Source organism: Streptomyces sp. ISL-10 (assembly GCF_018614575.1).
In the GTDB taxonomy this organism is placed as follows: Bacteria; Actinomycetota; Actinomycetes; order Streptomycetales; family Streptomycetaceae; genus Streptomyces.
The window spans coordinates 402,652-517,994 of the sequence record NZ_JAGGOJ010000003.1 but is presented as its reverse complement, the minus strand read 5'-3'; the positions used below and the strand labels follow the sequence as shown (position 1 = coordinate 517,994).

Below are 115,343 nucleotides of genomic sequence, written 5' to 3'. Positions count from 1 at the left end.
GCGCCGTGTCGACCAGACCGGGCAGGCCCAGCATGTTCTCCACGGGGGTGCCCGGAGCCTTGCTGTCCGCCAGCACGTAGGACTGGCTGATCATGAGGGGCAGACCGATGCCCGCCAGCATGCCCTGGACCACGGCCACGGAGATCGCCTGGAACATCCGGCCGAGCTTGATGAGCGCGAGGGCGATCTGGAGGACTCCTGACGCCAGCACGATGATGCCGAGCGTCGCCGCTCCGTGCGCGGCGATGGCCTCCGCGACCAGCGCGGCGAGCCCGGCCGCGGGCCCGCTCACCTGGAGGGTGCTGCCGCGCATCAGGCCGACGACCAGCCCGCCGACCACACCGGAGATGATGCCGAGTTCGGCGGGTGCGCCCGAGGCGACAGCCACTCCGATGCACAGGGGCAGGGCGACGAGGAAGACGACGAACGACGCCACGATCTCGGTGACGAGTGAGGCTCCGCGCAGTTCTTCGGCGAGGGTGGGGCGCTGGTCCCCGGCGCCGCCGGCGGGGCGTTGCCCAGTGGCGGGACGTGTGGGGAAGGTCCTGCTCGGGGGGCGGGCGTGGCGGGCGCGTTTTCGGGTGGGGGAAGTCATGAGGGGGTCCTTTGGGGGGAGCCGTTCGGTGCGACAGGGGCCGAGCGGGTGGGCGGCGGCGTCAGCGGGCCTCGAACGTCCCGTCGGCCCCGAGCTCCAGCAGCGCACCGGTCTCGACGCGGTAGTACCAGCCGTGCAGGCGGAGGGCGCCCGCGTTCATGAGCCGGCGGGCCGCCGGATACGAGCTCAGCACCGACAACTGGTGCACGATGTTGCGCTGCACGATGTGCTCGAGCCGCTCATCCTTGCCGGTGCCCGGGCCGAGGTACGGGGCGAGCGCGGGCCGCACCAGCGACAGCCACGCCGCCACGCCCGGGAGTTCGGACAGGTCGCTGCCCGAGGCCAGGGCGTCCATCGCCCCGCAGTGTGAGTGGCCGCACACCACCACGTCGCGCACGCCCAGCACGTCGAGCGCGTACTCGATGGTCGCGGCCTCGCCGGAGGGGACGCCCGAGCCGGGCGGGGGCACGATGTTGCCCGCGTTGCGCAGTTCGAAGATCTCGCCCGGCCCGGCACCGGTGATCAGCGCGGGGACGACGCGGGAGTCCGAACAGCTGATGACCATGGCCTCGGGCGACTGGCCGGCCGCCAGGGCGCGCAGAGTGTCGGCGTCCCAGCCCGGATTCCGGTGGAAAGAACGCGCATGGTCGAGAAGGGCCTGCATGGTTGCCTCCTGGGGGTTCGCAGCGGCGCACACCTCGGGGGGCGGCACCTGCGGACTGTGGCAACGACCGTAGGGAGACGGTTGTCAAAGCCAGGCCAGCAGCACGCCAAGGCGCGCACATGATCCGGCCAGTTCTCTGCGGCGACGGGGCGTGTACGCAGAACACGGCCCAGAACGCGGGTCGTCGGGCGTGGGATGAGTCACGATCTTCCCGGCGACCCCCTGTTGTACGGTGCAGATGCCGAACTCGCCCTGCACACAAGGCACTTGACGCGCGCAATTGGACTGCGCGCCCGGCAGGGCCCCGACGTGTCGCCGAGAACGGACGGATGGGAAGACGACCATGCGGGTGTTGCTCATCGAGGACGACGACACCATCGCCGAGCCCCTCGCCGAAGGGCTGGCGCGCTACGGCCTGGCGGTGCAACGTGTCGCCACCGGCACCGAGGCGCTCGGCGCGCCCTACGGGGACATCGTCCTGCTGGATCTCGGCCTGCCCGACATCGACGGTATCGACGTCTGCCGACGCATCCGTCAGGTCTCCGACGTGCCCATCATCATGCTCACCGCACGGGGCGGGGAGGCCGACCGGATCGTCGGTCTGGAGATCGGGGCCGACGACTACCTGGCGAAACCCTTCAGCCTCCGTGAGCTGATCGCCCGGGTCCGGGCGGTCACCCGGCGCACGGCCGTTGCCGCCCACGGCTTCACCGGTCCGCCGGAACCGGCCCGGCCGTCGGTGACCGCCCTGCCGGAGCCTGCGGCCGGCACCCCCGGCACGGACCCGGCGCCCGACGCCCACATCCGGCGGGCGTCCGACGGGGCGGGATCCGCCCGGCCGGGAGGGCTCGTCGTCGACCGGCGCACCCGCCAGGTCCGGCTGGGCTTCGAACAAGTGGCCCTCACGCCCAAGGAGTTCGACCTGCTGGCCCTGCTGGCGGAGGATCCCGGTGCCGTGTACACCCGTCGGCAGATCATCGACCAGGTGTGGGACCCGCACTTCCACGGCCCGACCAGGACGCTGGACGTCCACGTGGCGACCCTGCGGCGCAAGCTCGGTGACGCCCGCTGGATCGAGACCGTGCGCGGTGTCGGCTTCCGGCTGACGGACCAGGTCTCGTTCCCCGCCCAGGCGGGCGACGGGCGGCCGGCGTCGGCCCCGGACCGGGTACCGCGGCCGTGACCCGGCGCCTGCGGCTGAGCTATCTCACCCTCGTCGTGCTGGTGCTGCTCAGCCTGGAAGTACCGCTGGGCATCGTCTACAGCGGCGCGGAGAGGCAGCGGGTGGTGCGGACGGCGGAGGACGAGGCCGAGGCCCTCGCCGCGTACGCCCGGCTCTCGCTCGGCTCCCACCAGACGGCCGCGCTCGCCCGGCGGGTGAACCACTGTGCCGAGCGGATCGACGGAGAGGTGTTCGTCCTCGACCGCGACGGCAGGGTCCGTGCGGCGTCCCGCCCGCTGAGCGACCGCGAGGCCCGCGACATGCTGGGCCGCAGGCACGTGCGCGCCGCACTGGGCGGGCGGGCCGCCACCGAAGTGCGCACCAGCGGCTACGGGCGGGTGGAGGTGCTGGCCGCGGCGGCCCCGGTGACCGCCGGAGCATCGCGTTCCGGTGCCGTGCACCTGACGCTGCCCACGGAGGTGGCCTCCCAGCGGGTGCACCGGGTCTGGGTGACGCTCGCCGTCGCGGGACTGTTCGTCCTGACGGCCTTCGCGGGGCTGGGACTCGCCGTGGCCCGCTGGACCGGCCGCCCCATCATGGAACTGGAGGCCGTGACCGCCCAGCTGGCACGCGGAGACCTCTCCGTCCGGGCCACCCTGGCGACGTCCACGGGCCCGCCCGAGGTCCGCCGGCTGGCCGGCACCTTCAACGACACGGCCGCGCGCCTGGAGCACGTGATGCAGTCGCAGCGGGCGTTCGCGGGCGAGGCGTCCCACCAGCTCAAGACGCCCCTCGCCGCGCTGCGGCTGCGGCTGGACAACCTGGAGCCCGGGATCGCTCCGGTCGCCCGGGCCAACCTGACCGCCGCGATGACCGAGACCGAACGGCTCGCGCGGATGGTCGAGACACTGCTCGCCATGGCCCGTCTCGAGGAGCACGCCACCGTCCGCGAGCCGGTCGACCTCGACCGCTGCGCCCGTGAACGGGCCGCCACGTGGGGCCCGTTGTTCGCCTCTCAGGGATGCCGGCTGATCCTCGCCGGTGAACGCGTCGGCCTTGCGCTCGCCGTACCGGGGGCGGTGGAACAGATTCTGGACAACCTGCTCTCCAACGCGCTGCGGGTCTCCGGGCCCGGGACCGAGGTCCGGCTCGAAACGCGTCAGGTACGCGCGACGCGCCGTCTCCCGCGCGAAGCGCGGTCCTCCTGGGTGGAGTTGCACGTCGTCGACGAGGGCCCGGGGCTGCCACCCGAGCAGCGTGCCCGCGCCTTCGACCGCTTCTGGCGGGCACCGGGAGCCGCCGGGGGCGGCAGCGGCCTGGGACTCGCTCTGGTGCAGCGGCTCGCCGTCGCCGGCGGCGGGCGCGCCACGCTGGAGGAGGCCCCGCGTGGCGGCCTGGACGCGGTGGTCCGTCTTCCCGCGGTTCCGCCACGGCCGTCCGCACCGCCACAGCGTCCGGTGGACGGTCCCCGCGTTCCGTGGACGCCGCGCCGCGTGGCGGACGCGGCGCGGGCCCGACTGCGGCCGCGCACGCGCGGCCGGCTCCGGCGGCCGCCCCACCCTCCCGGCCGGAACGCACACCCGGCCGTGGACCCCTCACAGGAGCCCGCCCCGCGACCGGCCAGACCCTACGGCGTCCGACGTCCCTGACGAACGCGGGCCCCGCGACGAGTGGGTCGCGCCCCGACCCCGTCGCGGACGAGGCCGACGTCACCGACCGTCCGGACGGCCACGGCGACGGCGGCCCCGTTCACCGACCGCAAGGCCGGTCACAGCCCGGGCCGGGACACTCGGCCGCCGCGTCACCGACCGTCAGGACGGTCCAGGACCGGCGCGGGTCGCGGTCTCCGTGGCAGCCCCGCCCGCGCCACCGACCGCAAGGCCGGTCACAGCCCGGGCCGGGACACGCGGCACCGCGGTGTCACCAACCGGTGCCGGGGACGCCGGGACAGACAGCCCCGGCCGCGTCACCGACCGGGGCCCGATCACGAGTGACGTCGCGAAGCCGGCAACGACAGGCAGCCGCGCCACCGACCGCAGGACCCATCACGGCGCGGGCCGGGGACGGCCAGGAACCGGAGGCACCGCCACGTCACCGACCGGCGGAACGGTCGCGGACCGCGCGAGTCGGTCTCCGCGACAGTCGCGGACCAGCCACGGCGACGGCGGCCCCGTTCACCGACCGCAAGGCCGGTCACAGCCCGGGCCGGGACACGCGGCACCGCGGTGTCACCAACCGGTGCCGGGGACGCCGGGACAGACGGCCCCGGCCGCGTCACCGACCGGGGCCCGATCAGCCGGGACGGCCAGGAACCGGAGGCACCGCCACGTCACCGACCGGCGGAACGGTCGCGGACCGCGCGAGTCGGTCTCCGCGACAGTCGCGGACCAGCCACGGCGACGGCGGCCCCGTTCACCGACCGCAAGGCCGGTCACAGCCCGGGCCGGGACACGCGGCACCGCGGTGTCACCAGCCGGTGCCGGGGACGCCGGGACAGACGGCCCCGGCCGCGTCACCGACCGGGGCCCGATCAGCCGGGACGGCCAGGAACCGGAGGCACCGCCACGTCACCGACCGGCGGAACGGTCGCGGACCGCGCGAGTCGGTCTCCGCGACAGTCGCGGACCAGCCACGGCGACGGCGGCCCCGTTCACCGACCGCAAGGCCGGTCACAGACCGGGCCGGGACGGGACGGGACGGAGCCGGCCAGGACTCGCGGCGCAGCCCGCGTCGGCGACCGCGGTCGACGGCCGGCCCCCGGGCATAGCACCCGCCCTTCCGACCGGCCCGTTCGTCACCCGTCCAGGCGGGCCAGCGCCGCGGCCGCCGCAGCCGTCAGGCGCGGATGGGGCAGGGCCGCGCGCACGACCTCGGCCGCGCGTTCGTCGCCGAGCGCGCCCAGGCCCTCCACGCAGGCCAGTGCCACCCGCCAGTGGGGATCCCCGGCCACCAGTCTGCGGCGCAGGACCGTCATCAGTGCCGGCGCGGACTCGGGGGCACGCAGCCTCGTCAGGAGACGGACCGGCAACAGGGCATAGGCGACACGCAGTTCATTGGTGGCAAGCGCCGCCGCCGCGCGGGGGGTTCTGGGGTCGCCCAGCAGGAACAGCGCATGGGCCGCGGAGACGCACCGCTCCGGGTCGCGGTGGTTGAGGAGCAGTACCAGGGATTCGAAGGCCCGGCGGTCACCGGCGCAGCCGAGGCGGAACGCGGCGAGTTCGCGAGCCCACAGGGGGCGTTCGCGTTCGGTGAGGACCGCGGCGAGCTCATCACGGTCGGTGGTGGTCAGCAGCCGTTCGTACGCCGGGCCGCCGCCCGCCTCGCCCCGCAGCCGCGTCGCCAGTGACCGCAACTCCTCGTCCATGGCGGTCAGCGTATCGGCGGGCCGCGGCCGCGATCCAGATCACACCGGCCGAGGGGTGGCGCGCTCGTTACTCGCGAGTTAATCTCATGTGAGCGGGTAACCCCCGCACTCAGCGCGGCCTGGTGACGCAGCCGCCGCTGGGTGGTGACCTCCATGGCGAAGTCCATGGGGAAGTCGGTTCGGCAGTTCTGCCATTCAGTACGACGTGACAAGGGACAGAGTCCGTCGGCCACATGAACACCCGTGCGCCCCATGCCCGTTCGGCGTTCTCCGCGCGCGCTCCTCATCAGTCGTCACTCATCCCTGGAGTCCCCCGATGGACACCCCTCTGCACACCATCGCCGTGGTCGGCCTCGGCACCATGGGCACCGGCATCGCCGAGGTCCTCGCCCGCGCCGGCCGTGAGGTCATCGGCATCGACGTCAGCGACGCCGCCGCCCGCGAGGCGGTCGCGGCGCTCGAGGCCTCCACCGCGCGCGCCGTGGAGCGCGAGCGGATCACCGAGGAGGAGCGCCGCAACACTCTCGCACGCTTCCGCACCTTCTCCGACCTGCAGGCCGCCGCCGATGCGGACCTCGTGATCGAGGTCGTGCCGGAGTCGTACGAGGCCAAGCAGCAGGTCATCCGCGAACTGGACGCCGTCGTCCGCCCGGACGCCCTCATCGCCACGGGCACGAACGCCCTGTCCGTGACCCGCCTGGCCGCCGAGTCCCAGCACCCCGAGCGCGTCCTCGGCCTGCACTTCTTCAACCCGGCCCCGGCGATGAAGCTGGTCGAGGTCGTCTCCTCGGTGCTGACCTCGACGCCGGCCGTCGAGGCCGTCACGGCACTCGCCCGTGAGCTGGGCAAGCAGCCGGTCGCGGTCGGCGACCGGCCGGGCTTCATCGCGGACGGCCTGCTGTTCGGCTACCTCAACCAGGCCGCCGCCATGTACGAGGCCCGGTACGCCTCCCGCGAGGACATCGACGCCGCCATGAAGCTCGGCTGCGGCCTGCCGATGGGCCCGCTCGCGCTGCTCGACCTGATCGGCATCGACACCGCCCGTACCGTGCTGGACGCGATGTACGCCGAGTCGCGCGACCGGCTGCACGCGCCCGCACCCATCCTGGGGCAGCTCAGCGAGGCGGGGCTGACCGGCCGCAAGGCGGGACGCGGTTTCTACACCTACGCCGCCCCCGGCACCTCCGAGGTGGTCGCGGACGCGCTCACCCCGCAGCCGGCGGCCGGGGCCACCGGAGGCCGCGCGGTCTCCTCCGTCGGCGTGGCCGGCTCGGGCACCATGGCGAGCGGCATCGCGGAGGTCTTCGCCAAGGCGGGCTTCGACGTGGTCCTCGCGGCCCGCAGCCTGGAGAAGGCCGAGGTGGCCAAGGCCCGGATCACCAAGTCGCTGGGGCGCTCGGTCGCCAAGGGCCGGATGACCGAGGAGGCCTGCGAGGCGACGCTGGCGCGGATCACGCCCGCCGGTTCGCTGGACGCCTTCGCCGACGTCGACCTGGCCGTCGAGGCCGTCGCCGAGGACCTGGAGATCAAGCAGCAGCTGTTCGCCACCCTGGACAAGGTGTGCAAGCAGGGCGCGGTGCTCGCCACCACGACCTCCTCGCTGCCCGTCGTCGCCTGCGCCCGCGCCACCTCGCGCCCGCAGGACGTCATCGGCATGCACTTCTTCAACCCGGCCCCGGCGATGAAGCTGGTGGAGATCGTGCGGACGGTCCTGACCGCCGACGACGTCCACGCGACCGTCCGCGAGGTCACCACGAAGATCAGGAAGCACCCGGTGGACTGCGGCGACCGTGCCGGATTCATCGTGAACGCACTGCTCTTCCCGTACCTGAACAACGCGATCAAGATGGTCGAGGAGCACTACGCCTCCCTCGACGACATCGACGCGGCGATGAAGCTGGGCGGCGGGTACCCGATGGGCCCGTTCGAGCTGCTCGACGTCGTCGGCCTCGATGTCTCGCTCGCCATCGAGAAGGTCCTGCACCAGGCGTTCCGCGACCCGGGCCTCGCGCCCGCGCCGCTGCTCGAGCACCTGGTGGCCGCGGGATGCCTGGGGCGCAAGACGGGACGCGGTTTCCGCGAATATGCCCGGCGCTGACAGCGACGGCGCCTGGGGCGGGCTCCTCGGTCCGGGGAGCCCGCCCCCGGCGTCCGAGCGCGCCGGGCCCGCCCCGCAGGCGCGCCCGGCTGCACGAATGCAGTACGTTCAGATCATGCCCCAGCCCGCTGATCCCGTCCGCCGGCCCGGCCGCGCCGGCGCCGCGTCCGACGCTCCGGAAAGTGCCGCAGGCTCCCGCGCCGCCGCGCAACGCCTGAAGATGCGCCGCGAACTCGCGGCGGCGGCCATGGAGTTGTTCGCGACCAAGGGATACGAGGCGACGACGGTCGACGAGATCGCCGCGGCGGCCGGAGTGGCGCGGCGGACCTTCTTCCGCCACTTCCGCTCCAAGGAAGAGGCGATCTTCCCGGACCACGACGACACCCTGGTCCGGGCGGAGGCGGTCCTGAACGCGGCCCCGCCCCACGAACACCCGCTCGACACGGTGTGCCGGGGCATCAAGGAGGTCATGCGGATGTACGCGGCCTCCCCGGCCGTGTCCGTCGAGCGCTACCGCCTCACCCGCGAGGTGCCGACGCTGCGGGAGCGCGAGATCGCCTCGGTGGCCCGCTACGAGCGGTTGTTCACCCGCTATCTGCTGGGCCACTTCGACGAGCGGGACCACCACGCCGGCAACGACGACCCGCTACTGGCGGAGGTCGCGGCGTCCGCGGTCGTCACGGCGCACAACCATGTGCTGCGCCGCTGGCTGCGGGCGGGCGGACAAGGCGATGTGGAGGCCCAGCTGGACCACGCGTTCGCCATCGTCCGCGACACCTTCGGCACCGGCATAGGAGCGGGCCGCAAGGCGACGCACGGCCCGGCAGCCACCGAGCCGCCGCCCGCCGCCGTGCGGACCGAGGGCGAGGTGCTGGTGGCCGTGGCGCGTACGGACGCGCCGCTGAGTGAGGTCATGCGGACGATCGAGCAGGCGCTCAACCAGTCCTGACCGCCGCATTCGCCTGTGGCCGATGGCCGCCCGATTCGGGCGGCCATCGGCCGTTTCGCGACCCGTTTCGATCGATCATCGCTCACATGTGTCCAGCGGATTGCATCTGAGGGAAATTCTTGGCACGCAGTGTCTTGTCACCTGGCACGCCGTGCCATACGTTGAAGGTGTCCGGGCGGCCGGCGCGCAGAGACCATTCGTGCGCCGGCTGTCCCCTCAACCCTCCCCGGGTTGTGCGCCCGGACGCCTGCGTCACAGGCACCTTTCGCGCACACCAGCGCTGCCAGCAGCACCATCCGCCGAACCGACGGCACACCTCCACAGCAGCAGAAAACCCCGACGTACCCCTCAGCGTCCCCCTGGGCGCGCTCCGCCGGAGGCAACACCGTGAAGGAAATCCTGGACGCGATCCAGTCGTCGGACAGCACGTCCGCCGACTTCGCCGCACTGAAGCTCCCCGAGTCGTACCGCGCGATCACCGTGCACAAGGACGAGACGGAGATGTTCGCCGGCCTCGAGACCCGGGAGAAGGACCCGCGCAAGTCGATCCACCTGGACGACGTGCCCGTGCCGGAGCTCGGCCCGGGCGAGGCACTGGTGGCCGTGATGGCCTCCTCGGTCAACTACAACTCCGTGTGGACCTCGATCTTCGAGCCGCTGTCCACCTTCGGCTTCCTGGAGCGCTACGGACGGCTTTCGGAGCTCACCAAGCGTCACGACCTCCCGTACCACATCATCGGCTCCGACCTCGCGGGCGTCGTCCTGCGCACGGGCCCCGGCGTGAACGCGTGGAACCCCGGCGACGAGGTCGTCGCGCACTGCCTGTCCGTCGAGCTGGAGTCCTCCGACGGCCACAACGACACGATGCTCGACCCCGAGCAGCGCATCTGGGGCTTCGAGACCAACTTCGGCGGCCTGGCCGAGATCGCGCTCGTCAAGTCCAACCAGCTGATGCCCAAGCCCAAGCACCTCAGCTGGGAGGAGGCGGCGGCCCCGGGCCTCGTCAACTCCACCGCGTACCGCCAGCTCGTCTCCCGCAACGGCGCCGGCATGAAGCAGGGCGACAACGTCCTGATCTGGGGTGCGAGCGGCGGCCTCGGCTCGTACGCCACGCAGTTCGCCCTGGCCGGCGGCGCCAACCCGATCTGTGTCGTCTCCAGCGATCAGAAGGCGGACATCTGCCGCGCGATGGGCGCCGAGGCGATCATCGACCGCAACGCAGAGGGCTACAAGTTCTGGAAGGACGAGCACACCCAGGACCCGAAGGAGTGGAAGCGCTTCGGCAAGCGCATCCGTGAGCTCACCGGCGGCGAGGACATCGACATCGTCTTCGAGCACCCCGGCCGCGAGACCTTCGGCGCGTCCGTCTACGTCACCCGCAAGGGCGGCACCATCACCACCTGCGCCTCGACCTCGGGCTACATGCACGAGTACGACAACCGCTACCTGTGGATGTCGCTGAAGCGGATCATCGGCTCGCACTTCGCCAACTACCGCGAGGCGTGGGAGGCCAACCGCCTGATCGCCAAGGGCAAGATCCACCCGACGCTGTCGAAGACGTACGCACTCGAGGACACCGGCCAGGCCGCGTACGACGTGCACCGCAACCTCCACCAGGGCAAGGTGGGCGTCCTCGCGCTCGCCCCGCAGGAGGGTCTGGGCGTCAAGGACCCGGAGATGCGCGAGAAGCACATCGACGCCATCAACCGCTTCCGTAACGTCTGAGGGGCCGGGTTCCCAGATGACTGAGCGCAAGAAGGACCGGCCCTGGCTCATGCGGACGTACGCCGGTCACTCGACCGCCGAGGCGTCCAACGAGCTGTACCGGCGCAATCTCGCCAAGGGCCAGACGGGACTGTCGGTCGCCTTCGACCTGCCGACACAGACCGGGTACGACCCCGACCACATCCTCGCCCGCGGCGAGGTCGGCCGGGTCGGTGTGCCGGTCTCCCATCTGGGCGACATGCGCAGGCTGTTCCAGGACATCCCCCTGGAGCAGATGAACACCTCGATGACCATCAACGCCACCGCCATGTGGCTGCTGGCGCTGTACCAGGTGGTCGCCGAGGAGCAGGGTGCCGACATCACCAGGCTCCAGGGCACGACCCAGAACGACATCGTCAAGGAGTACCTGTCGCGCGGGACGCATGTCTTCCCGCCCGGTCCTTCGCTGCGCCTGACCACCGACATGATCACGTACACGGTGGCCAACATCCCCAAGTGGAACCCGATCAACATCTGCAGCTACCACCTGCAGGAGGCCGGGGCCACGCCCGTGCAGGAGATCGCGTACGCGATGTCCACCGCGATCGCCGTCCTCGACGCCGTCCGCGACTCGGGCCAGGTGCCGGCCGAGAAGTTCGGTGACGTGGTCGCCCGGATCTCATTCTTCGTGAACGCGGGCGTCCGCTTCATCGAGGAGATGTGCAAGATGCGCGCCTTCGGCCGCATCTGGGACAAGATCACCCGCGAGCGGTACGGCATCGAGAACGAGAAGCAGCGCCGCTTCCGCTACGGCGTCCAGGTCAACTCCCTCGGCCTGACCGAGGCACAGCCGGAGAACAACGTCCAGCGCATCGTGCTGGAGATGCTGGCCGTGACCCTGTCCAAGGACGCCCGGGCACGTGCCGTGCAGCTGCCCGCCTGGAACGAGGCGCTGGGGCTGCCCCGGCCGTGGGACCAGCAGTGGTCGCTGCGTATCCAGCAGGTGCTGGCGCACGAGTCGGACCTGCTGGAGTACGAGGACATCTTCGCCGGCTCGCACGTCATCGAGGCCAAGGTCGAGTCCCTGGTCGCCGAGTGCCTGGCGGAGATCGACCGGATCCAGGAGATGGGCGGCGCGATGGCGGCCGTCGAGTCCGGCTACCTGAAGTCGCAGCTGGTGTCCTCGCACGCCGAGCGGCGGGCGCGGATCGAGGCGGGCGACGAGAAGATCATCGGCGTCAACATCTTCGAGACGACCGAGGAGAACCCGCTGACCGCCGATCTCGACACGGCGATCATGACGGTCGACCCGGCGAACGAGGCGCGGGTCGTCGCCAAGCTGCACGAATGGCGTGCGGGCCGCGACGAGCCCCGTGCCGCCGAGGCCCTCGCGGCGCTGAAGAAGGCCGCTGCGGGCACCGAGAACCTGATGGCGGCCACCGTCGAGTGTGCGCGTGCGGGCGTCACCACCGGCGAGTGGGCCTGGGCGCTGCGTGACGTCTTCGGCGAGTTCCGTGCGCCGACAGGCGTCAGCAGCGCCCCGGTGGCGGTCACCGCCGAGGCGGGCACGCCGCTCGCCGTCGTACGTGAGAAGGTGGCCCGCACCGCGGAGGAACTGGGGGCGGGGCGGCTGCGGCTGCTCGTCGGCAAGCCGGGGCTCGACGGCCACTCCAACGGCGCCGAGCAGATCGCCGTACGGGCCCGCGACGCCGGGTTCGAGGTGGTCTACCAGGGCATCCGGCTCACTCCGGAGCAGATCGTCTCCGCCGCCCTCGCGGAGGACGTGCACTGCGTGGGCCTGTCCATCCTGTCCGGCTCGCACGCCGAGCTGGTGCCGGACGTGCTGACGCGGCTGCGCGAGGCGGGTGCCGCCGACATCCCGGTGATCGTGGGTGGCATCATCCCGAACGCCGACGCCACCGAACTGAAGGCGGCGGGAGTGGCCGCCGTCTTCACACCGAAGGACTTCGGTATCACGGAGATCATCGGCCGTATCGTCGACGAGATCCGCAACGCGAACAAGCTCGACCCTCTGGAGGTCCCCGCATGAGCACGCCAGTGCACCCGGTCAACCGTCTGCGTCCGCGCCGTTCCTGCCTGGCCGTGCCCGGCTCGAACCCGCGCTTCCTGGAGAAGGCCCAGGGGCTGCCGGCCGACCAGGTCTTCCTGGACCTCGAGGACGCCTGTGCGCCGCTCGCGAAGCCGGAGGCCCGGCACACCATCGTGAAGTTCCTCAACGAGGGTGACTGGACGGGCAAGACGCGGGTCGTGCGCGTCAACGACTGGACCACCGAGTGGACCTACCGCGACGTCGTCACCGTCGTCGAGGGCGCCGGCCAGAACCTCGACTGCATCATGCTGCCGAAGGTGCAGAGCGCCGAGCAGATCGTGGCGCTCGACCTGCTGCTCACCCAGATCGAGAAGACCATGGGCTTCGAGCTGGGCAAGATCGGCATCGAGGCGCAGATCGAGAACGCGCAGGGCCTCAACAACGTCAACGCCATCGCGCAGGCGTCCCCGCGTGTGGAGACGATCATCTTCGGCCCGGCCGACTTCATGGCCTCCATCAACATGAAGTCGCTGGTCGTCGGCGAGCAGCCGCCCGGTTACCCGGCCGACGCCTACCACTACATCCTGATGAAGATCCTGATGGCCGCCCGCGCCAACAACCTCCAGGCGATCGACGGCCCCTACCTCCAGATCCGCAACATCGACGGCTACCGCGCGGTCGCCCAGCGCGCCGCCGCCCTCGGCTTCGACGGCAAGTGGGTGCTGCACCCGGGCCAGGTCGACGCGTCCAACGAGATCTTCTCGCCCTCCCAGGAGGACTACGACCACGCCGAGCTGATCCTGGACGCGTACGACTACTACACGTCCGAGGCGGGCGGCAAGAAGGGCTCGGCGATGCTCGGCGACGAGATGATCGACGAGGCCAGCCGCAAGATGGCGCTGGTCATCTCCGGCAAGGGACGCGCCGCCGGCATGCAGCGCACCAGCAAGTTCGAGATCCCGGAGGCCTGAGCATCATGCAGTTCGGACGCACCTACGAGGAGTTCGAGGTCGGGGCCGTCTACAAGCACTGGCCCGGGAAGACGGTCACCGAGTACGACGACCACCTCTTCTGTCTCCTGACGATGAATCACCACCCCCTCCACATGGACGTCAACTATGCGGAGAACACAACGGACTTCGGCAAGAACGTTGTGGTGGGCAACTACATCTACTCGCTGCTGCTCGGCATGTCCGTGCCGGACGTCTCCGGCAAGGCGATCGCCAACCTGGAGATCGAGTCGCTGCGGCACGTGGCCCCGACCTTCCACGGCGACACCATCTACGGCGAGACCACGGTCCTCGACAAGACGCCGTCGAAGTCGAAGAACGACCGCGGCATCGTCTACGTGGAGACCAAGGGCTACAAGCAGGACGGCACCCTCGTCTGCGTCTTCCGGCGCAAGGTGATGGTCCCGACCGAGACGTACATCAAGGAGCGCGGCGGCGAGCAGCCCGGCCGCCCCGAACTCAAGTCGCAGGAGAAGTAGTCATGGCGCGACTCGCCCAGACCGCAGGTCTGACCGACGTCCAGCAGGAGATCCTGTCCACCGTCCGGGACTTTGTCGACAAGGAGATCATTCCTGTCGCGACCGAGCTGGAGCACAAGGACGAGTACCCCCAGGAGATCGTCGACGGTCTGAAGGAGCTCGGCCTGTTCGGCCTGATGATCCCGGAGGAGTACGGCGGCCTGGGTGAGTCCCTTCTCACGTACGCGCTGTGCGTGGAGGAGATCGCCCGTGGCTGGATGTCCGTCTCGGGCATCATCAACACCCACTTCATCGTCGCGTACATGCTCAAGCAGCACGGCACGCAGGAGCAGAAGGACACCTTCCTGCCGCGCATGGCGCTCGGCGAGGTGCGCGGCGCGTTCTCGATGTCGGAGCCGGGTCTCGGCTCGGACGTGTCGGCGATCACGTCCAAGGGTGTGAAGGACGGCGACGAGTACGTCCTCAACGGCCAGAAGATGTGGCTGACGAACGGCGGGACGTCCACTCTGGTGGCCGTTCTGTGCCGCAGTGACGAAGGACACCCTGAGGGCACGGCCCCGCACAAGTCGATGACGACCTTCCTGGTCGAGAAGGAGCCGGGCTTCGGCGAGGTCCGTCCGGGCCTGACCATCCCCGGCAAGATCGACAAGATGGGCTACAAGGGCGTCGACACGACCGAGCTCATCATGGACGGACTTCGCATTCCGGCCAATCGGGTACTCGGCGGCACCACCGGCCGAGGGTTTTACCAAATGATGGACGGCGTCGAGGTCGGCCGTGTGAACGTCGCGGCACGTGGCTGCGGTGTCGCACAGCGCGCCTTCGAACTGGGCGTCTCCTACGCCCAGCAGCGCCACACCTTCGGCAAGCCGATCGCCTCCCACCAGGCGATCCAGTTCAAGCTGGCCGAGATGGCTACCAAGGTCGAGGCCGCGCATGCCATGATGGTGAACGCGGCACGCAAAAAGGACTCCGGGGAACGAAACGACCTGGAGGCAGGGATGGCGAAGTACCTCGCCTCCGAGTACTGCAAGGAAGTCGTCGAGGACGCCTTCCGTATCCACGGCGGCTACGGCTTCTCCAAGGAGTACGAGATCGAGCGCCTCTACCGCGAGGCTCCGATGCTGCTGATCGGTGAAGGTACCGCCGAAATCCAGAAAATGATCATTGGACGTCGGCTGCTCGAGGAGTACCGGTTCCAGGGTTGATTGCCGCTTATGAGTCGGTTCGGCCGCGAAGAAGATCACACCCTGTCATCATCTTCCGGCCGCCGACTCGTCTGCTGGCTTTCCCAGTTGCGGTCCGCACCCGATAACATCGGCCGGAAAGCCGCCGTCCCCCGTTGCCAGCGCGGCATCATCCGCTACGAAGGTCATCCATGCCCCACAGCCAAACCTCTGCACCACGCGACGGCTTCCTCAAGGGACGCCTTGCTCGCGGAGCATCGCCGTGGCTTCTGCCGACCGTCGCCACCGCTGCACTCAGCCTGGCCCGTGCCCGCCGCTCGCGGCGGGCCGCGGCCATTGCCGTGCCCGCCACCGCGCTCGCGGCGGGCATGCTGTGGTTCTTCCGCGACCCCGAGCGCGAGATCGCGTCGGGGCGGGTCATCTCGCCCGCCGACGGAGTGGTGCAGAGCATCATGCCGTGGAAGGACGGGCGCACTCGTGTCGCGATCTTCATGAGCCCGCTCAATGTCCACGTCAACCGCGCCCCGCTCGCGGGCACGGTGACCTCGGTCGAGCACATCCCCGGCGGCTTTGTCCCCGCGTTCAACAAGGAGAGCGAGAACAACGAGCGCGTTGTCTGGCACTTCGACACCGAACTCGGCGACATCGAGATGGTGCAGATCGCCGGCGCGGTCGCTCGGCGCATCGTCCCGTACGTCCCGCAGGGCACCAAGGTCGAGCAGGGTGAGCGCATCGGTCTGATCCGCTTCGGTTCGCGCGTCGACATCTACCTCCCCGAAGGTGTCGAGGTCGCTGTCGAGGTGGGCCAGACCACGACTGCGGGGGTGACTCGCATTGACCGTGATTGATCCCGACACACAGGCGAACTGGGTGGCGGAGGCCGAGGAAGAGGACGACGCGGAGGAGATGCCGCTTTCTCTGCGGCTGTCGATAGCGGACACCCTCACGCTCGGTAACGCGACGTGCGGATTCATGGCGGTGTACTTCACCACCACCGGAATCCTCATCCCGCACCTCCAGGGCAGCCAGGAGACCGGCATGGCGCGGCACAGCGCCGCGACCGCCGTGATCCTGATGCTGCTCGCGGCGATCTTCGACCTCTGCGACGGGCTCGTGGCCCGCAAGCTGCGGTCGTCGCCGATGGGCGCCGAGCTGGACAACCTCTCGGATCTGATCAGCTTCGGTCTCGCGCCCGCGTACTTCGTGCTGGTCTACGGCATGGTCGCGAACGACGCCCATCAGCGGGTCTCGGCGGTCGCCGCGATCGTGGTACTGCTGGCGGTGGTGCTGCGGCTTGCGAGATTCTCGTGCGTGACCATGAAGGACGGCATGTTCCAGGGCATGCCGAGCCCCTTCGGAGCGCTCACGGTCGTCTCGATCGTGCTGCTGGAGCTGCTGTTCATCCCGACGCTGCTGGCGATCATCGGCACGGCGTGGCTCATGGTGAGCCGGGTCGAGTACCCCAAGCCGCGAGGTGTCCTCGCGGTGGCGATGCTCGGCTGGATCGTGGCGGCGATGGGCATGCTGGCGGCGTGGGCCTTCGACGCGCCGGGCGGCCAGGTGATGCTCCAGATGGGCTGTGCCCTGCAGATCGTGATGGCGGCGACGATCCCCCTCTTCGCCACCGCCCGTCGTGTGAACACCTTCCGCGACAACCGCCGCGCGAGCCGCGAGGCACGGACGGCGCAGGTGCCGTAGCGCGCCGGAGGCGCGCATGTCGTGAACGCCGAGGGCCCCGGATGCGAAGGCATCCGGGGCCCTCGGCGCGTCTGCGGGGCTGCCCCTGGGGTGACCGGGCGTTCCGTGGGCCGATGGTGCCACCGGCGGCGTGCCGGGGCGTCCCGAGGCACGCGCCCGGTGGTCGCAGCGCTGCGGCCCGTCACGGGGATGCCTCAGCGGATGGTGCGGCCAGGGGACGAACCCGGGGGCCGGGGCGTCCCGAGGCACCCGCACGCTGCGCACGGCGCTGCGCCCCCCTTACGGGCGATAGCGCAGCGGATGGTCCTCGGGCACCTCGACCACCGCGATGCGCACTCCGTCCGGGTCCGCGATCCACATCTCGACCAAGCCCCACGGCTCCGTCCGCGGCGCCCGCAGCACCTCTACGCCCCGTTCCCGCAGCTCGTCGTGGGCGGCCCGCACGTCGGGCACCTGCAGCCACAGCCGCACCGCCGGCGAGGGCGGGGTGTCGGAGCGGCCCGAGAGTTCGAGGAACCCGCCGCCGAGGAAGTACACCGTTCCCCGCTCGGTGCCGGTCCCGAATTCACGGTAGACCGCCTGCCCCAGAGCGCGGCCGTAGAAGTCGCGCGAGCGCTGCGGATCGGTGGGGCTCAGCAGAATCCTGCTGCCAAGTACATGCACCATGCGGCAGAGCGTACGGGCCGGGGCGGCGGTCGCGGCGGCGCCCACTCGCTGCCACTGCGACGACGAGGGCCCCGGGACGGGTCATCCGGGCTTGATGCGACCGCGCCAGCCTCCGCTCTCGCCGCCCTGGTGCTCGATGTACTCCTTGAAACGTCGCATGTCGCCCTTGACGCGCCGGTCGATCATCCCGGTCATGTCAGCGGTCTTGTCGGCCATACCCCCGGGCTCGACGTCCATCACGAGTTCCACCCGAGTGTGCGTGTCGTCCAGGCGCTGGAAGCTCACCATGCCCTTCTGCTTGGTGTCGCCGCTGATGGTGCGCCAAGCGATGCGCTCGTCGGGGAGCTGGTCGACGATCTCGGTGTCGAACTCCCGCTTCACTCCCCCGATCTTGGTGGTCCAGTGGTTGTGGCGGTCGTCGACCTGGGTGACCGCCTCCACGCCTTCCATGAAGTTCGGGAACTCCTCGAACATCGTCCACTGGTTGTAGGCGGTGTGGACGGGGACCTCGACCTCGACGGTCTCCTTCACCGTGCTCATGCTGCGCCTCCTCCTGGATCTGCCCGCAGGGGCAGGGACTGCCGCGCGGGCCGCGTACGTGGCGCGGGTACCCCGTGACCGCCTTCCTACAACCGTGCGGGTCGGGCGTTGGCCGCCGAAACACACCCCGCCCCCTGGCGACGTGCGCCAGGGGGCGGGGCGGGGCGGGGGCGAGAGAGGTCAGCCCGCCGAGGGCTTGTAGGACTTCGCCGCTGCCGCGGCCGTCGCCGGGCGGACCACCTTCAGTCCGCCGGGGACGCTCTTGTCCGGCTTCATGATCAGGCTCTCGCGAGTGGACGGCGCCACCGGGTCCGAAAGGTCGTGGGTGATGCCGAAGTCGCTCCGGTACGCCTTGAGCGTCAGCAGCGCCTTGTCGACGCCCTCGCGGGTCAGGTCCTTCTCCGCGCAGGCCTTCTTCAGCGCCTCCCCGAAGACCGTGACCGCCGTGTATCCGGCGACCACGCCGTTGTCGAGCCCGTCCTTCGGGTACGCGGCCGCGTAGTCCTTGGCCAGCTTCGACGGGCCCGGATCGGGCGCGCCGATCGGGAGCGTGGAGGCCGCGATGTAGAAGTCCTTGGTGAGCGCCGGCCCAGCCGGCGTCGCGAGCAGCTGCGGCGCGAACGCGGAGTTGTTGCCGACGATCGGCACATTGAAGCCACCCGCCGCCGCCACACCGGACAAGGACGCCGCCTGCCGTGGACCCGCGCTGAGCAGGATCGCCTTGACGCCTGCCTTCTTCAGGGCCGCGACCTGCGCCGACATGTCGTTGTCGGTCGGCTTGATCTTCTGCTCGACGACCGTGAGCCCCGCCTCCTCGGCCGCGTACCTGGAGCCGGCGAGCGCGTTCTCGCCGTAGTCGCCTTCGAAGAAGACGTGACCGATCTTGTCGCCCTTGCTGATGCGCTTCTCGGCCAGGAGATAGTCGACGGCGTTGATCGTCTCGATGTCGTACGTCGCGCCCAGGACCCGTACGTACGGGCTGCCCAGCAGGCTGGCGGACCACGCCTGGGGCAGCACGAGCCCCTTGTCCTGGCCGTGGACGCGCTCCTTGACGGCCGCGACGAACGGCGAGCCGATGAACTGCGCGAAGCCGAGCACCTTGGGTTCGAGTTCGGTGTAGCCGGCGACGGCCTTCTGCGGGTCGTAGCCGTGGTCGCGCACGGTCAGCTCGATCTGCCGGCCGCAGATGCCGCCGGCCGCGTTGGTCTGCTTCGCCCACAGCTGCTGGGCCTGGGTGACGCTCTTGCCCAGGGAGGCGTAGACGCCCGTCATGTCGGTGAGCGCGCCGAGCGTGATCGTCTTGTCGGTGACGCCCTCACCGCTCTTCACTCCCCCGGCGCCCTTGGTGTCGCCGTCGCCGCTCGTGGCCTTGCTGCTGCAGCCGGCCGTCACCGTCAGCGCCAGGACGGCGAGGACCGCCGCGTACGTTCTTGACTTCATTTCTTCTCCCGAGGGGACGGAACGAGGCGGGTGAGTCCGCCGGGCAGGAACAGCACGACCGCGACGACAGCCGCGCCGTACAGATAGCGGGAGGCCTCTCCCGGGGAGACGCCGCCGGTGCCCGGTGCGGAGACCAGGGGCAGGGCGTCGCTCCAGCGGGTGAGGACCTGGGGCAGCAGCGAGACGAAGACCGCGCCGGCGACGGCTCCCGCGACCGTGCCGAGACCGCCGATGACGATCATGGCCAGGTACTCGAGGGAAAGGATCATGCCGAAGTACTCGGGCACGGTCCGCTGGAAGACCAGGGCCAGCAGGACGCCGGCGAGCCCTGCGTACATCGAGGACAGGACGAAGACGGCGGCGCGGTAGCGGGCGACCGGCACCCCCATCACCCCGGCGGCGATGCGGTGGTCCCGCAGGGCGTTCATCGCCCGGCCAGGACGGCCACGGAGGACTCCGCGCGCAAAGAGACCACAGAGGAGGAGGGCGACGAGCGCGGCGTACCAGAGCTTCTCCATGGACTGGAACGGGACGGCTGCGACGAGGAGCTCGCTGTCGTCGAAGTCGAATCCGAAGAGGGAGAGCGAGGGCACGGACCGGCCGTTGAAACCTCCGGTCAGGTCACGGGCGTTGAACAGCACATGCTGGCCGACGAAGATCAGCGCGAGCGTGGCGATGCCCAGGTACGCGCCGCGCAGCCGGCCGGCGATGGGGCTGAACAGTCCACCCGCCAGCCCTGCGAGGAGTACGGCGAGCACCGCGGCGAGCCCTGTCGGCAGGCCGAAACCGGTGAGCTCGTGGCCGCTCTCCACGTCGTTGCCGCCGGCCAGGATGCAGTAGCCGTACGCGCCGACGGCGAGGAAGAAGGCGTGGCCCATGGAGAGCTGACCCGTGGCACCGGTGAGCAGGTTGATGCCGATGGCGCCGATGGCGGCGGCCATGGCGAAGAGTCCGGCCTGGAGCCAGAAGCGGTCGAGGTAGAAGGGCAGCGCGAGGAGAAGGAGCGAGAGGGCGGCCCAGACGTACGCGCGGGGGCGGCGCCATGCAGGCCGGGTGCCGGTTGTGAGGGACCTGGCCCGCAAGGCCGCAGCCGACGTGGCCACGGGGGATGTGGGTGACCCGGACGGTGCGCCCGCCGATGGCTCGGCGGGGGCCCGCTCCGCCGTGGGCGTCTCTTTCTGGGGAGGCACCGCGGAGCCGGCCGCGGGTGGTCCGGAGGCCTCGGTGTCGGCCGCCTGACCGGTGCGCGCGCCGGGCACCGGCGCGGCTCCGGCCGCCGTCGGCGCCGCCGCGGGTGTCGCGGGTGCCGCGGGTGCCGCGGGTGCCGCGGACGCGGCGGACCCGGAGGACCCGGAGGACCCGGAGGACCCGGCAGTCTCGGCGGACCCGGAGGACGTGCCAGTGGCGTCTGCGGACGGCCGGGAGCCTTCGGAGTCGGCCGCCCGGTCGGTACGTGCGCCGGGGAGGAGTTCGGGCTCGGCCGGCGCGTGCTCGGACGTCCCCTGCTCGGACGTCCCCTGCTCGGACGTCCCGTGCTCGGACGTCCCGTGCTCGGACGTCGCGGCTAGGGCAGGCGCGTGCTCGGGCGTCGTCGGCGCAGCCGACCCGGCGGGCTCTTCTCCGGCGACGTGAGCGTCAGGGGCCGGCGCAGGCGCGGCCGATGGGGTGATGTCGCCGCTGCCGGTCTCCGGCGGGGGTGGCGTGGCCCCGGCCGTCGTGGCCGGGCCCGGGCGGTTGGCGTCAGACACGGGCGAGCTCCTTCGTGCCGAAGAGTCCGGCGGGCCGCGCCAACAGCACGAGCAGCATCACCAGATACGGGGCGAGATCGCCGATCCCCCCGCCCAGGAAGGTCAGTTCGCTCTGGTAGCCCGTCGCGAACGACTCCGTGACCCCGACGATCAGGCCGCCTGCCAGCGCACCCGTGGTCGAGTCAAGACCGCCGAGGATCGCGGCGGGGAACGCCTTGAGGGCGGCGAGCGACGTGGCCCGTTCCAGGCCGGGCGTCGGGAAGACGGTCAGGAAGAGCGCCGCGACCGCGGCGAGCGCGCCGGCGACCGCCCATGCCGACATGGACACCCGGCCCAGGCGTACGCCCATCAGCGCGGCCGTCTGCGGGTTCTCGGCCGCCGCTCGCATCGCCACACCCCAGGAGGTGTAGCGGAAGGCGAGCAGGAACGCCGTGATGAGCAGTGCCGCCGCGACGAACGCCGCGATCCGGGTCTGCGCGATCGTGATCTCGCCGAGGTTCACCACCCGGTCGCCCCAGGGGTCGCCGAGTGCCATCACGTCGGTGCCGATCAGGCGGGTGAGCTCCGTCGTCAGGAGAATGTCGACGCCGATGGTGACGATGGCGAGGACGCTGTGGTCGGAGCCCCGGTAGCGGCGCATGACCAGGAAGTCGACGGCCGAGCCGACGACCGCGGCGCCCGCGATGCCGACGGCCAGCGCCGGCCAGAAGCCGAGGTCGTCATGGAGGACGGCGGTGATGTAGCCGCCTGCGAGGAGGAGCGAGGCGTGGGCGAAGTTGACCACCTCTGTCGCCTTGAAGATGACGACGAAGCCGAGGGCGATCAGCGCGTAGACGGAGCCGATGGACAGCCCGCCGAGGAGGAGTTCGGTGAACGTGGTCATGACGTGGCCTCCGTACCGAGGTACGCCTGCACGACGGCCGGATCAGCCTGTACCTGGGCGGGCGTGCCGCCCGCGATACGGCGTCCGAAGTCGAGTACGGTCACGGCGTCCGCGAGCCGCATCACCACCCCCATGTCATGTTCCACGAGCACGATCGATATGCCGAGGCTGTCGCGTACGCCCGCGACGACAGCGGCGGTCTGCCGCCGTTCGTCGGCGGTCATGCCCGCGACGGGCTCGTCGAGGAGCAGGATCCGCGGTTCCATGCACAGAGCGCGGGCCAGTTCCACGAGTTTCTGCTTTCCGTAAGGGAGTTCACCGGCGGGCCGGTCGAGGTCGTCCGCGAGACCGACGAACGCGGCGATCTCCGCGACACGTTCGCGGTGCCGGCGTTCCTCGCGCGCCGCCGACGGCAGCCGCAGTCCCGCCGCCACGAAGCCGGTACGGGTGAGCCGGTGCCGGCCGAGCAGCAGGCTGTCGGCGACCGTCGCATGGGGCGGAAGCGCGAGATTCTGGAAGGTGCGGGCGACGCCGAGGGCCGCGATGCGGTGCGGCGGGAGCCCGGTGAGCTCGTCGTCGCCGAAGCGGACGCTGCCCTCCGTCGCCCTGTAGACGCCCGAGAGCACGTTGAACGTGGTGGACTTGCCGGCCCCGTTCGGCCCGATGACGGCATGCACACTGCCCGGCTCGACGGTGAAGGACACCCCGTCGAGAGCCGTGAGCCCGGCGAAACGGACGGTCACGTCCTCGACGACGAGGGGCGCGTTGCCCGTGGTCACGTTCATGCGGACCACCTCTCCAGCGCCGGCGCGGTGTGCTGCGCCTGTGCCGCGTCCTGCGCGGCGGTCTCGTCGACGACTCCGAGGTAACGGCGCCGGACCTCGTCGGAGGCCGCGAGTTCGTCCGCGGGGCCTTCGAGGGCGACCTCGCCGACGTCCAGGACGTACGCGGTGGAGGCCAGGCGCAGGGCGATCGCCGCGTTCTGCTCGACGAGCAGCACCGGAGTGCCGGCGGCGTTGATCTCCTTGATCGTCTCGGCGATCCGCGCCGCCATGAGCGGGGCGAGGCCCAGCGAGGGTTCGTCGAGGAGAAGCAGACGGGGCCGGGCCATCAGCGCCCGCCCCATGGCGAGCATCTGCTGTTCGCCGCCGGACAGCAGACCGGCCTTCTGGTGGGCGCGGTCGGCCAGCACGGGGAACAGCTCGTGCACGCGGGCGAGCGCGGCGGCGGACTCGCGCCGTCCGCGCACTCCGAGCGTGCCGGCACGCAGATTGTCCGCCACGGTCATCCGTGCGAAGACCTGGCGGCCCTCGGGCACCTGGACGACTCCGGCCGCCACGACGCGAGCGGCGCTGAGGCCGTTCAGCGGGCGCCCTTCGAAACTGATGCTTCCGGCGGTGACGTGCCCACGCTGAAACGGCAGTGTGCGTGACACCGCTCGCAGCAGGGTGGACTTGCCTGCGCCGTTGCCGCCGAGCACGGCGACGACGGCGCCCTCGGGCACGTCGACGGAGACGTCCCGCAACGCCCGTACGGGCCCGTACCCCACGGACAGCGCCCGCACCTCCAGCGCGGCGGCCATACGCAACCCCTTGTCCGGCTCGCCAGCGGTCGGCTCGCCTGTTGGGGGCCAACATCAGCACCGGAGGGGGTACCGGGTCCACGGCCGGAGCGCTGCTCGCTGCGCCTGACCAGCACCGGAAGGGCCGCGTTGTGCACGCGCACAGCGGGGTGTCCGGCGGGCCCGGACACCGGCCTCGTGGCGGGCCGGGTGCGGTGACGCGGGCGCGGGCCGCCCCGTGCCGGCACCGCGCCGGGGCGCGGTGCCGGGTCGGCCGGGCGCGGGCCTGTCGAGTCGGTCGGGCCCCGGGCCGGTCGAGTCGGCCGGACCGGATGGGATGGACGGGGCCGTCGAGCCACCGGGCCGGGCGGACCGGGACCGGACCAGGCCGTCGAGCCACCCGGCCGGACGGGACGGACGGGGGGACGACGAGCCACCAGGTCGAACCAGGCCGAGCGAGGCACACCCCTGCGACGGACTCCGCCGTACGTTCCAGGCGGGCCCGCCTGAACCATGTCGGCGGATCCGGCCGGAAACCGACGCCGCCCCGGCGGGCAGGGCCCGCCGGGGCGGCGTCGTGGCACACAGGGCGGGCAGCGCCCGCCATTCACTTGACCGCTACGTCAGGAAGTCCGCCGCGATCGACTCCGCCGCCCGCTCCAGCAGCGGGCCCGCCTCCGCCATGCACTTCGCCGAGTCGGGCTCCAGGGCCGTCAAGGCGTACGCGCGGCGGATGCCGGCACGGCCGAGGGCCTCCGGGGGCAGTGCCAGGCGGCCGCAGACCGCCACGACCTCGATGCCCTGGGCGCGGGCGGCCGCCGCGACACCGGCAGGGGCCTTGCCGTGCAGGGTCTGCTCGTCCAGGGAGCCCTCCCCGGTGACGACGAGCGTCGCCCGCTCCAGGGCGGGCGCGAAGCCCAGCACGTCGAGCATCACCTCGATGCCCGGCCGGAAGCGGGCGCGGAGCGCGACCAGCGCGCCGTAGCCGATGCCGCCCGCCGCGCCCGCGCCGGGCGCTTCCGCCAGGTCGGAGCCGAGGACGGAGGCGTAGTGGGCGAGCGCCTTGTCGAGGGCGGCCACCTCCTGCGGCGTCGCGCCCTTCTGCGGGCCGTAGACCGCCGGCGCGCCCTTGGGCCCGGTCAGCGGGTTGTCGACGTCGCTGGCGAGGATCAGGTCGACGTCCTGGAATCGGGGGTCGATGCCGGACAGGTCGGCGGTCACGAGCGAGTCGAGGCCGCCGCCCCCTGGCGGCACGGGCTTGCCGTCAGCGTCGAGGAAGCGGGCGCCGAGCGCGGCCAGCATCCCTGCTCCGCCGTCCGTGGTCGCGCTGCCGCCGACTCCGAAGACGATGGTGCGCGCGCCCGCGTCGAGCGCGGCGCGCAGCAGCTCGCCGGAGCCGTACGTCGTGGCCGTCAGCGGCGCGAAGACGCCGGACGGGAGGTGTTGCAGCCCGGAGGCCTCGGCCATCTCCACGACCGCCGTGGCATCCCGCAGGGCGTACGCCGCGGTCACGGGGTCACCGAGCGGCCCGGTCACCCGCACTTCACGGCGCTCGAACCCCGCCGCCACCGCCGCTGCGACCGTGCCGTCGCCGCCGTCGGCGACGGGCAGGGTGTCGACCTCCAGGTCCGGGACGATCCGCCGCAGCCCCGCTGTCACCCGCTCGGCGACCTGCACCGCCGTGAGCGAGCCCTTGAACTTGTCAGCTGCGACGAGCACCCGCGCAGGCTGAGAAACTGCTCCGTCCCTCACCGTGTATCCCTTGCTGTCGAACAGGCAGTCGCGCCGTCCCCGACCCTATCCACACCCTCGGACGACCTGCCACCCCGGCATCGGACGGCATCAGGCCACACATGTGGGTGTTTCCTCCATGTCCCGCGCCGTCGCGGCATGCGGCCGGGGGTCGCGGATGACCTACGCTGCCTGGCGTGACGATCTCCGATTACGCCGCCTACATCGCCTCGCTGCCCCGCATCCTGGCCGGAGCCGCCGCACTGTTCCGGGACGCCGAGGGGCGGGTGCTGCTCGTCGAGCCCAACTACCGCAAGGGCTGGGCGCTGCCCGGCGGGACCGTGGAGTCGGACATGGGCGAGACTCCCCGCCAGGCCGCGCGCCGGGAGACGCTGGAGGAGATCGGCCTCGACCTGGAACCGGGTGCGCTGCTCGCGGTGGACTGGGTGCCGGGCGAGGGGCGGCCGCCGATCGCCGCGTACGTGTACGACGGCGGTGTGCTCACCGAGGCCCAGTTCGGGGCGATCGAGCTGGCGGAGGACGAGCTGCTCTCATGGCGGCTGGTGGCGCGCGAGGACCTGCCCCACTATCTGCTCGGTTCCCTGGGCCACCGGGTGGCGGCAGCACTCGACGCGCTGGCGTCCGGGACCGGGACGGTCGAGCTGGAGAACGGTCTGCCGCCCAAGCGCCGCTGATCCCGCCGACCCATCGACACCATGGGCGTTTCGTTCCGTATGCCGGTAACAGGGGTGCAATAGGCGGGCGTTCATGGCGCGTTCTCCGCCGCGCCCCACACCGTGCACGCCCGCCGGGCAGCCTCCGGATCCCCAGGACTCCGGAGGGACCATGTTCACGCACCTGCGCGGCTGGCCGACCGCCCTCTTGGCCGCTCTGGCGCTGACCGTCGCCGGCGCGGCCCCCGCCGCCACCCCGCACGAGATTCCCGCACAACCACAGCGCACGCCCGCCACCGCTCCCCCACCCGCGCGCCCGCTGCCCGCCGCGGCTCCCCGAGTGCCCGCGCGCCCGCTGCCCGCCTCGGTCGACGGCGGGTCCTGGCGTTCCGGCCATCTGCAGGGCATGGCGCTCGACCGCGCCCGGCGCCACCTGTACTTCTCCTTCACCGACCGGCTCGTCAAGACCGATCTGAGCGGCAGGCCGCTCGGCTCGGTCCGGGGCATCGGCGGCCACCTGGGCGACCTCGACCTCAACTCCGCGGACGGCCGCGTCTACGGCTCGCTGGAGTACGGCGAGGACGCCGCGTTCTACATCGCCGTCTTCGACGGCCGGCGCATCTCGCGCATGGACATGGACGCGCGCACCAGCGGCGTCCTGACCACCGTCCACCTAAGAGAGGTCGCCCGCGACTTCACGGCGGACATGGACGGCGACGGCGTTTTCGACGGCAACACGGGCAGGACGGCCGATCACCGCTACGGGAACGCCGGCATCGACGGGGTCGCCTTCGGCCCCGGTTTCGGCGCCGAGCGCGGACCGCAGAAGCTGACCGTCGCCTACGGCGTGTACGCCGACCCCGCGCGGCGCGACAACGACCACCAGGTCCTGCTCCAGTACGACGTACGCGACTGGGAGCGGTACGAACGCCCGCTGGACGAGGCCCGCCCGCACCGCAGCGGACCCGCCGGGCACGACGGCAAGTTCTTCGTGTACACCGGCAACACCACCTACGGCGTGCAGAACCTGGAGTACGACGGACACAGCGGCAACTGGCTGATGGCCGTGTACAAGGGGACCAAGCGCCGGTTCCCCAACTACGGGCTCTTCGCCGTCGACGGCAGCAGGCCGCCCGTCGCGGGCGAGATCCGGGGCCAGCGGCGCCCGGAGCGCGGCATGCTGCTGTCGCTGTTGCCCCAGGGGCTGCGCCACACACCGTCGGGAACGTACGGCTGGCATGCGCCGGGTCAGTTCGGCCTGGTCTCCCTCGACGACGGGCGCTTCTACGTCGGCGAGTCCACGAAGGTCCGCGGTGGCACGGCGACCCAGTCGGGAAGGGCGCTGCTGCACCGCTGGACGGGTCGCACACCGATGCCGTTCACCGCGCTCACCGGTTCCGTTGCTGCGACCGGCTGACGGCCGACCGACGCGGAACCCCAATCACCCTGTGTGGCAGCATCACTGACAGACCATCAGTGAATCTGGGTATGCCGCTTACAGGTGTGCGCGCCGTCCACTTCGGCGCACACGCCTCGCCGGGCACCATCCGGACTTCGAGGACACCGGAGGGATCATGCACAGGCACTCGTACGGCTTCCTGTCGGCCGCCGCGTTCGTGGCCGCCGCGACGATCGGCATCACGAGCCCGGCGGCCGCCGCCGGCCCGCCGCCCAGGGCGATCGAGCCCCCGCTCACGGTGGACGGCGGCGCCTGGCCGTCGGGGCACCTGCAAGGTATGGCGCTGGACCGGAGCAAGGGGTTCATGTACTTCTCGTTCACCAATCTGCTGGTCAAGACGGACCTGCGCGGCAATCCCGTCGGTTCCGTCACCGGGTTCACCGGCCATCTGGGCGACCTGGACTTCAACACGGCGGACGGACGGGTCTACGGATCGCTGGAGTACAAGGCGGCCGAGGCGTTCTACATCGCGATCCTGGACGGCGACCGGATCAACCGGATGAACATGGACGCCGAGACGAGCGGGGTCGTCACCACGGTCCACCTGAGGGAGGTCGTCGAGGACTACACGGCCGACATGAACGGCGACGGCGTCTTCGACGGCAACACGGGCAAGACGCCCGACCACCGCTACGGGTGCAGCGGCATCGACGGGGTGGCGTTCGGCCCGGCGTTCGGCAGGAGGCCCGGACCGCAGAAGCTGACCGTCGCCTATGGCGTGTACGCCAACGCCACTCGCCGGGACAACGACCATCAGGTCCTGCTCCAGTACGACGTGCGCCGGTGGCGCGCGTACGAACGCCCGCTGACCGAATCGGCGCCCCATCGCAGCGGCCCGGCGCGCACGGACGGCAAGTTCTTCGTGTACACCGGCAACACCACCTACGGCGTGCAGAACCTGGAGTACGACGGACACAGCGGCAACTGGCTGATGGCCGCCTACAAGGGCACCAAGCCGGCCTTCCCCAACTATTCGCTGTTCGTCGTCGACGGTGCACGCAGACCCGTGTGGGGTGAGGTCCGCGGCCAGCAGGAGCCCGAGCGCGGGCGGATGCTGCCGCTGCTGCCGGAGGGTCTGCATCACGAGCCCTCGGGCACGTACGGCTGGCAGTCCTCTGGGCAGTACGGCCTGGTCTCGCTCGACGACGGGCGGTTCTATCTGGCCGAGACGTCAAGGGTCCAGGACGGCGACGTGGTGAAGGAGTCGGGCCGGGCGGTGCAGCACCGCTGGACCGGACGGACACCGACACCGTTCGCCAAGGTCACCTCCTAGGCGCTGGGCGGGCCGGCGGCGGTCAATTCGCTCGCCGCCGGCCCGCCGGGCTCGTAGGCTCGCCGTATGACACTCGTCGCGATATTCAGCGGCGCCGGGATCTCCACCGACTCCGGCATCCCCGACTACCGCGGCCCCAAGGGCCTGTGGCGGCGCGATCCGGAGGCCGAGAAGCTCGTCACGTACGACTACTACATGACCGACCCCGACATCCGCCGCCGCTCCTGGATCATGCGGCGCGAGAGCGCGACCTGGCGCGCCGAGCCGAACGCCGCGCACCGCGCCGTCGCCGAGCTCGACCGCCGGCCCGGCGTCGCCGTCCGGGTGATCACGCAGAACGTGGACGGACTGCACCAGCTCGGCGGGATGCCCGACCGCAAGGTGCTCGAACTGCACGGCACCGCGCGCACGGTGACGTGCACACGCTGCCATGTGCGCTCGCCGATGGCCGAGGCGCTGGCCCGGGTGGAGGCGGGCGAGGAGGATCCGGCGTGCCTCGCGTGCGGCGGGATCCTGAAGTCGGCGACCGTGATGTTCGGCCAGCGGCTCGACCCGGAGGTGCTGGGCCAGGCGATGGCGATCGCGAAGGCGTGCGAGGTGTTCGTCGCCGTCGGCACCACGCTGAAGGTGCAGCCCGCGGCGTCCCTCGCCGGGATCGCGGTCGAGCACGGAGCACGGCTGGTGGTGGTCAACGCGGATCCGACGCCGTACGACGAACTGGCCGACGAGATCGTGCGCGAGCCGATCGGCACGGCGCTCCCGCCGCTGCTCGACCGCCTGGCGTCCCAGCCGCCGGAGCACCTGGCCTCCTAGAGGTGTCCGGTGGCCCGGCGCGAAAGACGCCTAGAACAGCGCGTCGTCCGAGCCGCCCTGTTCGAAGGCGAGCAGGCGCTGCTTGCGGTCGAGTCCGCCGCCGTAGCCGACCAGACTGCCGGACGAACCGATCACCCGATGGCACGGGACGATGATGCCGATCGGGTTCTTTCCGTTCGCGAGACCGACCGCGCGGGAAGCGCCCCGGTTGCCGAGGACCTCGGCGAGTTCGCCGTAGGTGCGGGTCTCGCCGTAGGGGATGCGACGCAGCTGGTCCCAGACGCTGCGCTGGAACGGGGTGCCGTCGAGGTGTGTCGGGAGGTCGAACGCGGTGAGTTCGCGGGCGAAGTAGGCCGCCAGCTGCTCGATGGCGGCCGTGAACGGCCTCGCGTCGGGGACACCGAAGGTCTCCTCCCCCGGGCGGTGCCGCTGACCGGTCATGTAGAGCCCGCTGAGGACGCCGTCGGTGGCGACGAGGGTGAGCGGGCCGTAGGGACTGTCGACGACGGTGTGCTGCCTGGTCATGCTGCGGACTTCCTTACGCGGGCAGGTGATTGATGGGGTGATCGTCCGTGGCCCAGAGGTACTGGACGGCGTACGCGCGCCAGGGCCGCCAGGCCGCGGCGTGCGCGGTGAGCGCGGCCGGGGTGGCGGGCAGGCCGAGGCCCGCGGCGGCGCGGCGCATTCCTAGGTCGGTGGGGAGGAAGGCGTCGGGGTCGCCGAGCGCGCGCATGGCGATGACCTCGACGGTCCAGGGGCCGAAGCCGGGCAGTTGGGCGAGCTGCGCGCGGGCCCGGTCCCAGTCGCTGCCGGGTTCGAGCCGCAGGGCGTCGTCGGCGAGCGCGGCGACGAGAGTGGTCAGGGTGGTGCGGCGGCTGCGGGGCAGGGCGAGGGCCTCGGGATCCAGGGCCGCGAGCGCGCCGGGGGTCGGGAAGAGGTGGGTGAGGCCGCCTTCGGGGTCCTCGACAGGCACTCCGTGCGCCGTGACGAGCCGGGCCGCGTGGGTGCGGGCGGCGGCCGTGGAGACCTGCTGTCCGAGCACCGCGCGCACGGCGAACTCGGCCGGATCCACGGTGCGCGGCACACGCCGCCCGGGCGCCTTGCCGACGAGCGGGGCGAGCTCGGGGTCGGCGCGCAGCCGGTCGTCGACGGCGACCGGATCGGCGTCGAGGTCGAGCATCCACCGGCAGCGGCTGATGGCGATGGTGAGATCGCGCAGGTCGGTCAGCGAGAGCCGGCAGGCGATGTGGTCGGGCCGGGGAGTGAGCGCCACGATGCCGTGCCCGTACGGGAGGGAGAGCGTGCGCCGGTAGGCGCCGTCGCGCCACTCCTCGACCCCCGGGACCCCGGTGGCGACGAGGTGGCCGAAGAGGTTGTCGGGGTTCAGCGGGGCGCGGTACGGCAGCCTGAGCGCGATCGCCCCGGGTGTCGCCGCCGCGGCCGTGCGGCTCCTCGACGCACGGGCGCGCAGGTCGCTCGGGGAGAGGGCGAAGACCTCGCGGACGGTGTCGTTGAACGTGCGGATGGAGGAGAAACCGGCGGCGAAGGCGACCTCGGCCATCGGCAGGGAGGTCGTCTCGATGAGCAGCCGCGCGGTCTGGGCGCGCTGGGCGCGGGCGAGGGCGAGCGGTCCGGCCCCCAGCTCGGCGAAGAGCTGGCGCTCGATCTGGCGCGTTGAGTACCCGAGCCGGGCGGCGAGGCCGGGCACGCCCTCGCGGTCGACGACCCCGTCGCCGATGAGCCGCATGGCGCGGGCGACGGCGTCGGCTCGGGCGTTCCAGGCGGGGGAGCCGGGGCTGGTGTCGGGCCGGCAGCGCTTGCAGGCCCGGAAGCCGGCCTGCTGGCACGCGGCGGCGCTCGGGTAGAAGGTCATGTTCTCGGCCTTCGGCGGCACGGCCGGGCAGCTGGGGCGGCAGTAGATCCGCGTGGTCAGGACGGCGGTGAAGAACCACCCGTCGAAACGCGCGTCCTTGGACCGGACGGCGCGTACGCAGCGCTCGGTGTCGGTGTGCATGGACTCAAGCATCAAGCACGCCGAGGACGAGGGCTGGCGGGAATCCGACATCAACGCTCCCCTGCCTGGCTGTCCACGAGTCTCTGGTGAGACACCTGCAGTATCGGAGCGAACGCGCAGGGTCACCGTGCCGGGCAGCCCGTTTCGACCGGTCCGTCGGGGGCACTCCGTGGGCATCCAGTCATTGGTCGTCACGCAGTCACCATGTGCATATCGGCATAACCTGGTGGTATTCGCAATCCACGATTGCCTGGGGGTAATCATGGAACTCGGCTTTCTCAAACCGCTCTTCGCCCGGCCAGGACCATGGGCTTCCGTCTACATCGACACCACGCGCGCGACCGAGGACGCACCGAAGGTGCAGCAGCTCCGTCAGCGTGCCGTGGCCGCACAGCTCATCGACGCGGGCGCCGATGCCTACACCGTCAGGGCGGTGATGGACCGGCTCGCTCACGAACCGGTCTCCGGCGCGCCGCCCGGACGGGCGCTCTTCGCCGCGGGAGCCGAGGTCGTGCTCGACACCCCGCTCTCGGTGTCCCCGCCCGCCGTCGAGGCGACGTGGTCGGTCCTGCCGCACGTCGCGCCGCTCGCCGATCTCCGGGGCGACCGGCCGGCGTGCCTGGTGGCCTACATCGACCGGACGGGCGCCGATCTGGAGCTGCGCGACGGGTTCCGCCGGGAGACCCTCGGCCAGGCGAACGGCAAGGAGTGGCAGGGCCGCGGGCACCGCAGCATTCCCGCGGACCGGTACGAGTGGCACTACCGGAACAAGGTCGAGAACAGTTGGAACGAGACCGCCGACATCATCGCGCGCGAGCTCGCCCGGCGGCTGCCCGAGAGCGACGCCGAGCTGATCGTCCTCACCGGCGATCCCCGGGAGCGGCGGGCCGTGTTCAACCGGCTGCCCGAGCGCGTCCAGGCCGTCACCGTCGAGGCCGAGAACGGCAGCAGGTCCGCGGGCGCGTCCACGAGCGTGCTGGACCGGCAGATTGCGGAGGCATGCGAGAAGTTCGCCCGCGACCGGCTCCAGAACGCTCTCGACCGCTTCCGGGTGGGACGGGGCAGGCCGGGCGAACACCGCGAGTCCTCCGCCGTCGACACCGGCCCCGGCGAGGCCGCCGAAGGAATGCCCGCGGTAGTGGACGCCGTGCGCAAACACCAGGTGGCCACGCTGCTCCTCACACCGGACGCGTCCGACGCGGGGCGCGAGGTGTGGATCGGGCCCGGCGTCGACCAGGTCGCCGTACAGCGCGGCCAGGCGCAGGCGATGGGCGTGGCCAAGCCCGAACGGGCGCGCGCGGACGACGCGCTGCTGCGGTCCGCGGCGGCGTCGGGCGGCGAAGTCCTCATTGTCCCCCAGGGAATGCAGGGTCCGGTGGGCGGACTCGGAGCGGTGCTGCGCTGGAGCATGTGAGCCGATCGAAGGGGCCGTCCCCGGGCCGGGACGGTCCGGAGACGGCCGGGGTGGCGGGCAGGGCCGCGGCCCCGGGTCGGCCGCGCGGCGGCCGGCCGATGTGACGGTCTCGGATGCGCGGGGCCGCGCGACGGCCGCGCGGACGCGCAACGGCGACAGGCGACGCCGACAACCACGGCGCCAACAGCAACAGCCCTAGGCAATCGGGCGGGACGACGATGGTGCCCTCCGCGCCCGGAGTGACGTCGGCCTGGGTGGTCGGGTCCCCGGGTCCCCTCGTGACCGGCCCGCTGCGCCGGGCGGAACGCCCGACACCGGAGCCGGGACCGGACGACGTCCTGTTGCGGGTACGCGCCTGCGGGGTCTGCCGGACGGACCTGCACCTGGCCGAGGGGGACCTGCCGCCGCGCAGGCCCGACTGCACACCGGGCCACGAGGTCGTCGGCGAGGTGGTCGCGGCGGGAGGCGCCGTACGGGAGGTGCGTACAGGCGACCGGATGGGCGTGGCATGGCTGGCAGGGACCTGCGGACGGTGCCGCTACTGCCGGGCCGGGCGGGAGAACCTGTGCCCCGCATCCCGTTACACCGGCTGGGACATCCACGGCGGATTCGCCGACCACCTGCTGGCGGACGCCCGGTTCGCCTACCGCCTGCCGGAAGGGTGGGGCGACGAGGAGGCCGCGCCGCTGCTGTGTGCGGGGATCATCGGCTACCGCGCGCTGCGTCGCGCGGACCTGCCGCCGGGCGGCCGGCTCGGCATCTACGGATTCGGGGCCTCCGCGCATCTGACCGCCCAACTGGCTGTGGCCCGAGGGGCCGTCGTCCACGTGGTCACCAGGTCGCCGGAGGCCCAGCGGCTGGCCCGCGAGCTGGGTGCGGTGTCCGCGGGAGCCGGGCCGCCCCCGGAGCCGCTCGACTCCGCGATCCTGTTCGCCCCGGCCGGCAGCCTGGTGCCGGTGGCGCTGGCCGCACTGGATCGCGGGGGCACGCTCGCCGTCGCCGGGATCCATCTCAGCGCCGTGCCCCCGCTGGACTACGACAGGCACCTGTTCCAGGAACGCACCGTGCGCAGCGTCACCGCCAACACGCGCGAGGACGGCCGTGCCTTCCTGTCCGAGGCGGCGCGGCTGCGGCCCACGGTGCGGGTCACGCGCTACGCCCTGGGCCAGGCCGACCGCGCCCTGGCGGACCTGGCGGCGGGACGGATCACCGGTGTGGGCGTTCTCGTCGCGGAGTGACCGCACGCCACGTGGCGGCGTCAGCCCGCCGCGGCCAGGGCCGCCTCGAACTGCGCGTACGCGGCCTCGTCGAAGAGCACGAAGCGCACCTCGGTGACCGGTTCCGTGGCGGCTTCGCGCACCGTGCGGATCGCGATGCGTGCCCCGTCGTCCATGGGCCAGCCGTAGATGCCGGTGGAGATGGCGGGGAACGCCACGGTCCGCGCCCCCAACTCGGCCGCCACGCGCAGCGATTCCTGGTAGCAGGAGGCGAGCAGGGCCGACCGGTCCTCCTCGCGCGACCAGACCGGCCCGACGGTGTGGATGACATGGGCCGCGTCGAGTCGCCCTGCCGTGGTCGCCACGGCCGCTCCGGTGGACAGGCCCTTGCCGTAGCGGGAGGCGCGCAGGGCGCGGCACTCGGCGAGGATCTCGGGGCCGCCGCGGCGGTGAATGGCGCCGTCGACGCCGCCGCCTCCGAGGAGGGAGGAATTGGCGGCGTTGACGATGGCGTCGGCGTGCTGCTCGGTGATGTCGCCGCGTACGAGGGTGATCGTCGGTTCGGTCATGCCCGCCATCATCGCCCTCACCGCCCGCGCGGCGGCGGTCATTCTGCCCGGAGCCGCCGCCAGACCGCCTTCGCCGCGTGATGACCGGACATGCCGTGCACTCCCGGGCCCGGCGGGGTCGCCGACGAGCACAGGAAGACGGCGGGGTGCGCGGTGGCGTAGGGGACGCGGGCCAGTTTGGGGCGGAGCACGGTCTGGAGGCCGGCGAACGCGCCGCAGGCGATGTCGCCGCCCACGTAGTTCGCGTTGCGCGCGGCGAGTCGGGGCGGGCCGGCTACGGCCCGGGCCAGGACGAGGTCGCGGAAGCCGGGGGCGAACCGCTCCAGCTGTCGTTCGACGGCCTCGGTGGCGTCGCCCTCCCAGCCGGCCGGCACATGACCGTACGCCCACAGCACGTGCTTGCCGTCGGGGGCCCGGGTGGGGTCGATCAGGCTCGGCTGCGCCGTGATCAGGAACGGCACCTCGGGATCACGGCCTTCTACCGCCCGCCGCAGGGCCGTGTCGATCTCTCCCGCGGTCGGGCCGATGTGCACGGTCCCTGCCTCGCGGGCGTCCTTCGCGGTCCAGGGCACGGGCCCCGAAAGGGCGTAATCGACCTTGAACGCGGAAGCGCCGTACCGGTAGCGCCAGTACGCGTGGCCGAGTCCGGCGATCCTGGCGAGGGCCGTCGGCGAGGTGTCGAAGACGTACGCGCGGGCTGGAGGCAGCTCGTCCAGGCGCTTGACCTCGGTGCCGGTGTGGATCTCGCCGCCCAGTTCCCCCAGGTAGGAGGCGAGGGCGTCGGAGATGGCCTGGGAGCCGCCGCGCGGCACCGGCCAGCCGACCTCATGCGCGGCGAGCGCGAACACCAGGGCGATGCCGCCGGTGGCGACACCGCTCGTGGGCGCGATGGAATGCGCCGCGAGCCCGGCGAGCAGCGCCCGGCCCTTCTCGCCCTTGAAGCGGCGGGCGAGCCAGGACGCGGGCTGGATCGCGTCGAGCCCGAAGCGGGCGAAGCGGTACGGGGCGCGGGGCAGCCCGTCCCAGGGGGTGCGCAGGAAGTCGGCCGCAAGGGTGTCCCAGTGCCCGAGGTAGGGCGTGATCAGACGGCGGTAGGCGCCCGCGTCGGCGGCGCCGAGGGACATGGCGCTCTCGCCCACCGAGCGGCTGAGGATCGCGGCCGTGCCGTCGGGGAACGGGTGCGCGAGGGGCAGCCGCGGGTGCAGCCACTCCAGGCCGTGCCGGGCGAGCGGCATACGGGCGAACGCGGGTGATCCGATGCCGAGCGGATGCACGGCGGAGCAGGGGTCGTGGCGGAAGCCGGGGAGGGTCAGCTCCTCGGTGCGCGCACCGCCGCCGACGCTGTCCAGGGCCTCGTACACGGCAACGGAGAAGCCACGGCGGGCCAGTTCGACCGCGGCGGTCAGTCCGTTGGGTCCCGCCCCCACGACGACGGCATCGAGCATCGACGGCACCTTCGGACTCCTTTGTCAGCCGAGGCCATGAGCCCCCAGGATATTCCGGCGCACCGACAGTGCGGGCCGGGGTACCTTCCGTCCCGATGGAAACCGTGATCGAGTCGATGGCCCGGCAGCTCACAGCCGTTGCGGGCATCCGCGCGGTCGCGCTCGGCGGCAGCCGGGCGCGCGGCACCCACCGGCCGGACTCCGACTGGGACCTCGGGCTCTACTACCGCGGCGAACCCGATGTCGCGGCACTCGCCGCGCTCGCTTCCGAGCTGACCGGCCGGCCGGTGGAGGTCGCCGGACCTGGTGGCTGGGGGCCGTGGGTCGACGGCGGCGCCTGGCTGATGGTGGACGGGGTGCCGGTGGACTGGATCCTGCGGGATCTGGACCGGGTGGACCGGGTGTGGGCCGACTGCCGGGCCGGACGGTACGAGACAGGTGTGCAACCGGGGCATCCGCTGGGCTTCTGGTCCCCGGCCTACGCGGGCGAGGTGGCGCTGTGCCGCGTACTGGCGGACCCCGCCAGCGAGTTGACGGAGCTTCGGGCGCAGACGGGGTCGTACCCGGAGCCGCTGCGCACGGCCCTGGTCCGGGCGGCGTGGGAGGCGGAGTTCTCCGTCGCGGCGGGACGCAAGTCGGCAGGGGCGGGCGACACACTGCATGTGTCGCTGTGCCTGTCCCGGGCATTCGGGGTACTGGTGCAGTCGCTGCACGCGCATCACCGGGTGTGGTGCCTGAACGAGAAGGGCGCGCTTGCGGCCGCCGCCGCGCTCCCGGACGTCCCCGGGGACTTCACCGCGCGTGTGTCGTCGGCGCTCACCCGTCTGGATGCCGCGGCGGTCAATTCGGCGGGCGAACTGGTGCGGGAGGTCAGGTCGCTGCTGACCTGACTCCGGCGGCCGGGGGGCCGGGAAGCCGGAGGCCGACCGCACGGCGCGCGCGACAGGTCGCGTCGCTGCCGTCCGCACCACGCGCGACGGGTCAGGTCAGCAGCTCCCGTATGCGCCGCGCGGTCGCCGCGTCACGGGCGGCCGTGAAGGGCAGGGTGTTGCCGCCGGTGATGCGGAACGGCTCGCCGGTCAGGGTGAGATGCGCGCCGCCCGCCTCCGTGACCAGCAGCAGCCCGGCCGCGTGGTCCCAGGCGTACTCCCACGAGAAGGCGACGGCGTCCAGGACGCCCCTCGCGACGTCCAGATACTCAAGGCCCGCCGACCCGCACGGTCGCGCGTGCACTCCGGGGACGCCGAGGCCGAGCAGCGCCCGCTTCTGCTCGGGGGTCGTGTAGTCCGGGTGAGACATGGCCACGTCGAGTACGGCGCCGGGGGCGGGCGAGCCGGAGCGCAGCGCCTCGCCGCCCAGTCGCGCGCCCCCGCCGCGCACGGCGACGGCGAGCTCGTCGGTGACGGGCGCGTACGTCCAGGAGGCGAGGACCTCGCCGCGGTGCGCGAGCGCGACCAGGGTGCAGAAGCCGGGCTCGCCGTGCACGAACTGGCGCGTGCCGTCGACGGGGTCCACGATCCACACGGGGGCGTCGCCGTGCAGCGCCTCGTAAACCGACGGGTCCGCGTGCACCGCCTCTTCGCCGACGACCACGGAGCCCGGCAGCAGGGCGGTCAGCGAGGCGGTCAGATGCGCCTCGGCGAGCCGGTCCGCGGCGGTGACGAGGTCGTGGGGGCCGTTCTTCTCGACGATCTCGTGCTCGGCGAGCTGCCGGAAGCGCGGCGTGATCTCGGCGGCGGCCGCCTTGCGGAGCGCCTCCTCGACGTCGGACAGATCACCGGTCAGAAATTCATCGATCATGCCACCAGCCAATCACGCCCGGCTGACATCGCGGGAGTCGCCCGGCGCCCCGCACCGTAACCCGGCGTTCCGCCGGGGTTCGCCGTCGCCCGGGTTCGCCGTCGCCCCGACGGCCACGGGGCGGGGCCCTCAGGTGCCGTCGGCGGAGAAGTGCTGGTAGTCCCGCGGTGACCAGAGGCCGCCCCACTGCCAGCCGGCGCTCGCCATGGCCCGGGTGACGGCGTCGCCCGGCATGATCAGCCCCTTGGTGGCCGGGGTCCGCGCCAGGTGGCGTTCGGCGGCCGGTGGGTGGACGGTGCCGGAGCGGTCCACGTACGGGTTCTCCAGGGGGTTGATGTCGACGGCGTCGCCGTAGGAGTGGCGGGACAGGTGGCCGGCGTCGCCCGTCACCCGGCGGCAGTTGAAGGCGGAGGTGTTGTCGTCGGCCATGGAACGCGCGTCGCTCCCGTCGTATTCGGCCATGACGCGCATGCGCCGGATCGGGAAGCGTTCGTCGAAGATCTTCCCGAAGGCGTGCAGCACCGGACGCACGGCATCCTGATGGACGATCAGTTCCCCACGACGGACACGACCGTCGAAGCCCCAGTGGTTCATGGTGATCAGCCGCAGCCGCTCCGGCGGCACCGGGCAGCCGGGCTCGTGGCTCGCGCCGAGTCTGTCCTGCGGCACGTCCCGCACGACGGCGGCGAGTCGGGGCGCTTCCCCTGCGGCGGCGTGGCCGGGCAGAAGACCGAGCGCGAGCCCCACGGCCAGGGCGGGCAGGGCGCATCGGCGAGCGATATGCACCCTTTCAGGGTAATTTGATGGGGTCCAGCCCGCATCAGACGGCCCGCATCAGACGGCCCGCATCAGACGGCCCGCATCAGACGGGCCTCACCGCCCGGCCGGTGGCACGAGCGCACCCTCGCCGACCGTGCCGTCGCCGAGCGCACCCTCCCCCACCGCGCCGCGTGCGAGCAGCAGCAGTGCGTCGACGAGGTCCTCGGCCGGCCCGCCGGTGGCCAGCCGCCGCAGCTGGAGACCCATCACCAGGGCGACGGTCGTCGCCGCGTACCGCTCGGCGTCCGGGACGCCGAGGCCGGTCAGTATCTGGGCGGCGAGCCGGTCGTACGCGGCGAACGCCTCGGCCGCGGCCTCCCGCAGCCGCTCGTCCCGTCCGGCCTCGACGTACAGCTCGAACGTGGCGATGTGCTCGCTGTCGAAGCCGATGCCGCCCGCCACCCGTCCTGCGAGCGCGGCCGCGCCCGCGATGTCGACGCACTCGCTGCGGCACTGGTCGGCGAGTGCGGTGAAACGCCGGGTCTCCTCTCGGACGAAGTGCAGCAGGCTCTCCCGCAACAGGTGGTGCTGGGTCTCGAAGTGGTACGTCACCGACCCCAGCGAGACACCGGCCTCCTTGGCTATCCGCCGGTTGGTGACCGCCGCGACCCCGTCCCTGCCGATGATGTGCAGGACGGCCTCGATGATGCGCTGCCGGGTGGCGGCGGAGCGAGGTGCGGTGGGCATGGCGTCATTGTCCCACCGGCGCGCTCCCGCTGGTCACGGGGTGGTCCAGTCTGCCGCCGCAAGGCCGTAGGAGGAGGGCGGACGCTTCTCGTACCACCGCAGGGCGTCCTCCAGTTGGGCGGCGAGAGAGATCAGCCGTTCCTCGCTGCCGGCCGGTCCCAGCACCTGGGCGCCGATGGGCAGTCCGTCGGCCGTGAACCCGGCGGGCACGGCCACGCCGGGCCAGCCCAGCACGTTCCAGGGCCAGGCGTACGGGCAGGCCGCGGCGATGCCGATGTCGGTGCGCCGGGCGGAGAACCCGTCGAAGTCGCCGATGCGAGGCGGCGGGGCGGCCGTGGCGGGGGTGAGCAGGACGTCGTAGCCGCCGAAGAACGCACCGATCCTGCGTTGCTGGGCCGCCTCGCGCGCTCGCGCCGCCCGCACGAGGCGGGCGAGCCGGTGACCGGAGCGGGCGGCAGACCGGGTGCGCGGGTCGAGCAGGGCCGGATCGGGGTGCCGGTCGGCGTACTCGGCGATGCCGGTCGCGGCGCGGGGCAGGAAGCTCAGCCCGATGAGGCCGTAGCGGGGGCGGGCCTCCTCGACGTGGTGGCCGAGGCGGGCCAGGGAGTCGGCGAGCGCGGTGACCGCGCGGCGCACCTCGGGGTGGGGGCGGGTGCCGGTGAGGGTGAGCGGCGGGCGCAGCGCGAGGGCGATGCGCAGCGGTCCCGGTTCGCGGCGGGCGGCCGCCGACGCGTCGATCGCGGCGGGACGGTAGGCCTCCTCGGGGTGGGGGCCGGACGCGGCGTCGAGCAGCAGCGCGGCATCGGCGACGGTACGCGCGAGCGGGCCGTTGACGGTCAGGCCCTGGAAGCAGTCGTTGTACGGGTGGACCGAGACGCGGCCGCGCTGCGGCTTGATGCCCACGAGGTGGGTCCAGGCCGCGGGGATGCGAATGGATCCCGCTCCGTCGGAGCCGAGTGCGGCGGGCACCAGTCCGGCGGCGACGGCTGCCGCGGAGCCGCCGGAGGAGCCGCCGGGGGTGTGTCCATCGGCCCAGGGGTTGCGGGTCGCCCCGAAGGCGGGCCCTTCGGTGAACGGCCACTGGCCCAGCTCGCACGAGTTGGTCTTGCCGACGATCACGGCGCCCGCGGCCCGCAGCCGCCGTACGGCCTCACCGTCCTCGGCCGCGGGCGGGATGTCGCCCGCGCAGCCGAAGTAGGTGGGCACCCCGCTCACGTCGGTGTCGTCCTTGACCGCGACGGGCACGCCGAGAAGCGGCAGCCTGTCCCCCGCCGCGAGCCTGCGGTCGGCGGCGCGCGCCTCCTCGACCGCGGCCTCGGCGCGCACGGTGCGGAAGGCGTTGACACTGCTCTGCGTGGCCTCGATACGGGCGAGAGCGCCCGTGACGAGAGCCTCGGACGTGGTCTCGCCCGCCGCCAACGCCCTTACATGCTCGACGAGTCCGCCGAATGGGTCTGTGGACACGCTGCCCCCGCCTCCCTATTGTTCGTTCGAACGAACAGAACTGGAGGGTAACCAGATGCGGATCACCGGAGCAACCGTTCTGCTCACCGGGGCGACCGGCGGCATAGGCGGCACCCTCGCGGCCGAACTCGCCGCGAGAGGTGCCAAGTTGACCGTGACCGGGCGGCGCGCCGACGCCCTTCGGCCGCTCGCCGAGCGCCACGGCGCGCGTGCGGTCGTCGCTGATCTGGCCCAACCCGACGATGTGCGCCGCCTCGCCGACGAGGCCGCGGGCACGGACCTCCTGATCGCCAACGCCGCCCTGCCCTCCAGCGGCGACCTGCTCGACTACACCCCCGACCAGGTCGAGCGCGCCTTCGCCGTGAACCTGCACGCGCCCGCCATGCTCGCCCGCCTCCTCGCCCCCGCCATGGTCGGGGCGGGCCGGGGCCACCTGGCGTTCGTCGGCTCCATCTCGGGCAAGGCCGCCACGAAGTCCGCCTCGCTGTACAGCGGCACCAAGTTCGGACTGCGGGGCTTCGCTCTCGGGCTGCGCCAGGACCTGCACGGCACGGGTGTCGGGGTCTCGATCGTCCAGCCCGGTTTCGTGCGGGACGCGGGAATGTTCGCCGCGACGGGCGCGAAACCTCCGGCCGGCATCCGCACGGTCTCGCCGCGGCAGGTGGTGGCCGGGGTGATGCGGGCGGTGGAGCGCGATGTGGCCGAGATCAACGTCGCTCCGCTGGAGTTGAGGCTGCTGGGCGCGATCGCCGGACAGTTCCCCGGCTTCGCCGAACGGGTGCAGCGCGGCGGGATGGCCGACAGGACGCTCCGACAGGTGGTGTCCGCACAGCGGTCGCGGCGCTGAGGCACGGTTGTCGATGGCCCTGCCACGGTCGCCCCGCACACGACCGGTCAGGGTGAGGTTCACCGTGCAGGAAGCCGCCGCGCGGCCCTCGACCATGTGCTGCACTCATGGCGTCCGCTCCGTGGAGCGGCGGTCTGGTGCCACCGGCAGCATGACGCTTCCGGCTTGGGTGGGGGGCCGCGGCCCGCGAGCCGGAGGCCCGGACTCATCGTGATGGAGCCCGCCGCGACCTTATTGGCTGCGCAGCGTACTCGGCGAGCACGCCACGGACTTCGGCCCCCCGCACGGGTGCGGGAACTGCGGGTGGAGTGGACCGCCTTCCTGGCGGCCCATCCTGTGTGCGGGGGCGGTGCGGACATGTGGCGCGACCGGCCGGCCGCCGCGCTCACGCCGCTGTTCGCCGCCCGTTGACGCGCGTCAGGGCCACGTACAGCAGCAGCGAGGTCAGCAGACCCACGGCCCAGCCGTAGTCCGCGAGCGGCCTGAGGAAGGGGATCAGCCCGTCTTCGGGGAAGGGCCCCTTCCCCGGCGCCGAGTGCGAGCCGCCCACCGCGAGCACGCCGCCCACCGCGAACGCGGCGACCGCGCGCAGGTTCCAGCCGGCGGTGTACCAGTAGCGTCCACCGGGTGTGTAGAGCGCGGGAAGGTCGAGGACGGTGCGCCGCACCAGCCAGTAGTCGGCGATGAGGATACCGGCGACGGTGCCGAGCAGTCCGCCGACCAGGCCGAGCCACGTGAAGATGTACAGCTCGGGCGTCTCGGTCAGCTTCCAGGGCATGATCAGCACCCCGACGACACCCGTGATCAGCGCGCCCGTACGGAAGTTGATGAGCCTCGGGGCCAGGTTCGCCAGGTCGTACGCGGGTGAGACGACGTTCGCCGCGATGTTCACGGAGATCGTCGCGACGAGCACGGTCACCAGCGCGAAGAGCAGGCCGAAGACGTTGTCCGTCCTGGCCGCGAGCGCGACCGGGTCCCACACGGCAGCGCCGTACACGGCCTGCGAGCCGGAGGTGACGAAGACGGACAGCAGGGCGAAGAGCGTCATCGTGGTCGGCAGCCCGAGCGTCTGCCCCCAGATCTGGGCACGCTGGCCCGCGCCGAAGCGGGTGAAGTCGGGGATGTTCAGGCTCAGGGTCGACCAGAAGGCGATCATGCCCATCAGGGAGGGGAAGAACACCGGCCAGAAGTCCGCGCCCCAGCCGAGCCGCGAGGGCTGGTCGAGCAGCGGCCCGAGACCGCCCGCCTTGCCGGCGATCCAGACCAGCAGCACCAGGGCGCCGATGATGACGAACGGCGCGGCCCAGTTCTCGAAGCGGCGCAGAGCCTCCATCCCCCGGTAGATGATGGCCAGTTCGAGCGCCCAGAACAGTACGAAGCACACCCACAGCGTCCACGGCTGGCCGCCGACCTTCGACACCTCGGCCCAGCCGCCGAACAGCTTGCCCAGCAGGACGAAGATGCCCTGGCCACCGATCCAGGTCTGGATGCCGAACCACGCGCAGGCCACCGCCGCCCGGATCATCGCGGGCAGGTTGGCGCCGCGCAGCCCGAACGAGGCGCGGGCCAGCACCGGGAAGGGGATGCCGTACTTGGGCCCGGCGTGCCCCGTGAGCAGCATCGGCGCCAGCACGATGACATTGGCGAGCGCGATGGTGAACACCGCCTGCTTCCAGTCCATGCCGAGCGCGACGAGGCCGGAGGCGAGCAGCCAGGAAGGGATGTTGTGGGCCATGCCGACCCACAGCGCCGCGAAGTTGTACGTGGTCCAGCGGCGGCGGGCGACCGGCACGGGCAGCAGGTCGTCGTTGACGAAACGGCCGTCGACGGGCAGGCCGCCCGGCGGGAGTTCGACGCGTCCTGCCGGGTCGGCTATGGGTCCTTCGGGGGGCACGGGCGGGACGGTCGCGGTCATGAGGCCTGACCCTTCAGCAGATGCTCATCTGGTGAGTGCGGGGATGATCTGCGCCCCGTAGGCGTCGATCGTCGCTTCCTTCGCGTCGTGCATGTTGTAGACGGCGAACTGGTCCACTCCCAGCTCGCGCAGGGCCTTCAGCTTCTCGATGTGCGTCTCGGCGGGGCCGAGGAGGCAGAACCGGTCCACGATCTCGTCGGGGACGAAGTCCGTGGAGGGGTTCCCGGCCCGGCCGTGGTGGCTGTAGTCGTAGCCGTGCCGCTCCTTGATGTACGCGGTCAGGGCCTCGGGGACCATGCCGGAGTGCTCGCCGTAGCGGGAGACGAGGTCGGCGACATGGTTGCCCACCATGCCCCCGAACCAGCGGCACTGGTCGCGGGCGTGTGCGAGGTCGTCGCCCACGTACGCGGGGGCCGCGACGCAGATCGTGATCGCCGACGGGTCGCGTCCGGCGTCCGCTGCCGCGGCGCGCACGGCCTTGACCATCCACTCGGTGAGGAACGGGTCGGCGAGCTGGAGGATGAAGCCGTCGGCCTTCTGCCCGGCGAGCGCCAGCGCCTTGGGCCCGTACGCGGCCATCCAGACGGGCAGCTTGCCGTCGCGCACCCAGGGCAGGCGGATCGGCTGCCCGTCGACGACCGCCTGCCGGCCCTCGGCCAGGTCGCGGATCACGCCGATCGCCTCGCCGAGCCGGGCCAGGGTGTTGGGCTTGCGGCCCGCCACGCGCATCGCCGAGTCGCCGCGGCCGATGCCGCACACGGTGCGGTTGCCGTACATGTCGTTGAGCGTGGCGAACGTGGAAGCGGTGACCTCCCAGGTCCGGGTGCCCGGGTTGGTGACCATGGGGCCCACGGTCAGCTTCTGTGTGTGCTCCAGGATGCGGCTGTAGATGACGAACGGCTCCTGCCACAGGACCGCGGAGTCGAAGGTCCAGCCGTAGCGGAAGCCGTTGCGTTCCGCGCGCCGCATCAGCCCGACGACCGCCGATGCGGGCGGGTCGGTCTGCAGGACGAGTCCGAAATCCACGAGGTGGCCTTTCTAGTTCAGGTACTGGCAGGCGGAACGGGGCGTGTAGAGGCCGTGGCCGGCGCGGCCGGTGAACCGCCGCCGCTCGATGACCACTTCGCCGCGCGACAGGACGGTCTCCACCTGTCCGGTGACTGCCTTCCCCTCGTACGCCGAGTAGTCGACGTTCATGTGGTGGGTCTCGGCGGACAGGGTCTGCTCGGCGTGCGGGTCGTAGATCACGACGTCGGCGTCGGCGCCGGGCGCGATGGTGCCCTTCTTCGGGTAGAGGCCGAACATCCTGGCCGGGGTCGCGCAGGCGATCTCGATCCAGCGGCGGCGTGTGATGTGCCCGTCGAGGACGGCCTGGTGGAGGAGGTCCATGCGGTTCTCCACACCGGGCAGCCCGTTGGGGATCTTGGAGAAGTCGCCGCGGCCCAGTTCCTTCTGTCCGCTGAAGCAGAACGGGCAGTGGTCCGTGGAGACGACCTGGAGGTCGTTGGTGCGCAGTCCGCGCCACAGCGCGGCCTGGTGCTCCCTGGGCCGCAGGGGTGTGGAGCAGACGTACTTGGCGCCCTCGAAGTCCGGTTCGGCCAGGTTGTCGGTGGACAGGAACAGATACTGCGGGCACGTCTCGCCGAAGACGTTCAGCCCCTTGTCGCGGGCCGCGGCGAGCTCGGCGACGGCCTCGTCGGCCGAGACGTGCACGACGTACAGGGGCGCGCCGGCGACCCGGGCGAGCTGAATGGCGCGGTGCGTGGCCTCCGCCTCCAGCAGCACCTTGCGGACCTCGCCGTGGTGGCGGGGGTCGGTCTCGCCGCGGGCGAGCGCCTGCTCTACGAGGACGTCGATCGCGATGCCGTTCTCCGCGTGCATCATGATCAGGCCGCCGTTGTAAGCGGAGCGCTGCATCGCGCGCAGGATCTGGCCGTCGTCGCTGTAGAAGACGCCGGGGTAGGCCATGAAGAGCTTGAAGGAGGTGATGCCCTCCTCCACGAGCAGGTCCATCTCCTTGAGCGAGGACTCGTTGACGTCGGAGAGGATCATGTGGAAGGCGTAGTCGATGGCGCACCGGCCGTCGGCCTTGGCGTACCAGGCGTCGAGGCCCTCGCGCAGGGAGCGCCCCACCGACTGCACCGCGAAGTCGACGATGGTGGTCGTGCCGCCCCAGGCCGCGGCCTGGGTACCGGTCTCGAAGGTGTCGGAGGCGGCGGTGCCGCCGAACGGCAGCTCCATGTGCGTGTGCGCGTCGACTCCGCCCGGGATGACGTACCTGCCCGTCGCGTCGATGGTGCGCTCCGCCGTCCAGGACTCCGCGGCGGCGGTGCCGTGGGCGGCGAGTGCGGCGATCCGGCCGTCGTCGATCAGGACGTCGGCGTGGATCTCGTCGGCGGCGGTGATGACGAGACCGCCGCGGATCAGGGTGCGGGTGCTCATGGTCTCCTCGCGTGTGGACTGGGAACGACAGGCCCTAGACGGCGCGCAGGGCCTGTTCGAGGAGGGACGCGCCCTCCTCCGCCTCGGCGACGGTGAGCGTCAGCGGCGGGGCGATGCGCAGGACGCTGGTGTTGTGTCCGCCGCCCTTGCCGATCAGGAGGCCGCTCTCACGTGCGGCCTCCAGGACCTTGCCGGCCGCCTTGGGGTCGGCCTCGTCGGTGCCCGGCTTCACCAGCTCGACACCGATCATCAGGCCGCGGCCGCGCACCTCCCGTACGGCGGGGACGCCCGCGCCGATCGCCCGCAGGCGCTCGATGAGCAGCCCGCCGACGCGCCGGGCGTTGCCCTGGAGGTCGTGCTCCAGGACGTAGCCGAGATTGGCGAGGCCGGCGGCCATGGTGACGGGTGAACCGCCGAAGGTGGAGATGGAGTTGGCGTCGAGGCAGTTCATGACCTCGGCGCGGGCCACGACGCCGCCGATGGACATGCCGTTGCCGATGCCCTTGGCGAAGGTGAGGATGTCCGGCGGCCCGTTCTCCGCGTGCGCCTGCCAGCCCCAGAAGTGTTCGCCGGTGCGGCCCCAGCCGGTCTGCACCTCGTCGGAGATCCACAGGATGCCGTGCCGGTCGAGCACCTCGCGGAAGGCGGCGTACAGCCCGTCGGGCGGCGAGGTGAACCCGCCGACACCCTGCACCGGTTCGGCGATCAGCGCGGCGACGTCGCGGGTGTGGCCGAGCAGGTCCTCCAGGTCGGCGACGCACGCCTGGATGAACTGCGCGTCGGACAGCGGGGCGTAGGGACCGCGGGTGCGCACGCCGCCGTGCACGTACAGCGTCTGGAGCGGGGACAGGCTGGTCGGGGACCAGGCCTGGTTGCCGGTGATGGACACCGCGGAGAAGGACCGGCCGTGGTAGCTGTTGCGCATCGCCAGGATCTGGTTGGAGCGGCGGTGGGCAGTGGCGAGCAGCAGAGCCGTGTCATTGGCCTCGGTGCCGGAAGTGGTGAAGAAGACGCGGGCGTCGGGGATGCCGGAGAGGCCGGCGATGCGCTCGGCGAGCTCCACCATGGGACGGTTGAGGTAGAGGGTGGAGGAGTGGATGATCCGGGCCGACTGCTCGCTCACCGCCTTGGTGACCTCGGGCAGGGCGTGCGCGGTCATGGTGGTGAGGATGCCGCCGAAGAAGTCGAGGTAGCGGTTGCCGTCCGCGTCCCAGACATGGCGGCCCTCGCCGTGGGTGATCTCGATGGGCCGGTCGTAGTAGAGGGCCAGCCAGTCGGGCAGGACGGTCTTGTGGCGGCGGTACAGGTCGGTCACGGCTGCACCAGCCCCTCGTACGCGTCGGGGCGGCGGTCCCGGTAGAACGCCCACTGCTGCCGCACGGTCTCGATCATGTCGAAGTCGAGGTCCCTGACCACCAGTTCCTCCTCCTTGTCGCTGGCGACGTCGCCGACGAACTGGCCGCGCGGATCGACGAAGTAGCTGGTGCCGTAGAAGTCGTTGTCGCCGTACTCCTCGATGCCGACGCGGTTGATGGCGGCGACGAAGTACTCGTTGGCGACCGCGGCGGCGGGCTGCTCCAGTTGCCAGAGGTAGGAGGACAGACCGCGGTGGGTCGCGGACGGGTTGTACACCAACTGGGCTCCACCAAGTCCGAGTTGGCGCCAGCCTTCGGGGAAGTGGCGGTCGTAGCAGATGTAGACGCCGACCTTGCCGACGGCGGTGTCGAACACCGGCCAGCCCGCGTTGCCGGGCCTGAAGTAGAACTTCTCCCAGAACCCCTTGACCTGGGGGATGTGGTGCTTGCGGTACTTGCCGAGGTAACTGCCGTCGGAGTCGATGACCGCGGCGGTGTTGTAGTAGAAGCCGGCGCCCTCGATCTCGAAGACCGGGACCACGATCACCATGCCGGTCTCGCGGGCGAGGTCCTGCATCCTGCGGACGGTCGGCCCGTCCGGGACGGGCTCGGCCCAGCGGTAGTGCTCGGGGTCCTGGACCTGGCAGAAGTAGGGGGCGTTGAAGACCTCTTGGAAGCCGATGACCTTGGCACCCTGCCGAGCCGCCTCCCGGGCGTGTTCCTCATGCTTGGCGATCATGGATTCGGTGTCGCCGGTCCAGGTGGCCTGGACGAGGGCGGCGCGTACGACATGGGCCATGAGCTGCTCCTTCGACGAGACGCCAGAGAGCCTCTACGCACGTAGACGCAATACGCAGATGGAGAACGTAAGCCACGTCACACAGCGGGGCAAGACCATCGTCGTCAACCCGCTGAGTCGATCATGTTTCGCACCCGAGCGGTCGATTTCGGAACGGTTTCTGTCCCGCTCAGGTGCCCAGGTACCCGGCCACACGCAGCGCGTGGACGAGATCACGCTTTCGGTCCGGGGAGACCTCACGGGCGGCGTCGAGCAGAACAGGGAGGAGGCGGGCCGGGTCACGGGCGACGACGCCGGCCGCGTCCTCCGCCGGGTGCACCTGCACGTATGCGACGAGCAGCGCACGGGCGCGCGGGCCGAGGCCCTCGGCCGCCAGGGCGATCGCAGCGTCGGCGATCTCCTCGGCGGGGCGAGACACCCCCTGGCGCAGCAACTGGCCCCCGTCGTCGGGCCGGCCGGCCGCGGTGAGCGCGTCGGCAGCCGCCGCCAGGCGCCCGGCCGGCTGGGACGCCACCTCCCACAGGAGGGTGGCCCAGTCGGCGGTCAACCCGCCGCGGTCGAGCTCGGCGGCGAGCGCGGGCAGCCAGGCCGCGGGGCGGGCGGCGGCCTCGCACAGCACGACGTGCGCCTCGCCGCCGCGGCCCTCGGCCCGGAGCCGCCCGAGGGCGGCGACAGTCTCCCGTGCGGCCCGCCCCGCGCCTTCGAGCTCGGCCGCCGAGGCCGGTGCAGGTACGGGGGCGGGGGCGGGTGCGGCCGCGCCGCCGTACCGCGCGCCCCGGGGCACGTCGTCGGCGACGGGCAGCACGGGCACGGCGATTGCGCCGCCCCCGTCATCCTCCACTCCGGCGAACCGGGCCCCGCGCCGCCGCTTCTTCTTGCCCCGGACGGCTGCCACGCCGTCGGCAGGCTCCCGCGCCGCGTCGGTCGCGCCGTAGGCGGAGCGGTCCCGCGCCGCGTCGGTCGCACCGTGGGCGGAGCGGTCCCGCGCCGCGTCGGCCGCACCGTGGGCGGAGGGGTCCCACGCCGCGTCGGCCGCACCGTGGGCGGAGGGGTCCCACGCAGCGTCGGCCGCGCCGTAGGCGGTCGCGAACGGGCCCTGCGTGCCGGATGGCCCGGAGGGGGCGGGCATCGCCGCCACGTCGCCACCGACCGCGCCCTGCGTGCCGGACTGCCCGGCCGCGGTGTGAGCGCCGGCGCCGGTAGGCCCGGTCGCGTACGCCCACTCCGCAGCCCCGCCGGTCATCGCGGCCCGACCGGCCACGCCGTGGCCGGTCGCGGGACCAGCCGCCTGCCCGCGGCCACCCGGCCCGGAACCCTCGTACGCCCCGGCACCACCTGTCACCGCGCCGGTCGTCGCGGCCGCCTCCGGCGACCCATGACCTGTCCCGGGACCGCTCGGCCGAGTGGTAGCAGACGTCGCGCCGCTGTCGTCGGCGACCGCGCGGCCATCCGCGCCGTACGCCCCAGCCGTCGTCCCCGTGCCGAACCAGTCCGTCAGGGGCGGGGTCTGCCGGTCGAGTGACGCGAGGCGCGCCGTCAGCTCCGTGATCCGTGACACCGCGCGTGCGTGGTCGTCGCGGGTCCAGGCCAGCTCATGGGTCAGGCGCTCCGCCTCCGCCGTGCCCTCCGGCTCCGCCGCCAGCGACCGCAGCAGTTCGTCGGCGCGGCCCGCCGCGTGCGCCTGCTCGCCGCGCATCACCTCCAGCCGCCGCTCCAGCGCCTCCCGCCCGCCCGGCAGCCGGTCGTGCGCCGCAGCGGCCGCCGCGTGGAGCGTGCGCGCCCGGTCCCGCTCCGGCCCGGCATGGTCCGACCCCCGTACGGACGCCAGGTCGTGGAGCAGGGACTCGACGACGTCCCACGGCGGGATCTCGACACCCTCCAGGCAGGCACGCATACCGTCGGGGTCGCGCTGCCAGAAGATCGCGCACCAGCCCTCCCCGTGGTCGAGCTGCCCGGCGACGTCCCCGAGGTATCTCGCGAACGTGCCACTCGCTGCCGGGAGTTGATGCGCCGTCATCGCCGCCCCTGACCACTCGGAGATAGAACCTGGAACCAGGCATTCGACCGCAGACGTGTTACGTCGTTGCTACGCGCGCTTTTCGGCAGCGAACCGCGATCCCCCGCGGCCGTCAGCCGGTCCCGTGAGCTTCGCGGGCCGCGAGCAGTTCGTGCAGGTGGGCCCGCGTCCACTCGCACGCGGCCTTCATCGGGTCCAGCGCCGCCCGCCCGAGCGCCGTGGGTTCGTACTCGATGAGTGGCGGTTGTCGTCGTACCCGGCCCGGCTGACGAAGCCGCCGCGCTCCAAGGCCGGAGCGTTTCGGTGAGCGTTTGCGGCGTGACCGGGTGGAGCGGCACGCGGCGTTCGGAGAAGCGACAAGGCTCGCCCTCCAGGCGCGGAGCATCTTCCCCGACGACGAGCCACCGAAGCGGATCGGTTGCTCAGCCCTTGCCCGCGGTCGGGATCCAGAACGCGGGGGCGGGGCGCGGCCTGTCTCGCCCGCTAGCTCGGGGTGTCCGCGGTGGGGGTGAAGGCGGCGCCGTGGCCGGGGACGACCAGGGCGGGGGCCAGGTCGAGGATCGCTCGGCGGGAGGCGTGCAGGGCAGCCGGGTCGGTGGCATAGGGGTCCTCGACGGGACCGTCCGCGGACCACCACAGGTGAGTGAGCACGACGAGGCCGTCGGCGGTCTCGGCGAGGGTGCTGATGTCCTCGGCAGTGTGGCCGGGAGTGGCCGCGAGCCGGATCGACGGCGAGAGACGGAAGCCGTCGGCGGGGCGGTCGGTCCAGAGGTCGTCCTGGTAGATGGCCCAGTGGTCGTGGTAGCGCGCGGCCGGGAAGAGGGCGGCGTTGAGAGTGTGGTCCGGGTGGTGGTGGCTGAAGACCACGTCGGTCACCTGCTCGGGGGCGACTCCGGCGTCGGCCAGTGGGCCGAGGATGAGCTTGCGGTCCGCGACCATGCCCGGGTCGACGACGACCACGGTGTCGCCGTCCCGGAGGAGGCTGACGGTGGAGGCGGTGCGCGGGCCGACGTAACCCGCGGTCAGGATGGTCACGGTGGCGGTCATGCGCGCAGGCTAGCGCGGCGAATCGCACGCGATGCACGCTTCTCGGCCATAACGCCGTGCGATTTCAGGCCAGTCTGCCGGTACGCTCCCGAGGCCGGTCCCGGGGCCGTGCACGACGCGGCATCCGCGGACGGCTGCCAGGCCGCCGAGCGCGGCCCGCCGTTCGGCCGGCTCGCCGGAAGGGGCGTGCCGGCCCGCCGCCCGGATCAGCGCGACGGCTCCCGACCGGCTCCCCGCCCGGGATCCGGCCCGATCGATCGGACAGGGCCCCAGGCCATCCGGTGCGACGCCCCTGGCCACCCGCTCCCGCCACGGCCGTGTTCGAGCGGATCGACGGACTCGACCGGCCACACCGCCGCACCCTCAGTGCGCGGGCATGCCGACCCACCGCCGCACTCCCCCGGCGCGCGGTCGACCAGCCCGACCGGCCCGACCGGCACACTCCTCGCCTCGGTCAACGAGATCGACCGGCCCGATCGGCCCCACCACGACGCGCTCACGTGGTGCGCGCGACCGGTGCCCCCGGCTGCGCTGACTGCACTGGCTGCGTCGGCTGCGTCGGCGCCACCGGCTGCACTGGCTGCACCGGCTTCACCGGCTGCGTCGGCTGCGTCGGCTGCGTCGGCTGCGTCGGCTGCGTCGGCTGCGTCGGCTGCGTCGGCTGCGTCGGCACGCAATCACCCGGCGTACAGGCGGCCGGCCCACCCGCGCCCTCCCGCTGCGGTGGCTGCCCCGTTCGGTCGGCGTCGGTGAAGCGACGGGCCATCGCGTCGCCGAGCTTGACCGCCGCCCCGTGGCTCTCGATCGGATCCACGCGCATATCCGGGAACAGGATGTACGTGACGCCCGACGAAGTACCGCCGCGGGTCGGATGCGGGTCGATGCCGAGCGCCTCGGCCGCGGCGTACGACGCCTCGCCGATGATCCCGCTCGGACCGGTGTCGCCGACGACCGCGTACACGACCCGCCCCTGGTACACCAGGGCGGCCACGGTTCCGCCGCGGATCCCGGAGGCCTGGTAGTTCCAGGTGTCGCTCGGGGCCGGCACGACGACGAACGGCAGCTTCTCCGCGTTCAGATGCTTGCCGTTGGACTGCTGGAACGAGGTGTGCGGCTGGAACCACCGGTCGGTGGTGCTGTTGCACCTCGCCGTGCGCACGCCGTCGCAGTCGATGTCGAGGTCGGCCGTCCAGTAGACCGCGCCGTCCCGTTCGCAGACCGGGACGTTCGCCGGTGCACCGTTGTCCGTGCGGTACTTGCCCCGGGAGATCTGGCGGCAGGTGCCGAGTGCGTCCAGCAGGTCCTCGGCGTCGACCGTGCCCTCGGACGGTGACGCGGCCCGTGGTGGCGAGGCCGAGGCGGGTGCGGCGACGGCAGGCAGGGTCGCCGTGGCGAGCAGCAGGAAACCGGCGGCCACGGCCAGAGCGGTGTTTCGCATGCGCACAGGGAGCCTTTCTGTCGAAAGGCTCCCTACCCACGCGTGCGCGAAGCGGCTCCGTCAGGGGGCCGAACGGGTTACGCCGCCCCGCCGGTCACGGCGCCGGGTTCACCACCATCGCCGAGCCACCGCCGCGCCGCACCCGTTCGGCCGCGGCGAGCCACCGGCCGTCGCGCAGCCGCTGGACGCCGGTCGCCGCGCCGATCTCCGGGTTCTGCCGGAAGGCGTGGCCGATGGCCTCCAGTTCGGCGCGCAGCTTCCGGTCGTTCCACAGGGCCGGCTCCAGCTCCGTGGTCGCCTGGTTGCGCTGGCTGGCGCGCGGCGCGGCGATGGCGTCGACGAGCGGCAGTCCACGGTCCAAATGGCCCGTCAGTGTCTGCAGGACGGTGGTGATGATCGTCGCTCCGCCCGGCGAACCGAGGGCGAGGACGGGACGGTCGTGGCGGTCGAGCACGATCGTGGGTGAGATGGACGAACGCGGCCGCTTGCCCGGGCCGGGCAGATTGGGGTCGTGGACGGCGGGGTCGGCCGGGGCGAAGGAGAAGTCGGTCAGCTCGTTGTTGAGCAGGAAGCCGCGTCCTGGCACGGTGATGCCGCTGCCGCCCGTCGACTCGATCGTCAGCGTGTAGGCGACGACGTTGCCCCACTTGTCGGCGGTCGTCAGGTGTGTGGTGTTCTCACCCTCGTACGTGGTCGGTGCGGCCTCCCCGGTCGAGCCGCACGGGGACGGCCGGCGCGGGTCGCCCGGCGCGAGCGGGCTCTTCAGGACCGCGTCGTCCTTGATCAGGCACTCACGCGAGTCGGCGAACCGCTGGGAGAGCAGGCCCCGCACGGGGACGTCCTCGAAGGCGGGGTCGCCGACCCAGCGGCCCCGGTCCGCGAACGCGATCCGGCTCGCCTCGATGAAGCGGTGCAGGTACTGCGTCCGGTCGGCCTCGGAGAGGTCGGTGCGTTCCAGGATGTTGAGCGCCTCGCCCACGCTGGTGCCGCCGGACGACGACGGCGCCATGCCGTACACGTCGAGTCCGCGGTACGACACCTTCGTGGGCGCGCGCCGGATCGTCTCGTACGCCTGAAGGTCGCGCCGGGTCAGGTCGCCCGGGCGCACGATGCGGGTGGCGCCCTCGACGACGGGCGGCTCCTGCACCGTGCGGACGATGTCGTCGGCGATGGGTCCCCGGTAGAGGGCACCGACACCCTTGCGGCCGAGTTCCTGGTAGGTGCGTGCGAGGTCCGGGTTCTTGAACACCGATCCGACGACCGGCAGTTGGCCGCCGGGAAGGAACAGTTCGGCGCTCGCGGGGAAGTCGGCGAAGCGTGCCTGGTTGGCCGCTGTCTGGGAGCGGAAGGTGGTGTCGACGGTGAATCCGTCCTCGGCCAGCCGCTCGGCGGGACGCAGCAGCTGCTTCAGCGGTTTGCTGCCCCAGGTGTCGAGCGCGGTCCGCCAGGTCGCCGGGGTGCCGGGGGTGCCGACGCCGAGCCCTGACGTCATCCCCTCGGCGAACGGGATGGGTTCGCCGTTCTCCAGGAAGAGGGACGTGTCGGCGGAGAGCGGCGCGGTCTCGCGGCCGTCGACGGTGTGCACCGTACGGGACTTCGCGTCGTAGTGGACGAAGAAGCCGCCGCCGCCGATGCCCGCCGAGTACGGCTCGGTGACGCCGAGGGCGGCGGCGGTCGCGACGGCCGCGTCCACCGCGTTCCCGCCCTGCCGCAGGACCTCGATACCGGCGGCCGACGCGTCGGCGTCCACACTCGCGACGGCCCCGCCGTATCCGACCGCGACCGGGGTCTTCAAGGGCGCCACGGCCGAGGGGGAGTACGTCGGTGGCGCAGCCCCTCCGACGGAGACCACGGCCGCGGCAACGGCCAGTACCGACACATTTCGTGCGACGGAGCGACGCATGCGCTACCTCCCGGGGGCGAACGTCCGCGCAGCGTAACTTCTGCACGGCCCGAACGTCAGGACCGCCTCAAACGGCATGCGGCGGACACCGCTACCATGCGCGCCCATGACTGACGACGTACGCAACATCGTGCTCGGTGTGGTGGCGGCCGGTATCAGCGCCACGATCGGCTGGCTCGCCCGCACGTACCTCTGGCGGCGCCGACTCCGCCGCAAACAGGCCTTCTTCGGTCTCCCGGGCAACTCCGAATGCGCGCTCGTCGTCAACCGCGAGGCGGGGCGCGACGGCTCGGTGCACCGTTTCGACGTGTTCGCGCTGCTGGAGCTGTCAGCCCTCGTCAAGGACTGCGGGGCCCATGCGCAGATCGTCTGGCACGACACGGCCCAGCAGGGCTTCGGTGAGCGCACCGAGTTCTGCGTCGGGGGGCCGGTCTCCAATCGACGCACGGCGGCGCATCTGCAGACCCTGCTGCCGGGAGTCAACGTCACCATGGACGCCGAACCCGGCCCGGATCAGGGCGCGTTCCGAATAGGCTCCGAGCACTACCCCATGGTGCCGGGTACGGCCGAGTACGTGCTGCTGGCCCGGCTGACGACGGGGCAGGAGGCTCGCCCCGTCTTCGTCTTCTGCGGGCAGCGTGCCATCACCAACCAGGCGGCCACCCGCTATCTGGCCCGGCACCACCGGAAGCTGGCGCGTAAGCACGGCAACGGCACCTTCTGCCTGCTGCTGAAGGTGGTCAACTCCGAGGCGTACGGCCCCGACGTGGTCGAGCTCGTCGCGGATGTCACGCGCACGGCGCAGGCGGCGCCGCCGGCCGCGAGCGAGTCCGACCGCGCGGCCGCCTGACGCGGCCGGGGGCGTGCCGTACTGCCGCCCGTGGTGCTAATCAACGGTCAGCGGCAGGCACTTGATGCCGTTGATGAAGTTCGACACGAGCCTGCGCGGTGGGGCGGCGAGCCGGTAGGGCGGCAGCAGCTCCCTCGCCTCCTCATGCAGGACCCGCAGCTGGAGGCGGGCGAAGTGCGCGCCCAGGCAGACGTGCGGGCCGCCTCCGAAGGAGACATGGGGGTTGGGACGACGTGACAGATCCAGTCGCCGGGGGTCGGTGAACACGCGCTCGTCGTGGTTGGCCGAGGCGTGGAAGACGACGACCTTGTCTCCGGCCCGGATGCGGCGGCCGGCGAGCGTGACGTCCTCGGTGGCGGTGCGGCGGAAGCTGAGGACGGGCGGATGGGCGCGCAGCAGTTCCTCGACGGCCGTGTCCACACCCACCTCGCCGTCCCGCAGCCTGCGCTGCTCGGCGGGATCGGCGGCGAGGGCCAGGAAGCCGCCGGGGGCGGCGCTTCGGATCGTGTCGTTTCCGGCGACGGTCAGGAGAAAGAAGAACATCTCCAGCTCGCCATCGGTGAGTCCCCGGGTGGATCCACCGGCGGATCCGCTGTTGGGCCCGCTGTTGGGTCCGCTGTTGGGTCCGCTGTTGACGAGGGCGGTCATCAGATCGTCTGCGGGTCGGCGGCGCTTGTGGGCGGCGAGCTGCCGGGCGTAGTCGAACATCTCTTGCAGCATGGCCGGGGAGCGCGGGTTGACGGGCCGGCCCTCCTGGAGGACCGGGGGTTCGTCGGGGTCCTGGTAGGCGATGACCCGTTCGGTCCACGTCAGCAGCAGGTGCCGGTCGCTTTCGGGGACGCCCAGCAGATCGGTGAGGTTGAGCAGGGCGTAGTCGTCGGTGACGGTCCGCACGAGGTCGAACTCCGTGCCCGCCGCGCGTGCCGAGCCGAGGAGGGCACGCGCCCGGGCCCGCGCCGCGCCGGTGAAGCGGTCGATACGGCCGGGGGTGAAGGCACGGCTCACCAGCCGCCGCAGTCGCCCGTGGCCGGTGGGGGCCTCCCCCGCGAAGCGAGGGGAAGGATCCTGATTGAGCATCATGCGCCGGATGAACGGCAGGTCGGCGGGGTCGGGATCGCGGATCTGCGTGGCGCCCAGGTAGGAGGAGAACGTCCGGGCGTCCTTGAGGACGCGCACGACGTCGGCGTGCCGGGTGACCGCCCAGAATCCGGGACCGGGCGGCCAGCCAAGGACCTCGTACTCCTCCTGCCAGGCGACGGGGTGGTGGTCGCGCAGCTCCCGGAAGGCCGCGTGCGGAAGTCCGGTGGCGTAGATCCGCGGGTCGAAGACATCGGGCACCGTCATGCCGCCCGATCCTGCCCGTGTCACCGCCGCCGGCACCAGCACCGGCACCAGCACCAAGGAGAGCGGCGCCCTCGTCGCGTACCGCTGCGACGTGGGCCCGCTCGGCCTCGGCAAGCCGGTCGGCCACGCGCCGTACACCTGCCACGGCAGGGCCCCGGGCCGGCCGTTCACCGTAGGCCTGGAAGTTGTCCACCGCCTACGCGTCCCGGCCGGCCACCGTCCGGCCGTGTCGTCGACACCGTCGACCCGCTCTCCATCGAGCACAACCCGGCCGGCGCGCAGCTGACCTTCTCCTCTTCCGCAGCCGACCCGCCTTGCCTGTCGGCCCCGCTGCTGGGGGAGTGATCACCGGCTGCCGCCGGACCCTGCACGGGGCAGGGCGCGGGTGGTGCTCCATGAGCTGCTGTCCCCCACTCCCCCGCGTCGACGGACGCGGGAGAACCCGGACAACAGCGTTCGTGGTGCGGCCGGCGCTGCTCACGCCGGCCTGTGTCACCCCCGGCTCGCGGGGAGGAACTGCGGCGGCGGGCACCGTCCTGGGGTGCCGTGAGAAGGAGGTTTTGACGTCAGCTCGATCAACGGATCGACGGCCATACGCTGCCCTGCCCCTTGTCGCTGTGTCGCGGTCAGCGCAAACTATCCAGCCCGGCAAGGCACTTCACACCCGACACGCATAAATAGGGCATAAGCCGTATAAGTCGAGGATTGATCCGCGCAGGGGGAGCGCTCGGAGCGCATCCAACGAGGGTGCGTGAGCGGACGGAAGGCGGGCGCCCCTACTGGGGCACGGGGCGGCCCCGCTGGAGCGCGGCCGCGCGGGGCGGTCAGGCCTCGGCGGCCTCCGCGTAGACCTGCGAGAGCTCCGGTGCTCCGTTGACCGCCCACTCGAGCCCGGCCTCGACGACGCTGACCTCGCGGCCCGACGCCAGCCGGACCACCGGATGCCCGCCCGGCCAGATGTGCCACGAAGCGCCGGGGACCGTCCGCACGATGACCGTGCCCAGATACAGGCCGGCGTCATTGCCCAGCCAGGGCAGCTCCTCCGGGTCGTCCCGCCAGCGCGGCGGCAGCTGGTCGAGCGCCGTCAACGAGCCGGGGGAATCGTCCAGCACCAGCCCCGCCTGCCCCGCTCGGACGCGCAGCAGCTCGCACTCGGACAGCAGCTCGGTGATGGCCGCCGCGCGCTCCGGATCACTCTCCTTGGCGGCGGCCCCTCCCCCGTGCTCACGATCATCGTCATGGCGCCTGAGCCAGTTGTCCAAGAAAGGGATGTTCATACTGCTCAGCCTCGCATCCCTCCGACCGGACGCACCACAGGGCGCGCGTCCACAAACGCTAGATGTCGAGATCGACAACAACCGGCGCGTGGTCCGACGCGCCCTTGCCCTTGCGCTCCTCCCGGTCCACGTAACCGTCCTTGACCGACTGCGCGAACGGCCCGTTCCCGTAGACCAGGTCGATGCGCATGCCGCGGTTCTTGGGGAAGCACAGCTGGCGGTAGTCCCAGTACGTGAAGGGGTGCTCGTACTTCAGGGGGCGGGGCACGACGTCCGAGAGGCCGCGCTTGCGCAGCGCCTCCAGCGCAGCCCGCTCGGGCGGGGTCACATGGGTCAGGCCCTCGAAGGCGGCCACGTCCCACACGTCGTCGTCGGTGGGCGCGATGTTGAAGTCGCCGAGGACGGCGAAGGGGCGCTCGCCCGCGGCGTCCTCCGTCACGGCCGCCGAGAGGGCCTCCAGCCAGCGCAGCTTGTAGCCGTAGTGGTCGTGGGCGACCTCCCGGCCGTTCGGCACGTAGACCGACCAGACGCGGGCGGGGCCGCACGTCGCGGAGATCGCCCGGGGCTCCTGCACGCCCGCGTAGTCCGGCGCGCCGGGCAGGCCCCTGACGACGTCGTCGATGCCGACCCGGGAGACCAGCGCCACTCCGTTCCACCGGCCCGACGCGTTGACCGCGGACTCGTAGCCCAGCTCACGCAGGGCCTCGGCGGGGAACTGCTCCTCGGTGCACTTGGTCTCCTGGACGCACAGCACGTCGGTGCCGCTGCTCTCCAGCCAGGCCAGCAGACGCGGCAGCCGGGCGGTGATCGAGTTGACGTTCCACGTGGCGATACGCATGCCGCAAGCCTAACGGCGAGGTGTGACAGTCACCGGCCCGCCCGGGCGCCCCCTCTCACACCTCCTGCGCCTCGCCCGGCGCCAGCCGACCGTGGTCGGCCCCGCCGAGCTCGCCGATCTGCCGGTCGTAGATGGGCCGGGCGAGATCGGTCAGCAGGGCGTCGTGGACGTCGATGGCGCGCCGCGGCCGCACCTCGCGGACATAGTCGATGACCTCGGAGATCTTGCTCCAGGGAGCGTGCACCGGGAGCAGCAGCGTGTCGACCGGTTGGTCGGGCACGGTGAGCGCGTCACCGGGGTGGAACACCGAACCGTCCACGAGGTAACCGACGTTCGTGATCCGCGGGATGTCGGGGTGGATGACGGCGTGCAGTTCGCCGTGGACCTGGACGTCGAATCCGGCGGCGGAGAAGGAGTCTCCGTGGCCGACGGTGTGGACGCGCCCCGGGAAGGCCGCGGAGATCCGGTCCGCGACGCTGCGCAGGGTCCAGATCGCGGCGGCCGGATTCGCCTCCAGGGCGGCCCGCAGCCGTCCCTCGTCGAAGTGGTCGGGGTGCTCGTGCGTGACCAGGACGGCGTCGGCGCCGAGCGCCGCGTCCTCCTCCGTGAAACCGCCGGGGTCGATGACGAGCGACCGTCCGTCCTTTTCCAGCCGGACGCAGGCATGGGTCTTCTTGACGATCCTCATGCCCCCCATCCTGCTATGCGCGGGGCGTCGTCTCCTCCCGGATCACCGCCTGGGCGACCTTGAACGCCGAGTTGGCCGCCGGGACGCCGCAGTAGACGGCGGCGTGCAGGAGGACCTCCTTGATCTCCGCGGGGGTCAGCCCGTTGCGCAGCGCGGCCCGGGTATGGAAGGCGAGTTCGTCGAGGTGGCCGCCGGCGAGCAGGGCAGTGAGGGTGACGCAGCTGCGGGTGCGTCTGTCGAGGCCCTCACGGGACCACACCTCGCCCCAGGCGTAACGGGTGATCAGCTCCTGGAAGTCGCCGGTGAAGTCGTCGGCGGCGACAGTCGCCCGGTCCACGTGTGCGTCGCCGAGCACCTCCCGGCGGATCTTCATCCCCGTGTCGTACGGGTCGGGCCTGCCGTACGACACCGCCACGGGCTGCTCGGGGGCGGCCGGTGCGATCTCGGCGACGGGCGCGACAGGTGCCGAGGTCGCGGGTGCCGCCTGCGGGACCGGGATCGCCGCCAGGGTGTCGTTCCAGGCGGTGTCGAAGTGGTGGGCCAGCAGGTCGGTGACGGCCGCGGGCTGCTCGACGGGCGCCAGGTGGGAGGCGCCGGGCACCAGGGCGAGCCGGGCGTCCGGGATCCCGGCGACCAGGGTGCGGGCCTCGGCCGGCCCGGTGACCTGGTCCTCGGAGCCGACCAGGACGAGGGTGGGCACGCCGACCCGGGACAGCTCGGCGCGTACGTCGAAGGCGGCCAGGGCCTCGCAGGCGGCGATGTAGCAGCCGGGGTCGGTGGTACGGACCATCTGGACCGCCCACTCGACAATGGCGGGCTGGGCGGCGGCGAATCCTCCGGTGAACCAGCGCTCGGGCGCGCTGCGGGCCATCGGGTCGAGACCATTGGTCCGCACGACCACACCGCGCTGGCGGAACTCGTCGGCGGTGCCGAACCGGGGCGACGCGGCGACCAGCGCCAGGGACGCGACCCGGTGCGGGTGACGCAGGGCGAGCTCGATGCCGATCGCGCCGCCGATGGAACAGCCCGCGTACCCGAAGCGCTGGACGCCGAGCAGATCGAGAGTGGCCAGCAGCCGCTCGGCGAGCTCGCCGATGGAGCCGGCGGCGTGTGCCGGCGCGCCTCCGTGGCCGGGCAGGTCGAACCGGATCACCCTCCACCGCGCCGACAGCTCGCCGATCTGGCGGTCCCACATGTGCCATGTGGTGCCCAGCGAGGGGCCGAGGATGAGCACGGGTGCGTCGTCGGCACCGTCGATCCGGTACTGCAGGGTTTTCGGGGGCGTCTGCGTCTCACTCACGCGCCCCACGGTAATGAGTGGAAGGACCCCATTCGGCCAGGGGGTCGTCCTGGGCGGCCCGTTACCGCCTCCACCGCCGTTCCGTGAAGGCCGTGTGGAGCCCCGGTGGGGGCCTGTGGCCAGGCCGTGCGGTTCCGGCGGATTTCTCAGGGCGTCGCGGTGGAGACGACGTACACCCAGGGTTTGGCGGGTTCGGTCAGGTCGACCGTGATGTCCTGCGTGGGGCGCGGGTCCTTGTTCTGGTGCGTGGTGCCCGCCCAGGCACGGTCCTTCAGGCCGAAGTTCCAGCCGACGACCTCGCTGTCGCGGTCGCCGATGGTGACCTTGCCGTCCTGGAGGGCGGCCCGGCTGGTGCCGACATCCTTCAGGAAGGCGTCGAGACCGTCGGAGGTGGTGCGGAACTGCACGTAGAGCCGGCTGGTCTTCCAGTTGCTGGTCTCGTAGTAGCCGACGCGCCAGGAGCCCTCGGGGATCGGCACCTCGAAGATGCGGCGCTTCATCAGCGAGGGCCACTTGACGCGCAGACCGGTGGCCGAGGACTCGGCCTCCTTGTCCCGGCCGCTGGCACGGCTCTGCTCGGCGGAGATCACCAGATAGCCGGCCGGGATGCCGACGAGGAGCACGATGGTGATCGCGGTGAGCCAGCGGCGCACGAGCATGTGCCGCCTGCCCTCGGGGACCGGCGGAGTGGGCTGTCGGGTCGGCGTGGTGGTGGTGGTGGTCATGTCGGAGGTTCCTGGGTGGGACGGACGGAGCTCGGATTGCGCAGGGCCTGCGCGTACCGCTCGTATCGTTCATGGCGCTCCACCCGGCGGCGGTTCGTCCGGCGGAAGCGGCGCGCGACCAGGCGGGCCAGGTCGGCCGCACCGACCATACCCGCCTCCGGACCGAGCTGGGCCTTGGCGATGCGTGCCTCGGGCCGGTAGCCGCGGCCCGTGAGGTGGCGGCGGAAGGCGTCCCGGGCGGGCCCGATGAGCAGGTCGTCGGCGGCGCTGACACCGCCGCCGATCACGAAGCAGGAGGGGTCCAGGGCCGCGGCGAGATTGGCGATGCCGACGCCGAGCCACTGGCCGATGTCCTGGAACAGTTCGACGCACATGGCGTCGCCCTCGCGGGCCAGTTCGGTGATCAGCGGTCCGGTGATGTCGTGGACACTGCCGCCGACCCGGTCGATGATGTTGTACGCCACCGGGGAGTCGGCCACGGCCAGCTCCCGGGCCTCGCGCACCAGCGCGTTCCCGGAGCTGTACTGCTCCCAGCAGCCGCGGTTCCCGCAGGGGCAGCGGTGTCCGCCGGGCACGACCTGCATATGGCCGAACTCGCCCGCGACCCCGTACTTCCCCCGCTTGAGCTGGCCGTCCTCCAGGATCGCGCCGCCGATTCCGGTGCCGAGGGTGATCATCACGAGATGGTCCTCACCGCGGCCCGCGCCGAAGCGCCACTCGGCCCAGGCGGCCGTGTTGGCGTCGTTGTCCACGAGGACCGGGACGGCGAGGCGGGCGGAGAGCGCGTCGCGCAGGGGTTCGTTGCGCCAGGCCAGATGGGGGGCGAAGAGGACCTTGGAGCGGTCGGCGTCGACCCAGCCGGCGGCGCCGATCCCGACCGCGTGCACATCGTGGCGGTCGGAGAGGTCGAGGACCAGCTCGCAGATGGTGTCCTCGACGACCTTGGGACTCTTGGACTTGTCCGGGGTCTCGGTACGGACTTTCTCCAGGATGACGCCGTCGGCGTCGACCACGCCGGCCATCACCTTGGTGCCGCCGATGTCGATGCCGACGGTGGGCACCCGGGGCGCGGTGAGGTGGGAGCGCCGCTCTCGCGTTCCGACGGTCTTGAGGACGGTGGCGCGGGCGGACCCTCGGTTCGCAAAGTCGCGGTACGTGCTCATGTCCCTACGGGTGTCGGGGGTGTGGCCGCCGGTGACGGCCCGGTGGTGGGCGGTACCCACCACCGGGGCCGATTCTGCCATCCGGCGGGCCGGGTGGGTGAGCCGCTGCCCGGCCCTAGGCGGTGGCGTCCCTGGGTGCGCCCTCGCCGAGACGGGCGGGCGCCGGCGCCCGTTCCAGCTCGTGGCGGAGGTCCTCCAGCTCGCTGCCGCCCGCCATCTGGCGGGTGAGTTCGTCGAGTGTGACCGAGTCCTTGGTGTGGCTCGCCGCCATGATGCCGCGCTTGAGCAGCACGAAGCGGTCACCGACGAGATACGCGTGATGCGGGTTGTGGGTGATGAGCACCACGCCCAGCCCTGCGTCCCGTGCCGCGGCCACGTATTTGAGCACCACACCGGACTGCTTCACCCCGAGAGCAGCGGTCGGCTCGTCGAGCACCAGCACCTTGGCGCCGAAGTAGACGGCGCGGGCGATGGCCACGCACTGGCGCTCGCCGCCGGAGAGCGTGCCGATCGGCTGGTCGACGTCCCGCAGGTCGATGCCCATGCGCAGCAGCTCGGAGCGGGTGGTCTCGCGCATCGTCGCCACGTCGAGTCGCTTGAACGGGCCCGTGCCCCTCGTAGGCTCGGAGCCCAGGAAGAAATTGCGCCACACCGGCATCAGCGGGACGACCGCCAGGTCCTGGTAGACGGTGGCGATGCCGCGGTCCAGTGCCTCCCGCGGTGAGTTCAGCGTGGTGACCTCGCCCTCGATCGAGAAGGTGCCTGCGTCGTGCCGGTGCAGGCCCGCGATGACCTTGATGAGGGTGGACTTGCCCGCGCCGTTGTCGCCGAGCACACAGGTGATCTCACCCGCGTGGACCTGGAGGGAGACGCCTTCGAGGGCGCGGATGTTGCCGTAGTACTTGCTGATGTCGTCGAGCTCCACGAGTGCGCTCATGAGGTCGCCTCCGCACGCTTGCGCACCCATGCGTTGAGCAGGGTGGCCAGAAGGAGCATCGCTCCGAGGAAGAACTTGAACCAGTCCGGATTCCACTCGGCGTAGACGATGCCCTTGCTCGTCATTCCGAAGATGAACGCGCCGACCGCCGATCCGATCGCGGAGCCGTAGCCGCCGGTGATCAGGCAGCCTCCGATGACGGCCGCGATGATGTACGTCAACTCGTTGCCGACGCCTTCGCCGGACTGCACGACGTCGAACGAGAACAACAGGTGCTGGCCGGAGACCCAGGCGGCGAAGGCGACCCCCATGTACAGGCCGATCTTGGTCCGGTTGACCGGGACGCCGACCGCTCGGGCCGCGTCCGCGCCGCCGCCCACCGCGAAGATCCAGTTGCCGAACCGGGTGCGCAGCAGGATCCAGGTGGCGAGCGCGATCAGCACGAACCACCACAGGACGGTGACCTTGAGCGTCACGTCGCCGAGCGTGAGCTCGGAGGCGAAGAGCTTCCTGGCGGAGGCGAAGCCCTCCATGTCGGCGATGGACTTCGTCGACACGGTGCCGCTGATCAGCTTGGTGAAGCCCAGGTTGAGACCGGTGAGCATCAGGAACGTGCCGAGCGTGATGATGAAGCTCGGCAGTTTCGTCCGGGTCAGCATGAGGCCGTTGAACGCGCCGATGGCGAGCGTGACGAGCAGCGAGACACCCACGCCCACCCAGATGTTCGCGGTCATCTGGTAGCTGAACATCGACGAGACGAGCGCCGAGCTGGTGACCAGGACACCGGCGGACAGGTCGAACTCGCCGCCGATCATCAGCAGCGCGACCGGCACGGCCATGATGCCGAGCGTCGACGCGGCGTACAGGACGGTCGAGAAGCTGGACGCCTTCAGGAACGAGTCGGCGAAGACGGAGAAGAAGACGAAGACGGCGACGGCGCCGACTACCGAGCCCAGCTCCGGCCGGCCCATCAGCTTGCGCAGCGGGGAGGTGCGCAGCAGCCGCTCGTCGGTCTGCTGCGATGCCCTGCCGGGTGTGGCAGGCGGTGCGGTCGCGCTCATCGGGTCCCCCGATCCGTGTATTCCGCGAGCTCGTCGGCGTCCTTCTGGGTGATGATCTGCGGCCCGGTCAGCACGGGCCGGCCGCCGCCGAGTACATCGGCGTTGTACTTGTACAGCCACAGCAGGTCGACGGCCTCGTAGCCCTGGAGGTAGGGCTGCTGGTCCACGGCGAAGCCGAGGGTGCCGTCCTTCAGGGCGGCCGCGACCTTGGGGTTGAGGTCGAAGGTGCCGACCTCGGCCTCGGACCCGGCGCTCTTCCTCGCCTGGACCGCGGCGTCCGCGAACGGCGCGCCGAGCGTGACGACCGAGTCGACGGACGGGTCGGCCTGCAGCTTGGCCTCGATCGACGCCTGGACGTCGGGCATGTTGGTGCCGTCGACGTACAGGTTCTGCATCCGGCCGCCGAAGGTCTTCTTCGCCCCGGCGCAGCGCTGCTCGTGGCCGACGTTGCCCTGCTCGTGCAGGACGCACAACGCCTTCTTCCGGCCGCGCGCGTCGAGCTCGTCGCCGACCGCCTCGCCGGCGACGGACTCGTCCTGCCCGATGTGGGTGAGGGCGCCGAACTCCTTGGACTGCTCGGAGCCGGAGTTCACCGTGATCACCGGGATGCCTGCCTTGCGGGCCTTGGCGACGACGGCCTTCATGGCGTCGGGCTTGGCGAGGGTGACGATGAGCGCGTCGACCTTCTTGGAGATGTACGAGTCGACGAGCTGCGCCTGCTGCTGGCCCTCGTCGTTGTGGGCGTAGAGGAAGTTGATGTTGTCCTTGGCGGCCGCTTCCTTGGCGCCGCTCTGGACGATGTCCCAGAAGGTGTCGCCGTCGCCCGAGTGGGTCACCATGGCGAAGGTCCAGCGCGGGGTGGTGACCGCCGCCTCGCCGCGGGCGTTCTGCGCGGCCTTGCGGGCGTCCTCGGCACGCTTGCCGCCTGTGCTGCTGCACCCCACGAGGCCCGCTCCGAGTACCGCTGCCAGCACCGCGCCCAGTGCGCGTACCCCTGTCCTTGCCCGTGCCACGACGCCGTGCCCTTCTTGCCGTACTCGCTGTGCTGCCCTGTGCGGCCGGGGGTCGCAGCGACCTGCCCCGGCCGCCCAAGTATCCGTCACGCCTGGTCGCGGGGTGGTCATCGGGTGCGCAGCGGGTGCCCCGGCGACGAGGACAAGGCGCGCCGCGCAGGGCGGCGGGGCAAGGTCGGGGCACGCCGCACAGGGCGGCGGAGTCCGCATCGGGTGCGCCGCGGGTACCCCGGCGACGAGGACGGGGGACGCCGCGGGTGCCGATGCGACGAGGACGGGGTGCGTCATCGGGTGCCGTCTGCGGTGAGCTTCTCCAGCGCCGGGACGTCCTTCTCGGTGACGAGCGCGGGACCGGTCAGGACGGGCTTGCCGCCGCCGATGACATTCCGGTTGACCTTGTTGAGCCACAGCTCGTCGACGGCGAGGTAGCCCTGGAGGTAGGGCTGCTGGTCCACGGCGAACGCGATGTCCTTGGCCTTGAGGCTCTTGACCACGTCGGCGTTGAGGTCGAACGTGTTGATCTCCGCCTCCGACCCCGCGCCGTCCTTGGCCTTCACGGAGGCGGCCGCGAAGGGCGCCCCGAGGGTGACGACGGCGTCGATGTCCTTGGCGCTCTGCAGTTTCGCCTCGATGGACGAGGTGGTGGCGGGCATGTTGGTGCCTTCGACGTTCAGGTTCTCCACCGTGCCCCGGAAGGTCTTCTTCACCCCGGCGCAGCGCGCTTCGAGCGAGACGTTGCCCTGTTCGTGGATCACGCAGAGCGCCTTCTTGCGTCCACGCTCGTTCAGCTCCTCGCCGACGGCCTCGCCGGCGACCGATTCGTCCTGGCCGATGTGGCTGAGTGCCCCGAGGCCCTTCGAGAACTCCGCGCCCGAGTTGATGGTGACGACGGGGATGCCCGCGGCGACGGCCTTCTTGACGACGTCGCTCATGGCCTCGGGCTTGGCGAGGGTGACGATGATGCCGTCGACCTTCTGGTCGATGTACGTCTGGACCAGCTGGGCCTGCTCCTTGCCCTCGGGGTTCGACGCGTAGAGGAACTGCACGTTGTCCTTGCGGGCGGCGACCTTCGCACCGCTTTGGACGATGTCCCAGAAGGTGTCGCCCTGGCCCGAGTGGGTCACCATGGCGATCTTCATCCTGGGCGTCTTCGCGGCCTCGCCGCCGCCTTCGGCGGCGGGCTTCTCGTTGCCTTCCTTGCCGCCGGAACTGCTGCATCCGGCGAGGACGGCCAGGGCGCTCGCGGCGAGCAGGGCTGTTGCCGTGCGGGTTGTGCGCATGTGGGTCCGCCTCCTTACCCCGCCGCCGGGTTGCGGCTGGGTGAGTTTCTACGGCGGCCCCGCGGGCCAGTCAAGACTTTGTCCGAACATTCTTACGCGACGGTGGCCCACCGGGCAGTGCCTAGGAACGGACCAGGAGCTGGAATTCGAAGGCGTAACGCGAGGCCCGGTAGATGTGCGAGCCGAACTCAACCGCGCGGCCCGTGTCGTCGAAGGTGGTGCGCTCCATCGTGAGCAGCGGGGCCCCCGCCTCCTCGCCCAGCAGTTCGGCCTCCGCCGCGTCGGCCGCGCGGGCTCCGACGGACTGGCGGGCGCTGTGCAGGGTGATCCCGGCCGCGCGCATGATCCGGTACAGCCCGGTCGACTCCAGCGCGGCGGTGTCGCAGTCGAGCAGCCCGGCGGGGAGGTGGTTGCGCAGCCGGGCCATCGGCTCCCCGTGGGCGTAGCGCAGCCGCTCGACGACCCGGACCTCGCTGCCCTCGGCGACGCCGAGCGCGGCGGCGACCTCGGCGCTCGCGGGCTCCACGGCGTTGTTCAGCACGACCGTGGCGGGCCGCTGCCCGGCCGCCTCCAGGTCGTCGTAGAGGCTGCTGAGCTCCAGCGGGCGCTTGACCTGGCTGTGCACGACCTGGGTGCCCACGCCACGCCGGCGCACCAGCAGTCCCTTGTCGACCAGGGACTGGATGGCCTGGCGGACAGTGGGCCGGGACAGGCCGAGCCGGCCGGCGAGCTCGATCTCGTTGCCGAGGAGAGTGCCAGGGGTGAGCGCCCCCCTCTCGATGGCCGCTTCCAGCTGCTGGGAGAGCTGGAAGTAGAGCGGGACCGGGCTGGTGCGGTCGACGCTCAACTGGAGCGAGAGGGCCGGTTCCGTCTCGTGACTGGGCTGCTTGGGCACGTGGGGGAGCGTAGTCGCACGCCAAGTTGACGGGAAGTCGTGAGGTTCGGTTGTCAGGACAAAGTCTTGACAGGCGGCGGCACCGCCTCCACCTTTGGGCCATGCGCATCGGATTGATCGGCACGGGACGTATCGGCAGCTTTCACGCGGGGGTACTGAGCCGCCATCGCGAGGTCGGCTCACTGGTCGTGGCGGACACGGACGCGGCGCGCGCCGTGCGCACGGCGGACCGCTGCGGCGCCACGGCCGCACCCAGTGCCGACGAGGTCTTCGCCTGGGGCGTGGACGCGGTGGTGATCGCCTCGGCGACCGCCGCGCATGCCGATCTGATCGCCCGCGCGGCGCGTGCGGGGCTGCCGGCATTCTGCGAGAAACCGATCGCCCTGGATCTGCCGGGGACGCTCGCGGCGCTGCGCGAGGTGGAACGGGCGGGCACGGAGCTGCAGCTCGGCTTCATGCGCCGCTTCGACGCGGGCTACACGGCGGCCCGCGAGCTGGTGCGCTCGGGCCGGCTGGGCCGCCTGCACACCGTACGGGCGATCACGTCCGACCCGGCGCCGCCGCCCGCGGAGTACCTGCCGCTGTCCGGCGGGCTGTACCGGGACTGCCTGGTCCACGACTTCGACATCCTGCGCTGGGTGACCGGACGCGAGATCGTCGAGGTGTACGCCACCGGGGCTGACGCGGGCCCGGCGATGTTCCGCGAGGCGGGCGACGTGGACACCGCGGCGGCGCTGCTCACGCTGGACGACGGGACGCTGGCAACGGCGACCGCGACGCGGTGCAACGGCGCGGGCTACGACGTGCGGATGGAGCTGGCCGGGGAGCTCGACCAGGTCGCGGTCGGGCTGGACGACCGTACGCCGATCAGCTCCACGGAACCGAAGGGCCTGCCGCCGGTGGACAACCCCTGGCCGGGCTTCCTGGAGCGTTTCGCCCCCGCGTACGAGGCGGAGCTGGACGCGTTCATCCGCCTCGTGGCGGGCGAAGGGGAGAACGCGTGCGACGGCCACGAGGCGCTGACGGCGCTGCGGGTCGCCGAGGCCTGCGAGCTCTCGCGCCGCGAACACCGCCCGGTCCGCCTGGAGGAGATCCCGTCGGGCTGAACCCCTGAACCGGGACTGCGCCCCAGGCCCCGTTACCCGCGCTTCGCGCGGTGTCATCGAACTCCCCCTGGGCTTCGCCCCGGGGGACCCCCGGACGGGCTGAGAAACAGCCCCGCCGGCGACTGAGGCGCGGGGGCCCGGGGCAGCGCCCCCGGGTCACCAGCGGACCGGGAGGGATTCCGGGCCGCGGATCAGCATGCCCGTGCGCCACGTGAGCGCGGCCGTGTGCGCGTCCAGCGTGAGGTCCGGGCAGCGCTCCAGCAGCGAGCGGATGGCGACACGCGCCTCCAGACGCGCCAGCGGCGCGCCCAGGCAGTAATGGATGCCGTGGCCGAAGGCCAGATGGCCCCGGCTGTCGCGGCGGATGTCGAAGCGGTCCGGCTCCGGATAGCGGGCCGGGTCGCGGTCGGCGTCCGCGAGGGCGACCAGGACCAGCTGTCCGCCGCCGGGGACGACCGTGCCGCCGATCTCGTAGGGCTCGACGGTGAAGCGGTACGTCGGGGTCTCCACCGGCCCGTCGTACCGCAGCATCTCCTCCACGGCCCCGTCCATCAGCGAGAAGTCGCCCCGCAGCGCGTCGAGTTGGTCGGGGTGGGTGAGCAGCGCGAGGACGCCGTTGGAGATCAGGTTGACCGTCGTCTCGTGGCCGGCGATCAGCAGCAGCCACGCCATGCCCATCAGCTCGTCGCCGCCGAGCCGGTCCTCATCGTCTCCGTCGGCCCGGTGGATGAGCGCGCTCATGAGGTCGTCGCCGGGCTTGTCGCGCTTCTCGGCGAGCAGCCCGGCCAGATACCGCGTCAGTTCCCCGCCGCCGCCTCCCGCTCGGCCCGGCCGGTGGAGGCCAGGGCGGTGTTGGACCAGCGCCGGAAGGCGTCCTGGTCGAGGAAGGGCACGCCCAGCAGTTCGCAGATGACGGCGATGGGCAGCGGGAAGGAGAACGCGTCGACGAGGTCGGCACGGCCCGTGGGCCCCATGCGGTCCAGCAGTTCGTCGGTGATCCGCTGGACGCGCGGGGCCAGTTGGTCCACGCGCCGCATGGTGAACTCGCGTGCCACGAGCTTGCGCAGCCGCGTGTGCCGGGGGGCGTCGGCGCTGAGCATGGTGATGCCGGCCGACAGCTGCGAGACGCCGAGATCGGGGGCGGCATTGCGCCACTCCTTGGACAGGGCGTTGTCGGCGAGAACGGCGCGCCCGGCCTCGTAACCGACGACGAGCCATGCCTCGTGGCCCTCGGGCAGCCGGACCCGGTGGACGGCGCCCCGCTCGCGTAACGCGGCGTAGACGGGATAGGGGTCGCGGGTGAAGTCGGCGCCGAGCGCAGCGAGATCAACGATGGCGGCTTCGGTGGTCACGGCGTTCCTCTCACATCGTCAGGTGGTGTGCGGGGCCGTCCGTCACACCGGACTACCAGCGCACCGGCAGGTGGCGGACGCCGCGCATCAGGAGGCCGGGGAGCCACTCGTAGGCGGAGGCGGGCTCGTCGAGGGCGAGCTCCGGGCAGCGCTCCAGCAGGGAGCGGATGGCGACACGGGCCTCCAGCCGGGCCAGCGGCGCGCCCAGGCAGAAGTGGATGCCGTGGCCGAAGGCCAGGTGGCCCCGGGTGTCGCGGCGGATGTCGAAGCGGTCCGGCTCGGGATAGCGGGCCGGGTCCCGGTCGCCGGCGGCGAGACCCACGAGGACCGTCTCACCGGGCGGGATGACGATGTCGCCGTACGGGACGTGGGCGACGCTGAAGCGCAGGGTCGCGTTCTCCACCGGGCCGTCGTAGCGCAGCATCTCCTCCACGGCCCCGTCCAGGAGCGAGAAGTCGGCGCGCAGGGCTGCGAGTTGATCGGGATGGGTGAGCAGGGCGCGCATGCCGTTGGAGATCAGGTTGACCGTCGTCTCATGGCCCGCGATGAGCAACAGATAGGCCAGGGCGCGCAGTTCGGCGGCGGAAAGGCGGTCGTCGTCCGAGGCGCGGGTGCACAGCAGGGCGGATAGCAGGTCGTCGGCGGGACCGGCACAGCCCTTGTTCTCGATCAGCTCGTCCAGGTAACCGCGCAGCCGGTGGACCGCGTTCGACTCGCCTTCAGCGCTGGTGGGGGCGACGATCTCGTTGGACCACTTGCGGAAGTCGTCGCGGTCGGCGGCCGGGATGCCGAGCAGCTCGCAGATGACGATGATGGGCAGCGGGAAGGCGAGCGCGTCGACCAGGTCGCCGCGGCCCGCCGGCAGCATCGCGTCGATCAGTTCGTCGGTGATCTGCTGCATCCTCGGTCGCAGCGCCTCCACGCGCCGGCCGGTGAACTCGCGGGCAACGAGCTTGCGCAGCCGGGTGTGGTCGGGCGGGTCGAGCACCAGCAGGTTGGGGCCGATGACCTGTTCGGCGAGCATGGTCACGCCGACGGTGGCCGGCACCTTGGACAGCCGCGCGTCGGCGAGCGCCGAGCGCGCCTCCTCGTGGCCGACGATCAGCCAGAGCCGGCCGCCGTCGGCGCCCCGTACCTGATGGACGGGCCCCGCCTCGCGCAGCCGCGCGTAGTACGGATACGGGTTCGCCGTGAAGTCCGCACCGAACTCTGCGAGATCGACGATCGTCATTCGCCCAGCCTACGGCGACTTCTGCGGACCGTCCTCGTCCAGCAGCCCGGCATCATGGGCCAACAGCGCGATCTGGACACGGTTGTTGAGGCCCAGTTTGGCGAGAATGCGCGACACATGGGTCTTGACCGTCGGCACGCTCATGTACAGCGTCGACGCGATTTCGGCGTTCGAGCGGCCCTGTCCGACGGCGACCGCAACCTCCCGTTCGCGCTCGGCGAGCGACTCCAGCCGCCGTGCGGCCGCCTGCCGTCGTGTGCCGGCGCCGCCGCCGTCCGCCACGTGCGTCATCAACTGCCGTGTGACGGCCGGGGACAGGACGGGGTCGCCCGCGGCCACCCGGCGCACGGCGGCGACGATCTCCGCGGGCGGGGTGTCCTTCAGGACGAAACCGGCCGCGCCCGCGCGCAGGGCGCGCAGCACCTGCTCATCGGCGTGGAAGGTGGTCAGGACGACGACGTCGGGTGCGTCGGGCCGGGCACGCAGGGTCTCGGTCGCGCTCAGGCCGTCCGTCACGGGCATGCGGATGTCCATCAGGACGACATCGGGCCGGTGCCGGTCGACGAGCCCGGGGACCTCCGATCCGTCCGCGCCCTCCCCGACGATCTCGATGTCGTCGGCACCGCCGAGCATGAAGGACAGCCCTGCCCGCACGAGCGGGTCGTCGTCGACGACGATCACACGGATGGTCATGAGGGCCACGGTAGCCAGGCCGCCACCCGGAAGCGTCCGTCACCCGTCGCTCCGTGCTCGAGCCGGCCGCCGGCCAGGGTGGCGCGTTCGGTGAGCCCGATGAGGCCCTGGCCCGAACCTGGCACCGGCTCGACCTCCCCGGTCGGCGGCGGGTTGACGATCTCCACGGAGAGCCCGTCGCCGGGGCCGCCGTGCACGGAGACGGTGACCTCGGGTCGGTGCCCTCGCTCTCGCCGGGTGCGCGGAGCACGCCGATGATCTCGCGCAGGTCCTGCAGCGCCTCGCGGGCGCTGTCGCGGATCACGCCCGCGGCCCTCGCGACCTCGGCCGGGGGCGCGTCGGGCCGGAACTCGAGCGCCCCCGCGTGCACGGACAGCAGGGTCAGCCGGTGGGCGAGTACATCGTGCATCTCGCGGGCGATGGCCTCACGGGCGAGGCGCTGCGCCTGCTCAGCCCGCAGCGCGGCCTCCGTCTCGGCGCGGCGGGCTCGTTCCCGCAGAGCCGTCACGAGCTGCCGGCGTGCGCGTACGAGCATTCCCCAGCCGGTCATCAGCAGGACCAGTACGGTGCCGGTGACCGTCGAGGCGAGGAACGACATCTCCGGGTCGGGCCGTACGGCGGCCTGCACGGCGCCGGACGCGATGGCGAGCACGCCGAGGACGGCGACGGGCTTGAACGCACGGTGCACGGCAAGGCTGAACAGGCTGAGCATCAGCGCGCCTCCCGCGGCCGGTGCGACGGCGGCGAGGACCACCAGGGCGGCGGCGAGACCGACCGGCGTGCGTCGCCGTGCCCACAGGACGCAGCAGGCGGCCGCGCCGAGGAGCTGATCGACGAGGACGACCGCGTCGGAATTGCCGACCTTCGCGCTCGTCATGCCGGCCAGCAGGCCTATGACCGCGGCGATGACGAAGAAAAGGGTGTCGACGCCCCAGTCGCGCACGGTGCGCCGCGGCCTGGCCCTGCCACGGCTCCGGGCCGCTTCGAGGTCGAGGGGGTCGGACATGGCCGACGGCAGCAGCCATGGGTACTCCGTGCGTGTCATGTCGAGAAAGCTACGCAGGTGACGACGTGGATGCGGCGATCCGGCGGGCAGTGGCTACCAAAGTCGCGGGGCAGCGGACTTTCGGCCGACTTTCGGCGGACCGCGGTGTCCCGAAGCCGGACGCGCACGGGTACGCGTCCACGCGAGCCTTCCGGCATGAAGAAGATTCTCGAGGTGGTCGGATTCCTTCTGTTCGTCTGGGGCGTCGCGGGGGTGCTTCACGAGCTCACCGGCTGGTTCAAGCTGTGGGGCGTCGTGGCGCGTCTGGATTTCCTCGACGGCCATGAGCTCTACGCGAGCATCGTGCTGGCCGTACTCGGCGGAACGCTGATGGTGACCTCCGACCGCGTGGGCCGCAGCGGCTGAGGCCCCGCGTGGCGATCACGCCGGGCCGTGCCCGGTCCTGCACCGAGGTGTCAGGGAGGCGCACGTCCGTCCGGCGATGCCATTACCCCCGACGTAATCGACCGCGCTCCCCTGCCGCGGCAGTGTGGTGCACGTCAACGAGATCCCCGACGGGGGTTCCGCATCAGGCCCGAGGAGCGCACCATGCCCGTCAAGTCGCCCGAGAACCTCGCGAGTTCCGTAGCCGACACCACCCGTCACGTCGTCGAGGAGTTCCTCGCCGCCCGGATGGCGGGGGACGCCGAGCGGCTCGTCGCGCTCTTCGCGGACGAGGTCGACTGGCTGCTCGCCGAGAACCCCGCCGTCCCGTGGATCCGGCCGCGCTCCACCGGAGCCGAATGCGCCGCCCAGTTCACGGAGCTGGTCGAGCACACGGTGGCCGAGGACGCCCGGGCCTGCGTCGACACGTTCCTCGTGGACGGCACCAACGCCGTCCTGATGGGGCACGTCTCGGGCACGGTGCGTGCGACGGGGAAGTCCTTCGAGGGCCCCTTCGCGCTGCGCCTCACCGTCGAGGGGGGCCGGATCACCCGGCACCACCTCTACGAGAACAGCCTGGCGATCGCCGAGGCGTGCACCGCTTCCTGAGCGCCGGCCTCCCGAGTTCCGGCCTCACTGGTACGAGGGCAGGCCCTCGGTGGAGAAGGTCCACTCGGCGATGGTGAGGTCCTCGCCGTGGCCGGAGTCCTCGCGGGTGGCGTGGCGCCGGCCTTCGGGGCACCCACCGGGGGACGATTAGCGGTCCGCCGCGCGGCGGCCCCACATCGTGCCCGTCAGGACGAGCGCCGCGCCGAGCAGGCCCGCCGCGCCCAGGCGTTCGCCGCCGATCGCGATGCCGGCCGCGGCCGCCCACAGCGGCTCGGTGCCGAGGAGGAGGCTGACGCGCGACGGCGAGGTGCGGCGTACGGCCCAGGTCTGCACGAAGAACGCGAACAGCGTGCAGAACAGGGACAGGAAGAGCAGCCCGGCCCATTCCCGCGGGCCGAATGCGACGGCAACGGACCACGGTGTCGCACCCGTTCCGGGGACGGCGACCAGGGCGGCGAACACCGCGACCGCGCCGCCCAGTTGCACGGTGGTCAGCGAAAGGGGGTCAACGCCGCTCAGGGACTTCATACGGGCCGTCGCCAGGACGTTGACGGTGCGCGCGAGAGCGGCGAGCAGCATCAGCAGATCGCCGAGGGAGGGAGTGGTGAAGCCGCCGCCCTGGGTCAGCAGCACCACTCCGGCGACGGAGACCCCGGCCGCGGCAACGAAGGAGCGGGCGGGTCGCTGCCTGGTCACGGCCGCCTCGGCGAGGGGCGTGAAGATCATGGTGAGACTGATGATGAGACCCGCGTTGGTGGCGGAGGTGTGCACGACGCCGTACGTCTCCAGCAGGAAGATCGCGCCCAGGACGAGTCCCAGCAGCCCGCCCCCACGCCACTGGGCCGCGGTCAGGGCCCGCAGCCTGCGCCGGCCCGCGACGACGAGCACCGGCACGACGAGCGCGAAGCGCAGGACCAGTACGGCGACGACGGTGTGCGTGGTGGTGATGCCCTTGGCCGCGAGGTAGCTGGCGCCCCACACCACGGCCACGAGCAGCACGGGCAGATCGGTGAGCCATGCGCGGCGCGGTGCGAGTACGGGGACGGGGACGGCGACGAACGACACCCTGGATCTCCAACGGCTGAGGCGGACAGGCGTGGGAGGCGTCGGTGGCTCGCTCACGGAGCGATCACCGTATCGGGGCCGTACGTGTGGAGGCTACATCTTTCCCGGCGCGCGGCGGGTTCGGGCTCAGCCGTTCCCGGCGGTTCTGCGTCGGACGTAGCTGTGTCAGACGTGGCCGGGTCAGACCTGGCTGAGTCAGACGTAGCTGCCGTACTCGGGGCGGCCGGCGAGTTCGTAGGTGTGGATGGCGATGCCGGAGCCGGTGGTCCTCGCGTCGACATGCCGGAAGGCGGTCGGCGTCGCGCCCTCGGGGAACAGCCGCAGGCCCTTGCCGAGGACGACGGGGAAGACCAGGAGGTGGAGTGTGTCGATCAGGTCATGTGCCATGAGGGACTGGGCCAGGTGGCCGCTGCCGTGCAGCTGGATCTCGCCGTCGGTGCGCTCCTTCAGGTCCGTGACCTCCTTGGCCACGTCTCCGCGGAGGACGGTGGTGCCGGACCAGTCGGGGCTGTCGAGTGTGGTCGACGCGACGTATTTGGGCAGGGCGTTGAGCTTCGTCGCGACCGGGTCGGCGGGGTCCTTCTGCAGAGGCCAGTAGCCGGCGAAGATCTCGTACGTGCGGCGGCCGAGCAGGAAGGCGGTGGGCCGTTCGAAGACCTCGTTGATGAACCGGCCGAAGTCCTCGTCCCCGTACGGCACGGACCAGCCACCCTGCTCGAAGCCGCCCCTGGTGTCTTCTTCGGGACCGCCGGGTGCCTGGTAGACGCCGTCGAGGGAGATGAACTGGGTGAGGCTGAGCTTGGCCATGATGCACGCCCTTCACAAGGGTTTGTCGTGGTTGCGCAGGAGCACACAGCTCTGACTCCACTCTGGCCCCGAACTCATCGCCGCGCCGCTCGCGCACGCGACCACGGCGTCCGATCACCGCCGGCATCGGGGACCTCCTCCCGCCGTCATTGAAGGCGCAACCAATGGCGAGAGGGCTGGGAAGGTCTCTATGAACGGCAAGGTGGCTCTGGTGACCGGTGGAAGCCGCGGCATAGGCGCGGCGACGGCGCTGCGGCTGGCGCGGGACGGCGCCGATGCCGCGATCACGTACACGGTGGGGAAGGAGGCGGCCGCGGAGGTCGTGAGCGGGGGGCAAGGCCATGGGCCGGCGGGCGGTGGCACTGCGCGCCGACTCGGCGGACCGGGGCAGCCGAGGCGGTGGCCCGCGCCGCGGACGCGCTCGGCGGGCTCGGCGCCTGGTGAACAGCGTGGGCGTGAGATCCCTCGCGCCGCTGGAGCAGATCACCGTCGCCGACGTGGCCAGGGTCCTCGCCACGAACGTGCGCGGCGTCTGTCTGGCCTCCCGGGCCGCCGCGGCGCGGATGGCTCGCGGCTCGCGGCTCGCGCATCATCACGATCGGGACCTGCGCGACACAGCGCGTGCCCGGGCCCGGCGGCACGCCGTACGCCATGAGCACGTCGGCGCAGATCGGGCTGACGAAGGCTCCCCCTGACCTCGCCGGGAGGTGCCCCCGGGCACGCGAGTTGGGCGAGCGCGGGCATCACGGCCGACATCGTCCACCCGGGGGCCGGCCGACACCGACATGAATCCGGCGGACGGCCGTACGCGGAGCCGCAGAAGGCGGACACCACGCTCGGCCGTTTCGGCGGCGCGGACGAGATCGCGTCCATGGCCGCGTACCTGGCGGGCGACGGGGCCGCATACGAGACGGGTGCCGGGTTCGCCGTCGACGGCGGCCACGCCGCGTAGCAGCGGTTCCTGGGCGCGGGGCGCACCGTTGCTGTCGGGCGGCGCGCCCCGCGCGGGGGCCAGGAGGGTGTCGTTCCTCCCCGCCCCACGGCGGCCGTCAGCCGCCGAGCTCCTGGTGGCGGGCGATCAGACGGGCCGTGCCCTGCTCGGTGGGGGAGCCGAACAGACGCAGCCGGGAGATGCCGCCGTCGGGGTAGATGTCGATGCGGGCGTGGGTGCCTACCGCCGGGGCGGCGAGCACGAAGCGGTGGTTGGTGTCGGGTTGCAGCCGGGTGCGCGGCAGCACCTCACGCCATTCGCCGCCCTCGCCGTCGCGCACCGACAGGGCGGCCCAGCCGGCGCTGTTGCCCTTGAGGTAGGCGGTGTCGATCTCGACGGCGCGGATCTCGGACTGCTCCACCAGCTGGTAGCGGATCCAGTCGTTGCCCTTGTCGCGGCGGCGGCGGGTCTCCCAGCCGTCGTCCATCTTGCGGGAACGGCCCGGCTGGATGGTGTTGGTGGCCGGGGAGTAGAAGCGGTCGGACGCGTCCTCGACCTGCCCGCCGTTCTCCAGCGCGACCAGGTCGAAGGTGCCGAGCGCGGCCAGCCACGCCGGGTCGGGCGCGACCTCTCCGTACACCCGCAGGCGGGCGATGCCACCGTCGGGGTGCTGGCCCACGCGCAGATACGTGAAGCGCTGCTCGGTGTCGACGGCGAAGCCGTTCGCGGCGTGGCCGCCGACGGCCGTGCGCGGCACGAGCGTCGTCCACTTCACGTCGTCGCCGAGGAGTTCCTCCGGCGAGGGGGCCCCGGCCACCGAGGTGCCCTCGACGGAGACGGCCTGCGGGTAGTTGCCGCGGAAGTGGGCGGTGTCGACGACGATGCCGCGCACGACGCCGGGCGCGCCGAGGCGTACCAGCGCCCAGTCGTGGTCCTCGTCCGTGGGGTGGGGCTGCGCGGCGGAGACGCCGCGGCGGCGGCGGGTCTCCCAGCCGTCCATGATCTTGCCCTTGTGGCCGAAGTGCTCGGGGTCGAACTCGGCGGCCTCGGGCTTGAGCAGGTTCTCGCGTTCGGCGAAGAACTCGTCGTTGGCGGCGATGACGCCCGCGCCCAGGCGGCGGTCGGCGAGGTCGGCGTACCGGGTGAAGGGGAAGTCGGCCGTGCGGTAGTCGGCGTACGGGTCGCCGCCGCCGTAGGGACTGGCGTCCCCGGTGAAGGAGGGAAGGGAAGAGGACACGGTTTCAGTTGTTCCTTTCGAGCAGTCGGCCCGTCGGCTCGGCCAGGTTGCCGTTTTCCACGATCCGCTCGCCGCGCAGCCACGTCGACCGGACGACGCCGTGCAGCGTCTTGCCCGCGTAGGCGGTGACCTGGTTGCGGTGGTGCAGTTCGGCGGGGTCGACGGTGAAGGTCTCGTCGGGGGCGAGGACCGCGAAGTCGGCGTCGCGGCCGGCCTCGATGGCGCCCTTGTCGCCGAGGCCCGCCAGCTTCGCCGGGGCGAAGGACATCCAGCGGACGACGTCGTCGAGGGTGTGGCCGCGCCTGCGGGCCTCGGTCCAGATGGCGGGCAGACCCAGCTGGAGCGAGGAGATGCCGCCCCAGGCGGATGCGAAGTCGGGGGACTTGAGGTCGGTGGTGCACGGGGAGTGGTCGGAGACGATGCAGTCGATGGTGCCGTCGGCGAGGCCCTGCCAGAGCAGGTCCTGGTTGGCGGCCTCCCTGATCGGCGGGCAGCACTTGAACTCGGTGGCGCCGTCGGGGACTTCTTCCGCGGTCAGGGTGAGGAAGTGGGGGCAGGACTCGACGGAGACCGCCACTCCTCTGCGCTTGGCGGCGGCGATGAGCGGCAGGGCGTCGCTGGAGGAGAGGTGCAGTACGTGCACTCGGGCGTTCAGCCGCTCGGCGTGGGCGATCAGGCCCTCGATGGCGGCGTTCTCGGCGTCGCGCGGCCGGGAGGCCAGGAAGTCGGCGTACTTGGGGCCGCTGCGCTGCGGGGCCGAGGCCAGGTGGTGCGGGTCCTCGGCGTGCACGATGAGCAGGCCGCCGAAGCCGGCGATCTCGGCCAGGGTGCGGGCGAGCTGCTCCTGGTCGAGCTCGGGGAACTCCTCGACGCCCGATGGCGACAGGAAGCACTTGAAGCCGAAGACCCCGGCGTCGTGCAGCGGCCGCAGGTCCTTGAGGTTGGACCCGATCGCGCCGCCCCAGAATCCGGTGTCGACGTGGGCCTTGGGCCGGGCGACGTCCTGCTTGGTGCGCAGGTTCTCGACGGTGGTGGTCGGCGGGAGCGAGTTGAGCGGCATGTCGAGCAGGGTCGTGATGCCGCCGGCCGCGGCGGCGCGGGTGGCGGTCCAGAAGCCCTCCCACGCCGTGCGCCCGGGGTCGTTCACATGCACATGGGTGTCGACGAGGCCGGGGAGCAGGACGTCGTCGCCGAAGTCCTCCAGCCGGGCGCCCGCGGGCACCTCGGCGTCGTACGGCCCCACCGCGGCGATCTTCCCGCCGGCGACGGCGACGGTCGCGGCGCGCGTCCCCTCCGGGGTGACGACGCGCGTCGAGCGCAGCACCAGATTCACGTCCACGGTCCCGTCCACGGCCACGTCCACACCCTCGTCCACGCCGGACACCAGCTCCCCTCACACTCCTGAACGCCGGCCAACGCCGATCTGCTTCGGCCAGCCAGAAATTCAACGAACTGTTGAAGGAGTCTTCACTTCCGGCCGTTGCCCGTCAAGACCCGCCCCGCCCACGGTGATCCACTTGGACGTTTCCATAAAGTGGAAGTATTATTCCACTGCGATGTGGGGTGCTTCACCCAACGGTGCGGCCACCGGCCTGCCCGCAAAGCCGGCGGACACCTGGACAAACGGGCCCTGACCGGCAAAGAAGCCCCCATGGGAGCGACGGGCCCCGCATATAAGCCCGGTAGGCTGCTGCCTCGCCCTGCCTGCCCGAAAGGACCGCCGACGTGCCGACGTCCAGCGCCAGCGCCACCGACGCAGCAAAGCCCGCCGCCAGCGGCGGCGTGCAGTCCCTGGAGCGCGCCTTCGACCTGCTCGAACGAATGGCCGATGCCGGTGGCGAAGTCGGGCTGAGCGAACTGTCCGCGAGCAGCGGTCTCCCCCTGCCGACCATCCACCGCCTGATGCGCACGCTGGTGGCCTGCGGCTACGTACGCCAGCAGTCCAACCGCCGGTACGCACTCGGCCCCCGGCTGATCCGCCTCGGCGAGTCCGCGTCCCGGCTGCTGGGCACCTGGGCGCGCCCCTACCTCGCCCGCCTCGTCGAGGAGACCGGCGAGACGGCGAACATGGCGCTCCTGGACGGCGACGAGATCGTGTACGTGGCCCAGGTGCCCTCCAAGCACTCGATGCGCATGTTCACCGAGGTCGGCCGGCGCGTACTGCCGCACTCGACGGGCGTGGGCAAGGCACTGCTGGCGCACACCCCCGCGGACGAGGTGCGGGCGCTGCTGTCCCGCACGGGCATGCCCGCCGCGACGGAGAAAACGATCACGACGCCGGAGGGGTTCCTCGCCGCGCTGGAACAGGTCCGGCGCGCGGGCTACGCGGTCGACGACAGTGAGCAGGAGATCGGCGTGCGCTGCCTCGCGGTGTCCGTGCCCGACTCCCCCACCGCGGCGGCGATCTCGATCTCGGGCCCGGCGGGCCGGGTCACGGAGAAGGCCACGGAGAAGATCGTCCCGATCCTCCAGGAGGTCGCGCACGACCTGTCGGCGGCCCTGGCCAGCACGTCCCCGCAGAGCTGAAGCCCCCGGGGGGCCGGGGCCGGGTGTGCCCCGACGCCGCGGGGGCTGCGTGCGCACGGACACCGGCGGGACCGTGTCTCCGACATTGCCCGGAGGCGCGTTTTCCCGGCACCGCGGGGGCCACGTGTGCCCGGACACCTGGCCGTGTCCGCCCCGACACCGCCGGGACCGGCCCCGCCCTGACGCCGCGGGGGCTGCGTGCGCACGGACACCGGCGGGACCGTGTGTTCACCGACCGCCAAAGCCGCGCGTGCCCCGACACCCGGCCGCGTCCGCCCCCGCGCCGCGAGGCCGCGTGCGCACGAACACCGGCGGGACGGTGTCTGCACCGACCGCCAAAGCCGCGCGTGCCCCGACACCGCCCCCGGAACCGCAGGGACCGTGCCCGCCCTGACGCCGCAGGGGCCGCGTGTTGCCCCCACACCACCGCGGCTGGGTGTCCCCGACACCACCGCGGCTGGGTGTCCCCGACACCACCGCCGGGGCTCCGCCCCGGACCCCGCGCCTCAAAGCTCCCCTACTGCCTGGCGGCCGTAGCTGGGGCCCCCAGCGAGGCTGAGTTGCCGCCGGGCGGCGCGACGGCATCCGCGCGGGGCCACCGAGGCCGTAGGGGCGTCAGACGTGCCGCTGGGGCGGGACGTCGCTGAACATGTCCACCGCCTTGCGCACCTGCATCAGCGCGGGCGTCAGCGCGCTCACGGATCCGAGCGCGCCCGCGATGAGCAGCAGCGAACGGCGCATACGGGGAATCTCGGGATCGCCCGCGGCGATCATCGCGGCCAGTACGGCCAGTTCGTCCTCGGCGATCGCCCGGTCACCGAACTCCGCACGGTACCCGGCCAGTTCACGGCGGAGCTGCGCGACCGCAGCACGTAGCTCCGCCGCCCTCGGGTCGCCGCCGCTCCCTGTCACCCGCGTCTGCCCCACGCTTCGCAACAAAGCCCAGCCCCTCGCACGTCCTCGTGCCCGCGCCTGCGTTCCGCCGGACGGCCGAACGCCCGCGGGGTGCGGGCCAGTTAACGCCATCCGGCCCGCGACGCGCCACAGTGAGGACGGAATTCAGGACGAAGGGGCAGGGTCGATCGCGTTGCGCCAGACCGTGACATCGAGGGTGATGTACTGACTGGGGTCGGAGTCCGGCGATTTCCCCTGGTAGGTGGCCACCCCGACATGGCCGGAGTCCGTCAGCACACAGATCCTCGCGCCCTTCGACAGGACGTCCAGCTCGATCGTACTGGTGTACCGGGTCTCACTCTTGCAGGTGGCGAGGTCGGCCGTCTGCTCGCTGCGCAGGAGGATGAGCCGACCGCTCGGGGACTCGATCTGACCGATCCCCCACTCGTACTCGATGTCCCCCTCCGAGTCGTCATTGACGGGCAGGAGGGGTTCGTCGTCGAGCTTGAGGTGGTAGTTGTCGACGACGTCGAGTCCGGTGTACGTCTTGGGTGTCGGGTCCGGCACCGACTCGTCGGGCGGCGTGTCGACCTCGTCGCCGCCGTTGCCGTCGCCGGAAGGGGTGCCGTCCGCGCCCGGGGTGGTGTCCTGCTTCTGCGAACCCTGCTTGTCCTGGCTCTGGTTGGTCTTGTCCTCGTCCTTGCCCGAAAGGGCGTAGTAGGCGCCGCCGCCCGCGGCGCCGCCGATAACCAGGGTCGCCAGCACCGCGATGGCGAGGTTACGGGCCGTCTTCTTCTTCGGCGCGGCGGGTGCCTGGGGGCCGGTGACGGTGACGGTGGGGTACGGCGCGGGCGCGCCGGGCTGCGGGTGCGCGGCCGCCTGCGGGTAGCCGTAGCCGGGCGGCCCCGCCTGTGGATAGCCGTACGTCTGCGGCTGCGCAACGTACGGCTGGGGCTGCCCGTGCGTCTGCGGCTGCCCGTGCGACTGTGCCGCCGGCTGGGTGGGCGCATGGGGCTGGGGGGCCGTCTGCGGGGCCGGGCCGAATCCGGGCGGCGGCGTCGCCGGCGCGGCGTGCGCGGTCGGCGCATGGGTCGGCGCCGCCGCAGGCTGCGCAGGAGCGACCGGCGCCTGCCCGGCCGGCGGGGTGGCCGCTGGCGCGGGCGCGGCGACGCGGGTGGTGATCTCGGCGGCCACCACGCTCGGCAGCCACTCGTCGGGGCGGCGCAGCACCGTCTCGCCGTTGGCCGCCTGGCAGATGGCCAGGATGTCGGCGACGGAGGGACGGCCGTCGGGCTCCTTGACCATGCAGCGGGTGACCAGTTCGCGCAGCCGGTCCGGCAGTTCGGTGAGGTCGGGCTCCTCGTGGACGATCCGGTAGAGCACGCCGTGCGAGGTGCCCTCGCCGAAGGCCGCCTTGCCGGTGGCCGCGTATGCCGCGATCTGACCGAGGGCGAAGATGTCGGTGGCGGGCGTGACATGGCTGCCCGCGGCCTGCTCGGGGGCCATGAAGGAGGGCGTGCCGATGGTGACGCCGCTGCTGGTCAGCGACGTGGCGTCGGCGGCACGGGCGATGCCGAAGTCGATGACGCGGGGGCCGTCGGCGGCGAGCAGGACGTTGGCCGGCTTGAGGTCCCGGTGGACGATGCCCGCGCCGTGGATGATCTGCAGCGCCTCGGCGATACCGGCGACCAGCAGCAGTACGGTCTCCACCGGCAGTCTGCCGTGCTGGGCGACGGCGTCGGCCAGGGAGGGACCGGGCACGTAGGCGGTGGCGAGCCAGGGCTGTTCGGCATCCGCGTCGGCGTCGATCACGGGCGCGGTGAACAGGCCCTGCACACGCTGCGCGGCCTGCACCTCCTGGGCGAACCGGCGGCGGAACTCGGCATCCTGGCCGAAGTCGGGCCGGATCACCTTGATGGCGACGGGCCGGCCGCCAGGGGTGTACGAGAGATAGACCTTGCCCATCCCGCCGGCTCCGAGCCGAGCTGCGATCTTGTATCCGGCGACGGTCCTCGGATCGTCCTCACCCAGCGGCTGGAACACAGTTCCCTGGTGCGCGCGCCCACTCATCGACTCTCGATCCCCCATGGCGAACCTCAGTATTGGAGGTGAACCTTATCCAAGGTCACCCCGTGCTCTCCACGTCGGACGGCCCGGGCGGCCCGCGCGGTTGCAGCGCGCGCGACATGCCCGGACGGGCCGGCGTCCCACCGTGCCCTCAACGGGCGAAGGAGTCCTCATGTCATACCCCCGCCCGCGCCCCGTCTCTCACGAGCCAAACGCCCACGAGCCCGTTGTCGCGGGCCTGTTGCTCGCAGCGGGCGGCGGACGGCGGCTCGGCGGCCGGCCCAAGGCGCTGCTGACGCACCGCGGCCGGCCGCTGGTCGAACACGCCGTGCGGGCGCTGCGTGAGGGCGGTTGCGGCCCGGTGCATGTGGTGCTGGGCGCGTCGGCCGATGCCGTACGCGAGGAGGCGGACCTGACGGGGTGCCACGTGGCCGAGAACCCGGCGTGGGCGAGCGGGATGGGCTCGTCGCTGCGGGTGGGGCTGGGCTCGCTGCCCGCCGAGGGCGTGGACGCGGTGCTGGTCCTGCTGGTGGACCAGCCCGGCATCGGCGCACCGGCGGTCGCGAGGGTGCGGGCCGCGGGCCGGTCGCGTACGGCACTCGCGGCGGCGGCGTACGGGGGGCGGCGGGGGCACCCGCTCGTGTTCGGCGCGGACCGCTGGGCGGACATCGCGGCGAGCGCGGCGGGGGACCGCGGGGCGCGGGCGTACGTGACGGCGCACGAGGGCGAGCTGACGCTCGTGGAGTGCGGGGACGTGGCGCAGGACTACGACATCGACACGCCCGGGGATCTGCGCCACCTTGAGTGAACGGCGTGGCACTGAGCGACACGTTGTGTCGACCCGGAGAATCTCGATATCAACAAACCATTGAACTTCCACTATGCGATAACTACTATCCACTGATCAGAAGCGCCTGACCCACCGAAGGCGCCCCTCGGCCGTACCCGGGAGCCGTGGCACTCAGTGCCGCGTGCCGCGCCCCGGGCGGCCGCCCGGCGCCGCTCGTGAGCCCCGACGCTCGTTGAGAAGCTCCTGAATGCCCGCTGAAGGAAGTGACAGCTCATGTCCGCACCAGCGCCGTCCCCGCTGGCCATCGTCGAAGCCGAGCCCCTTCCCCGGCAGGAAGAGGTCCTGACCGACGCGGCCCTCGCGTTCGTGGCCGAGCTGCACCGGCGGTTCACGCCCCGGCGTGACGAGCTGCTCGCCCGACGCGCCGAGCGCCGCGCCGAGATCGCCCGCACCTCCACGCTGGACTTCCTCCCGGAGACCGCGGCGATCCGCGCGGACGACTCCTGGAAGGTCGCCCCGACACCCCCGGCCCTGAACGACCGCCGGGTGGAGATCACCGGACCCACCGACCGCAAGATGACCATCAACGCGCTCAACTCAGGCGCGAAGGTCTGGCTCGCCGACTTCGAGGACGCCTCCGCACCCACCTGGGAGAACGTCGTCCTCGGCCAGCTCAATCTGATCGACGCCTATGAGCGCCGCATCGACTTCACCGACCCGGGGTCGGGCAAGTCGTACGCCCTGCGCCCCGCCGAGGAGCTCGCGACCGTGGTGATGCGCCCACGCGGCTGGCACCTCATCGAGCGCCACCTCCAGGTCGACGGCACGCCGGTGCCGGGCGCCCTGGTCGACTTCGGCCTGTACTTCTTCCACAACGCCCAGCGCCTGCTGGACCTCGGCAAGGGGCCGTACTTCTACCTGCCGAAGACCGAGTCGCACCTGGAGGCCCGCCTCTGGAACGACATCTTCGTCTTCGCCCAGGACTACGTCGGCGTCCCGCAGGGCTCGGTCCGCGCGACCGTCCTGATCGAGACGATCACGGCGGCGTACGAGATGGAGGAGATCCTCTACGAACTGCGCGACCACGCCTCCGGCCTCAACGCCGGCCGCTGGGACTACCTGTTCTCCATCGTGAAGAACTTCCGTGACGGCGGCGAGAAGTTCGTGCTGCCGGACCGCAACGCGGTGACCATGACCGCCCCGTTCATGCGGGCCTACACCGAGCTGCTGGTGCGCACCTGCCACAAAAGGGGCGCGCACGCGATCGGCGGCATGGCGGCGTTCATCCCGTCCCGCAAGGACCCCGAGGTCAACAAGGTCGCCTTCGAGAAGGTCAAGGCCGACAAGGACCGCGAGGCCGGCGACGGCTTCGACGGCTCGTGGGTGGCCCACCCCGACCTGGTCCCGATCGCGATGGCGTCCTTCGACGCGGTGCTGGGCGACAAGCCGAACCAGAAGGACCGCCTCCGCGAGGACGTCTCGGTCGCGGCCGGCGACCTGATCGCCATCGACTCCCTGGACGCCAGGCCCACGTACGAGGGCCTGCGCAACGCGGTCCAGGTCGGTATCCGCTACATCGAGGCGTGGCTGCGCGGACTCGGCGCGGTCGCCATCTTCAACCTGATGGAAGACGCGGCCACGGCGGAGATCTCCCGCTCCCAGATCTGGCAGTGGATCAACGCGGGCGTGGTCTTCGAGAACGGCGAGCGGGCCACCCCGGAGCTGGCGCGGAGGGTCGCGGCGGAGGAACTGGCGGCGATCCGCACGGAGCTGGGCGAGGAGGCCTTCGCCGCGGGCAACTGGCAGCAGGCGCACGATCTGCTGCTGAAGGTCGCGCTGGACGAGAAGTACGAGGACTTCCTGACGCTTCCGGCATACGAGCAACTTCTCGGCTGATCCCGCCTGTTGCGCTTCACGCCGCCCCCGGTACCGCACAGCACCGGGGGCGGTGGTGCGTCAGCGCGGCGCGAAGGCCGTGACGACGTCGGGGGCGGCGAGCAGGCGCACTCGCGTCGCGTCCTGCGCGTACGGGTACAGCGCGAAGACCTCGCTGCCGTCGGGCAGTTCGACGTCCCCGCGCATCAGGAACGCCAGCCGGGGCCGTGCCGAGGGACCGGGCACGTCGGTCTCCGGTGAACCGATGCGTGCCGCGAAACCGGCCACGTCCTCGCCGTCCCGCCGGGCGTACACGCTCCGCGAGCCGTCCGTGTGACGCAGGACGACCGTTGCCGCCCGGGCCGCGGCCTGCCACACCGCGAGCTCGCCCAAGCCGACGCGGGCGCCGGAGGCGAACAGCTCTGTGAGCCGGTGGGCGAGGGTGGCCAGCGCGTGCGCGTGCCGCCACACGGCATGCTGCGTGCCGGTGACTCCCTTGACGACATCGAGCCAGCGCATGGTGCGTGCCTGCACATCGACGAGCAGGGGCACGCAGGCGCGGCTGCTGCCGGTGAGGTCGAAGCGCTGCTCCACGGCACGCGCGTCGAACACGGGCCCCTCGTTCCCGGGCGCGTCCCGCACCATGAGCCCGGCGAAGGCGTCCGCCAGGTCGCCGAAGGGGACGTTGTTGTACGAGTAGACGACCGCGACGACGTAACGCACCCCGGCCTCGGCCAGCCGCTCCAGGTCGAGATCGACGAACTCGGACGCGCCGAGCGGGGGCGGGGCGTCCTGGAGGTCGCCCGAGTGCACCGCCGCCGTGCCCTCGTACCGCAGCCTGGTGTAGTCGCACTCCCCCATGTGCCGCCAGTCCGCGTCGAACATGGCCGCCGACAGGTCGAGGTCGGTGCGTCCCGAGGCGGGACTCTCCATCCAGTGCAGGAACAGGCGCAACGTCCTGCCGTCCGGGACGGCGAGTTCGCTGCCGCGCGGAAGGGTCACCAGGGCCCGCGACGCGGTCCGTTCGGTGAACGGCGCGACGACGCCGTCCAGCGCGGCGTCCACGACCGCGACCTCCACCGGCGCCGCTTCCCCGGCGCGGCGCAGCATCTCCGCCGTCAGCACGCCTGCCACGGACCGCACGAGCGCGGCGGGGAGCGCCGGCCTGCCGTCGTCGGTCACATGGGCCCGCGCTGCCGCGCCCTTGGGAAAGAACACCCGTACCGTGCGCTCGCGTGTACGCGTGCGGATCGCGCCGAGCGCGGACAGTACGACGGCCGGTGCAACCCGCCCGACGGCACGCTCCAGCGCGGCGACGACGGCACGCTCCTCGTCTCCGTCTCCGCCTCCGTCACCGGCGAGGCGCAGCAGGTGGTCGAGGCGGCGGACCAGTTCGCCCGGCCGCTGCTGGAGCAGGGCGAGCGCCCGGCGGAGGTCACGGCCGGCGAGCGCCGTCTCGACCTGGCCGGCCCAGGTGCGTACGGTCACGACCGGGCCGGTGACGTCGATGCCGTCGACGCCGTCCGCGGCCTTGCGCAGGGCGAGCGACAGGGCGTCGTCGCCGAGCGCCGTGCCCCGCAGCGCGGCGAACGCGAGGGCCGCGCCGGGGTACCGGTCCGTGTGCTCGAAGGGGTGCAGCAGCTCCGCGGCGTGGATCCAGGCGCGCCGGTACCGCCGCATGTCCTGGGCCGCCCGCGCCGGGTCGAGAGCGTCCAGGGCGGACAGCAGGGCGCGGCGCAGGGGCCGGGACACACGGGCGAAGCGCGGGATCTCCACGAGTCCCGCGTCCCCGCCGGAACGGACCGCGAGCACGCGCAGCACGTCGGTGGCGGTGTCGACGAGAGCGGTGGCGAAGGGCAGGGTCGTGGGCAGGGTCGCGGGGTCGGCGAGCAGCCAGGCGACGAGACGGGCCTTGGTTTCGCGGCCCGGTACGGCGGTCGGCAGCCGGTCGAGGCCGTCGCGGGTCCGGACGGCCAGCAGGGCGTCCAGGTCGTCGGTGTCCTGCGGACTCAGGGCGCCGGTCCGGGCGAGCAGGGTGTCCAGTTCCTGGGCGGCGTCATGCTGACGGTCACTCAGGTCACCGCCGTACGCGATCAGTCGCAGCCGCTGGGGCGGCGCGGGGCGGCGGGCGAAGAGCCGACGCGGGCGCTTGGGGCGCAGGAACGGGTCGGCGGGATCGATGCGCCGCTCGCACACGGGACACGCCGAGAAGTCGGCGCCGTCGAAGCAGGTGCCGCACACGAGGTGGGCGCAGGGCGCGACGGGCACGACGGCGTCCACGGCGCCGCACAGCACGCACGGCTGCTCGGAGCGCTGGAACAGCACCGTGAGGACGCGGTCGACGTAGTGCGCGTACGTGTCGTGCGGGGTGCTGTCCGGGAATCCGCGCAGCAGCGGCTCGTGCGGGCGGTCGGCGCCGGTCTCCCGGTCGATGTCCTGGAGCAGGGCCCGGCCCATCGCCCCGAGTGCCCGCGCGTCGAGCGCCGCGAACGCGGCACGCAGCGGGGCGGCGACGAGATACCCGCGCTCGACGAGGTCGGCCTCGAGCAACGCGGCGCCCACGTCCCCGGCGGGCTCCAAGACGTCCCCGCCCCCCGGCAGGTACACGACCCCGCGCCGTGCGAGGAGCACGGCGGCGAGGCTGCGCGGAGTGGTCGCGGTGCGGATGGCGGCCTTGGTGCCGGACACGTCTTTCTTCCCCCTTCCCGGATGACCGGGTGTTGCGCGGGGCGGGAAGTGAGGGCGCTGTTTCGTGAAAGGAATTCAGGAAGGAAGCACACTCGGGAGCCGCCCCGCGCGGAACGAAATCTAACAGGGGGCTGGGCAGCTCATCATCCGGTTTTGCTTTGGTGCCTCCCCTGTCCGGAGACGTCCACCGGCCGGTCACCCGCCGCTCTCGCGCGGTACGGCGACGCGGCACAATGACGCGCATGATCAGCAAGCGGGTCACTCATCGCATGGCGGACGGCGTCCGCGTCCCCGGCACCTGGCGTCACGCTTTCATCCGCAACGGCGACTACCACCTCACCGACCTGTTCATCTACGCGGACGGGCTCATCGACTGCTGGGGGCTGGTCACCCTCGACGAGTTCGAGGGGAAGCTCCGCAGCGGATGGGTCGCCACTGAACTCCCCGACGGTGCCCGGGGCTCCGGGTACGACCTGGCCCACTGGACGTTCGGCGAGCCGCGGACCTGGCTCACACCGGAGCTGCTGCTCGCCGAGATACGGGACACCATCGAGCAGCTCAACGGCCGCCCCGACTCCACGGACCGGTGCCTGGCGGCTGCCGAGGCGTTCCTCGCGGACCGCACCGAGGAGAAGCGCGCCGCTGCCCGCGCCGCGTACTTCGCCGTCCCGGAGACCCAGCGGCACTACGCGCTCGGCGACATGGACCGCAGGGACGAGCCGCTCAGGGTCCTCGTGGCCGGACCGGGCGGCCACACGGAGGAGTGGCCGGACGACCCGGTCACACAGGAGGAGTACGACGAGGCGGTCGCCTACTTCGAGGACCGGTCCCGCTGGATCGCCGAACGCGCCTCCCGAGTCCCGGCGGATGGCCCCACGACCTCACACGCCCCGGCGGTCCACGTCCCCCACACGTACCCGCTCAAGCCCTCGGACGCGCGGAACAAGAAGTCGCTGCGGACCGACTTCCCGGCGCCCGTGGACATCGACGGCGTCACGTACCCGTCGATCGCGCATGCGTACTGGGCGCTGTCCACGGCGGATACCGACGCCCGTGCTGCGATCACTTCTGCCGACACCGCCGCCGCGGCCGCCAAGCTCGCCGCCGACGCCCGGCGGCGCGACGGCTGGGAGCAGGTCCGCACGGCAGTGATGACCCGCCTGCTCCGCGCCAAGTACGCCCAACACCCGGTGCTTGCCGAGTTCCTCCTGTCGACGGAGGACGCAACCCTGATCTACTCCGACGCCGACTCCGCCTTCTGGGGCGACAACGCGGGCCGCGGCCGCAACTGGCTGGGCCGTCTGCTGGAACTGGTCCGCTCGGAACTGCACGCGGAGCGGGTCGGCTTGGGGTGAAGGGGAGTGGCCGATCCGCCGCCACAGGTCCGACCGCAGCGCGCTCACCCCATGGCCCGCGTGGGCCGTGATGTCGGTGCCGGTGCCGGCAGGGGTGATCCCCGGCCGAGCCGCACTTCCGGAGCGTGACCGGCCGGCCGCCGCCCGGAACAAGGCCGACGGCAACGGCTCGTGAACGATGCCGCGGGCCGCCCGCGCCCCCCGCCGCTCGCTGCGTCGATCAGTTCGTCCAACTCGGCTGCGCACCTTCTGTTGCACAGTCGGCTCTCCCAGGAGCCGGAGGCATTGCCTTCAGGTTCTCCGTGGTCGCCTGAAGAACGAACGGCGGTGCCGTGATCGCGGTGCGGGCCGCCTCGCGGTAGGTGGCCGAGTTCATTACCCGGAAGCCGTCACCGGAAGCGACCAGCTCCATCTTGGGGATACCCCAGGCGGGCCACTCCTCGTCGAGGAACGCCTCCAAATCGAACGCGGTGTGTCTGCCGACCGCCTCGGTGGTGGGCCAAGGCGAAGGGGATGAAACGGACCAGCCCGGTCGGCACCAGCACCTACACCGTGTACATACGGGCACCGTCCCCAGAGAAGCCGACCGCACCATGTTCTTCTACTACGACGTCATCGACTTCACGCAGATCGGCAGCACCGGCGTCGCAGGCCTCAAGATCGGGCTCAAGGGCGCCGTCGCGCAGGACTGGCCCACTGCTGCCAAGCCGGTCATCAGCAAGGCTCTCCCCGTCATTAGGACCTGGCCGCAGATGAAGGCCAGTCCGCACTACACCCAGACCGTTCGCTACGCACCGGGACAGGGCACCGGCGCGGGAGCAGCGGACGTCGTCTTCGCCGTTATCAGCCCGAGATCACCTCCACACTTCCGGTGGGGTGGGTGGGCAACAGCCCCCAGACCGGCAAGCCGTTCATGTTCGCCCCACACTGGGACTCAGCGACGTATCTGCGGAACTCCACCGGGGCCGGCAACCCCGCGAACAAGGGAGGTGCCGCCTTCAGCATGCTCGCCACGCTCGAGTACAGCTCCCAGCCGGGAGCCCCCGAGCAAGCAGTCGCCCAGCACATCAAAAAGGCGTTCGCCGACCCCACCTCCACCAAGCCGCTGAACGCCCTCAAGAACGTGCCGGGGGACGTCGTCAAGGATCCGCTGCCTCTACCTGGACGAGCGGCGCAGGAAGCGCAATCGGGCCGTCGCGGTCCGCGAACCTGTCCCTCAAGATCGAGCGATACGTACCACGCCTCTCAGCGCACCGCGCCGACGCGCCCCGGGCCGCCTTCCAGCCTGCCCTGGCCGTACAGCTCGGCGATGTCGGCCGCCAGGCAGTCGCGGATGTCCTTGCCCATGCGTCGCCAGCCGAAGAAATCACAGGCCTGCTTGATCAGTTCGTCCTGCGACATACCGGGGCACTCCGCTGTCAACTCACAGAGAGCCAGATGCCGTTCCGCGGGTGCGATGTGTGCGACCTTTCGCGGGACATCGCCGGGCGCGTGCCTTCTTGCCTTGAGGTCGCCACGCTCTGTCGCGTAGAAGAACGAGCCATCAACCGTGACAAGCCCGGAACGGACCAGCGTCTGCGCCACCTGACGGACGTTGTCCCGAATGCGGTTGCCCGCCCGGGCGACACCCCATGCCTCCCGGGCCCGCTGGACGAGCAGGTCCTCATGGATAGGCCCCTCAGCCTCGATGATCCTGGCGAGCGCCTTGCGCAGGTCTCGCCGGGCCTCGGGGGTGTGGAGTTCGTAGGCGGAGGAGACAGTGAACGAACTGATGCGGTACTCGGTGCTCCAGGCCCGATCGATCTCCGGGTCCACCGGCACGCGGTCGTGCTCGATCTCCTCACCATGCAGTTCGGACAACGCATCGGAGACCGAGGTCGCCGGCTCCCCACCCGGGCCACGCGTAGGACCGTCAGTGTTGCTGGCGGCCGGTACGTGCGGCCGGGAGGCAACCAACGGTCCTTGGGCTATGGCCTGCTCCACGGCCTCCTTCAGCCGCAGTTCCGCTGCAACGCGCCCTCGATACCAGTCCGTCCCCCAGATCCGGTACAGCCGCCAGCCCAGCCCGTTCAGCACCTGCTCCCGCAGCCGGTCCCTGTCGCGGGCCGCCCGGGAGGAGTGGTACATCACTCCGTCGCACTCGATGCCGAGCGCGTAGGCGCCGGGGAGTTCCGGATGGCGCAGGCCGAGGTCGATGCGGAAGCCGGCTACGCCGACCTGGGGCTGGACGGTGTAACCCCAACGTCGGAGCACTTCGAGCACCGACTCCTCGAAGGGGCTGTCGGGTTCGGCGTCGAACTGGACGGCGTCGGCGGCGAGGACGGCGCTGCCGTTCTCCGCGTACTCGAGGTAGCGCTTGAGGTGCTGGACGCTTTCGTTGGGGCTGTCGGCCAGGTGTGCGCCGCGGAAGGAAGCGACGACTTCCATGCGGTAGCGGGCGCGGGTGACGGCGACGTTGAGGCGCCGCCAGCCCCCGCCTTTGTTGATGGGGCCGAAGTTGAGGCCCAGCTTTCCGTTCTCGTCGCGGCCGTAGCCGACGGACATGATCATCACATCGCGCTCGTCGCCCTGCACGGACTCGAGGTTCTTGACGAAGAAGCCGTCGAGGCGGTCCTCGGTGAAGCAGTGTTCGAGGTCCGGTCGGGTCAGCCGCGCCTGCTGGACCGCGTGGTCGATGGCCGACGCCTGGGCCTGGGAGAGGGCGACCACGCCGAGCGTCCTGCCGGGCCGGGTGTCGAAGTGGTGGATGACCCGTCGGGCGACGTACTCGGCCTCCCGCGTGTTGTCACGCCGTCCGCCTCTGTCGTAGACGCCGTCGGCCTCCAGGAACGCGACACCGACGTCGTTGCCCTCGTCGAACGCACCCGGGAAGGTAATCATCGAGTTGTCGTAGAACCGGCGGTTGCTGAAGGTGATGAGGTTCTCGTGGCGACTGCGGTAGTGCCAGCGCAGCGGCAGGTCGCGCATGGCTCCCGCCTTGCAGGCGTGCAGCAGGGACTCGAAGGAGTCGGGTACGTCCTCGGCGTACTCGTCCGAGTCGTCCTCGACGGAGGCGTCGAAGAACGAGGTCGGCGGCAGCTGCTTCTCGTCCCCGGCGACGACGAGGCTGCGTCCACGGTAGATGCAGTTGATGGCGTCACTGGGCCGCACCTGTGACGCCTCGTCGAAGATCACCACGTCGAAGTGGTAGTCGGCGGGCAGGAACTGGCTGACGCTGAGCGGGCTCATCATGAAGCACGGCTTGATGCGCTGCACCACCTCCCTTGTCCTGCCCAGGAGTTCGCGCACGGGCATGTGGCGGGTCTTCTTCTCCGCCTCGCGGACGATCACGGCGCCGCCGCCGCTTCCGAAGCTTCGCGGCCGGCGCCTGTTGCACGCTTCTATGACGGCCCCGCCTGCCGCGGCGATCAGCCGCCGGTCCGCTTCGCGGAAATCGGCGACGCGCGCATCGAGGGCGTCGGAGCGGGTGGTGCGCAGCCGGATGTCGGTGGCGAGGACGCCTTCGGCCCAGGAGCGCAGCAGCGCCTGCTCGACAACGTGGGGAAGTGTCAACGGGTCGAGGCCCCGTTCGGCAGCGGCGGTGATCACATCGTCGGCGCCGTGGCGGGCGAGGACGTCGAGGCCGCTGCGATAGGTGTGCCACTCCTCCGGTCCGCGCGGATCGTCGCGGAGGTTGTCGATGAGTTCCCGAGCCTGGTCGAGGGGTCCGAGCAGCGCGGGCGAGAGCTGCGCGCCTCGTGCGGCGTCGAACAGGTCGAGCAGCCCGCCGACCGCGTCGGACCAGCGCTCGGCGCGGCGGCTCGCGATGGCACACCAGTGACCGAGCGAACGGCGGATGTTGTCCGCGAGGAGGCCCGGCAGGCGGTCGTGGCCGGCGTCGTCGGCGAGCAGTGCGGTCAGCGCCTCCCGCCGGTGCGCGTCGCGCCCCAGCTCGGCGATGCGGTCGGCGGTGGCAAGTGCGCGGTCGAGCGCGTCGATGTCCTGCGGGACGCGGGGCGTACGGCGACCGAGGACTGCGCTGTGCAGCTCGGTGAGGCGTACGACTTCTCCGGCGGCGGTGTGCCAGGCGAGAGCGTCGTCGAGCCTGCCGACGAGCGACTTGTCCCATGCGCCGGTTCGGGTGAGCGCCGTTACCGCCGCACGGTCGGCCTTGAACTGGGCGGAGAACCGGTGCATCAGGCCGTGGTGCTGGTCCTTGAAGCGCTGTACCAGGGCTGGCAGTTCCGCGGCGTGCAGCACCTGATCGGTGAAAACGTCTTCTGCTGCGGCGCGCGCCTGCGTCTCGGTGGCCAGCGCCTGCCGCAGCTGTGCGGCGGCCTCGTGGGCCTGCCGCAGGGTCGCCGTGTCGAACCACTCGCGCGGCGGCCGGTTCTCGGACGTAGCCAGGTCGGCCAGCTCGCACAGCGCGAAGGCGCTTTCGGCGTTGCCGCGCTCGGGCAGGCCGAAGAGATCGGCGAGTTGTGCGACCTGGCCGGCGACGTCCTCCGGCAGTGCCACGCCCGGTGCGGCGGCCTTCTGCTCGGGCAGGGCTGCACGCAGCGTCCGTACGGTCTGCTGCAGTTCGCGCACGGTACCCGGCTCGTCGGTGGCGGCCGCGAAGGGCCGCCGCCGGACGGCGGTCCGCAGGGCGTCGAGTGCTTCGTCGGCCTCGGCGACGACCTGGTGGGCCGAGGTACGGGTCAGCCCGCGCCACGGGAAGGCCTCTCCCTCGGTGGCCGGCCGCCAGGCACGGCTGACGGACTGGGCGGCGGCCGCAGCCTCCTGCAGCGCGGCCGCGCTCAGGGTCCGTGCGGTCTTCGCGTTCTGCGCGGACAGCGGGAGTTGTGGTGTGCCGGCCTGCTCGAGCTGCACCAGGCGGCCGAGGACGTCGTGCAGGGTGCGCCGGATCGGCTCCCGGGTCTGGTTCATGGCCGCGGCGTACGCGGACAGCTCCTCGCGCAGTTGCCGTGCCCGTTCCAGCTCGTGCTCGGCGGCCCCGCTGACCCGGGCTTCCGTGGTCAGTACGCGGGCGAGCTCGGTGGCCACGGCCTTCTTGCCGGTGTCGCCGCTGTGCAGCGCCATGACGAAGTCGCCGAGCCCCACGCCGCGCAGCCGGTTGCGTACGACGTCGAGCGCCGCGGCCTTCTCACTGACGAACAGGACGCTGCGGCCGGCGTGCACCAGGGCGGCGATCATGTTGGTGATGGTCTGGCTCTTGCCGGTGCCGGGCGGGCCGCTCATGACGAAGGAGCGGTTGTCGAGCGCGGCGGCGATGCACTGGCGCTGGGAGGCGTCGGCGTCCAGGACCAGCGGAGTCTTCTCCGGCAGCTGGATCTCGTCGATCCGGTCCAGTTCCGGGGGGGGTCGAAGCCGATGAGGTCGTCGGGCAGCCCGGCGTCGGGCCCGAGCGCGACGGCGCGTACCAGCGGGTGGGCGAGGATCTGGTCCTCGTTCTGCTGGAGGTCCTGGTACATCGCCTCGCGGTGCGACGCGAAGAGACCCAGCACCACCCTCTCGTCGACCTTCCAGTCCTTCAGTCCGGAGGCGACGTCGCGGGCGGCCGAGAACACACGGGGCAGGTCAGTGGGGTCGGTGGCGGTGACCGGGCTCCAGTCGACGCCCAGGCGGTCCGTCTTCACGGCGAGTGCGGGATTGTGGGCGCGGTCCTGGCCGTCGGCGAGGCAGAGCCGGTAGCGCCGGTCGGCGGTGGAGCGGCTCAGTTCGACCGGGACGAGGACGAGCGGCGCCGAGCTGGCCTCGTGGGCGCCTTCCTCCCGCCAGTCGAGCATGCCGACGCCCAGCCACAGGACCCACAGGCCGTAGTCGTTGAACATCTGTCCGGAGCGCTGACGCAGCTGGTACAGCGCGCTGTTGAGCGCGGCCTGCGTGGTCTTCTGCGTGACGAGTCCGGGACGGTCCGTCGCCGCCCGGTCGGTCCTGCCGCTGTAGGCGTCGTCGCCGTCGTACGGGTCCTCGTCGACGGGTGCGAAGTCCCAGCCCTTGGCAAGCCCGCCGAGGAGCGCCGCGGCGTCGGGGGTGGTGATCTCCAGGGTCGCGGTCCTGGTGTGCCGGAAGTTCAGCAACCGGTTTCGCCCGCCCATGTCCAGCAGCGAGTTGCGCCAGTCGCCGAGTACGGCTCTCAGCCGATCGAGACCGGGGTCGTCGGCGGGTGCGGACGTGGTCCTGGGCTCGTCGGGCATGCGGCGGGAACCTCCTGGGCGTTGAGGCACGAGGGCGGCCGATGATCAGACACCCTGGAGATCTCTTGAAATATCAGCCGCTACGTCTCGACACACCGGGCTTGACCAACACGATATGGAGTTGTTGTGAAGATCGATCGAAGAAGCGCTCATCGGGCATTTCTTCGAACCACGGTGCGCCTCGGGCCGAAGTAGCCGTACCCCTCCCGTCACTCAATGCAGTCGACTACGGTGTTCCCGGACATTCACCACCTGATCAGCCCGAACGAGGACCCGTGCAGACGACGCCGCTGAGCCCCGAGGACCCCGCCGAACTCGGCGGCTTCGAGCTGCTCGGCCGTATCGGGCAGGGTGGCATGGGCCAGGTCTATCTCGGCGAGTCGCCCGGTGGCGAGCCCGCGGCTGTGAAGGTGATCAAGGCGTCGGTCGTCGACTCCGAGGCCCGGCTGCGCTTCGCTCAGGAGATCGAGGTCCTCAAGACGATCTGGGGCCCGCGGATCGCCGCGTTCCTGGACGCCGACCCGGAGGCCGAGCGCCCGTGGCTGGCGACCGAGTACGTCGACGGCCCCGATCTGCGCCGCCACATCACCACCCACGGCCCCCTCCCGGCCGTCCTGGTCGCCTCCCTCGGCGCGACGCTCGCGGAAGCACTCGCCGCCGTCCACAAGCAGGACCTGGTCCACCGCGACCTCAAGCCCGCCAACATCCTCCTCGGCCCCAACGGCCCGAAGATCATCGACTTCGGGCTCGCCGTCTTCTCCGAGGCCGGGGTGACGCTCACCGCCCCGAACACCGTGATGGGCACCCCCACCTGCATGGCCCCCGAGCAGGCGAGCGGCGTCAAGCCGCTGTCCTCCCCGGTGGACGTCTACGCGCTGGGCGCGGTGCTGCTGTACGCGGCGACCGGCCACTACCCGTACGAAGCAGCCAACATCCACGTCCTGTTCAACATGATCATCCAGAGCGGGAACGAGCCCGACCTCTCGGGCGTCCCGGACGAACTGGTGCCGCTGCTGACGTCGATGCTCGCCCACTCCGCTGGGGACCGGCCGACCATGCCCGAGGTGGTCCAGCGGTGCCGGGCCGTCATCGAGGCGCAGGGTCTGAAGGTCGCGCAGGCCCGGCGCCGGCTGACCACGCACACCGCGCCGGGGCCCTCCGTACCGTCGGCCGAACTCCCCACCCAGCCGCTGCCGCAGTCCGCCGCCGAGGTCCCCGCGCCCACGCTCCCGATCACGCAGCTTCTGCCGAGGCCGGTGGACGCGCCCCCGCCCGCGCTGACCCCCACACTCCGGGCGGACATCGCTCCCCGTGAGCCGGCCGCGCGCACCGCCCGCACCGCGAAGCGCCCCGCCCCCGCGCCGCGGCGCCACTCGGTACAGGCCCGCAAGGTCGCCCAGCAGTTGCGCGAGGCGTACGCGCAGAGCGCCAAGTTCTGACCCGGGCCCCCAACGCCCCGCACCACCCCCGTAGAGCAGCAACAGCACAGGAGGCAGCGCCCGTGACCGTCGAGCAGGAGCGCACGGAGCGTACGGAGCCGATGGCCCGGCCCGCGAGTGTCGTCGCGGACGCCCAGTACCCGCCGGGCGCGCAGATCGTCGTACGCGACGAGGAGTGGCTCGTACGGAACGTGACGCGCACCGCCCACGACGGCGACCGGATCGAGGCGGTGGGCGTCTCGGAGTTCGTCCGCGACCAGGAGGCCGTGTTCTTCACGGCCCTGGACGACGTGGAGCTGATGGACCCGCGACGCACCACGCTGATCGCGGACGGCTCGGCGAACTTCCGCCGCAGCCGTCTCTTCCTGGAGGCCGTGCTCCGCAAGACGCCGCTCCCCCAGTCGGAGCGCGGCCTCGCCCTCGCCGACAGCTTCCTGCTCGACGCACTCCCCTACCAGCACCGCCCGGCGCAGCTCGCGCTCTCCGGCCGCAACCTGCGCCCCCGGCTGCTCATCGCGGACGTGGTCGGCCTCGGCAAGACGCTGGAGATCGGCCTTACCCTGGCCGAGTTGATCCGGCGCGGCCGGGGCGAGCGCATCCTCGTCGTCACGCCGCAGCACGTCCTGGAGCAGTTCCAGCACGAGCTGTGGACCCGGTTCGCCATTCCGCTGATCCGGCTGGACTCGGCGGGCATCGAGAAGGTGCAGCGGGAGATCCCGGCGGGCCGCAACCCGTTCACGTACTTCAAGCGGGTCATCGTCTCCGTCGACACCCTGAAGAACACCGACCAGTACAAGCACCATCTGGAGCAGATCCGCTGGGACGCGGTCGTCATCGACGAATCGCACAACCTGATCAACCGCGGCTCGCTGCGCAACCAGCTCGCCCAGCTCCTCGCCCCGCGCACCGACGCCCTGATCCTGGCCTCCGCCACCCCGCACAACGGCAACGCCCGCTCCTTCGCCGAGCTGATCGCCCTGCTCGACCCGGCCGCGATCCGCGACCCCGAGCGGTATGAGGCGAAGGACATCGAGCACCTGTTCATCCGCCGCACGAAGGTCAGTCCCGAGGTCCGCGAGACGATGAAGGGCCAGTGGGCGGACCGCGGCCCGTCGGAGTCGGTGCACTGCGCGGCGACCCCGGCCGAGGAGAAGGTGTTCGAGGAACTGGCACAGGTGTGGCTGCCGGCGGAGGGCACGTCGGTCAGCGAGGTGCCGCTGTTCCCATACACGCTGCTCAAGTCGTTCCTCTCCTCCCAACGCGCGTTCCGGGCGACGGTCGAGGCACGCATCAAAACGCTGGTGAAGAAGGACTTCGCCGACCCGGACGCGCCCGAAGTCCTCGCCCTGCGGCGGCTGGACGAACTGACCGCGACCATGACGGAGGCGGACTCGGCGAAGTTCGCGGCGCTGGTCGAGCAGTTGAAGGCCATCGGCGTCGGCCCGAAGTCCGACACCCGGGTCGTGGTCTTCTCGGAGCGGGTGCAGACGCTGGAGTGGCTGCGGGAGACGGTCCCGGCAGCACTCGGCTTCAAGGGCAAGGCGCTCGCCGAGGCCGCGCGAGTGATGCACGGCGGGCTCTCGGACGAGCAGCAGATGCAGTGCGTCGAGGACTTCGGCCTCGCCGACGCCCCCGTACGCATCCTGTTCACGGGCGACGTCGCCTCCGAGGGCGTCAACCTGCACCGCCAGTGCCACCAGTTGATCCACTACGACGTGCCGTGGTCGCTGATCCGCATCGAGCAGCGCAACGGCCGCATCGACCGCTACGGGCAGGCCCACCGGCCGCAGTTCCGCGCGCTGATCCTCACCAGCGGCGTGGACGGCGCGAAGGACGACCGGACGGTCGCGGAGCGGCTGCTGGAGCGGGAGGACGAGGCGCACCGCTCGCTGGGCACGGCAGAGGCGGTGAGCGGGCTGTACCGGGCGGAGGCCGAGGAGAAGTCCCTGGTCCAGGACCTGCTGCGGGGCCGCACGGTCGACGAGTCGCTTCAGCGGTCGGCGGAGGACGCGGTGGCGGCCGCGAACGACTTCCTGGCGGACTTCTTCGCCGAGGTCGACGCGTTCGACGGTACGCAGGCGGCCCCGGCCGCACCCGAAGGCCCGGCGGCACCGGCTGACGACGACACCGCCGGCCCGGCGCCGGCGCCCGCCGTCGTGCCGCGCCTGTTCGCCGGCACGCGGGAGTTCATCGACGAGGCGCTGCGCGAGGTGTTCCCGGACGCGCAGCGGCAGTTGGAGATGGACCGCGACGACGAGACGGGCCTGATCTCCTTCAAGCCACCGGCCGACCTGATCCACCGGATGAAGGCCCTGCCGCCGGACTACCGCCGCGAACAGCGCCTCCACGAGCGGATGCTGGTGACGCTGAACCGCAAGCTCGCCGATCTGGCGCTCGTACGGGCCCGGGAGTCGTCCACCTCCAGCTGGCCCGACATCTCGCTGCTGACCGATCTCCACCCGGTGGTGGAGTGGCTGACGGACAAGGTGCTGGTGAACCTGGGCCGCCAGCAGGCCCCAGTCGTCACCGCCGACGTCCCCTCCCCCACGTACCTGGTGCAGGGCATCTACTCCAACGCGCTCGGCCGCCCGACCGTCGTGAAGTGGATGACCGTACGGGACGGCGTCGCCTCCGACGACATGGTCGACGCCCTGCGCCGCGCCGGGGTCGGCCCGACGATGGCCAACCCGCTGCACGCCCACGACCTCGACGCCCTCGCCGCCGGCATCCCGGACGCGCTGCGGGCGGCGGAGGCGTTCCTCGACCGGCACAGCGACGACTGGGACCGGGCGCTCGAGCGGCCCATCGAGCAGTACCGGCAGCGCCTCGGCGACTGGGAGCAGCTCAGCCTCGGCGGCGGGACGACCAAGACCGACCTGACCCGCCTCGCCGACTCGCTGCTGACCACCGGCCGCCCCATGCTCCGCGTCCTCGCCGTCCTCGACGCGGCGTCCCCCGCCCCGGCCGCCGCGCCCGTCGCGCACTGAACCAGGAGGTTCCTGCCACCATGACGTACGACTCCCTGGTCAACCGCGGCGACTACTTCTCCGCGCACTACCTGGCCGAGGTCTTCCCGAAGGACCTCAAGTCGGGTCTGCTCGCGAAGTGGAAGGAGCGCGAGGAGGAGGCGAAGGCGGCCTCTGCGGACGCTTCCGTCGACGGCACGGAGCCCGCCGCCGACGCGCTGCCCGTCACCCCGCGCCTGGGCCTGCGGGCGCTGCGCCGCCCGTACTTCAAGTCCCGCGCGTACTTCGCCGACGCGGCCGGTGACGACACGGCGGACGACGACGCCCTCACCTACGACCACCCCGAGTGGGGCACCCGCGCCGCCGAGCTGAACGCCTCCGTGCTGCGCGCCTTCGGCTACGACGCCAAGCCGCAGACGCTCACCGTGCGCCGCGCCGACACGTCCTACGAGGTGGAGGTCGCCCACGCCGAGACCGGCCTCGTCGCCCTCGACTGCGGCTGGGCCGCCGAACCGGACGCCGCCCTCGACCCGGACGGCGCGGGCCGGCTGCTCCACCCGCTGCGGCTCGACGGCCAGAACACGATCACGACCGGCTCCAAGCTGGCCTCCTTCCTCTTCGCCTGCGAGGACGCGCCCCGGTACGTCCTGCTCCTCGCGGGCGGCGTCATCGTCCTCGCCGACCGGGCCGCGTGGGGCGAGGGCCGCTACCTGGCCGCCTCCCTGGACACGGCGCTCGACCGCAACAACACCAAGGACGGCCAGGAACTCGACACCCTGGCCGCGTTGTTCGGCGCGGACTCGCTGCGCACCCCGGAGGAGGGCGGCGAGAACCCGCTCGCCGGTCTCATCGACAAGTCGACCAAGCACGCGGTGGGCGTCTCCTCCGAGCTGCGGGACGGGCTGCGCGAGTCGGTCGAGCTCATCGCCAACGAGATCCTGGACCGCATCCGCTCCCACGAGGGCGTACGGCTGGAGGACGTGGCCGAACTCCCGGACCTGGCGAAGCAGTTGACGCGCGAGTCGCTGCGCTACCTGTACCGCATCCTGTTCCTGCTGTACGCGGAGGCCCGCCCCGAGCTGGGCATCCTCCCGTCGGACTACCCCGAGTACCACCAGGGCTACGGCCTCGGTCGGCTCGGCGAACTCGTCGCGGAACGCGACCTGGTCGGCGAGAAGGCCCGTGAGGGCTTCTACCTGTACGAGTCGCTGGACCTGCTGTTCCGCAAGGTCCAGGACGGCTACCGGCCCCGCCGCACGCACGGTGCCGCCGCGTCGGAGACGCCGGTCTCCGAAGACATCGGCCTGCGGTTCGAGCCACTGCACTCCAAGCTCTTCGAGGGCGAGTCCATCAGGCTCATCGGCGCCCGTTCGGTGCCGGACCCGCGTCACGACGAGGACGAGACGGGCGAGACCCGCTATCTGGACACCCGGCTGCGCAACGCCACGCTGTACCAGGTGCTGCGCAAGCTGATGCTCACCAAGGGCAGGAAGGGCGAGCGCGGCGGCTTCATCTCGTACGCGCAGCTCGGCATCAACCAGCTCGGCGCGGTGTACGAGGGCCTGATGTCGTATTCGGGCTTCGTCGCGGGCGAGGAGCTGTACGAGGTGGCGAAGGGCGGCGACCCGAAGGACGGCTCCTGGCTGGTCCCGGCGTCGAAGGCCGACGAGTACGCGGACGCGGTGTTCGTACGCGTACGGGACGAGGAGACCGGCGAGGAGCTCCGGCGGCGTTACCGGGCCGGGGCGTTCGTCTACCGGCTGTCGGGGCGTGACCGGCAGACCTCGGCGTCGTACTACACGCCCGAGTCGCTGACCAAGGTGACCGTGCAGCTGGCCTTGCAGCATCGGTTGGACCAGGACGGGACGACGACCGAGGCGCGGGAGCTGCTGGACTGGAAGATCTGCGAACCGGCCCTCGGGTCGGGCGCGTTCCTCAACGAGGCAATCAACCAGGTCGCGGCGGAGTACCTGCGGCGTCGGCAGGAGGAGACCGGCGAGGCGATCGACACGGAGAAGTACCCGGTCGAACTCCAGAAGGCCAAGGCGTACATCGCGCTGCACAACTCCTACGGCGTGGACCTGAACTCCACGGCCGTGGAGCTGGCGGAGGTCTCGCTGTGGCTGAATACCATGCACCCGGGCATGGAAGCCCCGTGGTTCGGCCTGCACCTGCGGCGCGGCAACTCGCTGATCGGCGGGCGGCGGGAGATCTACGGCCCGGAGAGGCTGAAGAAGGGCGGCTGGCTCGGGACGACGCCGGAGCGCTTTCCGCTGACCGCTGCTTCGGACGGCCTTCCGGAAGGGGCCGTCCACCACTTCCTGCTGCCGGCGAAGGAGTGGGGCGCGGTCGCGGCCGAGAAGGAGGCGAAGGCCCTCGCGCCCGAGGACGCGAAGCGCCTGGCGGCGTGGCGCAAGGCCATCACCAAGTCGCCGACCGCGAAGCAGACGGCGAGGCTGCAGGGTCTGGCGCGTAGGGCGGAGTACCTGTGGGGGCTGGTGTGCCGGCGGCTGGAGATCTCGGAACGTGACATCTCGCGCCGCATCGACGTGTGGGGCGCGGAGCCGGACTGGCTGCGCCGGCCGGTGGAGGCGGTGCAGCGCGAGGACGTGCTCGCCGACCTGGAGGCGGTCGACACCCCGTACTGGCGACTCAAGACCCTGATGGACGCGTGGTGCGCGCTCTGGTTCTGGCCGGTGCAGAAGGCTGCGCTGTTGGACGGGTCGGACGGGGCGTACGAGCGTGCCCTGGCGTCGCTGCCGTCCGAGGCCCCGACCGGCGTTTCGGGTTCCGACGTGGTCCGCACCTACGAGGAGGTCGACCTCCTCGGGAACGTGACGGTCAAGGAGGTCACGCGCGGCGACATCGACAAGCGACGCACCGGCCGCCGCAAGGAGGAGGTCACAGCCCGCCGCCGCTCGGTTGTGCCGCTGGCGGGCCTGGACGACTGGCTGGACTTCGCGGAGTCGCTGCTCGGTACGCAGGAGGTCCCGGCGGACTCGCTGATCTCCGAGTTCGAGTCCCTGAGCGAACTGTCCCCGTACGAGGACGACCTCCCCGAGTTCATGGGCATGGACCGGTGGACTCGCCTGGAGGAGCGCTACCCATGGGCGAGCGCTGCGCATGATGTGGCGACCCAGCAGGGCTTTTTCCACTGGGAGTTGGAGTTCGCCCAGGTGTTTGGGCGGGGCGGGTACGACTTGCAGGTGGGGAACCCGCCGTGGGTGAGGCCGGATTGGCAGGAGGATGCGGTTCTAGCTGAACTAGAGCCATGGTTCAAGCTCAGCATGAAACCAAGTACAGCGGAGTGGCGCCTTCGGAAGGAGGAGGTCCTTACTAGAAAGCCGCAATACCGGGCATTTGTACTCAGTGAGCTCGCCATGACTACTGGCATGGTTGCATTGCTCGGAAGCCCTGTAGCGTATCCGTTGCTCGTAGGCACTCGCGGAGATCTCTACAGAGCCTTCATGACACAGATCTGGCGACATTTCGGCCCAATTGGTCGAGGAGGCCTGATCCACCCAGACACTCACTTCGGCGGCATAAATGAAGGAGACATCAGGGCGTCCGCCTATCGCCACTTGCGCATTCACGCGCACTTCATGAACTCGGCCAACTGGGCCTTCGAAGATCTAGGCCGCACGCAAGAATTCGGAGTTCACATCTACGGCCCTGCTAGGGAACCTAATTTCCTGCACCTCAGCGAACTACGTGGCGCCGAAACTCTTCCAGCCTCGCTGCTTCATGACGGGCTTGGCCCGACACCAGGCATCAAGCACAACGGCGGTTGGGACCTCCGACCACACCTCGATCGAGTTGTGCACGTTGATAGCGCACTGCTGACTGGTTGGCGGCGACTCACAGGCTTCGAGGGACCCGTCTCACACACTCCGTTGCTCTATCCGGTCCTCAGGGGAGAGCAGGGCGCAATCGAGGCAATTGCCGCTCACTCCCCGCGCCTATCCCCTTTCGATCCGATGATCACGATTGGATTCCTCGAAACCAACGCAAAGAATGACGGGCTAATCCACTGGAACACTCAAGCCGCTGCGGAGCTATCTGAGGTGATCCTACAGGGACCACACATGTCAGTGGCTCACCCATTCGCTAAAGAACCTCGAATCCCTTGCAAGAGTCATCGTGACTGGCGTCCAGTCTCGCCGGAGACAGCGTCCGTTGACCATGTTCCAGTGACCAATTATGTCAGGGCCACCGACCGAGAAACTTACCTGGCGGCGCAGAGTTCCTGGCTCGGGAAGCCAACTACCTCATTCTTCCGGTTGGCTTGGAGGGCGATGATCCCGTTCATCACGGAACGCAGCCTCTTTGCCGCTCTAATCCCGCCTGGCCCCGCGCATGTCCACACAGTGCAGTCCATGGCTATGTCTGACAATCGTCTCACCGTCCTCAACGCTGGCTTTTGGGCGGCTCTTCCCTTCGACTACCTCTTGCGTATTACAGGCCGCTCCCACCTCCAGGTAGCCGAAGCCCGCAAGATGCCCGCGCCCGATCCGAGGCACCCCCTCGCCCCTCCCCTCCTCCTTCGCACCCTTCGCTTGAACGCCCTCACCGTCCACTACGCCCCCCTCTGGGAGGAACTCTTCGACCTACGCTGGGCAGGCTACGAGGAGTGGGCCAACCCCAACTGGCCCAGTTTGAAGCCTCTCGCTTCCGGCCTCAAACCGACTTGGGAGTACGGCACCCCTCTCCGTTCCGAACACGAACGTCGAGCTGCCCTCGTAGAACTCGACGCCCTGGTCGCCGTCTGGCTCGGCATCACGGCCGACCAACTCGTTGCCATATACGGCACACGCTTCCCAATCCTTCGTGACTACGAGGCCGAAACCTACTTCGATGCCAACGGCCGCAAGGTAGCCGCGAACCACAACACATACGGCTACGGCCAAAGCAAGCAGGACCACCTCGATCTCCTCCAACATCTGGAGCACCCCGCAACCACACCGTGCCCGAACGGCTACACTGCGCCCTTCTACAAGGCCGATCGTGAGGCCGAGATGCGGGCAGCGCACGCACACTTCCAGGCGCGCCTCGACGCGGAGATCGCTGCCGGCCGCTGGTCCCCGTCGGAGCCCGCCCCTGTGGACGCCTGACGCAACGCAGGTGGGGGCGGTTCCCAGTACCTCGAGAACCGCCCCCGTGCCAAGCCGACCGCGTGCCTACACGGCACGACTCCCCGCCGCCAAGCCGACGAAGGCGTGCCACGTCTGCGCTTGAACGGTCAGCATCGGAACGGCAGTGTCCTTCGAGTCGCGCACGTGCACCACACCAGGGCAGGCGGCCACCTCGACGCACTCGCCACCCTCGCCGCTGCTGTAGCTGCTCTTGAACCACGCCAGCTCGGGCACTGTAGGCACAGACTCTTCGACGTTCATGTCTCTCCAAGCAACTTCTCGATGAGGTCCAGCGATTCGCGCGGTGTGAGCGCCTGGGCCCGGAGGAGACCGTACTGTTCTTCGAGCTCGCGCACAGTCCTCCGGTCCGTGTAGAGACGGCTGTGCTTGTATGCCTCCACGTAGGCGATCCTCCGCGCTTCTCTCGTCTCGATCAAGGTGAACGGTCCAGCCAGTCCGGCATGGTCCTCCCGCCGGGTCGGCATCACCTGAATCGCGACATTACGCCGCTCCCCATCCAGTAGAAGTTGCTCAAACTGGCCACGCATCACGCCGTCTCCGCCCAAGGGCCGCCTCAGCACTGACTCTTCGATGACGAAGCTGAGGGTCGGCAGCGGTTGCCGTGCGAAGATCTCGTGTCGAGCCAGTCGAAGCGCGACCCGTTCCTCGATCGTCTCATCAGTCAAAAGCGGCCTGCGCATTGTGAACACGGCACGCGCGTACTCCTCTGTCTGCAACAGTCCCGGCACCGCCTGGTTCGCGTACACGTGTAGTTCGACGGCCTCCGCTTCCAACTTCGCCGCATCACGGAAGAACGCGGGATACTGCGCCCGCGCGACCTCCTCCTTCATCTCCTGCAACACGCCCCGCGCGCCCAGCAGCTCGTCCGCCTGGTCGATGAACTTCGGGCCCGGGATCCGCCGGCCCTGCTCGTAGCTGGCGATCGTCGACGCCGAGTAACCCGTCATCGCCCCGAACGCCGCCCGGTCGATCTCCGCCCACTCGCGGAACCGCTTCAACTGCCGCCCGAACACATGCAGGATGCCCGCCCCCGCCCCCCGCTCCCCCGGTCCGGACAGGCCGCCGCCGTACCCGTCCCCCTCACCGCCGGCGCCCCCGCCACCGTCGTCCCCGTAACCGGGCCCCTGCCCCGACCCCCGCCCCTCCGCGTACTCGTCCCCAATACCGAGCCCCTGCTCGTCCTCAATGGTCATTCGAACCACCACCTCCCGCATGCAACGCCGCCGGCTGTCACCCCGTCACGCCTCACCCCGCGTACAGCCACCCGGCCCCCGCGTACACACGCCCCCGTACCGCCTCACGCCCCACTCATCACCCGATCAACGGTACGCACCCCACACCCCAGTTCGCCCGGGTACACCACCGGCATTACACCCTTCGCGTGAATACAACTGCACCAGGGCCCTCGGGGCGCCCGTTGCTTTGCCGCCTGATGCTGCTGACTATCGGAAGGCACTCTTCGGTCGGCCTCACCGGCCCTGCTCATCTGTGGCCCGTCGAACGTGTGCGGACGGTAGTGTCCGCGGCATGACCGCCCGACTCCTCCAACTCGACGTGGAGAACTCCCCTAGCCTCCGCCGGATCTCCCTCCCCCTGGGAGATCTCACGGTTCTCGTGGGGCCAACGGCGTGGGCAAGACGAACGTGCTGAAGGTGTTCGACTTCTTGGCAGACATGATTCAGCGTGACCTCGAGCCCGCCCTGGCCCTCCACGGCGGATTCGATGAAGTGGCCTACTGGGGCGGCGAGAAGCCTTCAACGTCACTGCGCATCGGCCTCAAGGCGACCTGGACCACGCACTCCAGTCTGAAGGCGCCTGACGAGTACGAGCTGACCATCAATCGCAGAAACGCACCGTCCCACGAACGCGGCTACACACTGTCCCGGCAGGAGCCCGAAGGAGCTGCTGCAGAGGAAACTCGGCAGCCCGGCGTACCGCGAGAGCGAAGCGCCGGCGATCATGGTCGCGGCTCAGAAGGCGGGGCTCCTCGGCACGCCGACGGGTATCAATCCGTCCTACTCGGACTTCGTCTCGGATCTGGTGGCACTCAGGGCAGGCTGACGCAACAATGTGCGGGCGACAAGCAGCGCTGACGCCACGGTTGTTCAGGTCACCTATGATCACTCACAGCATCCGCGCAAGAACGGGGAGGCATCGTGCGGACCACGGGAAAGCCTGCAGTCACAAGAGTGCTGCTGGTGGCCACTGCTACAGCGCTGCTCGTCGGCACCGGGTGCAGCAGCGGCAGCGGCACCTCGCCCCCGAACACGCCGAAGAACGCGACGGCAACACCGGCTTCGCCACCCCGCCCCGTCCATGATCCTCCCTCCGAGTTCGCTCTCGACTCCGGCAGCCCGATGCCGGAGGAGGCAACGGCCGGACGTCTGACGGTCGGCGGCACCCTCAAAGACTCACTCCCGATTGCTCTGCACAAGTCGACGGCCTACGTGGCGCTACCAGACCGTGTGCAGGCAGTGGACACGGCGGACGGCCGCGTACTGGCGACCATTGCGCCCCGCGAGAAGACGGTGCGCACTTCCAATGAGTGGGACGTCGACGACTCGGCAGAGGCCCCCGCTGTCATCCCTCATGGCGAAACGGCAACGCTTGTGGCTCCGTTCCTGGTCGAGCGGTCCGGCACCGGTACCCAGGCGGACCACACGGCCGTTGAACTCACCGGCAGCGACATGGACTCCCACGAAGTGACGTGGCGGCTCGTGCTGGATCTCCCGAAGTGGGCCGAGACCTCTCTGAGCACGCTGTACACCGAGGTCGCAGGCGCCGAGAACGGGAAGGCGGTGGTCACCGTCCAGGACCGGACGAACGCCGTCACGTTCGCGGTCGACGTGGGCATGCGCAAGGTCCTTTGGACACAGGACCGGTTCCGCGCCGTCGGCATCGCGGCAGGTACTGCGGTCGGTACGACCGTCGAGGACGGGACGGCGCATGAGCGGGTGGCCGGACGCGGCATCGTCGACGGCAAGCAGCGCTGGATCGGCACGGACAGCTATGCTCTCAGTGCCTATACCGCTGGCCCGCACCTGATCGTCGTCCATGGTCGCGACTATGCCACCGGTGACGCGTACCACCGCCTCGTGGACGCCCGTTCGGGGGTGACAAGGCGCGAGATGCCGACCGCTCTGGCCGGCGCGAGATGCACGTACGACGACAGGAAGACACTCGTATGTTCCGGCAAGGGAGCCGAGGGCCACGTAGCAGCAGGAATGGACGCCAGGAGCGGCGGCATCCTGTGGCAACTGCCCGACGACGCTGCGGATCGCGTCGCACCGAAGGTGTCCACTGCGTGGCACGGCCGCGTCTACGGAACCACCGGTAACGGGATCGTAGCCCTTGACGCACGCACCGGAAAGGACCTGTCAACGCCCCCTGACATCGCGCCGGTCCTGGTCAACGAGTCGGTGGGGCTCGCCCTCGACGAGAGCGGGGACGTCCTGATGGCCTATCCCACGAGCGGCTGAGCAGTCTCGCGGCCCACACGTCTTCTCGGTGGGGCTCTGCCGTGGATCAGTAGAGAATCAGAGGAACAGGGTGGCCACCGAGCGCGCCATCCGGACCAACATCGGTTTCTACCCGCCCAGGAGGACGGTGGCGCCCGGCGCTCCAGCCTGCCTGACCCCCGCTCCCCTGCCCCAGCCAGGCCACCTTGCCCATCCCCTTCACCGTCGCCGGCAGCGCCGCCGGCATCCCCATAACCCGGCTTCGCTCCCGGACGTACTCCTCCCGGATGCCGAGTCCCTGCTCGTCCTCGGATGACCATCCGAGAGCAGCCCCGGCCAGGCATCCGACTCTCCGGCCCGACTCGCTCGTGAGGTGAGGCGCCGGACTGGTCCAGGAGCGTGAACCGCACTCCTTCGGCCAGTTCACGACCGCTACGGTTGTCCCTGTTCCCGGCATCTCTCGGACAGCATCTGCTGGTGCCGCCCTGACACGACAGCGCTCCGAGTCGAAGAGCAAGTCCCCTTGTAGCGGCCCGCAGTCGGCTGATACCCGTGCAGACGAGCCAACCGGACTCGTACTAAGTTGATCACTCACGTCTGCAACGGGGAGGCAGCACAGTGAGCGGACTCGCACCTGACTTGAAGTTCATCGCCGAGGGAATGATTCGCGGCTCCATGGGGCTCATCGAGTCCATGCGCGGTGCCCGCGACACCGCCATCGCCCTCGGTCACGAACTCGCACGGCAGCACGGTATGGCCGGAGACGACGACGCCGGGCGGGCGTTCGCCAAGGTGTACGTGTCGGCCGCGTCCGCCACCTTGAACCAGATGGGCTTCAGCTCCTACGTCCTCGGAGAGACGAGCCGCGGTCTCATGCGCACCGCACGTGAGTTCATGGCCCAGGAGAGCAAGCTGGTCGCGCAGCTTCTCGGCAAGCAGGTGGATCTGACCGTAGGCATGGGCGACCCTGGGGCCGACTGCACGGAGAACTACCTGGGCCTCGGCCGTGACCTGCCCGAGGTGGTCGGTGAGACCGCCTGGTACGACCAGTACGCACCCTCAGGAAGAAGCGACCGGTTTCGCGGGTCGCAGGAGAAGATCCGGGACGTCGCCGGGTCCTGGCGACAGGCCGGCTCCCTGATGCAGCGGTTCCTGGAAGACGCGCAGACGTACTCCAGCACTGCCGGCAAGGCTCACTCCGGTGAGGCCGCCGACGCCTTTCGTGCGTACGTCAAACACTTCGTCGGTCTCACCTGCCCGCCTGCGAAGGCAGAGGTGGACGAGCCGCTGGTGACGAACCTGGTCGCCGCGTGCTCGCAACTCGCCAAGGCGTGCGACCGGTACGCGGACCACGTCGAGGCGGCCAAGGAGAGGATCCAGCAGCACCAGAACGATCTCTTCGCCGTCGACATGCCGTGGGACCAGCCGATGTTCGGGGCGAACGGATACGACGGCGGGCTGCACGACGCGGTGCTCAGCGACCCCTGGATACAGGATCTGGGCAACGTGGCGCACGCACTCGACTCGGCGGCTGAGCGAGTCAGACTGCCGCAGCCCGAGGGCCCGACACCTCCCGGCCTGCCCGGGGTACCCTTCCTGCCGCCGTTCATCAGGGTGCCTGTGCCCGTCCCCGTGCGCCTGGCGTCCTTCTCGGGGGCAACGGCGCCCATGCTGCTTCCCACCGTCAATCCGGTTGACCCCGGCATCCCGTTCGCCGACCCCATACCGCCCGCCCCTGGGAGCACTCGCCTCCTCACCGCCTCGGAGCAACAGCAATTCCGCACCTGGGCTCATACTCTGCGACCCGGAGGGCTGGCCGGGGGCGGCGGGCCCCACAATCCGGACAATGCCTATCAGTTGCGTATCGCGGGTTACCCCGAGCGCGAGGTACCGCTGGCGGGTCAGAAGCGCGGGCTCATGGTGGACGGCATACGCCCCGCGGACGGCCACCTCGTCGAAGCGAAGCACGTCCGGGACCCGGACTGCACGAAGAAGAGTTTCAGATCTCTCGACAGGGTGAACGAGACGCTGGCCAAGCCGGTCAAGGTCAACAGCCAGGGCAAGATCGCATGGGATCCACTGGTGGACTCCATGTACACCAGTGACGAGCAGGAACTGATGAGGTACAGGCAAGCCATGACCAACCCTGCGAACAGGGAGATCCGCGGCCTGGAGATCGTCACGAACGGCACGGACAGTGCGGCGTACTGGCAATCCATGATGGCGATGACGGGGACTCCCGGGTCTACTCGATACGTGCCGTGAACGCGATACTGACCAGAGGAACACAGTGGTAACCGAACGCAACATCCGCACCAACATCGGCTTCTACCCTCCCCAGGAGGACGGCGGCGCCTGGCGATCCAGCCTTCCGGCACTGGAGCAGGCTCTTCGGCAAGCGTTCGCCGACGCCGTGATCGGGTACCAGGTCTCGGCCGTGCACGGGCAGCAGGTGCTCAACTTCGAGATCGCGCTGGCCCCTGATGTGTGGATCGACGGCACCTCGTCCATGGAAGAACCCGACTACGCCTTCATCACGCTCAGAGACGTCACCGCCGACGAGGCAGCCGTCTTCGCGACGTGGCTGCGTGACTCGTTCGTGCCGTCACCTGATCTCGTGCGCTTCATCAGCAGCCTCGCCATGGAGAGCGGCGAGGAAAGGCCGTGGGTCCTACCGGCCACAGGTGGCAGCGCTGAGGTCCTGGCGGAGATCCGGCGGCACATCGAGACCTTCGACGTCTTCTGAACTCATGGTCTCGCGGCCGAATCGGTCGCCCTCGGCGGTGAGGCAGGACCCCGTGCGCGTACGTGGGTCCTGCCTCTGCGTACAGCGGAGTCCCTACGGCCGGAGAACGTACGGCCTCGTCGAGGCCCGCCTGCGGGAGCGCGTCCCCGAGGAGTTCAGGCGTCTGCGACCGGAAGACGAGGGCCGGTGCGCGGACCGGCCATGTACTTCGGCTTCACGCTGGGCGAGGAGACACTGGAGGGCCAGCCGCCGCATGCCGGCGTCAGATTCAGCGGCAGCGATCTCGAAGCTCGGATATGACGGCCTTCTCGCGCGCGTTGACGGCACCGTCCACAGTGGCCACCCGGTCGGCCACGTCGAGGATGTCGCTCAGATCCCCTGGCTCGGCGTCTATGCGCTGCCACACCTCAGCGGGGTCGATATCGACAAGGTGAGCGAACTGTTCGTCGACCACCTGATGCTGCTCGCGGACCAGCCTCACCAGGTGCCGCATCAACAGCGCCTCATCGTCGGCCATCTTGCGGTTCGCCCTGATGACGAGCCACGCGACCCACAGCATCAACTGCGGGTGCTGACTCCGCTTGCTCAGACCCTCGGCGACTTCGATCACCCGCGCCTCGTTCCGGAAGACGGCTTGCGCGTGCCGCCCCGCGAGCAGCGTCGTATAGCGGTTCAACACCACCGCAAGGGGAACGCCGACCACGGGGATACCGATCTTGATGATGTTGCGCTGGAGGAGGAACTTCCCGACGACGGGGAGCCCCTTCGCGGCGGTCAGTACCGCTCCGGAGTAGAAGCGCTTGATCAACGGCCGCACTATGACCGGGACCGCCTTGACCACGCCTTCCCGGACCACTTCCCCGCTCTTGATCGTGAAGGCCACTCGAATGAGCTTCCACATGTCATCGGGGTCGGACGGGTCGAGCGGGACCCGATAGAGGACTGCGATGTCGTAGGCCAGGCGGAGCTGGAGCCGGGTGATGAACGCGACATCGACCATCATGGTCGCGACGGCGGCCGGGACAGTCGCCGTCGAGGCACCACCAAGGCTCCCGAGGGTGGCGATGACGGCCGCCGAGTACGCCCCGGCAGAGAGTCCACCTTCGAGCGCGGCGTACCGAGCCGCCATCTTGATCCGCTGATCGACGATGGCATCCGCGGGTACGCCCTCATACCGCTCCTGGAAGTACTGCCAGTCGACCTTGTGGCTGTAGGAGCTCATGGCCTGAGCGCTGAGCTTGGTGAACCAGTTGCCCGACTTGATGTCGTCCGGGCTCAACCCCTTGATGAACTCCCGCAGCTCGGCCCGCTCATTCTCGACGACCTTCCGGTCGGCGTCGGCAGCGTCAATCGGAGCTTCGGTCATGACGGTTCCCCCCGGCGGTTCAGCGTGTAGCCAGGTTGCCTGATTCGGACAACCCCGCTGCCGTCTCAACACGGTGACTCAGTAACCAGCATATCTTCACCATCTCGTCCGCCGCGAGCTCGAGTTGCTCGGATATCCGGTGAAAGACCCTTTCAGCGACGGCGAGTTCGTCGCGCTCGGCCCGCACCTCTTCCAGCTGCTTGGTCAACTGGTTTTCCCAGCTCGTGCGGTTCCACGCGTCGCACCGCGATCCGTTCCGCCATCTCAGAGCGGAGATGCACAGACACCTCAACGCCGTCGAAGCGCCGTGACCGCCGAAGGGCGTAGCCCTGGAACCCGCCTGAACAGGAAGCCGTGCCGACAACTCGATCCGGGCCACTCATCCCCGCTTTCAGCCAGCATGCTGTCGTAGGGAGCACCCGGACCGTGGGAGCTTGCGAGCTGCCCGCCACGCGGTTCAACGCTTCCGACGGAGCGGCATCCCGGGCCGACAGTGACGCATCGCGTTCGCAGCAGGCGCGAACGGGCGAACGAGTCGCGGCCGCGGTACGCGAAAATCGCGTACCGCGGACCAAGATCCAGGCGTGACAAGTCCGGCGGCCGAACAGTGCAAGCGTTTCACCGACTGTTGGGTCAACCCAGCTTGGCCGTGGTCCGACACCGCTAAGATTTCGCAGCGTGGAGATCGGATCCCTGGTTGAGCAACGCGACCACAACACCGCAGGCCGTATAGGCACCGTTCGCGAGCTGGACGAGACGGGACTCGTCGTTCAGTGGGTCGACGGTGTCAGTGAACGGCTCCCCTTCCCGGTGCCGGAGACCGTGTTCACTCTCGAGCCGGGTTCCGTCCGGTACCGGGCAGCCACCGACCTGCAGGCGCTTCAAGAGGAGTTCGACGCCGATCCCGTCGAAGTGCTCGCACAACTGCTTCGCGAACAGGGGCAATCGGCTTCCATAGGTGACCTCCGGAAACTGACGGAATCACTCTCACTCAAAGCAGGCATGTCCGCTGATCGGTGGTCCGAGATGCGCGGCCTGCTCCTGGAGCACCCACACGTCACGGGGACGAG

At 71.2% G+C, this 115,343-nt stretch carries 92 protein-coding genes and 4 pseudogenes (2 of these 96 only partly in view); 39 read left to right on the top strand and 57 right to left on the bottom strand.

The genetic code is table 11. The annotated features are described in order from the left end of the window. Both J7E88_RS03145 and J7E88_RS03140 read right to left on the bottom strand, forming a co-directional pair. Positions 1 to 595, bottom strand: the beginning of a protein-coding gene (locus J7E88_RS03145; protein ID WP_215176933.1) for a SulP family inorganic anion transporter. 1,421 nt of this gene lie to the left of the window's left edge; only the first 595 of its 2,016 coding nucleotides appear in the window; the start codon lies at positions 593 to 595; its stop codon lies beyond the left edge, outside the window. A 61-nt stretch (positions 596 to 656) separates the two neighbouring features. Next, positions 657 to 1,259: a carbonic anhydrase gene (locus J7E88_RS03140; protein ID WP_215176932.1), complete on the bottom strand. Its 603-nt coding sequence runs from the start codon at positions 1,257 to 1,259 to the stop codon at positions 657 to 659. Positions 1,260 to 1,602: 343 nt separating this feature from the next. Here J7E88_RS03140 and J7E88_RS03135 point away from each other — a divergent pair, with 343 nt between their 5' ends. Further along, entirely contained in the window at positions 1,603 to 2,442 is an 840-nt protein-coding gene (locus tag J7E88_RS03135; RefSeq protein ID WP_251022018.1) for a response regulator transcription factor, read from the top strand. Further along, a complete protein-coding gene (locus J7E88_RS03130) occupies positions 2,439 to 4,070 on the top strand; it encodes a HAMP domain-containing sensor histidine kinase (RefSeq protein WP_215176931.1) in 1,632 nt (543 codons plus the stop codon). Before J7E88_RS03135 ends, J7E88_RS03130 begins: the two co-directional genes overlap by 4 nt. Positions 4,071 to 5,215: 1,145 nt before the next feature. Here the strand turns inward: J7E88_RS03130 and J7E88_RS03125 are convergent. Then, positions 5,216 to 5,785, bottom strand: a complete 570-nt coding sequence (locus J7E88_RS03125) for an adenylosuccinate lyase (protein WP_215176930.1) — start codon at positions 5,783 to 5,785, stop codon at positions 5,216 to 5,218. A gap of 316 nt (positions 5,786 to 6,101) precedes the next feature. Here J7E88_RS03125 and J7E88_RS03120 point away from each other — a divergent pair, with 316 nt between their 5' ends. From J7E88_RS03120 to pssA, 9 genes are all read left to right on the top strand, one after another. Continuing rightward, entirely contained in the window at positions 6,102 to 7,883 is a 1,782-nt protein-coding gene (locus tag J7E88_RS03120; RefSeq protein WP_215176929.1) for a 3-hydroxyacyl-CoA dehydrogenase family protein, read from the top strand. 97 nt (positions 7,884 to 7,980) lie between these two features. Next, positions 7,981 to 8,832, top strand: coding sequence for a TetR family transcriptional regulator (locus J7E88_RS03115; RefSeq protein WP_215176927.1), 852 nt, complete (start codon positions 7,981 to 7,983; stop codon positions 8,830 to 8,832). A 387-nt stretch (positions 8,833 to 9,219) separates the two neighbouring features. Beyond that, positions 9,220 to 10,557, top strand: a complete 1,338-nt coding sequence (gene ccrA / locus J7E88_RS03110) for a crotonyl-CoA carboxylase/reductase (RefSeq protein ID WP_215176924.1) — start codon at positions 9,220 to 9,222, stop codon at positions 10,555 to 10,557. Positions 10,558 to 10,573: 16 nt separating this feature from the next. Further along, the gene (locus J7E88_RS03105) at positions 10,574 to 12,586 is read left to right on the top strand and encodes a protein meaA (RefSeq protein ID WP_215176916.1); all 2,013 of its coding nucleotides are present in this window, start codon (positions 10,574 to 10,576) and stop codon (positions 12,584 to 12,586) included. Next, positions 12,583 to 13,557 carry a CoA ester lyase gene (locus J7E88_RS03100; protein ID WP_215176914.1) on the top strand — a complete coding sequence of 325 codons (975 nt, stop codon included), beginning with the start codon at positions 12,583 to 12,585 and terminating at the stop codon, positions 13,555 to 13,557. The genes J7E88_RS03105 and J7E88_RS03100 overlap by 4 nt, the downstream gene beginning before the upstream one ends. A 5-nt stretch (positions 13,558 to 13,562) precedes the next feature. Further along, positions 13,563 to 14,075, top strand: coding sequence for a MaoC family dehydratase (locus tag J7E88_RS03095; RefSeq protein WP_215176912.1), 513 nt, complete (start codon positions 13,563 to 13,565; stop codon positions 14,073 to 14,075). Between the two features lie 2 nt (positions 14,076 to 14,077). Further along, entirely contained in the window at positions 14,078 to 15,283 is a 1,206-nt protein-coding gene (locus tag J7E88_RS03090) for an acyl-CoA dehydrogenase family protein (protein ID WP_215176910.1), read from the top strand. 170 nt (positions 15,284 to 15,453) lie between these two features. Further along, positions 15,454 to 16,110: a phosphatidylserine decarboxylase gene (locus tag J7E88_RS03085; RefSeq protein ID WP_215176908.1), complete on the top strand. Its 657-nt coding sequence runs from the start codon at positions 15,454 to 15,456 to the stop codon at positions 16,108 to 16,110. Continuing rightward, entirely contained in the window at positions 16,103 to 16,960 is an 858-nt protein-coding gene (gene pssA, locus J7E88_RS03080) for a CDP-diacylglycerol--serine O-phosphatidyltransferase (RefSeq protein WP_215177443.1), read from the top strand. The genes J7E88_RS03085 and pssA overlap by 8 nt, the downstream gene beginning before the upstream one ends. Before the next feature lie 279 nt (positions 16,961 to 17,239). Here pssA and J7E88_RS03075 read toward each other — a convergent pair whose 3' ends face one another. The 8 genes from J7E88_RS03075 to J7E88_RS03040 form a co-directional block, all read right to left on the bottom strand. After that, positions 17,240 to 17,626: a VOC family protein gene (locus J7E88_RS03075; RefSeq protein WP_215176906.1), complete on the bottom strand. Its 387-nt coding sequence runs from the start codon at positions 17,624 to 17,626 to the stop codon at positions 17,240 to 17,242. Positions 17,627 to 17,707: 81 nt separating this feature from the next. Further along, positions 17,708 to 18,166, bottom strand: coding sequence for an SRPBCC family protein (locus J7E88_RS03070; RefSeq protein ID WP_215176904.1), 459 nt, complete (start codon positions 18,164 to 18,166; stop codon positions 17,708 to 17,710). A gap of 180 nt (positions 18,167 to 18,346) precedes the next feature. Beyond that, positions 18,347 to 19,606 carry an ABC transporter substrate-binding protein gene (locus J7E88_RS03065; RefSeq protein WP_215176902.1) on the bottom strand — a complete coding sequence of 420 codons (1,260 nt, stop codon included), beginning with the start codon at positions 19,604 to 19,606 and terminating at the stop codon, positions 18,347 to 18,349. Continuing rightward, entirely contained in the window at positions 19,603 to 20,688 is a 1,086-nt protein-coding gene (locus tag J7E88_RS03060) for a branched-chain amino acid ABC transporter permease (RefSeq protein WP_215177440.1), read from the bottom strand. Before J7E88_RS03060 ends, J7E88_RS03065 begins: the two co-directional genes overlap by 4 nt. Before the next feature lie 658 nt (positions 20,689 to 21,346). Then, on the bottom strand, positions 21,347 to 22,237 hold the full coding sequence (locus tag J7E88_RS03055) for a branched-chain amino acid ABC transporter permease (protein ID WP_005309543.1): 891 nt from the start codon (positions 22,235 to 22,237) through the stop codon (positions 21,347 to 21,349). Continuing rightward, positions 22,234 to 23,022: an ABC transporter ATP-binding protein gene (locus J7E88_RS03050; protein WP_215176900.1), complete on the bottom strand. Its 789-nt coding sequence runs from the start codon at positions 23,020 to 23,022 to the stop codon at positions 22,234 to 22,236. The genes J7E88_RS03055 and J7E88_RS03050 overlap by 4 nt, the downstream gene beginning before the upstream one ends. Then, positions 23,019 to 23,819, bottom strand: a complete 801-nt coding sequence (locus tag J7E88_RS03045) for an ABC transporter ATP-binding protein (protein ID WP_215176899.1) — start codon at positions 23,817 to 23,819, stop codon at positions 23,019 to 23,021. Before J7E88_RS03045 ends, J7E88_RS03050 begins: the two co-directional genes overlap by 4 nt. A gap of 597 nt (positions 23,820 to 24,416) precedes the next feature. After that, on the bottom strand, positions 24,417 to 25,550 hold the full coding sequence (locus tag J7E88_RS03040) for a glycerate kinase (RefSeq protein WP_215176898.1): 1,134 nt from the start codon (positions 25,548 to 25,550) through the stop codon (positions 24,417 to 24,419). 176 nt (positions 25,551 to 25,726) lie between these two features. Between J7E88_RS03040 and J7E88_RS03035 the strand changes: the two genes are divergently transcribed. The 4 genes from J7E88_RS03035 to J7E88_RS03020 all read left to right on the top strand — a co-directional run bounded on the left by J7E88_RS03035 (position 25,727) and on the right by J7E88_RS03020 (position 29,748). Then, a complete protein-coding gene (locus J7E88_RS03035) occupies positions 25,727 to 26,224 on the top strand; it encodes an NUDIX hydrolase (RefSeq protein ID WP_215176897.1) in 498 nt (165 codons plus the stop codon). A 151-nt stretch (positions 26,225 to 26,375) separates the two neighbouring features. Then, positions 26,376 to 27,620: a hypothetical protein gene (locus J7E88_RS03030; RefSeq protein WP_215176896.1), complete on the top strand. Its 1,245-nt coding sequence runs from the start codon at positions 26,376 to 26,378 to the stop codon at positions 27,618 to 27,620. 157 nt (positions 27,621 to 27,777) lie between these two features. Then, positions 27,778 to 28,935, top strand: a complete 1,158-nt coding sequence (locus tag J7E88_RS03025; protein ID WP_215176895.1) for a hypothetical protein — start codon at positions 27,778 to 27,780, stop codon at positions 28,933 to 28,935. A gap of 66 nt (positions 28,936 to 29,001) precedes the next feature. Further along, complete coding sequence (locus J7E88_RS03020) at positions 29,002 to 29,748, top strand: Sir2 family NAD-dependent protein deacetylase (protein WP_215176894.1); 747 nt, start codon at positions 29,002 to 29,004, stop codon at positions 29,746 to 29,748. A 30-nt stretch (positions 29,749 to 29,778) separates the two neighbouring features. On the opposite strand, the gene J7E88_RS03015 is transcribed toward J7E88_RS03020, so the two are convergent. Next, a complete protein-coding gene (locus J7E88_RS03015; RefSeq protein ID WP_215176889.1) occupies positions 29,779 to 30,273 on the bottom strand; it encodes a methylated-DNA--[protein]-cysteine S-methyltransferase in 495 nt (164 codons plus the stop codon). A gap of 13 nt (positions 30,274 to 30,286) precedes the next feature. After that, complete coding sequence (locus J7E88_RS03010) at positions 30,287 to 31,762, bottom strand: AlkA N-terminal domain-containing protein (RefSeq protein ID WP_215176888.1); 1,476 nt, start codon at positions 31,760 to 31,762, stop codon at positions 30,287 to 30,289. Between the two features lie 262 nt (positions 31,763 to 32,024). Here J7E88_RS03010 and J7E88_RS03005 point away from each other — a divergent pair, with 262 nt between their 5' ends. Further along, on the top strand, positions 32,025 to 33,176 hold the full coding sequence (locus tag J7E88_RS03005; protein ID WP_215176887.1) for a hypothetical protein: 1,152 nt from the start codon (positions 32,025 to 32,027) through the stop codon (positions 33,174 to 33,176). 218 nt (positions 33,177 to 33,394) lie between these two features. Next, positions 33,395 to 34,414 carry a zinc-dependent alcohol dehydrogenase family protein gene (locus J7E88_RS03000; RefSeq protein WP_215176886.1) on the top strand — a complete coding sequence of 340 codons (1,020 nt, stop codon included), beginning with the start codon at positions 33,395 to 33,397 and terminating at the stop codon, positions 34,412 to 34,414. A 20-nt stretch (positions 34,415 to 34,434) separates the two neighbouring features. Here J7E88_RS03000 and J7E88_RS02995 read toward each other — a convergent pair whose 3' ends face one another. Further along, positions 34,435 to 34,962: an O-acetyl-ADP-ribose deacetylase gene (locus J7E88_RS02995; RefSeq protein WP_215176885.1), complete on the bottom strand. Its 528-nt coding sequence runs from the start codon at positions 34,960 to 34,962 to the stop codon at positions 34,435 to 34,437. A gap of 38 nt (positions 34,963 to 35,000) precedes the next feature. Beyond that, positions 35,001 to 36,416 carry an NAD(P)/FAD-dependent oxidoreductase gene (locus J7E88_RS02990; RefSeq protein ID WP_215176884.1) on the bottom strand — a complete coding sequence of 472 codons (1,416 nt, stop codon included), beginning with the start codon at positions 36,414 to 36,416 and terminating at the stop codon, positions 35,001 to 35,003. A gap of 86 nt (positions 36,417 to 36,502) precedes the next feature. Here J7E88_RS02990 and J7E88_RS02985 point away from each other — a divergent pair, with 86 nt between their 5' ends. Then, entirely contained in the window at positions 36,503 to 37,297 is a 795-nt protein-coding gene (locus J7E88_RS02985) for a nucleotidyltransferase domain-containing protein (RefSeq protein WP_215176882.1), read from the top strand. Positions 37,298 to 37,388: 91 nt separating this feature from the next. On the opposite strand, the gene J7E88_RS02980 is transcribed toward J7E88_RS02985, so the two are convergent. The 4 genes from J7E88_RS02980 to J7E88_RS02965 form a co-directional block, all read right to left on the bottom strand. After that, entirely contained in the window at positions 37,389 to 38,207 is an 819-nt protein-coding gene (locus tag J7E88_RS02980) for an inositol monophosphatase family protein (RefSeq protein WP_215176881.1), read from the bottom strand. Positions 38,208 to 38,336: 129 nt separating this feature from the next. Continuing rightward, positions 38,337 to 38,993 carry a M15 family metallopeptidase gene (locus tag J7E88_RS02975; RefSeq protein WP_215176880.1) on the bottom strand — a complete coding sequence of 219 codons (657 nt, stop codon included), beginning with the start codon at positions 38,991 to 38,993 and terminating at the stop codon, positions 38,337 to 38,339. Between the two features lie 87 nt (positions 38,994 to 39,080). Then, on the bottom strand, positions 39,081 to 39,713 hold the full coding sequence (locus tag J7E88_RS02970; protein ID WP_215176879.1) for a TetR/AcrR family transcriptional regulator: 633 nt from the start codon (positions 39,711 to 39,713) through the stop codon (positions 39,081 to 39,083). Positions 39,714 to 39,746: 33 nt separating this feature from the next. Beyond that, entirely contained in the window at positions 39,747 to 41,177 is a 1,431-nt protein-coding gene (locus tag J7E88_RS02965) for an amidase (RefSeq protein WP_215176878.1), read from the bottom strand. A gap of 55 nt (positions 41,178 to 41,232) precedes the next feature. Here J7E88_RS02965 and J7E88_RS02960 point away from each other — a divergent pair, with 55 nt between their 5' ends. After that, complete coding sequence (locus J7E88_RS02960; protein ID WP_215176877.1) at positions 41,233 to 42,024, top strand: SDR family oxidoreductase; 792 nt, start codon at positions 41,233 to 41,235, stop codon at positions 42,022 to 42,024. Between the two features lie 385 nt (positions 42,025 to 42,409). Here J7E88_RS02960 and J7E88_RS02955 read toward each other — a convergent pair whose 3' ends face one another. The 9 genes from J7E88_RS02955 to ggt form a co-directional block, all read right to left on the bottom strand. Further along, on the bottom strand, positions 42,410 to 43,939 hold the full coding sequence (locus J7E88_RS02955) for an NCS1 family nucleobase:cation symporter-1 (protein ID WP_215176870.1): 1,530 nt from the start codon (positions 43,937 to 43,939) through the stop codon (positions 42,410 to 42,412). Positions 43,940 to 43,963: 24 nt separating this feature from the next. After that, a complete protein-coding gene (locus J7E88_RS02950) occupies positions 43,964 to 44,965 on the bottom strand; it encodes a TIGR03842 family LLM class F420-dependent oxidoreductase (RefSeq protein WP_215176868.1) in 1,002 nt (333 codons plus the stop codon). A 12-nt stretch (positions 44,966 to 44,977) separates the two neighbouring features. After that, the gene (gene hydA, locus J7E88_RS02945; RefSeq protein ID WP_215176866.1) at positions 44,978 to 46,381 is read right to left on the bottom strand and encodes a dihydropyrimidinase; all 1,404 of its coding nucleotides are present in this window, start codon (positions 46,379 to 46,381) and stop codon (positions 44,978 to 44,980) included. Positions 46,382 to 46,415: 34 nt separating this feature from the next. After that, the gene (locus J7E88_RS02940; protein WP_215176864.1) at positions 46,416 to 47,696 is read right to left on the bottom strand and encodes an aspartate aminotransferase family protein; all 1,281 of its coding nucleotides are present in this window, start codon (positions 47,694 to 47,696) and stop codon (positions 46,416 to 46,418) included. Further along, complete coding sequence (locus J7E88_RS02935) at positions 47,693 to 48,535, bottom strand: nitrilase-related carbon-nitrogen hydrolase (protein ID WP_215176862.1); 843 nt, start codon at positions 48,533 to 48,535, stop codon at positions 47,693 to 47,695. The genes J7E88_RS02940 and J7E88_RS02935 overlap by 4 nt, the downstream gene beginning before the upstream one ends. A 169-nt stretch (positions 48,536 to 48,704) precedes the next feature. Then, positions 48,705 to 50,552, bottom strand: a complete 1,848-nt coding sequence (locus J7E88_RS02930) for a hypothetical protein (RefSeq protein WP_215176860.1) — start codon at positions 50,550 to 50,552, stop codon at positions 48,705 to 48,707. A 483-nt stretch (positions 50,553 to 51,035) separates the two neighbouring features. Further along, entirely contained in the window at positions 51,036 to 51,599 is a 564-nt protein-coding gene (locus J7E88_RS02925) for an MBL fold metallo-hydrolase (RefSeq protein ID WP_215176858.1), read from the bottom strand. Positions 51,600 to 52,095: 496 nt separating this feature from the next. Beyond that, the gene (locus tag J7E88_RS02920; protein ID WP_215176856.1) at positions 52,096 to 53,037 is read right to left on the bottom strand and encodes a glycoside hydrolase family 75 protein; all 942 of its coding nucleotides are present in this window, start codon (positions 53,035 to 53,037) and stop codon (positions 52,096 to 52,098) included. Positions 53,038 to 53,131: 94 nt separating this feature from the next. After that, positions 53,132 to 54,940 (bottom strand): gamma-glutamyltransferase, encoded by a 1,809-nt coding sequence (gene ggt / locus J7E88_RS02915; protein WP_215176854.1) that lies wholly within the window; start codon positions 54,938 to 54,940, stop codon positions 53,132 to 53,134. Positions 54,941 to 55,046: 106 nt separating this feature from the next. Between ggt and J7E88_RS02910 the strand changes: the two genes are divergently transcribed. Then, entirely contained in the window at positions 55,047 to 55,790 is a 744-nt protein-coding gene (locus J7E88_RS02910) for a hypothetical protein (protein WP_215176852.1), read from the top strand. 36 nt (positions 55,791 to 55,826) lie between these two features. Here J7E88_RS02910 and J7E88_RS02905 read toward each other — a convergent pair whose 3' ends face one another. Further along, positions 55,827 to 57,134, bottom strand: a complete 1,308-nt coding sequence (locus tag J7E88_RS02905) for a cytochrome P450 (protein ID WP_215176850.1) — start codon at positions 57,132 to 57,134, stop codon at positions 55,827 to 55,829. A gap of 16 nt (positions 57,135 to 57,150) precedes the next feature. Here J7E88_RS02905 and J7E88_RS35485 point away from each other — a divergent pair. Further along, positions 57,151 to 57,479: pseudogene (locus J7E88_RS35485) on the top strand (acyl esterase); the annotation flags it as partial. A 479-nt stretch (positions 57,480 to 57,958) separates the two neighbouring features. On the opposite strand, the gene J7E88_RS02900 reads toward J7E88_RS35485, so the two are convergent. The 11 genes from J7E88_RS02900 to J7E88_RS02850 form a co-directional block, all read right to left on the bottom strand. Next, a complete protein-coding gene (locus J7E88_RS02900; protein ID WP_215176846.1) occupies positions 57,959 to 58,411 on the bottom strand; it encodes a DUF6278 family protein in 453 nt (150 codons plus the stop codon). A 58-nt stretch (positions 58,412 to 58,469) separates the two neighbouring features. Then, positions 58,470 to 59,249: an exodeoxyribonuclease III gene (locus J7E88_RS02895; protein ID WP_215176844.1), complete on the bottom strand. Its 780-nt coding sequence runs from the start codon at positions 59,247 to 59,249 to the stop codon at positions 58,470 to 58,472. Positions 59,250 to 59,304: 55 nt separating this feature from the next. Then, complete coding sequence (locus J7E88_RS02890; RefSeq protein ID WP_215176842.1) at positions 59,305 to 59,937, bottom strand: MBL fold metallo-hydrolase; 633 nt, start codon at positions 59,935 to 59,937, stop codon at positions 59,305 to 59,307. A 13-nt stretch (positions 59,938 to 59,950) separates the two neighbouring features. Then, positions 59,951 to 61,237 (bottom strand): 4-carboxymuconolactone decarboxylase, encoded by a 1,287-nt coding sequence (gene pcaC, locus J7E88_RS02885; RefSeq protein WP_374196214.1) that lies wholly within the window; start codon positions 61,235 to 61,237, stop codon positions 59,951 to 59,953. Between the two features lie 146 nt (positions 61,238 to 61,383). After that, positions 61,384 to 61,962 (bottom strand): hypothetical protein, encoded by a 579-nt coding sequence (locus J7E88_RS02880; protein WP_215176838.1) that lies wholly within the window; start codon positions 61,960 to 61,962, stop codon positions 61,384 to 61,386. Further along, the gene (locus J7E88_RS02875; protein WP_215177438.1) at positions 61,959 to 63,125 is read right to left on the bottom strand and encodes an ROK family glucokinase; all 1,167 of its coding nucleotides are present in this window, start codon (positions 63,123 to 63,125) and stop codon (positions 61,959 to 61,961) included. The genes J7E88_RS02880 and J7E88_RS02875 overlap by 4 nt, the downstream gene beginning before the upstream one ends. 115 nt (positions 63,126 to 63,240) lie before the next feature. After that, positions 63,241 to 64,062 (bottom strand): ATP-binding cassette domain-containing protein, encoded by an 822-nt coding sequence (locus J7E88_RS02870; protein ID WP_215176836.1) that lies wholly within the window; start codon positions 64,060 to 64,062, stop codon positions 63,241 to 63,243. Beyond that, positions 64,059 to 65,123 carry an ABC transporter permease gene (locus J7E88_RS02865; RefSeq protein WP_215176828.1) on the bottom strand — a complete coding sequence of 355 codons (1,065 nt, stop codon included), beginning with the start codon at positions 65,121 to 65,123 and terminating at the stop codon, positions 64,059 to 64,061. Before J7E88_RS02865 ends, J7E88_RS02870 begins: the two co-directional genes overlap by 4 nt. Next, positions 65,120 to 66,136 (bottom strand): sugar ABC transporter substrate-binding protein, encoded by a 1,017-nt coding sequence (locus tag J7E88_RS02860; protein WP_215176826.1) that lies wholly within the window; start codon positions 66,134 to 66,136, stop codon positions 65,120 to 65,122. The genes J7E88_RS02865 and J7E88_RS02860 overlap by 4 nt, the downstream gene beginning before the upstream one ends. 284 nt (positions 66,137 to 66,420) lie before the next feature. Further along, positions 66,421 to 67,416, bottom strand: a complete 996-nt coding sequence (locus tag J7E88_RS02855; RefSeq protein WP_215176824.1) for a sugar ABC transporter substrate-binding protein — start codon at positions 67,414 to 67,416, stop codon at positions 66,421 to 66,423. 121 nt (positions 67,417 to 67,537) lie between these two features. Beyond that, a complete protein-coding gene (locus tag J7E88_RS02850; protein ID WP_215176822.1) occupies positions 67,538 to 68,311 on the bottom strand; it encodes a GntR family transcriptional regulator in 774 nt (257 codons plus the stop codon). A gap of 101 nt (positions 68,312 to 68,412) precedes the next feature. Here J7E88_RS02850 and J7E88_RS02845 point away from each other — a divergent pair, with 101 nt between their 5' ends. Then, positions 68,413 to 69,417: a Gfo/Idh/MocA family oxidoreductase gene (locus J7E88_RS02845; protein WP_215176820.1), complete on the top strand. Its 1,005-nt coding sequence runs from the start codon at positions 68,413 to 68,415 to the stop codon at positions 69,415 to 69,417. A gap of 156 nt (positions 69,418 to 69,573) precedes the next feature. Here the strand turns inward: J7E88_RS02845 and J7E88_RS02840 are convergent. The 4 genes and pseudogenes from J7E88_RS02840 to J7E88_RS02825 form a co-directional block, all read right to left on the bottom strand. Next, positions 69,574 to 70,769, bottom strand: a pseudogene (locus tag J7E88_RS02840) (cytochrome P450). A gap of 52 nt (positions 70,770 to 70,821) precedes the next feature. Beyond that, positions 70,822 to 72,000 (bottom strand): cytochrome P450, encoded by a 1,179-nt coding sequence (locus tag J7E88_RS02835; protein WP_215176818.1) that lies wholly within the window; start codon positions 71,998 to 72,000, stop codon positions 70,822 to 70,824. Positions 72,001 to 72,009: 9 nt separating this feature from the next. After that, positions 72,010 to 72,693, bottom strand: a complete 684-nt coding sequence (locus J7E88_RS02830) for a response regulator transcription factor (protein ID WP_215176817.1) — start codon at positions 72,691 to 72,693, stop codon at positions 72,010 to 72,012. Then, positions 72,690 to 73,738 (bottom strand): annotated as a pseudogene (locus J7E88_RS02825) (sensor histidine kinase). The gene J7E88_RS02830 and the pseudogene J7E88_RS02825 overlap by 4 nt, the downstream one beginning before the upstream one ends. 156 nt (positions 73,739 to 73,894) lie before the next feature. Between J7E88_RS02825 and J7E88_RS02820 the strand changes: the two are divergent. Continuing rightward, positions 73,895 to 74,104 (top strand): hypothetical protein, encoded by a 210-nt coding sequence (locus J7E88_RS02820; protein ID WP_215176816.1) that lies wholly within the window; start codon positions 73,895 to 73,897, stop codon positions 74,102 to 74,104. Between the two features lie 183 nt (positions 74,105 to 74,287). Next, positions 74,288 to 74,731 carry a nuclear transport factor 2 family protein gene (locus tag J7E88_RS02815; RefSeq protein WP_215176815.1) on the top strand — a complete coding sequence of 148 codons (444 nt, stop codon included), beginning with the start codon at positions 74,288 to 74,290 and terminating at the stop codon, positions 74,729 to 74,731. Positions 74,732 to 74,878: 147 nt separating this feature from the next. Here the strand turns inward: J7E88_RS02815 and J7E88_RS02810 are convergent, their stop codons facing one another. Both J7E88_RS02810 and J7E88_RS02805 read right to left on the bottom strand, forming a co-directional pair. After that, positions 74,879 to 75,796, bottom strand: a complete 918-nt coding sequence (locus J7E88_RS02810) for a DMT family transporter (protein WP_215176814.1) — start codon at positions 75,794 to 75,796, stop codon at positions 74,879 to 74,881. Positions 75,797 to 75,991: 195 nt separating this feature from the next. Continuing rightward, positions 75,992 to 76,603: a dihydrofolate reductase family protein gene (locus tag J7E88_RS02805; RefSeq protein ID WP_215176813.1), complete on the bottom strand. Its 612-nt coding sequence runs from the start codon at positions 76,601 to 76,603 to the stop codon at positions 75,992 to 75,994. A gap of 190 nt (positions 76,604 to 76,793) precedes the next feature. On the opposite strand from J7E88_RS02805, the pseudogene J7E88_RS37280 reads away from it, so the two are divergent. The 3 genes and pseudogenes from J7E88_RS37280 to J7E88_RS35470 all read left to right on the top strand — a co-directional run. Continuing rightward, positions 76,794 to 76,919 (top strand): annotated as a pseudogene (locus tag J7E88_RS37280) (SDR family NAD(P)-dependent oxidoreductase); the annotation flags it as partial. 133 nt (positions 76,920 to 77,052) lie between these two features. Beyond that, positions 77,053 to 77,298 carry a hypothetical protein gene (locus J7E88_RS36940; protein ID WP_308307284.1) on the top strand — a complete coding sequence of 82 codons (246 nt, stop codon included), beginning with the start codon at positions 77,053 to 77,055 and terminating at the stop codon, positions 77,296 to 77,298. Further along, the gene (locus tag J7E88_RS35470; protein WP_251022092.1) at positions 77,295 to 77,555 is read left to right on the top strand and encodes an SDR family oxidoreductase; all 261 of its coding nucleotides are present in this window, start codon (positions 77,295 to 77,297) and stop codon (positions 77,553 to 77,555) included. The genes J7E88_RS36940 and J7E88_RS35470 overlap by 4 nt, the downstream gene beginning before the upstream one ends. 97 nt (positions 77,556 to 77,652) lie before the next feature. Here J7E88_RS35470 and alc read toward each other — a convergent pair whose 3' ends face one another. Both alc and allB read right to left on the bottom strand, forming a co-directional pair. Further along, positions 77,653 to 78,771: an allantoicase gene (gene alc, locus J7E88_RS02795; protein WP_215176812.1), complete on the bottom strand. Its 1,119-nt coding sequence runs from the start codon at positions 78,769 to 78,771 to the stop codon at positions 77,653 to 77,655. Between the two features lie 4 nt (positions 78,772 to 78,775). Then, the gene (gene allB, locus J7E88_RS02790; RefSeq protein ID WP_374196222.1) at positions 78,776 to 80,110 is read right to left on the bottom strand and encodes an allantoinase AllB; all 1,335 of its coding nucleotides are present in this window, start codon (positions 80,108 to 80,110) and stop codon (positions 78,776 to 78,778) included. 386 nt (positions 80,111 to 80,496) lie between these two features. On the opposite strand from allB, the gene J7E88_RS02785 reads away from it, so the two are divergent. After that, on the top strand, positions 80,497 to 81,297 hold the full coding sequence (locus tag J7E88_RS02785; protein ID WP_215176811.1) for an IclR family transcriptional regulator: 801 nt from the start codon (positions 80,497 to 80,499) through the stop codon (positions 81,295 to 81,297). A 615-nt stretch (positions 81,298 to 81,912) separates the two neighbouring features. Here the strand turns inward: J7E88_RS02785 and J7E88_RS02780 are convergent. Both J7E88_RS02780 and J7E88_RS02775 read right to left on the bottom strand, forming a co-directional pair. Further along, complete coding sequence (locus J7E88_RS02780) at positions 81,913 to 82,236, bottom strand: DUF5955 family protein (RefSeq protein WP_215176809.1); 324 nt, start codon at positions 82,234 to 82,236, stop codon at positions 81,913 to 81,915. Positions 82,237 to 82,356: 120 nt separating this feature from the next. Beyond that, positions 82,357 to 84,261, bottom strand: coding sequence for a serine/threonine-protein kinase (locus J7E88_RS02775; RefSeq protein ID WP_215176807.1), 1,905 nt, complete (start codon positions 84,259 to 84,261; stop codon positions 82,357 to 82,359). Between the two features lie 169 nt (positions 84,262 to 84,430). On the opposite strand from J7E88_RS02775, the gene J7E88_RS02770 reads away from it, so the two are divergent. Both J7E88_RS02770 and aceB read left to right on the top strand, forming a co-directional pair. Further along, positions 84,431 to 85,066 carry an NTP transferase domain-containing protein gene (locus J7E88_RS02770; RefSeq protein ID WP_215176804.1) on the top strand — a complete coding sequence of 212 codons (636 nt, stop codon included), beginning with the start codon at positions 84,431 to 84,433 and terminating at the stop codon, positions 85,064 to 85,066. A 255-nt stretch (positions 85,067 to 85,321) separates the two neighbouring features. Continuing rightward, a complete protein-coding gene (gene aceB / locus J7E88_RS02765) occupies positions 85,322 to 86,944 on the top strand; it encodes a malate synthase A (protein WP_215176803.1) in 1,623 nt (540 codons plus the stop codon). 60 nt (positions 86,945 to 87,004) lie between these two features. Here aceB and J7E88_RS02760 read toward each other — a convergent pair whose 3' ends face one another. After that, positions 87,005 to 89,611, bottom strand: a complete 2,607-nt coding sequence (locus tag J7E88_RS02760) for an MXAN_6230/SCO0854 family RING domain-containing protein (RefSeq protein ID WP_215176801.1) — start codon at positions 89,609 to 89,611, stop codon at positions 87,005 to 87,007. Between the two features lie 242 nt (positions 89,612 to 89,853). On the opposite strand from J7E88_RS02760, the gene J7E88_RS02755 reads away from it, so the two are divergent. After that, positions 89,854 to 90,966 (top strand): NADAR family protein, encoded by a 1,113-nt coding sequence (locus J7E88_RS02755; protein ID WP_215176799.1) that lies wholly within the window; start codon positions 89,854 to 89,856, stop codon positions 90,964 to 90,966. 1,245 nt (positions 90,967 to 92,211) lie between these two features. Here J7E88_RS02755 and J7E88_RS02750 read toward each other — a convergent pair. Continuing rightward, positions 92,212 to 96,186: a DUF3320 domain-containing protein gene (locus J7E88_RS02750; RefSeq protein WP_251022014.1), complete on the bottom strand. Its 3,975-nt coding sequence runs from the start codon at positions 96,184 to 96,186 to the stop codon at positions 92,212 to 92,214. Next, positions 96,183 to 97,145, bottom strand: coding sequence for a DUF4011 domain-containing protein (locus tag J7E88_RS35465; protein ID WP_251022013.1), 963 nt, complete (start codon positions 97,143 to 97,145; stop codon positions 96,183 to 96,185). Before J7E88_RS35465 ends, J7E88_RS02750 begins: the two co-directional genes overlap by 4 nt. A gap of 275 nt (positions 97,146 to 97,420) precedes the next feature. Here J7E88_RS35465 and J7E88_RS02745 point away from each other — a divergent pair, with 275 nt between their 5' ends. The 3 genes from J7E88_RS02745 (at position 97,421) to J7E88_RS02735 (ending at position 106,661) form a co-directional block, all read left to right on the top strand. Then, the gene (locus J7E88_RS02745) at positions 97,421 to 98,584 is read left to right on the top strand and encodes a serine/threonine-protein kinase (RefSeq protein ID WP_215176797.1); all 1,164 of its coding nucleotides are present in this window, start codon (positions 97,421 to 97,423) and stop codon (positions 98,582 to 98,584) included. 101 nt (positions 98,585 to 98,685) lie between these two features. Beyond that, a complete protein-coding gene (locus J7E88_RS02740; RefSeq protein ID WP_215177427.1) occupies positions 98,686 to 101,571 on the top strand; it encodes a DEAD/DEAH box helicase in 2,886 nt (961 codons plus the stop codon). 20 nt (positions 101,572 to 101,591) lie between these two features. Further along, complete coding sequence (locus J7E88_RS02735; protein WP_215176789.1) at positions 101,592 to 106,661, top strand: class I SAM-dependent DNA methyltransferase; 5,070 nt, start codon at positions 101,592 to 101,594, stop codon at positions 106,659 to 106,661. A 66-nt stretch (positions 106,662 to 106,727) separates the two neighbouring features. Here J7E88_RS02735 and J7E88_RS02730 read toward each other — a convergent pair whose 3' ends face one another. Both J7E88_RS02730 and J7E88_RS02725 read right to left on the bottom strand, forming a co-directional pair. After that, on the bottom strand, positions 106,728 to 106,943 hold the full coding sequence (locus J7E88_RS02730) for a DUF397 domain-containing protein (protein WP_215176787.1): 216 nt from the start codon (positions 106,941 to 106,943) through the stop codon (positions 106,728 to 106,730). Next, the gene (locus tag J7E88_RS02725) at positions 106,940 to 107,896 is read right to left on the bottom strand and encodes a helix-turn-helix transcriptional regulator (RefSeq protein ID WP_215176785.1); all 957 of its coding nucleotides are present in this window, start codon (positions 107,894 to 107,896) and stop codon (positions 106,940 to 106,942) included. The genes J7E88_RS02730 and J7E88_RS02725 overlap by 4 nt, the downstream gene beginning before the upstream one ends. Positions 107,897 to 108,331: 435 nt before the next feature. Between J7E88_RS02725 and J7E88_RS02720 the strand changes: the two genes are divergently transcribed. The 4 genes from J7E88_RS02720 (at position 108,332) to J7E88_RS02705 (ending at position 112,907) form a co-directional block, all read left to right on the top strand. Further along, positions 108,332 to 108,796, top strand: coding sequence for a hypothetical protein (locus tag J7E88_RS02720; protein ID WP_215176783.1), 465 nt, complete (start codon positions 108,332 to 108,334; stop codon positions 108,794 to 108,796). Positions 108,797 to 108,901: 105 nt separating this feature from the next. Continuing rightward, positions 108,902 to 110,182: a PQQ-like beta-propeller repeat protein gene (locus J7E88_RS02715; protein ID WP_215176782.1), complete on the top strand. Its 1,281-nt coding sequence runs from the start codon at positions 108,902 to 108,904 to the stop codon at positions 110,180 to 110,182. Between the two features lie 597 nt (positions 110,183 to 110,779). Then, a complete protein-coding gene (locus tag J7E88_RS02710) occupies positions 110,780 to 112,426 on the top strand; it encodes a restriction endonuclease fold toxin-2 domain-containing protein (RefSeq protein ID WP_215176780.1) in 1,647 nt (548 codons plus the stop codon). A 25-nt stretch (positions 112,427 to 112,451) separates the two neighbouring features. Further along, a complete protein-coding gene (locus J7E88_RS02705) occupies positions 112,452 to 112,907 on the top strand; it encodes a hypothetical protein (RefSeq protein WP_215176778.1) in 456 nt (151 codons plus the stop codon). Positions 112,908 to 113,175: 268 nt separating this feature from the next. Here J7E88_RS02705 and J7E88_RS02700 read toward each other — a convergent pair whose 3' ends face one another. After that, on the bottom strand, positions 113,176 to 114,273 hold the full coding sequence (locus J7E88_RS02700; protein ID WP_215176776.1) for a hypothetical protein: 1,098 nt from the start codon (positions 114,271 to 114,273) through the stop codon (positions 113,176 to 113,178). Between the two features lie 19 nt (positions 114,274 to 114,292). Continuing rightward, positions 114,293 to 114,481 (bottom strand): hypothetical protein, encoded by a 189-nt coding sequence (locus tag J7E88_RS02695; RefSeq protein ID WP_215177529.1) that lies wholly within the window; start codon positions 114,479 to 114,481, stop codon positions 114,293 to 114,295. Positions 114,482 to 114,951: 470 nt separating this feature from the next. Here J7E88_RS02695 and J7E88_RS02690 point away from each other — a divergent pair, with 470 nt between their 5' ends. After that, positions 114,952 to 115,343, top strand: the 5' end (the start) of a protein-coding gene (locus tag J7E88_RS02690; RefSeq protein ID WP_215176774.1) for a hypothetical protein. Its footprint extends 1,660 nt past the window's final position; the window shows 392 of its 2,052 coding nt (coding positions 1–392); it begins with the start codon at positions 114,952 to 114,954; the stop codon falls past the right edge of the window.

What these genes read in the sequence shown, in the direction of transcription:
- J7E88_RS03140 (WP_215176932.1), bottom strand. Translation starts at nt 1,259, where the DNA reads ATGCAGGCCCTTCTCGACCATGCGCGTTCTTTCCACCGGAATCCGGGC.
- J7E88_RS03135 (WP_251022018.1), top strand. Translation starts at nt 1,603, where the DNA reads ATGCGGGTGTTGCTCATCGAGGACGACGACACCATCGCCGAGCCCCTC.
- J7E88_RS03125 (WP_215176930.1), bottom strand. Translation starts at nt 5,785, where the DNA reads ATGGACGAGGAGTTGCGGTCACTGGCGACGCGGCTGCGGGGCGAGGCG.
- J7E88_RS03120 (WP_215176929.1), top strand. Translation starts at nt 6,102, where the DNA reads ATGGACACCCCTCTGCACACCATCGCCGTGGTCGGCCTCGGCACCATG.
- J7E88_RS03115 (WP_215176927.1), top strand. Translation starts at nt 7,981, where the DNA reads ATGCAGTACGTTCAGATCATGCCCCAGCCCGCTGATCCCGTCCGCCGG.
- J7E88_RS03105 (WP_215176916.1), top strand. Translation starts at nt 10,574, where the DNA reads ATGACTGAGCGCAAGAAGGACCGGCCCTGGCTCATGCGGACGTACGCC.
- J7E88_RS03100 (WP_215176914.1), top strand. Translation starts at nt 12,583, where the DNA reads ATGAGCACGCCAGTGCACCCGGTCAACCGTCTGCGTCCGCGCCGTTCC.
- J7E88_RS03095 (WP_215176912.1), top strand. Translation starts at nt 13,563, where the DNA reads ATGCAGTTCGGACGCACCTACGAGGAGTTCGAGGTCGGGGCCGTCTAC.
- J7E88_RS03090 (WP_215176910.1), top strand. Translation starts at nt 14,078, where the DNA reads ATGGCGCGACTCGCCCAGACCGCAGGTCTGACCGACGTCCAGCAGGAG.
- J7E88_RS03085 (WP_215176908.1), top strand. Translation starts at nt 15,454, where the DNA reads ATGCCCCACAGCCAAACCTCTGCACCACGCGACGGCTTCCTCAAGGGA.
- J7E88_RS03075 (WP_215176906.1), bottom strand. Translation starts at nt 17,626, where the DNA reads ATGGTGCATGTACTTGGCAGCAGGATTCTGCTGAGCCCCACCGATCCG.
- J7E88_RS03070 (WP_215176904.1), bottom strand. Translation starts at nt 18,166, where the DNA reads ATGAGCACGGTGAAGGAGACCGTCGAGGTCGAGGTCCCCGTCCACACC.
- J7E88_RS03065 (WP_215176902.1), bottom strand. Translation starts at nt 19,606, where the DNA reads ATGAAGTCAAGAACGTACGCGGCGGTCCTCGCCGTCCTGGCGCTGACG.
- J7E88_RS03055 (WP_005309543.1), bottom strand. Translation starts at nt 22,237, where the DNA reads ATGACCACGTTCACCGAACTCCTCCTCGGCGGGCTGTCCATCGGCTCC.
- J7E88_RS03050 (WP_215176900.1), bottom strand. Translation starts at nt 23,022, where the DNA reads ATGAACGTGACCACGGGCAACGCGCCCCTCGTCGTCGAGGACGTGACC.
- J7E88_RS03045 (WP_215176899.1), bottom strand. Translation starts at nt 23,819, where the DNA reads ATGGCCGCCGCGCTGGAGGTGCGGGCGCTGTCCGTGGGGTACGGGCCC.
- J7E88_RS03030 (WP_215176896.1), top strand. Translation starts at nt 26,376, where the DNA reads ATGTTCACGCACCTGCGCGGCTGGCCGACCGCCCTCTTGGCCGCTCTG.
- J7E88_RS03025 (WP_215176895.1), top strand. Translation starts at nt 27,778, where the DNA reads ATGCACAGGCACTCGTACGGCTTCCTGTCGGCCGCCGCGTTCGTGGCC.
- J7E88_RS03020 (WP_215176894.1), top strand. Translation starts at nt 29,002, where the DNA reads ATGACACTCGTCGCGATATTCAGCGGCGCCGGGATCTCCACCGACTCC.
- J7E88_RS03015 (WP_215176889.1), bottom strand. Translation starts at nt 30,273, where the DNA reads ATGACCAGGCAGCACACCGTCGTCGACAGTCCCTACGGCCCGCTCACC.
- J7E88_RS03010 (WP_215176888.1), bottom strand. Translation starts at nt 31,762, where the DNA reads ATGCACACCGACACCGAGCGCTGCGTACGCGCCGTCCGGTCCAAGGAC.
- J7E88_RS03005 (WP_215176887.1), top strand. Translation starts at nt 32,025, where the DNA reads ATGGAACTCGGCTTTCTCAAACCGCTCTTCGCCCGGCCAGGACCATGG.
- J7E88_RS03000 (WP_215176886.1), top strand. Translation starts at nt 33,395, where the DNA reads ATGGTGCCCTCCGCGCCCGGAGTGACGTCGGCCTGGGTGGTCGGGTCC.
- J7E88_RS02995 (WP_215176885.1), bottom strand. Translation starts at nt 34,962, where the DNA reads ATGACCGAACCGACGATCACCCTCGTACGCGGCGACATCACCGAGCAG.
- J7E88_RS02985 (WP_215176882.1), top strand. Translation starts at nt 36,503, where the DNA reads ATGGAAACCGTGATCGAGTCGATGGCCCGGCAGCTCACAGCCGTTGCG.
- J7E88_RS02980 (WP_215176881.1), bottom strand. Translation starts at nt 38,207, where the DNA reads ATGATCGATGAATTTCTGACCGGTGATCTGTCCGACGTCGAGGAGGCG.
- J7E88_RS02970 (WP_215176879.1), bottom strand. Translation starts at nt 39,713, where the DNA reads ATGCCCACCGCACCTCGCTCCGCCGCCACCCGGCAGCGCATCATCGAG.
- J7E88_RS02960 (WP_215176877.1), top strand. Translation starts at nt 41,233, where the DNA reads ATGCGGATCACCGGAGCAACCGTTCTGCTCACCGGGGCGACCGGCGGC.
- J7E88_RS02955 (WP_215176870.1), bottom strand. Translation starts at nt 43,939, where the DNA reads ATGACCGCGACCGTCCCGCCCGTGCCCCCCGAAGGACCCATAGCCGAC.
- hydA (WP_215176866.1), bottom strand. Translation starts at nt 46,381, where the DNA reads ATGAGCACCCGCACCCTGATCCGCGGCGGTCTCGTCATCACCGCCGCC.
- J7E88_RS02935 (WP_215176862.1), bottom strand. Translation starts at nt 48,535, where the DNA reads ATGGCCCATGTCGTACGCGCCGCCCTCGTCCAGGCCACCTGGACCGGC.
- J7E88_RS02930 (WP_215176860.1), bottom strand. Translation starts at nt 50,552, where the DNA reads ATGACGGCGCATCAACTCCCGGCAGCGAGTGGCACGTTCGCGAGATAC.
- J7E88_RS02925 (WP_215176858.1), bottom strand. Translation starts at nt 51,599, where the DNA reads ATGACCGCCACCGTGACCATCCTGACCGCGGGTTACGTCGGCCCGCGC.
- J7E88_RS02920 (WP_215176856.1), bottom strand. Translation starts at nt 53,037, where the DNA reads ATGCGAAACACCGCTCTGGCCGTGGCCGCCGGTTTCCTGCTGCTCGCC.
- ggt (WP_215176854.1), bottom strand. Translation starts at nt 54,940, where the DNA reads ATGCGTCGCTCCGTCGCACGAAATGTGTCGGTACTGGCCGTTGCCGCG.
- J7E88_RS02910 (WP_215176852.1), top strand. Translation starts at nt 55,047, where the DNA reads ATGACTGACGACGTACGCAACATCGTGCTCGGTGTGGTGGCGGCCGGT.
- J7E88_RS02905 (WP_215176850.1), bottom strand. Translation starts at nt 57,134, where the DNA reads ATGACGGTGCCCGATGTCTTCGACCCGCGGATCTACGCCACCGGACTT.
- J7E88_RS02900 (WP_215176846.1), bottom strand. Translation starts at nt 58,411, where the DNA reads ATGAACATCCCTTTCTTGGACAACTGGCTCAGGCGCCATGACGATGAT.
- J7E88_RS02895 (WP_215176844.1), bottom strand. Translation starts at nt 59,249, where the DNA reads ATGCGTATCGCCACGTGGAACGTCAACTCGATCACCGCCCGGCTGCCG.
- J7E88_RS02890 (WP_215176842.1), bottom strand. Translation starts at nt 59,937, where the DNA reads ATGAGGATCGTCAAGAAGACCCATGCCTGCGTCCGGCTGGAAAAGGAC.
- J7E88_RS02880 (WP_215176838.1), bottom strand. Translation starts at nt 61,962, where the DNA reads ATGACCACCACCACCACCACGCCGACCCGACAGCCCACTCCGCCGGTC.
- J7E88_RS02875 (WP_215177438.1), bottom strand. Translation starts at nt 63,125, where the DNA reads ATGAGCACGTACCGCGACTTTGCGAACCGAGGGTCCGCCCGCGCCACC.
- J7E88_RS02870 (WP_215176836.1), bottom strand. Translation starts at nt 64,062, where the DNA reads ATGAGCGCACTCGTGGAGCTCGACGACATCAGCAAGTACTACGGCAAC.
- J7E88_RS02865 (WP_215176828.1), bottom strand. Translation starts at nt 65,123, where the DNA reads ATGAGCGCGACCGCACCGCCTGCCACACCCGGCAGGGCATCGCAGCAG.
- J7E88_RS02855 (WP_215176824.1), bottom strand. Translation starts at nt 67,416, where the DNA reads ATGCGCACAACCCGCACGGCAACAGCCCTGCTCGCCGCGAGCGCCCTG.
- J7E88_RS02845 (WP_215176820.1), top strand. Translation starts at nt 68,413, where the DNA reads ATGCGCATCGGATTGATCGGCACGGGACGTATCGGCAGCTTTCACGCG.
- J7E88_RS02835 (WP_215176818.1), bottom strand. Translation starts at nt 72,000, where the DNA reads ATGACGATCGTCGATCTCGCAGAGTTCGGTGCGGACTTCACGGCGAAC.
- J7E88_RS02830 (WP_215176817.1), bottom strand. Translation starts at nt 72,693, where the DNA reads ATGACCATCCGTGTGATCGTCGTCGACGACGACCCGCTCGTGCGGGCA.
- J7E88_RS02820 (WP_215176816.1), top strand. Translation starts at nt 73,895, where the DNA reads ATGAAGAAGATTCTCGAGGTGGTCGGATTCCTTCTGTTCGTCTGGGGC.
- J7E88_RS02815 (WP_215176815.1), top strand. Translation starts at nt 74,288, where the DNA reads ATGCCCGTCAAGTCGCCCGAGAACCTCGCGAGTTCCGTAGCCGACACC.
- J7E88_RS02805 (WP_215176813.1), bottom strand. Translation starts at nt 76,603, where the DNA reads ATGGCCAAGCTCAGCCTCACCCAGTTCATCTCCCTCGACGGCGTCTAC.
- J7E88_RS02775 (WP_215176807.1), bottom strand. Translation starts at nt 84,261, where the DNA reads ATGAGTGGGCGCGCGCACCAGGGAACTGTGTTCCAGCCGCTGGGTGAG.
- J7E88_RS02770 (WP_215176804.1), top strand. Translation starts at nt 84,431, where the DNA reads ATGTCATACCCCCGCCCGCGCCCCGTCTCTCACGAGCCAAACGCCCAC.
- aceB (WP_215176803.1), top strand. Translation starts at nt 85,322, where the DNA reads ATGTCCGCACCAGCGCCGTCCCCGCTGGCCATCGTCGAAGCCGAGCCC.
- J7E88_RS02755 (WP_215176799.1), top strand. Translation starts at nt 89,854, where the DNA reads ATGATCAGCAAGCGGGTCACTCATCGCATGGCGGACGGCGTCCGCGTC.
- J7E88_RS02750 (WP_251022014.1), bottom strand. Translation starts at nt 96,186, where the DNA reads ATGAGCGGCCCGCCCGGCACCGGCAAGAGCCAGACCATCACCAACATG.
- J7E88_RS35465 (WP_251022013.1), bottom strand. Translation starts at nt 97,145, where the DNA reads ATGCCCGACGAGCCCAGGACCACGTCCGCACCCGCCGACGACCCCGGT.
- J7E88_RS02740 (WP_215177427.1), top strand. Translation starts at nt 98,686, where the DNA reads ATGGCCCGGCCCGCGAGTGTCGTCGCGGACGCCCAGTACCCGCCGGGC.
- J7E88_RS02735 (WP_215176789.1), top strand. Translation starts at nt 101,592, where the DNA reads ATGACGTACGACTCCCTGGTCAACCGCGGCGACTACTTCTCCGCGCAC.
- J7E88_RS02730 (WP_215176787.1), bottom strand. Translation starts at nt 106,943, where the DNA reads ATGAACGTCGAAGAGTCTGTGCCTACAGTGCCCGAGCTGGCGTGGTTC.
- J7E88_RS02725 (WP_215176785.1), bottom strand. Translation starts at nt 107,896, where the DNA reads ATGACCATTGAGGACGAGCAGGGGCTCGGTATTGGGGACGAGTACGCG.
- J7E88_RS02700 (WP_215176776.1), bottom strand. Translation starts at nt 114,273, where the DNA reads ATGACCGAAGCTCCGATTGACGCTGCCGACGCCGACCGGAAGGTCGTC.